This window comes from Chryseobacterium barbadense (assembly GCF_042849955.1).
Taxonomy (GTDB): Bacteria; Bacteroidota; Bacteroidia; order Flavobacteriales; family Weeksellaceae; genus Chryseobacterium.
The window spans coordinates 1-104,332 of record NZ_BAAFHL010000006.1 but is presented as its reverse complement, the minus strand read 5'-3'; the positions used below and the strand labels follow the sequence as shown (position 1 = coordinate 104,332).

General features: G+C 36.8%; 99 protein-coding genes and 15 tRNA genes. 59 read left to right on the top strand and 55 right to left on the bottom strand.

Features of this window, described 5'->3' with window-relative positions:
• Positions 1-487: 487 nt before the first annotated feature.
• Positions 488-1,222: a hypothetical protein gene (locus tag ACGHIN_RS05245; RefSeq protein WP_390451456.1), complete on the top strand. Its 735-nt coding sequence runs from the start codon at positions 488-490 to the stop codon at positions 1,220-1,222.
• A 92-nt stretch (positions 1,223-1,314) separates the two neighbouring features.
• Here the strand turns inward: ACGHIN_RS05245 and ACGHIN_RS05240 are convergent, their stop codons facing one another.
• The gene (locus tag ACGHIN_RS05240) at positions 1,315-2,943 is read right to left on the bottom strand and encodes an acyl-CoA carboxylase subunit beta (RefSeq protein WP_390451453.1); all 1,629 of its coding nucleotides are present in this window, start codon (positions 2,941-2,943) and stop codon (positions 1,315-1,317) included.
• A 377-nt stretch (positions 2,944-3,320) separates the two neighbouring features.
• Between ACGHIN_RS05240 and ACGHIN_RS05235 the strand changes: the two genes are divergently transcribed.
• Genes ACGHIN_RS05235 through ACGHIN_RS05225 form a run of 3 tightly spaced genes read left to right on the top strand, consistent with a single transcriptional unit; the run spans position 3,321 to position 6,116 of the window.
• On the top strand, positions 3,321-4,199 hold the full coding sequence (locus ACGHIN_RS05235; protein WP_390451450.1) for a DMT family transporter: 879 nt from the start codon (positions 3,321-3,323) through the stop codon (positions 4,197-4,199).
• A gap of 10 nt (positions 4,200-4,209) precedes the next feature.
• Positions 4,210-5,292 (top strand): putative type IX sorting system protein PorV2, encoded by a 1,083-nt coding sequence (locus ACGHIN_RS05230; protein ID WP_390451448.1) that lies wholly within the window; start codon positions 4,210-4,212, stop codon positions 5,290-5,292.
• A 38-nt stretch (positions 5,293-5,330) separates the two neighbouring features.
• Positions 5,331-6,116 (top strand): hypothetical protein, encoded by a 786-nt coding sequence (locus tag ACGHIN_RS05225; RefSeq protein WP_390451446.1) that lies wholly within the window; start codon positions 5,331-5,333, stop codon positions 6,114-6,116.
• Between the two features lie 63 nt (positions 6,117-6,179).
• On the opposite strand, the gene uvrC is transcribed toward ACGHIN_RS05225, so the two are convergent.
• Together uvrC and ACGHIN_RS05215 are read right to left on the bottom strand one after the other, a co-directional pair.
• Positions 6,180-7,970: an excinuclease ABC subunit UvrC gene (gene uvrC / locus ACGHIN_RS05220; protein WP_390451443.1), complete on the bottom strand. Its 1,791-nt coding sequence runs from the start codon at positions 7,968-7,970 to the stop codon at positions 6,180-6,182.
• Positions 7,971-8,057: 87 nt separating this feature from the next.
• On the bottom strand, positions 8,058-8,822 hold the full coding sequence (locus ACGHIN_RS05215; RefSeq protein ID WP_390451441.1) for a hypothetical protein: 765 nt from the start codon (positions 8,820-8,822) through the stop codon (positions 8,058-8,060).
• 133 nt (positions 8,823-8,955) lie between these two features.
• On the opposite strand from ACGHIN_RS05215, the gene hutH reads away from it, so the two are divergent.
• The 3 genes from hutH to ACGHIN_RS05200 all read left to right on the top strand — a co-directional run bounded on the left by hutH (position 8,956) and on the right by ACGHIN_RS05200 (position 12,572).
• On the top strand, positions 8,956-10,446 hold the full coding sequence (hutH, locus tag ACGHIN_RS05210) for a histidine ammonia-lyase (RefSeq protein ID WP_390451440.1): 1,491 nt from the start codon (positions 8,956-8,958) through the stop codon (positions 10,444-10,446).
• 58 nt (positions 10,447-10,504) lie between these two features.
• On the top strand, positions 10,505-10,951 hold the full coding sequence (locus tag ACGHIN_RS05205; RefSeq protein WP_390451438.1) for a GNAT family N-acetyltransferase: 447 nt from the start codon (positions 10,505-10,507) through the stop codon (positions 10,949-10,951).
• A gap of 115 nt (positions 10,952-11,066) precedes the next feature.
• Positions 11,067-12,572, top strand: coding sequence for a S8 family peptidase (locus ACGHIN_RS05200; protein ID WP_390451436.1), 1,506 nt, complete (start codon positions 11,067-11,069; stop codon positions 12,570-12,572).
• A gap of 36 nt (positions 12,573-12,608) precedes the next feature.
• On the opposite strand, the gene ACGHIN_RS05195 is transcribed toward ACGHIN_RS05200, so the two are convergent.
• Positions 12,609-13,778 carry a carboxypeptidase-like regulatory domain-containing protein gene (locus tag ACGHIN_RS05195; protein WP_390451435.1) on the bottom strand — a complete coding sequence of 390 codons (1,170 nt, stop codon included), beginning with the start codon at positions 13,776-13,778 and terminating at the stop codon, positions 12,609-12,611.
• Between the two features lie 270 nt (positions 13,779-14,048).
• Between ACGHIN_RS05195 and ACGHIN_RS05190 the strand changes: the two genes are divergently transcribed.
• Complete coding sequence (locus ACGHIN_RS05190) at positions 14,049-14,318, top strand: hypothetical protein (RefSeq protein ID WP_390451433.1); 270 nt, start codon at positions 14,049-14,051, stop codon at positions 14,316-14,318.
• Positions 14,319-14,371: 53 nt separating this feature from the next.
• Here the strand turns inward: ACGHIN_RS05190 and ygiD are convergent, their stop codons facing one another.
• A complete protein-coding gene (gene ygiD / locus ACGHIN_RS05185; protein ID WP_390451431.1) occupies positions 14,372-15,199 on the bottom strand; it encodes a 4,5-DOPA-extradiol-dioxygenase in 828 nt (275 codons plus the stop codon).
• Between the two features lie 76 nt (positions 15,200-15,275).
• The gene (locus tag ACGHIN_RS05180) at positions 15,276-15,788 is read right to left on the bottom strand and encodes a YceI family protein (RefSeq protein ID WP_390451429.1); all 513 of its coding nucleotides are present in this window, start codon (positions 15,786-15,788) and stop codon (positions 15,276-15,278) included.
• 260 nt (positions 15,789-16,048) lie between these two features.
• Here ACGHIN_RS05180 and ACGHIN_RS05175 point away from each other — a divergent pair, with 260 nt between their 5' ends.
• The 3 genes from ACGHIN_RS05175 to ACGHIN_RS05165 all read left to right on the top strand — a co-directional run bounded on the left by ACGHIN_RS05175 (position 16,049) and on the right by ACGHIN_RS05165 (position 20,382).
• The gene (locus ACGHIN_RS05175; RefSeq protein WP_390451426.1) at positions 16,049-18,187 is read left to right on the top strand and encodes a S9 family peptidase; all 2,139 of its coding nucleotides are present in this window, start codon (positions 16,049-16,051) and stop codon (positions 18,185-18,187) included.
• A 16-nt stretch (positions 18,188-18,203) separates the two neighbouring features.
• Complete coding sequence (locus ACGHIN_RS05170) at positions 18,204-19,277, top strand: acyltransferase family protein (RefSeq protein ID WP_390451424.1); 1,074 nt, start codon at positions 18,204-18,206, stop codon at positions 19,275-19,277.
• 79 nt (positions 19,278-19,356) lie between these two features.
• On the top strand, positions 19,357-20,382 hold the full coding sequence (locus tag ACGHIN_RS05165) for an LLM class flavin-dependent oxidoreductase (RefSeq protein WP_390451422.1): 1,026 nt from the start codon (positions 19,357-19,359) through the stop codon (positions 20,380-20,382).
• A 363-nt stretch (positions 20,383-20,745) separates the two neighbouring features.
• Here the strand turns inward: ACGHIN_RS05165 and ACGHIN_RS05160 are convergent, their stop codons facing one another.
• Positions 20,746-21,039, bottom strand: a complete 294-nt coding sequence (locus ACGHIN_RS05160) for a GIY-YIG nuclease family protein (protein ID WP_390451420.1) — start codon at positions 21,037-21,039, stop codon at positions 20,746-20,748.
• Positions 21,040-21,217: 178 nt separating this feature from the next.
• Between ACGHIN_RS05160 and ACGHIN_RS05155 the strand changes: the two genes are divergently transcribed.
• The gene (locus ACGHIN_RS05155) at positions 21,218-21,469 is read left to right on the top strand and encodes a VF530 family protein (RefSeq protein ID WP_390451418.1); all 252 of its coding nucleotides are present in this window, start codon (positions 21,218-21,220) and stop codon (positions 21,467-21,469) included.
• A gap of 86 nt (positions 21,470-21,555) precedes the next feature.
• Entirely contained in the window at positions 21,556-22,056 is a 501-nt protein-coding gene (locus tag ACGHIN_RS05150; protein ID WP_390451416.1) for an FKBP-type peptidyl-prolyl cis-trans isomerase, read from the top strand.
• Between the two features lie 36 nt (positions 22,057-22,092).
• Here ACGHIN_RS05150 and ACGHIN_RS05145 read toward each other — a convergent pair whose 3' ends face one another.
• Both ACGHIN_RS05145 and ACGHIN_RS05140 read right to left on the bottom strand, forming a co-directional pair.
• Positions 22,093-22,470, bottom strand: coding sequence for a YchJ family protein (locus ACGHIN_RS05145; protein ID WP_390451413.1), 378 nt, complete (start codon positions 22,468-22,470; stop codon positions 22,093-22,095).
• A 103-nt stretch (positions 22,471-22,573) separates the two neighbouring features.
• A complete protein-coding gene (locus tag ACGHIN_RS05140; RefSeq protein ID WP_390451411.1) occupies positions 22,574-24,715 on the bottom strand; it encodes a M3 family metallopeptidase in 2,142 nt (713 codons plus the stop codon).
• Between the two features lie 176 nt (positions 24,716-24,891).
• On the opposite strand from ACGHIN_RS05140, the gene ACGHIN_RS05135 reads away from it, so the two are divergent.
• Entirely contained in the window at positions 24,892-25,701 is an 810-nt protein-coding gene (locus tag ACGHIN_RS05135) for a head GIN domain-containing protein (RefSeq protein ID WP_390451410.1), read from the top strand.
• Positions 25,702-25,704: 3 nt separating this feature from the next.
• Here ACGHIN_RS05135 and ACGHIN_RS05130 read toward each other — a convergent pair whose 3' ends face one another.
• The 5 genes from ACGHIN_RS05130 to ACGHIN_RS05110 form a co-directional block, all read right to left on the bottom strand.
• On the bottom strand, positions 25,705-27,588 hold the full coding sequence (locus ACGHIN_RS05130; RefSeq protein ID WP_390451408.1) for a monovalent cation:proton antiporter-2 (CPA2) family protein: 1,884 nt from the start codon (positions 27,586-27,588) through the stop codon (positions 25,705-25,707).
• A 4-nt stretch (positions 27,589-27,592) separates the two neighbouring features.
• Complete coding sequence (locus tag ACGHIN_RS05125; RefSeq protein ID WP_390451406.1) at positions 27,593-28,114, bottom strand: NAD(P)H-dependent oxidoreductase; 522 nt, start codon at positions 28,112-28,114, stop codon at positions 27,593-27,595.
• Between the two features lie 174 nt (positions 28,115-28,288).
• Positions 28,289-29,095, bottom strand: coding sequence for a TPM domain-containing protein (locus ACGHIN_RS05120; protein ID WP_390451404.1), 807 nt, complete (start codon positions 29,093-29,095; stop codon positions 28,289-28,291).
• Complete coding sequence (locus tag ACGHIN_RS05115) at positions 29,076-29,504, bottom strand: TPM domain-containing protein (RefSeq protein ID WP_390451401.1); 429 nt, start codon at positions 29,502-29,504, stop codon at positions 29,076-29,078. Before ACGHIN_RS05115 ends, ACGHIN_RS05120 begins: the two co-directional genes overlap by 20 nt.
• Positions 29,504-30,112, bottom strand: a complete 609-nt coding sequence (locus ACGHIN_RS05110; protein ID WP_390451399.1) for a LemA family protein — start codon at positions 30,110-30,112, stop codon at positions 29,504-29,506. Before ACGHIN_RS05110 ends, ACGHIN_RS05115 begins: the two co-directional genes overlap by 1 nt.
• Before the next feature lie 74 nt (positions 30,113-30,186).
• Between ACGHIN_RS05110 and ACGHIN_RS05105 the strand changes: the two genes are divergently transcribed.
• Together ACGHIN_RS05105 and ACGHIN_RS05100 are read left to right on the top strand one after the other, a co-directional pair.
• Positions 30,187-30,681 (top strand): dihydrofolate reductase, encoded by a 495-nt coding sequence (locus ACGHIN_RS05105; RefSeq protein ID WP_390451397.1) that lies wholly within the window; start codon positions 30,187-30,189, stop codon positions 30,679-30,681.
• 74 nt (positions 30,682-30,755) lie between these two features.
• Complete coding sequence (locus ACGHIN_RS05100) at positions 30,756-31,325, top strand: tetratricopeptide repeat protein (RefSeq protein ID WP_390451395.1); 570 nt, start codon at positions 30,756-30,758, stop codon at positions 31,323-31,325.
• A gap of 61 nt (positions 31,326-31,386) precedes the next feature.
• Here ACGHIN_RS05100 and ACGHIN_RS05095 read toward each other — a convergent pair whose 3' ends face one another.
• The 3 genes from ACGHIN_RS05095 to ACGHIN_RS05085 all read right to left on the bottom strand — a co-directional run bounded on the left by ACGHIN_RS05095 (position 31,387) and on the right by ACGHIN_RS05085 (position 33,577).
• A complete protein-coding gene (locus ACGHIN_RS05095; RefSeq protein WP_390451393.1) occupies positions 31,387-32,019 on the bottom strand; it encodes a trimeric intracellular cation channel family protein in 633 nt (210 codons plus the stop codon).
• Positions 32,020-32,117: 98 nt separating this feature from the next.
• Positions 32,118-32,582, bottom strand: coding sequence for a pantetheine-phosphate adenylyltransferase (gene coaD, locus ACGHIN_RS05090; RefSeq protein ID WP_007844215.1), 465 nt, complete (start codon positions 32,580-32,582; stop codon positions 32,118-32,120).
• Positions 32,579-33,577: a D-alanine--D-alanine ligase gene (locus ACGHIN_RS05085; protein WP_390451390.1), complete on the bottom strand. Its 999-nt coding sequence runs from the start codon at positions 33,575-33,577 to the stop codon at positions 32,579-32,581. Before ACGHIN_RS05085 ends, coaD begins: the two co-directional genes overlap by 4 nt.
• A gap of 156 nt (positions 33,578-33,733) precedes the next feature.
• Between ACGHIN_RS05085 and ACGHIN_RS05080 the strand changes: the two genes are divergently transcribed.
• The 5 genes from ACGHIN_RS05080 to murI all read left to right on the top strand — a co-directional run bounded on the left by ACGHIN_RS05080 (position 33,734) and on the right by murI (position 39,044).
• Entirely contained in the window at positions 33,734-34,837 is a 1,104-nt protein-coding gene (locus tag ACGHIN_RS05080) for a PASTA domain-containing protein (protein WP_390451387.1), read from the top strand.
• A gap of 72 nt (positions 34,838-34,909) precedes the next feature.
• The gene (locus tag ACGHIN_RS05075; protein ID WP_390451385.1) at positions 34,910-35,974 is read left to right on the top strand and encodes an RluA family pseudouridine synthase; all 1,065 of its coding nucleotides are present in this window, start codon (positions 34,910-34,912) and stop codon (positions 35,972-35,974) included.
• 51 nt (positions 35,975-36,025) lie between these two features.
• Positions 36,026-36,976, top strand: a complete 951-nt coding sequence (locus ACGHIN_RS05070) for a PorP/SprF family type IX secretion system membrane protein (protein ID WP_390451384.1) — start codon at positions 36,026-36,028, stop codon at positions 36,974-36,976.
• Between the two features lie 50 nt (positions 36,977-37,026).
• Entirely contained in the window at positions 37,027-38,151 is a 1,125-nt protein-coding gene (gene hemW / locus ACGHIN_RS05065) for a radical SAM family heme chaperone HemW (protein WP_390451382.1), read from the top strand.
• A 62-nt stretch (positions 38,152-38,213) separates the two neighbouring features.
• Positions 38,214-39,044 carry a glutamate racemase gene (gene murI, locus ACGHIN_RS05060; protein WP_390451381.1) on the top strand — a complete coding sequence of 277 codons (831 nt, stop codon included), beginning with the start codon at positions 38,214-38,216 and terminating at the stop codon, positions 39,042-39,044.
• 53 nt (positions 39,045-39,097) lie between these two features.
• Here the strand turns inward: murI and ACGHIN_RS05055 are convergent, their stop codons facing one another.
• Positions 39,098-39,700 carry a nitroreductase family protein gene (locus tag ACGHIN_RS05055; protein ID WP_390451379.1) on the bottom strand — a complete coding sequence of 201 codons (603 nt, stop codon included), beginning with the start codon at positions 39,698-39,700 and terminating at the stop codon, positions 39,098-39,100.
• Positions 39,701-39,786: 86 nt separating this feature from the next.
• On the opposite strand from ACGHIN_RS05055, the gene ACGHIN_RS05050 reads away from it, so the two are divergent.
• A complete protein-coding gene (locus ACGHIN_RS05050; RefSeq protein WP_390451376.1) occupies positions 39,787-40,140 on the top strand; it encodes a winged helix-turn-helix transcriptional regulator in 354 nt (117 codons plus the stop codon).
• Here ACGHIN_RS05050 and ACGHIN_RS05045 read toward each other — a convergent pair whose 3' ends face one another.
• The 6 genes from ACGHIN_RS05045 to ACGHIN_RS05020 form a co-directional block, all read right to left on the bottom strand.
• Complete coding sequence (locus ACGHIN_RS05045; protein WP_390451374.1) at positions 40,141-40,731, bottom strand: RsmD family RNA methyltransferase; 591 nt, start codon at positions 40,729-40,731, stop codon at positions 40,141-40,143.
• 78 nt (positions 40,732-40,809) lie between these two features.
• On the bottom strand, positions 40,810-41,526 hold the full coding sequence (locus ACGHIN_RS05040; protein WP_390451372.1) for a DUF3822 family protein: 717 nt from the start codon (positions 41,524-41,526) through the stop codon (positions 40,810-40,812).
• A gap of 18 nt (positions 41,527-41,544) precedes the next feature.
• Positions 41,545-42,039, bottom strand: a complete 495-nt coding sequence (locus ACGHIN_RS05035) for a Smr/MutS family protein (protein ID WP_390451370.1) — start codon at positions 42,037-42,039, stop codon at positions 41,545-41,547.
• Between the two features lie 23 nt (positions 42,040-42,062).
• Positions 42,063-42,563 (bottom strand): metallophosphoesterase family protein, encoded by a 501-nt coding sequence (locus ACGHIN_RS05030; protein ID WP_390451369.1) that lies wholly within the window; start codon positions 42,561-42,563, stop codon positions 42,063-42,065.
• Positions 42,563-43,009: a hypothetical protein gene (locus tag ACGHIN_RS05025; protein WP_390451367.1), complete on the bottom strand. Its 447-nt coding sequence runs from the start codon at positions 43,007-43,009 to the stop codon at positions 42,563-42,565. The genes ACGHIN_RS05030 and ACGHIN_RS05025 overlap by 1 nt, the downstream gene beginning before the upstream one ends.
• A gap of 18 nt (positions 43,010-43,027) precedes the next feature.
• Entirely contained in the window at positions 43,028-43,549 is a 522-nt protein-coding gene (locus ACGHIN_RS05020) for a HEAT repeat domain-containing protein (RefSeq protein ID WP_390451365.1), read from the bottom strand.
• Positions 43,550-43,624: 75 nt separating this feature from the next.
• On the opposite strand from ACGHIN_RS05020, the gene ACGHIN_RS05015 reads away from it, so the two are divergent.
• Positions 43,625-45,166 (top strand): serine hydrolase, encoded by a 1,542-nt coding sequence (locus ACGHIN_RS05015; RefSeq protein WP_390451363.1) that lies wholly within the window; start codon positions 43,625-43,627, stop codon positions 45,164-45,166.
• 38 nt (positions 45,167-45,204) lie between these two features.
• Here ACGHIN_RS05015 and ACGHIN_RS05010 read toward each other — a convergent pair whose 3' ends face one another.
• On the bottom strand, positions 45,205-46,083 hold the full coding sequence (locus tag ACGHIN_RS05010; RefSeq protein ID WP_390451361.1) for a Zn-dependent protease: 879 nt from the start codon (positions 46,081-46,083) through the stop codon (positions 45,205-45,207).
• A complete protein-coding gene (locus ACGHIN_RS05005) occupies positions 46,064-46,540 on the bottom strand; it encodes a SixA phosphatase family protein (RefSeq protein WP_390451359.1) in 477 nt (158 codons plus the stop codon). The genes ACGHIN_RS05010 and ACGHIN_RS05005 overlap by 20 nt, the downstream gene beginning before the upstream one ends.
• Before the next feature lie 114 nt (positions 46,541-46,654).
• Between ACGHIN_RS05005 and ruvX the strand changes: the two genes are divergently transcribed.
• The 6 genes from ruvX to ACGHIN_RS04975 all read left to right on the top strand — a co-directional run bounded on the left by ruvX (position 46,655) and on the right by ACGHIN_RS04975 (position 51,102).
• Positions 46,655-47,071, top strand: coding sequence for a Holliday junction resolvase RuvX (ruvX, locus tag ACGHIN_RS05000; protein WP_390451357.1), 417 nt, complete (start codon positions 46,655-46,657; stop codon positions 47,069-47,071).
• Positions 47,068-47,640 (top strand): peptide deformylase, encoded by a 573-nt coding sequence (def, locus tag ACGHIN_RS04995; RefSeq protein ID WP_390451356.1) that lies wholly within the window; start codon positions 47,068-47,070, stop codon positions 47,638-47,640. Before ruvX ends, def begins: the two co-directional genes overlap by 4 nt.
• Positions 47,641-47,713: 73 nt before the next feature.
• A complete protein-coding gene (locus ACGHIN_RS04990; RefSeq protein ID WP_123262664.1) occupies positions 47,714-48,274 on the top strand; it encodes a DUF5606 family protein in 561 nt (186 codons plus the stop codon).
• Positions 48,275-48,376: 102 nt separating this feature from the next.
• Positions 48,377-49,144, top strand: coding sequence for a nucleoside triphosphate pyrophosphohydrolase (mazG, locus tag ACGHIN_RS04985; protein ID WP_390451354.1), 768 nt, complete (start codon positions 48,377-48,379; stop codon positions 49,142-49,144).
• A 3-nt stretch (positions 49,145-49,147) separates the two neighbouring features.
• Positions 49,148-50,227: an FUSC family protein gene (locus ACGHIN_RS04980; protein WP_390451352.1), complete on the top strand. Its 1,080-nt coding sequence runs from the start codon at positions 49,148-49,150 to the stop codon at positions 50,225-50,227.
• Positions 50,228-50,229: 2 nt separating this feature from the next.
• Complete coding sequence (locus ACGHIN_RS04975; RefSeq protein WP_390451350.1) at positions 50,230-51,102, top strand: hypothetical protein; 873 nt, start codon at positions 50,230-50,232, stop codon at positions 51,100-51,102.
• Positions 51,103-51,270: 168 nt separating this feature from the next.
• On the opposite strand, the gene ACGHIN_RS04970 is transcribed toward ACGHIN_RS04975, so the two are convergent.
• The gene (locus tag ACGHIN_RS04970) at positions 51,271-54,954 is read right to left on the bottom strand and encodes a metallophosphoesterase (protein WP_390451347.1); all 3,684 of its coding nucleotides are present in this window, start codon (positions 54,952-54,954) and stop codon (positions 51,271-51,273) included.
• 59 nt (positions 54,955-55,013) lie between these two features.
• Between ACGHIN_RS04970 and ACGHIN_RS04965 the strand changes: the two genes are divergently transcribed.
• On the top strand, positions 55,014-56,174 hold the full coding sequence (locus tag ACGHIN_RS04965) for a Pycsar system effector family protein (protein ID WP_390451345.1): 1,161 nt from the start codon (positions 55,014-55,016) through the stop codon (positions 56,172-56,174).
• A 213-nt stretch (positions 56,175-56,387) separates the two neighbouring features.
• Here the strand turns inward: ACGHIN_RS04965 and ACGHIN_RS04960 are convergent, their stop codons facing one another.
• The 19 genes from ACGHIN_RS04960 to ACGHIN_RS04870 all read right to left on the bottom strand — a co-directional run bounded on the left by ACGHIN_RS04960 (position 56,388) and on the right by ACGHIN_RS04870 (position 75,699).
• Entirely contained in the window at positions 56,388-58,688 is a 2,301-nt protein-coding gene (locus tag ACGHIN_RS04960) for a GAF domain-containing protein (RefSeq protein ID WP_390451342.1), read from the bottom strand.
• Between the two features lie 75 nt (positions 58,689-58,763).
• Positions 58,764-60,143, bottom strand: a complete 1,380-nt coding sequence (locus ACGHIN_RS04955; protein WP_390451340.1) for an NADH-quinone oxidoreductase subunit N — start codon at positions 60,141-60,143, stop codon at positions 58,764-58,766.
• 100 nt (positions 60,144-60,243) lie between these two features.
• On the bottom strand, positions 60,244-61,737 hold the full coding sequence (locus ACGHIN_RS04950; protein ID WP_390451337.1) for a complex I subunit 4 family protein: 1,494 nt from the start codon (positions 61,735-61,737) through the stop codon (positions 60,244-60,246).
• 2 nt (positions 61,738-61,739) lie between these two features.
• A complete protein-coding gene (gene nuoL / locus ACGHIN_RS04945) occupies positions 61,740-63,653 on the bottom strand; it encodes an NADH-quinone oxidoreductase subunit L (protein ID WP_390451334.1) in 1,914 nt (637 codons plus the stop codon).
• A 3-nt stretch (positions 63,654-63,656) separates the two neighbouring features.
• Complete coding sequence (gene nuoK, locus ACGHIN_RS04940) at positions 63,657-63,986, bottom strand: NADH-quinone oxidoreductase subunit NuoK (RefSeq protein ID WP_100076692.1); 330 nt, start codon at positions 63,984-63,986, stop codon at positions 63,657-63,659.
• Positions 63,987-63,990: 4 nt separating this feature from the next.
• Positions 63,991-64,488 (bottom strand): NADH-quinone oxidoreductase subunit J family protein, encoded by a 498-nt coding sequence (locus ACGHIN_RS04935; protein WP_390451330.1) that lies wholly within the window; start codon positions 64,486-64,488, stop codon positions 63,991-63,993.
• Positions 64,488-65,042, bottom strand: a complete 555-nt coding sequence (locus tag ACGHIN_RS04930; protein ID WP_390451328.1) for a NuoI/complex I 23 kDa subunit family protein — start codon at positions 65,040-65,042, stop codon at positions 64,488-64,490. The genes ACGHIN_RS04935 and ACGHIN_RS04930 overlap by 1 nt, the downstream gene beginning before the upstream one ends.
• A 135-nt stretch (positions 65,043-65,177) precedes the next feature.
• A complete protein-coding gene (gene nuoH, locus ACGHIN_RS04925) occupies positions 65,178-66,254 on the bottom strand; it encodes an NADH-quinone oxidoreductase subunit NuoH (protein ID WP_390451458.1) in 1,077 nt (358 codons plus the stop codon).
• Positions 66,255-66,357: 103 nt separating this feature from the next.
• Positions 66,358-67,356 carry an NADH-quinone oxidoreductase subunit G gene (locus ACGHIN_RS04920; RefSeq protein ID WP_390451325.1) on the bottom strand — a complete coding sequence of 333 codons (999 nt, stop codon included), beginning with the start codon at positions 67,354-67,356 and terminating at the stop codon, positions 66,358-66,360.
• 42 nt (positions 67,357-67,398) lie between these two features.
• Positions 67,399-68,220 carry a hypothetical protein gene (locus ACGHIN_RS04915; RefSeq protein WP_390451323.1) on the bottom strand — a complete coding sequence of 274 codons (822 nt, stop codon included), beginning with the start codon at positions 68,218-68,220 and terminating at the stop codon, positions 67,399-67,401.
• 24 nt (positions 68,221-68,244) lie between these two features.
• A complete protein-coding gene (nuoF, locus tag ACGHIN_RS04910; RefSeq protein WP_390451321.1) occupies positions 68,245-69,597 on the bottom strand; it encodes an NADH-quinone oxidoreductase subunit NuoF in 1,353 nt (450 codons plus the stop codon).
• 12 nt (positions 69,598-69,609) lie between these two features.
• On the bottom strand, positions 69,610-70,119 hold the full coding sequence (locus ACGHIN_RS04905; RefSeq protein WP_121462988.1) for an NADH-quinone oxidoreductase subunit NuoE family protein: 510 nt from the start codon (positions 70,117-70,119) through the stop codon (positions 69,610-69,612).
• Positions 70,120-70,224: 105 nt separating this feature from the next.
• Positions 70,225-71,448 (bottom strand): NADH dehydrogenase (quinone) subunit D, encoded by a 1,224-nt coding sequence (gene nuoD, locus ACGHIN_RS04900; protein WP_390451319.1) that lies wholly within the window; start codon positions 71,446-71,448, stop codon positions 70,225-70,227.
• A 71-nt stretch (positions 71,449-71,519) separates the two neighbouring features.
• Positions 71,520-72,014 carry an NADH-quinone oxidoreductase subunit C gene (locus ACGHIN_RS04895; RefSeq protein ID WP_390451316.1) on the bottom strand — a complete coding sequence of 165 codons (495 nt, stop codon included), beginning with the start codon at positions 72,012-72,014 and terminating at the stop codon, positions 71,520-71,522.
• 5 nt (positions 72,015-72,019) lie between these two features.
• Positions 72,020-72,580, bottom strand: coding sequence for an NADH-quinone oxidoreductase subunit B (locus ACGHIN_RS04890; protein ID WP_002983540.1), 561 nt, complete (start codon positions 72,578-72,580; stop codon positions 72,020-72,022).
• A 109-nt stretch (positions 72,581-72,689) separates the two neighbouring features.
• A complete protein-coding gene (locus tag ACGHIN_RS04885; protein ID WP_121462991.1) occupies positions 72,690-73,061 on the bottom strand; it encodes an NADH-quinone oxidoreductase subunit A in 372 nt (123 codons plus the stop codon).
• A gap of 115 nt (positions 73,062-73,176) precedes the next feature.
• Entirely contained in the window at positions 73,177-74,214 is a 1,038-nt protein-coding gene (locus ACGHIN_RS04880; RefSeq protein WP_390451310.1) for a T9SS type A sorting domain-containing protein, read from the bottom strand.
• A 75-nt stretch (positions 74,215-74,289) separates the two neighbouring features.
• Positions 74,290-74,466, bottom strand: a complete 177-nt coding sequence (locus ACGHIN_RS04875) for a hypothetical protein (RefSeq protein ID WP_390451307.1) — start codon at positions 74,464-74,466, stop codon at positions 74,290-74,292.
• Between the two features lie 108 nt (positions 74,467-74,574).
• Positions 74,575-75,699: a GNAT family N-acetyltransferase gene (locus tag ACGHIN_RS04870; protein ID WP_390451305.1), complete on the bottom strand. Its 1,125-nt coding sequence runs from the start codon at positions 75,697-75,699 to the stop codon at positions 74,575-74,577.
• 100 nt (positions 75,700-75,799) lie between these two features.
• Here ACGHIN_RS04870 and ACGHIN_RS04865 point away from each other — a divergent pair, with 100 nt between their 5' ends.
• A complete protein-coding gene (locus tag ACGHIN_RS04865; protein WP_390451302.1) occupies positions 75,800-76,510 on the top strand; it encodes a zinc metallopeptidase in 711 nt (236 codons plus the stop codon).
• Between the two features lie 125 nt (positions 76,511-76,635).
• Positions 76,636-77,739 carry a hypothetical protein gene (locus ACGHIN_RS04860; RefSeq protein ID WP_390451299.1) on the top strand — a complete coding sequence of 368 codons (1,104 nt, stop codon included), beginning with the start codon at positions 76,636-76,638 and terminating at the stop codon, positions 77,737-77,739.
• A 10-nt stretch (positions 77,740-77,749) separates the two neighbouring features.
• Here the strand turns inward: ACGHIN_RS04860 and ACGHIN_RS04855 are convergent, their stop codons facing one another.
• From ACGHIN_RS04855 to rbfA, 8 genes are all read right to left on the bottom strand, one after another.
• On the bottom strand, positions 77,750-78,355 hold the full coding sequence (locus tag ACGHIN_RS04855) for an IMPACT family protein (protein ID WP_390451298.1): 606 nt from the start codon (positions 78,353-78,355) through the stop codon (positions 77,750-77,752).
• Positions 78,355-79,380: a bifunctional diaminohydroxyphosphoribosylaminopyrimidine deaminase/5-amino-6-(5-phosphoribosylamino)uracil reductase RibD gene (ribD, locus tag ACGHIN_RS04850; protein WP_390451295.1), complete on the bottom strand. Its 1,026-nt coding sequence runs from the start codon at positions 79,378-79,380 to the stop codon at positions 78,355-78,357. Before ribD ends, ACGHIN_RS04855 begins: the two co-directional genes overlap by 1 nt.
• 68 nt (positions 79,381-79,448) lie before the next feature.
• Complete coding sequence (locus ACGHIN_RS04845) at positions 79,449-79,844, bottom strand: helix-turn-helix domain-containing protein (RefSeq protein WP_390451292.1); 396 nt, start codon at positions 79,842-79,844, stop codon at positions 79,449-79,451.
• A 50-nt stretch (positions 79,845-79,894) separates the two neighbouring features.
• A complete protein-coding gene (locus ACGHIN_RS04840) occupies positions 79,895-81,703 on the bottom strand; it encodes a DUF349 domain-containing protein (RefSeq protein WP_390451290.1) in 1,809 nt (602 codons plus the stop codon).
• A gap of 65 nt (positions 81,704-81,768) precedes the next feature.
• Complete coding sequence (locus ACGHIN_RS04835) at positions 81,769-82,506, bottom strand: shikimate dehydrogenase family protein (RefSeq protein ID WP_390451288.1); 738 nt, start codon at positions 82,504-82,506, stop codon at positions 81,769-81,771.
• 57 nt (positions 82,507-82,563) lie between these two features.
• The gene (locus tag ACGHIN_RS04830; protein ID WP_390451286.1) at positions 82,564-84,411 is read right to left on the bottom strand and encodes an endonuclease; all 1,848 of its coding nucleotides are present in this window, start codon (positions 84,409-84,411) and stop codon (positions 82,564-82,566) included.
• A 48-nt stretch (positions 84,412-84,459) separates the two neighbouring features.
• Positions 84,460-85,665, bottom strand: a complete 1,206-nt coding sequence (locus ACGHIN_RS04825) for an ABC transporter permease (protein ID WP_390451283.1) — start codon at positions 85,663-85,665, stop codon at positions 84,460-84,462.
• 2 nt (positions 85,666-85,667) lie between these two features.
• Positions 85,668-86,027 carry a 30S ribosome-binding factor RbfA gene (gene rbfA / locus ACGHIN_RS04820; RefSeq protein ID WP_121463003.1) on the bottom strand — a complete coding sequence of 120 codons (360 nt, stop codon included), beginning with the start codon at positions 86,025-86,027 and terminating at the stop codon, positions 85,668-85,670.
• An 88-nt stretch (positions 86,028-86,115) separates the two neighbouring features.
• Between rbfA and mce the strand changes: the two genes are divergently transcribed.
• The 9 genes from mce (at position 86,116) to ACGHIN_RS04775 (ending at position 98,840) form a co-directional block, all read left to right on the top strand.
• Positions 86,116-86,514, top strand: coding sequence for a methylmalonyl-CoA epimerase (gene mce / locus ACGHIN_RS04815; protein WP_390451279.1), 399 nt, complete (start codon positions 86,116-86,118; stop codon positions 86,512-86,514).
• Positions 86,515-86,576: 62 nt separating this feature from the next.
• Positions 86,577-86,650, top strand: a tRNA-Ile gene (locus ACGHIN_RS04810).
• A 481-nt stretch (positions 86,651-87,131) separates the two neighbouring features.
• Positions 87,132-88,463, top strand: a complete 1,332-nt coding sequence (locus ACGHIN_RS04805) for a tetratricopeptide repeat protein (protein WP_390451277.1) — start codon at positions 87,132-87,134, stop codon at positions 88,461-88,463.
• Between the two features lie 14 nt (positions 88,464-88,477).
• On the top strand, positions 88,478-89,674 hold the full coding sequence (locus ACGHIN_RS04800) for a lamin tail domain-containing protein (RefSeq protein ID WP_390451274.1): 1,197 nt from the start codon (positions 88,478-88,480) through the stop codon (positions 89,672-89,674).
• Between the two features lies 1 nt (position 89,675).
• Positions 89,676-96,323 (top strand): RHS repeat-associated core domain-containing protein, encoded by a 6,648-nt coding sequence (locus tag ACGHIN_RS04795; RefSeq protein ID WP_390451271.1) that lies wholly within the window; start codon positions 89,676-89,678, stop codon positions 96,321-96,323.
• Entirely contained in the window at positions 96,323-96,877 is a 555-nt protein-coding gene (locus tag ACGHIN_RS04790) for a hypothetical protein (protein ID WP_390451268.1), read from the top strand. The genes ACGHIN_RS04795 and ACGHIN_RS04790 overlap by 1 nt, the downstream gene beginning before the upstream one ends.
• Positions 96,878-96,994: 117 nt before the next feature.
• Positions 96,995-97,657, top strand: a complete 663-nt coding sequence (locus ACGHIN_RS04785) for a hypothetical protein (protein ID WP_390451264.1) — start codon at positions 96,995-96,997, stop codon at positions 97,655-97,657.
• A gap of 76 nt (positions 97,658-97,733) precedes the next feature.
• On the top strand, positions 97,734-98,048 hold the full coding sequence (locus ACGHIN_RS04780; RefSeq protein WP_390451261.1) for a hypothetical protein: 315 nt from the start codon (positions 97,734-97,736) through the stop codon (positions 98,046-98,048).
• A 6-nt stretch (positions 98,049-98,054) separates the two neighbouring features.
• Complete coding sequence (locus ACGHIN_RS04775; RefSeq protein WP_390451258.1) at positions 98,055-98,840, top strand: TatD family hydrolase; 786 nt, start codon at positions 98,055-98,057, stop codon at positions 98,838-98,840.
• A gap of 58 nt (positions 98,841-98,898) precedes the next feature.
• On the opposite strand, the gene deoD is transcribed toward ACGHIN_RS04775, so the two are convergent.
• The gene (deoD, locus tag ACGHIN_RS04770) at positions 98,899-99,609 is read right to left on the bottom strand and encodes a purine-nucleoside phosphorylase (protein ID WP_390451257.1); all 711 of its coding nucleotides are present in this window, start codon (positions 99,607-99,609) and stop codon (positions 98,899-98,901) included.
• Positions 99,610-100,416: 807 nt separating this feature from the next.
• On the opposite strand from deoD, the gene ACGHIN_RS04765 reads away from it, so the two are divergent.
• The 18 genes from ACGHIN_RS04765 to ACGHIN_RS04680 all read left to right on the top strand — a co-directional run.
• Positions 100,417-100,490: transfer RNA gene (locus ACGHIN_RS04765), tRNA-His, on the top strand.
• A 5-nt stretch (positions 100,491-100,495) separates the two neighbouring features.
• Positions 100,496-100,569: transfer RNA gene (locus tag ACGHIN_RS04760), tRNA-Lys, on the top strand.
• A 4-nt stretch (positions 100,570-100,573) separates the two neighbouring features.
• A tRNA-Arg gene (locus tag ACGHIN_RS04755) sits at positions 100,574-100,647 on the top strand.
• Between the two features lie 94 nt (positions 100,648-100,741).
• Positions 100,742-100,812, top strand: a tRNA-Asp gene (locus ACGHIN_RS04750).
• 67 nt (positions 100,813-100,879) lie between these two features.
• Positions 100,880-100,951: transfer RNA gene (locus tag ACGHIN_RS04745), tRNA-Pro, on the top strand.
• 5 nt (positions 100,952-100,956) lie between these two features.
• Positions 100,957-101,029, top strand: a tRNA-Glu gene (locus ACGHIN_RS04740).
• A gap of 5 nt (positions 101,030-101,034) precedes the next feature.
• Positions 101,035-101,110, top strand: a tRNA-Met gene (locus ACGHIN_RS04735).
• A gap of 1 nt (position 101,111) precedes the next feature.
• Positions 101,112-101,184, top strand: a tRNA-Asn gene (locus ACGHIN_RS04730).
• A gap of 372 nt (positions 101,185-101,556) precedes the next feature.
• Positions 101,557-101,641, top strand: a tRNA-Tyr gene (locus ACGHIN_RS04725).
• A gap of 253 nt (positions 101,642-101,894) precedes the next feature.
• Positions 101,895-101,968: transfer RNA gene (locus tag ACGHIN_RS04720), tRNA-Leu, on the top strand.
• 6 nt (positions 101,969-101,974) lie between these two features.
• Positions 101,975-102,048, top strand: a tRNA-Leu gene (locus tag ACGHIN_RS04715).
• 124 nt (positions 102,049-102,172) lie between these two features.
• Positions 102,173-102,245, top strand: a tRNA-Phe gene (locus ACGHIN_RS04710).
• A 95-nt stretch (positions 102,246-102,340) separates the two neighbouring features.
• Positions 102,341-102,413: transfer RNA gene (locus ACGHIN_RS04705), tRNA-Gln, on the top strand.
• Positions 102,414-102,420: 7 nt separating this feature from the next.
• Positions 102,421-102,491 (top strand) — tRNA-Trp (locus ACGHIN_RS04700).
• 79 nt (positions 102,492-102,570) lie between these two features.
• A complete protein-coding gene (locus ACGHIN_RS04695; RefSeq protein WP_390451254.1) occupies positions 102,571-103,056 on the top strand; it encodes a ribonuclease H-like YkuK family protein in 486 nt (161 codons plus the stop codon).
• A gap of 31 nt (positions 103,057-103,087) precedes the next feature.
• Complete coding sequence (locus ACGHIN_RS04690; protein ID WP_390451252.1) at positions 103,088-103,408, top strand: hypothetical protein; 321 nt, start codon at positions 103,088-103,090, stop codon at positions 103,406-103,408.
• 10 nt (positions 103,409-103,418) lie between these two features.
• A complete protein-coding gene (locus tag ACGHIN_RS04685; protein ID WP_390451249.1) occupies positions 103,419-103,793 on the top strand; it encodes a cyclic-phosphate processing receiver domain-containing protein in 375 nt (124 codons plus the stop codon).
• Between the two features lie 27 nt (positions 103,794-103,820).
• The coding region (locus ACGHIN_RS04680; RefSeq protein WP_390451247.1) for a metallophosphoesterase family protein at positions 103,821-104,332 on the top strand (512 nt) is incomplete at its 3' end.

Here is a 104,332-nt window from a genome sequence, read left to right as displayed (position 1 = left end):
AAGCCCACCAGCGCCGATGGTACTGCGACAAGCGGGAGAGTAGGTCGCCGCCAGTTTTTATTTAAACCTCATACATTATTTGTATGAGGTTTTTTGTTTTATCTATACTCATGATACGCTCCCTTATTCTGATAAATGCAGTTTAATATGCTTTTATCTTTCCTAATATAAATTTTCAGATATGAATATTTTTCTATAGTATATGTTATTTCATATCGAATATTCATTATTTTCTTTAATGTGATAATTTATTTTATCAAAAAAATATTTTTTTAAAAAAATACGTCGAGTTTTGTCGCTTGCGTGATGGATATTTATATAATTAAAAAATATCATCATGCACATCTTTAAATATTTTGGTGGATATCCTTAGTCAGACACCACCTTAAAAAATATGACTAGATGGAAGAAACTCTAATAAAAAGAGCCTTCAATTTATTCAAAAAATATTTCTCAATTAATCTATTAACCTTTTAAATTTTATATTATGTATAATTATATTAACCTTAATGAAAATAAAGTATATCCAAAAGGAAATGCGAAAATTTCTAAAAAAGAATCCGGAGAAATTCTGGTAACTGAATTATCTGAAACAACTGATGGTGTTACAATCAATACGAATGGAAAAAATATGTTTGAACTTTCTATAAGCCCTGTGATTTTTAATAAGCCATATACTTTTGGGGCATCCATGAATGTTTTAGACAAATTCAGCCGTGTAAAAACTGTTGCGCAATGGGCTTATGATGTTGATCCTGCAAAAGACCGTGCAGTTTTAGCTGTTAACAGCTTATTAGAAGGTCAGGAAATTTTAGTACAGTTTTACAAAGAAGGTAAGGAAGTTCATCAATATGTAGTAATGAATGAAGCAAACTCTGAAGAAAAAAATTGGGTCGCTTTGGTAATTGGAGCTTTGGTTTCTATTGGAACAGCTGTAATTTCTGCTATTGACTATGAAAAAACAACAACGGTAACAACCGGCCCGGATGGGAAAAAGACGACTACGGTAACAACCAAAAAATCTTTTGGAGGAGGTGGTTCAGCTAAAAAATCAGCTTCCGGAAATACTAATGAGTATGTTGATTTTGATCATATTTATATTACTTCCAGCAGAGCTTTCAATACGGAAGTTTATGATGAACTGGATGGTCCTATTAGCGAGGTTATATTCGAAGGAAACTTTGGAAGTCTGGAATTAAAATCGATTTCTAATATCTTCTAGTTAATTATAACCCAAAGAAAGTAATTTCTTTGGGTTTTTAATTTTGCCTAATGATTAGCTATATTTGATCCAAGATGATATTGATGCATCACTTAAACCTGTATAACTCCTAGATTAAATTTTTCAGTAATGGGTGAGTGGTTAGCTGCTTCAATTCCCATGGAAATCCATTTTCTGGTATCTACAGGATTAATGATAGCATCTGTCCAAAGTCTTGCTGCTGCATAAGTAGCTTCTGTCTGTTTTTGATATTTCTTAGAGATAGTATCCAGAATTTCATTATGTTCCTCTTCAGAAATCTCTTTTCCTTGTTTTTTCAATGTAGATTCTTGAATCTGAGCCAACACTTTAGCTGCCTGAGCTCCTCCCATTACTGCTAGATCAGCCCAAGGCCAAGCCACAATTAATCTTGGGTCATAGGCTTTTCCACACATCGCATAATTTCCCGCTCCATAAGAATTTCCTGTAATGATCGTAAACTTAGGAACTACAGAATTAGAAACAGCATTCACCATTTTTGCTCCGTCCTTGATAATACCGCCATGTTCTGATTTTGAACCTACCATAAAACCTGTTACATCCTGTAAAAAGATCAGAGGTATTTTTCTCTGGTTACAATTAGCAATAAATCTGGTGGCCTTATCTGCTGAGTCGGAATAAATCACTCCACCGAACTGCATTTCTCCTTTTCCGCTTTTTACCAATTTTCTTTGGTTGGCAACAATTCCTACGGACCAGCCATCAATTCTTGCTGTAGCACAAATAATACTTTTTCCGTAGTCAGGCTTGTATTCTTCATATTCGGAGTTATCTACCAGACATTTGATGATTTCATAAGTGTCATATTGTTCAGCTCTTGAAATCGGCATGATGCCAAAAATATTGTCGGGATTCTCCTTAGGCGGAAAACTTTCAATTCTGTCGAATCCGGCTTTTTCAGTGGTCCCCACAGATTTCATGATGTTTTTTATTCTGTCTAAGGCATCTTTATCATCTTTAGCCTTATAATCTGTAACTCCGGAAATAGAACAGTGTGTTGTGGCACCGCCAAGAGTTTCATTATCTATACTTTCACCTATTGCAGCTTTTACCAGATAGCTTCCTGCCAGAAAGATAGAACCTGTTTTATCTACGATCATGGCCTCATCACTCATAATAGGTAAGTAAGCTCCTCCGGCCACACAGCTTCCCATTACGGCTGAAATCTGAATGATCCCCATAGAGCTCATCTTCGCATTATTTCTGAAGATTCTCCCGAAATGTTCCTTATCCGGGAAAATTTCATCCTGCATCGGAAGGTAAACGCCGGCAGAATCTACCAGATAGATGATAGGAAGTCTGTTTTCCATAGCAATTTCCTGTGCTCTCAGATTTTTTTTTCCGGTAATAGGGAACCAGGCTCCTGCTTTCACAGATGCATCATTGGCAACTACGATGCACTGTCTTCCGGAAACATATCCAATAACAATCACTACACCGCCACTGGGACAGCCGCCATGCTCTTCATACATTTCAAAACCGGCGAATGCACCAATTTCTATGGAATCGGAATCTTTATCGAGAAGATATTCAATTCTTTCTCTTGCTGTCATTTTTCCTTCCTCACGAAGTTTTTGAAGTCTTTTTTCTCCACCTCCCTTTTTAATGTCAGCAAGTAAACGATTAATTTCTGATAGTTTTAATCTGTTCTGATCTTCCCGTTTGTTGAATTCAATGTCCATACACTTTCAATTTTTTACGCCTAAAGATACTATTTTTATAAGGAATTTGAATTGAATTAAAACGGTTGTTTAAATTATTGGTTCTCAGAAAATTGTGAAATTTTTAACAAAAAAATATTTTTAAATAATTGATATTTTTTCTAACTTTACATCAGAGTAATAGGGATTATATTCTCTATATAAATACTCTAAGTTCCTAGTTTATTTTTTTAATAGTTTATTATTTGAAGGCCCTGAAAGTTGAACAAACTTTCAGGGTTTTTTGATATCCGAACTTAATATTTTAAGTTTTTTAACACCCAGAATTATGCATATTTTTTATAGGTATTGTAAAACCTATTTGTAAATTTGCATGTTAAAATTCAAAGAGTTAGGGTATGCATAAATTAGCGCTTTTCAGGTTGCATTTGATTGTTTTTTTGTGGGGGTTTACAGCAATTTTAGGAAAATTGATTCATGCCAATGCACAGATTCTGGTTTTCTACAGAATGCTTTTTGCTGCAGTTTTTTTATTTATATTCATAAGAATTTATAAAAAGGAAAGTATAAAGGTTTCTAAAAAGATATTTTTTCAACTGGCGGGCATTGGAGTTGCTATGGCTCTTCACTGGTACTGTTTTTTTTATTCCATTAAAGTATCCAATGTTTCTATTGCTTTGAGTTGTTTATCATTATCCACTCTCTTTGCTTCAATATTGGAACCCATTATTTTTAAACGGAAAATAGATATTTCGGAAGTCGTGATGGGCGTAGTGATTGTAGCTTGTATTTTATTGATTTTTAAAACCGAATTTCAATATAAAGAAGGTATTCTATATGGAATTTTATGTGCCGTGTTTGGAACCATTTTTTCTGTTTTTAATGGAAAGATGTTTGGGAAAACAAGCTCGGGAAACATTATTTTTTATGAAATATTCTCCGGATGGTTTATTTTATTGATATTTTATTTGTGTACAGGCCAAATTTTTCAAATGAATGAAATAAACTACCGGGATTTGGCGTTAATATGCTTGTTAGCGAGTGTTTTTACTGCTTTTCCGATGCTGGAATCGGTGAAACTGATGAAATATATTTCGCCTTTTACTTTAATTTTAACAGTTAATTTAGAACCGGTTTACGGAATTATACTAGCTTTTTTTATCTTTGGAGAATCAGAACACATGAGTCCTATATTTTATATAGCATCAGGGGTAATGATACTGGCCATAATCGCCAATGGATTAATAAAAGCTAAAAAACAAAAAACCTTAAATTAAGCATCACTATATGATGAAAAAATATCTTTTACTTGTATTTTCTTTTCTATTTGGTTTTTCACAATCCCAGATCATCAGAAAATATTCCAATGAATTTTTAAATATTGGAGCCGGAGCCCGAGGGTTGGGTATGGGTGGTGCAGTCATATCCAATCAGGATGACGTCTACTCTCCAATGTGGAACCCGGCAGGATTAATGTCTATTGAAAGAGACTGGCAGGGAGCAGCAATGCACGCCGAATATTTTGAGTCTATAGCCAAATACGATTATCTGGCATACGCAAAAGTATTGGAAACAGGTGTTTTTGGAGTCTCTGTAGTAAGATTAGGAGTTGATAATATTCTGAACACGACTCAAATGATCGATTCTGAAGGGAATATTGATTATGATAAAATTACCAAATTTTCTCAATCCGATTATGCTGCAATACTTTCGTATGCTTTTAACCCGGGAGGAAATCCTAAGTTGGATGTAGGAGTAAACGCTAAAATTGTCTATAGAAATGTGGGTAAATTTGCCAGTGGTTACGGATTTGGTTTTGATGTAGGTGCAATTTATAAAGGGGATAATGGATGGAAATTCGGAGGAATGCTTCGTGATGCAACTACTACTGTTAACTTCTGGAGTATTAATCAGGATGAACTTTCCACAGTGGTAAACGGAGAAGAATTCAATCCCGCTCCAAAGGATAAAATGGAACTTACCATGCCAAAACTTAATGTTGGAGCAAGTAAACTATTTGAAATCAACAGCAGTGTATATGTACTTCCTGAAGCTGGATTAAATATAGATTTTGCTAAAACGGCAGCCCTTATTTCAACAGATTTTGCAAGTATTACCCCTTATGCCGGAGCTGAATTAGGATATCAGAAAATGATCTTTGTAAGATTGGGAATAAACAGATTTCAGTCCATTACCGATATTGAAGATTTAAAAAGAAAAGTTTCTTTTCAGCCAAGTGCAGGTATCGGGATAAGATATAGAGGGCTTACTTTAGATTATGCTATAACCAACTCAGGGATAGGCGGATCTAATTTTTATTCCAATTTCTTTTCTCTGAAACTCGATATGGGGATGTTTAGAAATGATTAGCCTATATTTGTATAAGACTTTAAATTAATATTATGCAAATGAAAAAGATTTCAATTATCATATCAACTTTTTGTCTGACTACATTATATGCACAAAAGGTTTCCGATTATAAATACATTTCCGTTCCTGAAAAGTTTACAAGCTTTAAGGATGATTACGGATTGGAAGCATTTCTGAAAAAATCTTTAAAAGGAAAGAAATATGTTATTATCCCCGGGGATAAACGTGATTGGCCTTCTGAGTTAAAAGATACTCCATGTTCTGTAGTTAATGCAGATTTGCTTAATGATAGCAGCCTTTTAAGAAATAAAGTTTTGTTACAATTTAAAGACTGTAATGATAAGGTTGTCTTATCTTCTAAAGGGAGTTCTAACACTAAAGAATTTCTTGCAGGATATAACGAGGCGCTACAACAGTCTTTAATAAGTGTTCCTGTATCAAATCCTGTTGATATGGGGATAGGAGCAATTCAGCCGGAAGGTGTAAAAGATGTTGCTCCTGTTTCTTCTTCTGCTGATCCTGTTTCAACGGTAAGTTCAAGTGCTGCTACTCCTGTTTCCCCGACTGAGAAGAAAGCTGAAAGATACAGCAATGGTAAGCTGGAGCTTCAAAAGATACAAATTGATCAAACTCAATTTATCCTTGCCGATTCCAATAGCTCTGTGCCTTTTGCCACTTTTAAAGCTACCGCAAAGAAAGATGTTTTCAGAGTGAAATTAGCTAACGGAGATTCTACTATTGGTTATTTTGAAGGGAAAAATATCATTATCGAGCTTCCTCAGGCTAACGGGGAATACTCTAAAGAAGTTTTTTCCGGTAAATAATCAATTAAAATCTTTGAAATAAAATAAAAGCTCTCTTTTGAGAGCTTTTTTATGAAATGTAATTTAATTATTGAAAAAATCATAAATTATTTTCGCCTTGCTTTTCCCCAGAATTTCTTCTAATGTTTCCAAACTGGACTCTTTGATTCTTTTTACGGACTTCAATTTAGACAAAAGTAGCTCAATGGTCTTTCCGCCAACTCCAGGAATTTCTTCCAATTCAGACTTGATGGTAGAATTTTTTCTTCTGGTTCTGTGATGTTTGACTCCAAAGCGATGGGCTTCATCCCGGACTCTCTGAAGGATCTTTAATGTTTCGGATTTTTTGTCAAGGTACAACGGAATGGAATCTTCCGGAAAATAAATTTCTTCCAACCTTTTAGCAATACCAATGATGGTGATTTTCCCATAAAGACCTAATAACTTCAAGCTTTTAACAGCGGAAGAGAGCTGCCCTTTACCTCCATCAATCAAGATCAGTTGAGGAAGATCCTCCCCTTCATCCAACATCCTTTTATAGCGGCGATAAATCACCTCTTCCATGGTGGCAAAATCATTAGGACCATCAACTGTTTTCGGATGGAAAACTCTGTAATCTGCTTTACTTGGTTTTCCGTCTTTAAATACCACACAAGCAGAAACGGGGTTCGTTCCCTGAATATTGGAATTGTCAAACCCTTCAATATGTCTGGGTTCAACAGGCATTCTCAGTAATTTCTGCATCTCTGCCATAATCCTGTTGGTATGTCTTTCCGGATCTACTATCTGTACCTGTTTTAGCTTTTCAAGGCGGTATTCTTTGGCGTTCTTTTCAGAAAGCTCAACAATTCTTTTTTTGTCACCCACTTTAGGAACGATGAGCTTTACATTAGGGATTTCTACGGATAAATGGAACGGAAGCAAAACTTCTTTGGAATCCGAACCAAATTTCTGACGGATTTCAATCAAGGCTTCCTCCATAATATCTTCATCGGATTCTTCAATGACTTTTTTAATTTCCGTAGTGAAACTCTGTATAATATTTCCATTTCGGATTTTAAAGAAATTAACGTAGGCCGCAGTTTCATCACTGGTCATCCCGAAAACATCAACATCGTCAATATTGGGATTCACAACAGTATTTTTTGCCTGATAATCCTCGAGAATATCCAGTCTTTCCTTTACAATCTGTGCATCTTCAAACTGAAGATTGGAAGCATATTTCATCATCTGGTTCATCAGATAATCTTTAGCCTTACGGAAATCTCCTTTGATAATTCCACGGATCGCATCGATCTTTTCATCATATTCTTCCTTACTTTCTAATCCCTCACAAGGTCCAGCGCAGTTTTTAATATGAAATTCCAGACAAACTTTGTATTTTCCCTCATCAATCTTACCTGGAGCAAGATTTAAATTACAGGTCCGGAGTTTATAAATATGTTTGATGGTGTCCAGTAAAATTTTTGCCGGGCGTACTTTAGCATAAGGCCCGTAATATTCAGATCCGTCTTTAATAACATTTCTGGTCAGGAAGATCCTCGGAAACTCTTCATTTTTAATACAAATCCAGGGATACGTCTTATCATCTTTCAGCATCACGTTATAAAACGGCTGATGTTCCTTGATCAGATTGTTTTCCAGTAAAAGAGCGTCGTATTCACTGTTTACAATAGTGGTTTCCAATCGTTGGATTTTCCCAACCATTATTTTTATCCTGTACCCGGAAAGATTTTTATTGAAATAAGAAAGAACCCTTTTCTTGAGGTTTTTAGCCTTCCCGACATACAATAGCTGTTCGTTTTTATCGTAATAGCGATAAACACCGGGTTCGGAAGGTAAAGTTTTGAGTTGGAGTTCTAAAGAAGGATTCATATAACAAAATTAAGGAATCCTGACGTGATTTAAAAGAATAAAAAAGCTGTAGAATTCTACAGCTTTACATTTTATATTTGGACGATCTTACCCGTTGCTCATCTGGGTATATTCACTGATCAGGAAACTGAAATAATCCCATCTGACAGAGTTTTTAGGATATTTTTTCACAAATTCAGCGTTATCCCCGAAAAGGAAATCGTAGTTGTCTTCGAAATCATCCTTATGCAGCCAAATGATTTTATCTCCCTTTTTTACATAATAAGATTTGATAACTCCGCCCCCTAACTGAGGTGAACCCATCACAGAGAATCCTCCCGTTTCTTTGGCAAAAGGATCGTAATATACAGAAATAACATCACTGAATTCCGGATTGATCAACTGCATCAAAAACTCTTTATCCTCTTTTTTGTTCTTTAAAGAAACGGTCTGATTGATAAAATGAATACGATCATTGGTTGTATTCTTCGTAAGTTTCTTAGTACCGAAATTTCTGATGTTCCCCATGTATTTAGCCACTTTTGCAATTTTCTCTACGTTGCTTGGAAATACATACATTTCACTTACCTCATCGGCATTGAAAGTTACAGGCTTTTTAGTGATGCTGTCTTTAATAGAGATTGCATAAATCTGTCCCTTTTTAGTATCAATATCACTGCAAAAGCCTTTATGAGTAGACCCGTCCTTTAAAATAATGGTTGATGTTTTCTTTGGAGAGGGCGTAGTAAAACCTTCGTTAAATAAATAGGTTTCCATTTTTTTGATGTCCTCTTTAGAATACTTTACCTTATCCTGTGCAAAAGATAATGCACCCGTAAAGCAAAACATAAGAAGTAAAGCTTTAAGTTTCATAGTTTATTAATTTTTTTAGTTAGAGCGGTAAAAATAATAAATTAAATTACTTATTTCATAAAAATAAATTCAATCCCGAAATTTAGTTTTTACAATTATTGTTAAATGCGTAATTTTAAGCAAAATTTTAGCAATGATATATGGTATAGATGTTTTCAGCTTTCATGATGTGCTGGAAATCTGTAAAAACCCGGGGAAAGCAAAACTCAATAAAGCTGCGAAAGATCAAATTTTAAAATCCCAGAAGAACGTTAAGAAAATAGTAGAGTCAGACCGATGTGTATATGGAATCAACACAGGATTCGGGCCTCTTTGTGATACTAAAATCTCTGCTGACGAAACCGCTCAGCTACAATATAACCTGATTATCTCCCACGCAGTAGGAGTAGGAAAACCAATTGATAAGGAACTTTCAAAAATCATGATGATTGCTAAAGTTCATGCATTGTCAAAAGGTTTTTCAGGAGTTTCTCTCGATGTGATCGAAAGAATGATTCTGATGCTTGAAAAAGACATCATTCCGGTAGTTCCGGAGCAGGGCTCTGTAGGAGCTTCTGGAGATCTTGCGCCTTTGGCTCACTTGGTATTGCCACTTTTAGGATTAGGGCAGGTTTGGGATGGTGATCAAGTAGCAGATACAGCAAAAGTTTTAAAGAAGAATAAATTAGAACCACTTACATTAGGCCCGAAAGAAGGATTGGGATTAATCAACGGGACCCAGTTTATTTTAGCCCATGCGATTAAAGGACTGGAAAAATTCGAATATTTATTAGACCTTGCAGATATGACTGCTGCGATGAGCCTTGAAGCCTACAGAGGTTCTGCAAGTCCGTTAAAAAAAGAACTTCACGAGATCCGACCTTTCGAGGGAAGCAAAAAAGTGGCAGCAAGAATGCTGAAGTTTTTAAAGAATTCGGAAAACTTGAAAGCTCATGAAGATTGTGAAAGAGTTCAGGATCCTTATTCTATGAGATGTGTTCCACAGGTTCACGGAGCAAGCAGAAATGCCTTTGAGCATCTTAAAAATATGGCAGAAACAGAACTCAATTCCGTAACAGATAATCCAATCGTTCTAAGTGCCGAAGAATCTATTTCCGGAGGGAATTTCCACGGACAGCTGATGGCTTTACCTTTAGATTATGCAACATTGGCTGCTGCTGAATTAGGAAATATTTCAGACAGAAGAAGTTACTTATTATTGGAAGGGAAGTATGGTTTGCCAAGACTGTTAACGGAAAGCTCAGGATTAAATTCAGGATTTATGATTCCTCAATATACTTCTGCAGCGTTAGTAACTGAGAATAAAACATTATGTTTCCCCGCATCTGCGGATTCTATTCCTACGAGTTTAGGACAGGAGGATCATGTTTCCATGGGAAGTATTTCAGGAAGAAAATTCAACCAGGTATTAGGAAACTTAGTGAATATCTTGTCCGTTGAGCTCATGTTTGCCGCACAGGGGTTAGAGTTCAGAAGACCGGCTAAATGCTCGAAAATCATTGAAGAGAATTTTACGATTCTTCGTTCCAAAGTAGCCAAACTGGAAGATGACAGATTAATCGGACAAGATATGCTTGCGATTGCAGAGCTGATCAATGAAAGAAAATTTATAGTTAACCAATAGAGTTCAGATAATAAAAAGCTTCCATTGGAAGCTTTTTATATTTTAAAACAAAAAAATAATGATTTTAAAAAGAGTTGATTCTTCGGATATTGATTTTCAGAACCTGGTAAAATTCCTGGATGCAGATCTTGCTGTTCGTGATGGTGAAGATCATGCTTTTTATCATCAGTTCAACACCATCGACGCATTAAAAAACTGTGTTGTAGCTTATCTGGATGGTGAAGCTGTTGCATGCGGTGCTTTCAAACCGTTTTCTGAAGATAGTGTGGAAGTCAAAAGAATGTATACTGATCCTCAAAAAAGAAATCTGGGCCTGGCTTCCAAAACCCTGCATGAATTGGAAGTTTGGGCGAAAGAATGCGGGTATACAAAATGTGTGCTGGAAACTGGTATAAAACAACCTGAAGCTATCGCACTTTATGAAAAGAACGGGTACCAAAGAATTGCTAACTATGGTCAGTATGTAGGAATCGAAAACAGCGTCTGCTTTGAGAAGATATTGTAATTGATCTCAACTATTATTTCCGGCATAATAAATCTAAAGATGATTCTGTTTTTTAACGATCTGTTATTCAATGTAAAGTGATATCTTGGTAAGACCAATCAAAATATTATTTTATATGAAAAAAAACGTATTCTACCTTCTTATGGTATTTTTTACTCTGGGTTCATGTTCGAGAGACGAAATCCAAAATGAGTCCCCTGAAATGGCAGTAGCTCAAAAAGATCCCTTGACGGAAAAGCAGATCAATGCTGAAATTAATCAGTCTATTAAAAACACCGGTTCTTTTACATGGAATCAGTCTTCCGATCATCTTCTCTGGAGTGCTGTTTTCCGTGGAAATAAAATCGCTTCTATCGGATTTGGAACTTCCGGGAATGATTTTGACAGAAGCCTTTCAACGAATAATGAAGCTATCCAGAATGAAGTTCTGGACATCATCAAAAAGTATGAAGGAAAACAGGACCGGGTTTTATTAAACGCCGATCAGTATCTTAATCAAATTGATGTAGTTATTGAAAAGCAGGAAACAATAGTGGCTTTACGCCATATGAAAAACATTCGTTACGTAGAACCTGCTGATTACCGCTATTTTGATATTGAGAATAATCTGAACGGAAGTATAGCAAAATCCAGCGGCAGTTCAGGATGCGGATTTGAATCCACTGCATTGAATTCAGCAGATTATACTACCGTAGCACCTAATGCAAAAGCACCCTGGTCTTTCTCTAAGCATAATATTACAAGTGCATGGAGTTACAGCACCGGAGCAGGAGTTACCATCGGGTTGATTGATACCGGGGTTTCCGCAGAGCAAAGCTTATTGGGAGGCAGCTTTAATAATGGCTATTCATCGGGAAGAACAATCAGTAAAAATGGAGTATACGTTGATTCGGTTTGGCCATGGAGTACCGGCTATGACGGATCTGCAGATAAATGTGGGCATGGAACAAAAATGGCTTCGGCAATGGCGGCACCGAGAAATAATCTTGGTCAACCGGTAGGTGTGGCTTATAATGCCAATCTCATTACCTATAGAGCTGCCTCCAATGTCGTTTTGGATGGCTATCATGAGCAGAACGGAGTGAAAATAGCATTCACGGAACTGGCGAATAATTCAAATGTGAAAATCATTTCTATGTCAATGGGACACATTTTTTCGGTTGGGAAAATCGAAGATGCCGTAAAGTATGCTTATTCTAAAGGGAAGCTTATTTTCTGTGCGGGAGGAACATCTACCAGCTTTACCAACTTTGTCGGCGTTATTTTCCCCGCATGGATGCCTGAAACACAAGCGGTGACCGGAGTAAAAGAAAATACTTCCAATCAGAAATGTGATGTTTGCCATTCCGGAGCTGAAATCGATTTTACCTACCAGATGGAAAGAGCTTCAGGAAGTTCAATTCCGGTGCTAAGCTATTATAATGCACAGACCGATTATGTTGGAGGTTCTTCTGTGGCAACAGCTTCCACAGCAGGAATTGCAGCGTTGGTCTGGTCTAAAAACCCATCATGGACCAGAGAGCAGGTGTTAAGCAAAATGAGACAATCTTCTACATATTATCCAAGCCCGAATTCAGATTATGGGTATGGAAATATCAATGTATTGCAGGCGGTTCAATAAAAATTATCAGAATATAAATTAAAGACGGGAATCATTTTAGTCACCTACCTGATAATCCAAAGGAAGCATATTTTCAATCCTGTTTTTTGAAAAATCGCCTTCGTTGATCAGTAAATCGGGGGTTGAGATATTTCCGTCTTTTGAAACCTCAAACGCTGCTCCATCGGGATGCAAATAAGAAGATAATACCGTAAGACTCTTTCCTTTGACAAACTCTTTTCCTTTAAGCTCATAATTATACTTGGGATAATTCACCTGAAGAATATCTTTAAAGCTGAATACAACCTGTTCAGCTTCTCTTTTTACGTAATCTGTATCTGGAATTTTAGTTTTCTTAATACCGAGAGCATGGGGCGTATTCCTGTTTTTCCTCGAAGCAATATCACGGATATTTTCAGGGATCTCCATTGTTTTTGAGGCTTTTATCTTAATCATAAAATCTTCTAAGGATTTTAATTCTTTATCTGTAGGATAGAGAGGATTGGGAATTCTGACAACATGATTGGTGATGAATCCTTCTTCAACTACTTTATTTTCATAAATGCTTCTAAAGAAATGCAGCAGGCTTCCTTCGTAAGCATTCATTCTGTTGAGCCTGACTTTATCCGTATTTTTAGTTTCCTTAAAGAAGCTCGTGCCGGAATAATTCAACAGATTGGTTTTAAAGTCAGCAGAAAAGCTGATGAGATTATATTCGATTTCGTATCCTAAATTTTTATTCTCAATGATCAAGGTTTTCGGAGCTTTTACTTTAAGTGTATTATGAACTTTATCATAAGCAAATTTCAAGGACCGCTGGTTTTTTATTTTCACATTTTCCTTATCATGTCCTATAAAATTATTGAGAAAATAAGAAATATAATTTCTGTAAGCTTCTTCCGTATAAGGAACAATTCTTACTTCTTCAATTTCATAGCTTTTGATCAAAACAACTTTTAATGTTTTATTTACTATTGCAGCTGAATTGGTAGCAAATGTTTCAAAATTTTCTTTCTGAAAAACAATATTCCCTGAGCTTTTTGAAGGAAGATTGAGGCTGAAACTCCCATCTTCCTGGGAAGTTGTACCTATTTTAGTTCCGTCCAGATAAATGTTGACATTGGGAATTCTCTGATCGGCATCATTCACTACAGTGCCTTTAATGACTTGTGCCACTGTAACGTACAGCGGATATAAAAATAAAAAAAGGAATATCGATTTTTTCATGGTAAGCAATATTACTCAATTTTTAGGGATAAAAAAATATGGAAAGATCTTATTCTGTTTCCGTTGCCTGTTTCTAGGTAATTATACCGATTATGAAAAATGAGTAAAAATACTCTTACACATCCTAATGGTCTATAATAACTTTGTGATGGAATCATACTTAATACATTGATAACAATTTTTAAATACCAATGGAGACCAGAAACCATTACAAACGGGGCGTAATTCCGAAAAGCCATATGAGTAGGAACTAAATACAAAATATTAATCATGTCAACACAAGAATTAGTTGTAGGAGGCTGGACAAAGTATCACGCTCTTACGCCGGAAGATCAAAAAGTATTTGATGAAGCAATGAGTGGATTTGTAGGAGTAAGCTATACTCCTCAAGAGGTATCTACCCAATTGGTAAACGGAACAAACTATCGCTACAAATGTATAGCTTCAATGCCGCCTGCAGATGTGGTTTGGGAGGCTATTGTGGAAATTTATCAGCCCATTAATGGCAAGCCGCACGTTGTATCTATTCATAGAATATAATAACAGCATTATACCTAATAAAAAACCGGAAGATCAGTCTTCCGGTTTTTTATTTATCCGATTCTCACACTCGTCATACTCAGAGAACCGCCAATCAGTTCATCATTAAATAAGGCCAGGCTTTCGGATTTGTCTTTTAAACCTAATGTATAAATCAACGGTAAATAATGATCAGGAGTAGGGACGGCATATTGTAAAAATGTTCCCTGTTTTTGATAATCAATGATATGCTGGAAATCTCCATCGAGAAGCCAGTTGTTGGTTTTTTCCCGGGCTTCAATCGCCCAATCCCAGCCGGCTCCGACGGTATTGATATTTTTCCAGTCAATCAACCTTAAATTATGCACAATATTTCCGCTTCCTATGATCAAAATACCTTTTTCACGAAGAGAATTCAGTCTCTTTGCTAAATCAAAATGATACTGTGCGGGTTTGGTATAATCAATACTGAGCTGGACCACAGGAATGTCCGCATCCGGATACATATGTTTAATAACGGACCATGCGCCATGGTCCAATCCCCAGTTATGATCTTCTTCTGCCACTACCGGAATTAAAAGTTCAGCCGTTTCTGCTGCCAGTTTAGGATCTCCGGGAGCCGGATACTGAACATCAAACAAGGCTTTCGGAAAACCGTAAAAATCATGAATCGTTTTGGGCATAGTCATAGCCGTCACAAAAGTTCCCTGCGTATACCAGTGGGCAGAAATACAAAGAATAGCATTCGGTTTAGGAATTTCCTGTGCCGCTTTCCTGAATCCCTGTACAAACTGGTTTTCTTCGATCGCATTCATGGGAGAACCATGCCCTAGAAATAAAACAGGCATTCGTTGCGTATTCTTAAATTGAGTGCTTATATTTTGTAAATCGTTGAGATTCATAACAAGTTGATATAAAAAAATAAAAGGTCCAAGGTTTATAGAAATCCCCGAACCTTTTACTATGAATGTTAAAGAACTATGCTTGTTTTACGAACTGTAATTCACCTGCAACTTTCACTTCGTCACTCACCATTACACCTCCTGCTTCAAGTGCTGCATTCCAGTTCAGCCCGAAATCTTTTCTGTTGATCTTTCCTTCAAAAGAGAATCCCGCTTTTGTATTTCCCCAAGGGTCTTTATTGATTCCTCCGAAATCTACGTCCAATGTGATAGGTTTAGTAATTCCGTTGATTGTAAGATTACCTGAAATTTTATCATTTAAAGCCTGAGATTCAAAACTGATAACAGGATGTGCTTCCGTATTGAAGAACTCGGCAGATTTTAAATGATTGTCTCTGTCCGTATTATTGGTAAAAACAGAATCGGTTTGAATGGTTGCTGTTGTCTTAGCATTTTGGAAAGAATCATCTTCAGCTTCAATTTCTGCATTAAAATTTCTGAAACTTCCTTTTACGTTGGAAATCATCATGTGTTTTACTTTGAATGTGATTTCGCTGTGCGTAGGGTCTAAATTCCATTTTGTTGCCATTGTATTTTATTTTTTATTGTTATTGATGATGCAAATGTACATTACGAAACAGCCATAAAACATTGATTTAGGATAAGAAATGAATGAAAGATTATGGAACCTCATCACAGACTTGTTTCTTACCTTGAATTAATAAACAATACCCTTCGGAAAATTCTATAGTAAGTTAAGAAATTATTCTTATTTATAAATGTTTTATTTTAACATTTTCTTAACGGGTGGTTTTTATTTCTTATTTTTGATGGATTCAATTTTATACAATGAAACTATATAGACTTTCTTTATTGATGCTGGTTTTGGGCGGATCGGCTTTTGCCCAGACTCAAAAATTTACGATGGCTGAAGCCGTAAACGGGTTAAGAAGCAATCTGGCGGTGAAGAATATTTCTCAATTTTCATGGACGGGAGACGGGAAATCCTATATCCAGGCGGTAAAAGGAGGATATCTGATGACGGATCTTAAAAGCGGTAAACAGGATACTTTGGTATCACTTACACAGCTGAACAGGCACTTTACGGATAAAAAGCTGAAAACAGTTCCGCAAATTAAATTCATCAATGGTTCTCAGGGATATTTTAATGCCAATGATCAAATGTTTTGGGTAGAGAAGTCAGGAAACGACTGGAAAATCAAGAATGCTGTTTCTGTGGAAAACGAAGCAGCCAATATGAAAGTATTTGGAGATAATCAGACGTTTGCTTATACGGTAAAGAACAATCTGTATGTAAATAGAAACGGTAAAACCATTGCCGTAACGAATGATGCCAACGAGAATATCATTAGCGGACAAGCGGTTCACAGAAATGAGTTCGGGATCGATGGCGGAATTTTTCCAGCTCCGAATTCTGAAAGTGTGGCTTTTTACAGAATGGATCAAACGATGGTGGCAGATTATCCGGTAATCGACTGGTCTGTAACTCCCGCAGTAAATCATAATATCAAATATCCGATGGCGGGACAGACTTCTCACGAAGTTACCCTTGGTGTTTTTAATATTAAAAATCAGTCAACGATTTTCCTTAAAATAGATGGCGAGAAAGATCAGTACTTGACGGCCATTACCTGGAGCCCGGATTCCAAATACATTTTTGTAGGCGTATTAAACAAAGGGCAGAATCATTTAAAAATGAATCAGTACGATGCTGCCACAGGAAATTTCATCAAAACAATCTTCGAAGAAACCGATAATAAATATGTAGAGCCGCAGCATCCCCTTGTATTCTTTCCGAATTCCAATACAGATTTTATCTGGCAAAGCCAAAGAACAGGATATAACCATTTGTTTCATTACAGTCTCGAAAAAGGATTAGTTTCTCAAATTACAAAAGGAGACTGGCTGGTTACTGACATTTTAGGTTTTAATGAAAAGAAAAAAGAAGTCTATTTTGCATCAACGAAAGAAACTCCTTTGGAAAAACACTTATATAAAATCAATTGGAATAATTTCAAAATGCAACGGTTAGATAATGCAGACGGAGTGCATACGGGAATTTTAAGCAATGATGGGAATTATCTGTATGATGTGTACAGTAACGCAGATACCCCAAGAGTAGCTAATATTATTAATACCAATACTTTTAAGGCAAATACCATCCTTACTTCTGACAACCCGTTAAAAAAATACCAGAGACCTGAGATCAAAAATGTAAGCTTGAAAGCTGACGATGGAACTCCGTTATACGGGAAAATTATTCTTCCTACAGACTTTGACCCCAATAAAAAATATCCTGTTATCGTATACCTGTACAACGGGCCGCATTTACAGTTGGTAACCAATACTTTCCCGGCTTCAGGTAACCTTTGGTACGAATATATGGCTCAAAACGGATATATTATCTTTACGATGGATGGAAGAGGTTCTGCGAACCGTGGTTTGAAATTTGAGCAGGCTGTTTTCAGGAATTTAGGTACTACGGAAATGAACGACCAGATGAAAGGGGTGGATTATTTAAAATCTCTCCCTTATGTAGATGCGGAAAGAATGGGAATTCATGGATGGAGTTTCGGAGGATTTATGACAACCAGTTTTATGCTCCGTCACCCGGAAGTTTTCAAAGTGGGAGTAGCAGGAGGACCTGTTATCGACTGGAAAATGTATGAGATCATGTATGGAGAAAGATATATGGATACCCCGCAGGAAAATCCACAAGGCTATGCAACGGCTAATCTTTTAGACAAAGTTCAGAATCTGAAAGGTAAGCTGTTAATGATTCATGGAGCTCAGGACGATGTTGTAGTTTGGCAGCATTCGGTAAAGTTTCTGAAATCTGCTGTTGATAACGGGATTCAGCTGGATTATTTTATGTATCCGGGACATCCGCATAATGTAATCGGGAAAGATAGAGTACATCTGATGCAGAAAGTTACAGACTATTTTGATCAGTATTTAAAGAAATAAGCCCAATTAAGAATAGATGAACGTAAAAATAGACAGAATACACTTTCATACATTTGATTCACTGAGGTTTATATCTTTTCTATTCGTTTTTTTACATCATTCTTCCATTCCTGAAAATACTATATTGCATTATTTTTCAAGGAGTGGGGGAATTGGCGTTGCTTTTTTCTTTGTTTTAAGCGGCTTTTTAATTACATACATTCTGATCCTCGAAAAGATTAATAATCACAATAAGATTCCCTTGAAAAAATTTTTCAAGAGGAGAATATTAAGGATATGGCCCTTATATTATGCAATGGTGTTTTTTGCATTTTGTACGCCTCTTATTCTCAGTTTTTTACATCTTCCTTATTCTGATGAAGGCTATTCGCCCAAATGGTTTTTTACCTTGACCTTTCTGGAAAACTATATGATGATGTATACAGGGAGTTTTCCTAATGTTTCACCATTGCGGGTAATGTGGTCACTCTGTATCGAGGAACATTTTTATATCATTTGGGGATTGATTTTGTATGGTATTTCTTTAAAGAATATCCCTAAATTAATTTTGATTTCCATCATCATCCCTTTTATTGCCAAAATAATATATGGGATCTATCATATACCGCCTTTAGATATTTTTACGAATCTGGATTACTTTGCTTTTGGTGCCATACCCGCATATATTTTTATTTTTCGCAAGGATATTATTAAAAGAGTAAATGAAATTCCTGCCGGATATAAATATCTGTTTTCAGGAGTTGTTTTAATAATTATTGTTGTCCTAAGCAATACTTCGATTATTACGGATTTGAAGTATGTGTCCCTAATACTTGGAGTTCTTTTTTCAACATTAATATTATTTACTTTAGGCGAAAAAAATGTATTTAAAATATCAGATAAAAGTGTATTCGCCTGGTTGGGAAAATATACTTACGGATTATATTTAATTCATCTCATCTGCATTATTTTTCTCACCAGAATAGGGAGTCAATATCATCTGAATTGGGTTGTAACGGTAATACTTTCATTTCTTATGACTGTTTTGTTGTCATTTTTATCCTATCATCTTTTTGAAAAACAATTCTTAAAGCTTAAGAAATCTGCCTGAACAAGATAGGCTGTTCTTATCATTCATCAATGTATTTGATCATTGGTTATCATAATTTTGTACATCTAAAATCAGAAATATGGAATTAGGAATAGGAATGTTTGGCGATTTGGCTTTCGACCAGGCAACAGGAAAATATAGAGACGCAGGAGTGAAAATTCGTGAAATCCTTGAGCAGATAAAGCTCATGGATGAGGTCGGAATCGATGTTTTTGCGATGGGAGAACATCACCGCCCGGATTATGCGGTTTCATCCCCGGAAATGGTATTAGCGGCTGCGGCAAGCATCACAAAAAATATAAAGCTGGCGAGCGGTGTAACGGTTTTAAGTTCATCTGAACCTGTAAAAGTATATGAAGACTTTTCAACATTGGATTTAATTTCCGATGGAAGAGCCGAAATATTTGTAGGTAGAGGAAGTTTTATAGAATCATTTCCTTTGTACGGATATTCTTTGAATGATTACGAACAGCTCTTTGATGAAAAACTGGAATTGTTATTAAAAATAAACTCTGAAGAAAATGTTTCATGGTCCGGAAAACTTCGTGCTCCGATGCAAAATCAGACGGTATATCCGAGAGCTAAGAACGACGGTAGACTTACTATTTGGAGAGCAGTCGGAGGAACGCCTCAGTCCGTTCTCAATGCGGCACAGTTGGGAATGCCTTTAGTAGTTGCGATTATCGGAGGAATGCCGGTTCAGTTCAGGAATTTAATTGAATTCTACAAGCAGGAATATAAAAAAGCAGGACATGACGTTGCTAATATGCAGATTGCGATTCATTCCCACACATTTGTAAGCAATGACCAGAATGTAATTGAAGGATATTTCCACACGTACAAATCCCAGATGGACAGGATCGGGGCTTCCAGAGGCTGGGCTCCTTATACTAAGATGCAGTATGACGGGGGAAGAAGTAAAGACGGAGCATTATTTATCGGAAGTCCTGCTGAGGTTGCTGATAAAATAGCTTACATGAAAGAAATATTTGGAATTACCAGATTTATAGGACACATGGATATAGGAGATCCTGCACACGATATTATGATGAAATCGATCGAATTATTCGGAAAAGAAGTATTGCCGGTTATTCAACCTTTATAAATCGAAGCTCCATTGAATGTTCAATGGAGCTTTTTTATTGCATATGCTGTCACTTCGAGTAGCGCAATGAAATGGAGCGTATCGAGAAGTTAGCTAATAAAAGTTCTCGATACAAAATTATTTTCAACTGCGTTACAAATAAATTTTTACTCGAACTGACGAGTTATTGAAATTATAAGATAAAACGTCACTTCGAGTAGCGCAATGAAATGGAGCATATCGAGAAGTTAGCTAATAAAAGTTCTCGATACAAAATTATTTTCCACTGCGTTACAAAAATTTTTACTCGAACTAACGAGTTATTGAAGTTAGAAGATAAAACGTCACTTCGAGTAGCGGAATGAAATGGAGCGTATCGAGAAGTTACTTATTAAAGTTCTTTTTAGCAAGATTAGGTAAATCTTCAAAACGACTTTCAATAAGTGCTAATTTTTTAGCCTGAGACCATTTTTTTATTTTCTTTTCAAAATCTATTGCTTGTTCTATATCCATAAACTCACAATAATAAACAAGTTGTAAAGGTCTTCGCGTGTAAGTATACGAACCAAAAAACTTTCCATCCTGATGTTCGTCAAAGCGTTTGTATACATTGTCTGTAACACCTGTATAATAAGTGTTATCCGAACAAAGTAAAATATAAACGAATGAATTTTGCATGATGTAAAGTTAGCAAAGTTCTCGATACAAAATTATTTTCCACTGCGTTGCAAATAATTTTTACTCGAACTGACGAATTGAAGTTAGGAAATAAAACGTCACTTCGAGTAGCGGAATGAAATGGAGCGTATCGAGAAGTTGCTGATATCTCAACTTATATTATTACTTTTACAACATCATGCAACAACCATCCAAAGATCCTTTACACGGTAAAAGACTTGATGCCATTCTTGAAGAACTGGTGGAATATTACAATGGATTTGAAGAACTGGGCAAACAGATCAATATCCGATGTTTTACGGATAATCCGAGCATCAGTTCGTCCTTAAAGTTTTTACGGAAAACACCATGGGCAAGAACCAAAGTGGAAAGCCTGTATCTCTTTATGCTGCGAGAGAAAAAACGAAACGAAGCAAAACGTAGAAATTAAGGAGAGAATTTATTTCTAGTTTCTTTATTTCAAAACAGTATATTTGTACGATAATCGTGAAAAATATCACGAAAAAACGTAAAGATATGACAATTGAAAAAAATCATGTTGTAGCGGTACGCTACATTCTTCATACGATCGAAGAAGACGGAAGCAAGGTTCTTGTAGAAGAAACAACAGCCGAAAACCCACTTACCTTTTTATATGGGGTGGGAATGATGATTCCAAAGTTTGAACAGAATATCTTAGGCTTACAAGCCGGTGATAAGGCAGCCTTTGTTATTCAGCCGGAAGAAGCTTACGGTGAAAAGCACCCTGATTCTATCGTGCAGTTACCGATTGATATGTTTAAAGAGTCCGGAACTCCGCCTGTAGGAGCCATTTTACCTTTAACGGATAATCAGGGAAATAATTTCCAGGCATTTGTAGTAGAAATAACCCCTGAAGCTGTAGTAGCGGATCTTAGCCATCCAATGGCAGGAAAAGTTTTGGATTTTCAGGTAGAGGTGTTAAGCACACGTCCTGCGACAGAAGAAGAATTATCACATGGCCATGCCCATGGAATTGACGGAACTGAAGGTCACTAAAAAATAAAAAAGCGTCTGATTTTTCAGACGCTTTTTTTATGCTAAAAATTCTCCGCTTACATAAAACCAGCGGTTCTGAACCATTTTGAATGTTGACAATTCATGATGAACCTGTTTCTGCCCGTCTTCATCCGTGTAGAAAGCTTTAAACTCTACTTTGCTGAGTGAAGGCTTATCAATAATTTCAAGCTTTGTCCACTCATTGATCTCTCCCCATTCCTGTAAATCTTTTGTATTGTGAAATCTTCTTTTGCTGGGAAGAGTGGTTTCCAGCAGATATTCACCATTCGGAATAGCAAATGCAGAAAACCTTGAACGCATTAAAGATTCAGCAGTCGGAGCATATTTTTCTCCGGTGTGATAAGGTTTGCAGCATTCTTCATATGATTTTCCTGAGCAGCAGGGACAGTTCATTGTACAGTTTTAAATTTATTGACCACAAAAATCTCAAAAAAAAATGAATTGAATTTGATTCTGATCAAAAAAGAAGCACTCTGTGTAGAATGCTTCTTTAGTATTATTTTATAAATCCTCTGCTTCTCAGTAAAGGTTTAATGTCCGGATCATGTCCCGTAAAATCTCTGAATGCCTGATTCAAATCCACAGAATTTCCTACGGAAAGAATATATTTTCTGAAACGGTCACCGTTTTTTCTCGTTAAGCCACCGTTATTTTTAATCCATTCCCATGCATCATTATCTAAGGTTTCAGACCATAAATAGGCATAATATCCGGCTGAGTACCCTCCACCCCAAATATGGGCAAAATAAGGAGTGTGATATCTTGGCGGAACCGTGGCTAATGTAAATCCGTGATTTTTTAAAGATTGCTTTTCAAAATCCAAGACAGGAATGAGCTGGCTTTCATTCGTAACAGTATGCCAGTCCATATCCAAAGCTGCGGCAGAAACCAATTCTGTGGTCATATATCCCTGATTAAAAGTGGCTGCTTTTTTGATCTTGTCTACCAATGTCTGCGGAATAGGCTGCTTGGTTTCATAATGAACAGCGTAATTCTTTAAAATAACAGGATCTAGAGCCCAATGCTCATTGATCTGGGATGGAAATTCTACGAAATCTCTCGGAACACTGGTTCCTGAAAGAGAAGGGTATTTCTGGCTGGCAAACATACCATGGATGGAATGCCCGAATTCATGAAACATTGTAGAAACATCATCATAACTGATCAATGAAGGTTTTCCCGGTGCAGGTTTCTGATAATTGAAACAATTGACGATCACAGGCTTGGTTCCTAATAAGTAAGACTGCTCAACGAAATTACTCATCCATGCACCTCCGTTTTTAGAATCTCTGGTATAAAAATCCAGGTAATAAATGGCTATGGACTTTCCGTCATGATCAAAAACTTCATAGGCAACTACATCCGGATGATAAACAGGTAGATCCGTTCTTTTTTTGAAGGTAATTCCGAAGAACTTTTCAGCTGCATAGAATACTCCTTTTTCTAGAACAGTAGTCACTTCAAAATAAGGTTTAATTTGGTTTTCATCCAAGTCATATTTTGCTTTTCTTACCTGTTCTGCATAGAAATTCCAGTCCCAGGGCTCAACTTTAAAGCCTCCTTTTTGCTGATCGATCAGATCCTGAATATCTTTAGCTTCACGTCTTGCTGTCTCAACAGCAGGAGTAGCAATCTGATTCATTAACTTTACGGCTGCTTCCGGTGTTTTAGCCATCTGATCCTGAAGTTTCCATTCTGCAAAATTCTTCTTGCCTAAGATCTGAGCTTTTTTCAATCTGAGTTTGGCCAGCTTCTCAATAGTTTCTCTGGTATCATTTCCGTCACCTTTCTCCGCTCTCAGCCACGAAGCCTTGAACAGCTTTTCTCTTGAAGCCCTGTTTTTAAGATTCTGCAAAAGGGGTTGTTGAGTCGTATTTTGTAATGTTAAAAGATATTTTCCGGGTTGTCCTGCATTTCTAGCGTCAGTTGCAGCGGCTTCAATCTCATCAGCTGAAAGTCCGTCAAGTTCCTTTACATCAGAAAAAAATACTCCGCCTTGTTTTCTGGCTTCTAACAATTTATTAGAGTATTGAGTAGACAGAGAAGCTAATTCCTGGTTGATCTGCTTTAGTTTTTCCTTATCAGCAGCAGACAAATTAGCACCGGCAATTTCAAAATTCTGTTTGTAGAATTGTAATAATCTTTTGCTTTCAGAATCTAATCCCGTTTCTTTAATTGATTGTATTCTTTGGTAAAGATTTTCATTCAGGTACATCTTATCCGAATGGGCTGCAAAGATCGGGGCATATTCTTCGTCCAATGCCTGCAATGTCGGATTGGTGTTTGCACTGGTAAGATTCGAGAAAATAATGGTTGCCCTTTTGAACACCTCACCGCTTTTTTCCAATGCAACGATTGTATTTTCAAAGGTAGGAGCTTCAGGATTATTGGCGATTTTCAGAATTTCAGCATCATGCTGCTTTAATCCAAAATCAAAAGCAGGTTTGAAATGTTCATCCTTGATTTTATCAAACTCCGGAGCCTCATACTGGAGCTTGCTTTTTTTCATAAAAGGATTGGATGATAAAGAAGAGTCCGGTACAGGGATTTCCTGCTGAGTATCATTTTTTTTCATTGTAGTACATGAGTAATTGAATGCTAAAGCGGAAATTAACAATACTGATGAAATGTTTTTCATAAATTATTTGTTATTAAACCATAAAGATATTAAAAACTAAGTTTATATCCGACTTTTGATTTAATCCGATGCTAACCGGTAAATCTATATACTGAAGAAATTCAAAATTTTAATGTAATATTTTTTATAAATTAGTTGTTTATAAATTAATAAGCATAACTATTAAAGTAATAAACATGAAATCAACAACTCTTTTTATTTTTTCAGCCGCCATATTACTAGTCTCTTGTAATGAAAAGCATGAGAGAAGAGAAAAAAGCAATTGGGTAGATACGGTAACCAATAAAGATCATGGTCCTACCCGGCAAAGAGAATTCAGTGGTGATTTTGATGAGATAGAAGTTTCACAGGCTATTGAAGCTGAAATTGTGAAATCGGATCAGGAAAAAGTAGTGATTTCCGCCCCTGAAAATATCATTGATGAAATTTTGGTAGATAACAATGGCGGGAAATTGCACATTCATTATAAACCCGGAATAAGAGTTATGAATAACAACAGGGTTACTGCAAAAATATTTACTAAAGATTTCTCAAAACTTGCCGCAAACTCTGCAGCGAGTATTGTTGTAAAAGATAAATTTACTCAGGAGAAAACCGATGTGGAAATTTCCAGTGCAGGAAAAATCAGCGGTGATATGGAAGCCAACGATTTTGATATTTCGGTAGACAGCAGCGGGAATTTTGAAGGTAAAATCTGGGCTGTGGATCTTGATGTTGACGGTTCTTCAGCTGCAAGTATTTCAATGTCCGGAAAAGCTAAAAATGCGGAAATCAGCTCTTCTTCTGCCAGTAGTGTTTCTGCAAAAGAAGTAGTGGTAGACAATTTAAGAGCAGAAGCTTCAAGTGGGGCAAGCATTCAAATCAGTGCTGTATCAAAAATAGATGCTGAAGCCTCATCAGGAGGAAGCGTGAATGTGTATAAAAAAGGAAATGTTACAACGGTCACTAAAAACGAAAGTAGTGGTGGAAGCGTAAGCATCGAATAAATTTTAGCCGGTTTCCTCGTCTTCTTCATCTGTGGATGAGGAGCCTTCCCAATTTTTATTTTCAAAATTAAGATTATCATAAGCCAATAATTCCTCCTCACGCTGGAGGATTTCTTTTGTGGTAAACAGCAGGATGTCATCATCATTATCTTTGGCTTTGGCCAGTCTTCTAATGGAAGCTTTATCAATAGCCATAAATCTCTGTCCGAGCCGCCTTGCCGCATATTTTCGCATTCCTGTTTCATGCAGGACGTCAACAGCCATATCTACTGCAGTTCCCAACGTTTCCCGATATACATTGTTAATCCCATTATTAAGATGGCCGTATGCATCAATCCTGTTCTTGGCTCTCACAAAGATTTTTACCTTAGGGTAATGTTCACGGACCAGATCTGCGATAAACTTGTTATCATCCGGATCATCCAGACAGAGTACCAGGATTTCGGCATCTTCAATTCCTGCAGCCCTCAAAATCGGAATTCTTGTAGCATCCCCATAATACACTTTGAAACCATAACTTCTTAATAATTTTACGCGGTCTGAATCCCGGTCCAGAATTGTAGCAGAAACTTTATTAGCTCTTAACAAACGTCCAACCGTACTTCCAAAATGTCCGAAGCCGACAATAATAATTTTCTTTTGACTGACATTGCCATCAAGAATATTAAAATCATGTCCCTCATCAGGAACTTCCTTAATGAATTTTGGAGTAATGATTTTATCATTAATAATCAATAGAATAGGAGTAATACACATCGTAATAGCTGTTACAGCCATCATCTGAGCGTTCAGTTCGGGACTTAAAAGATAGAGGTTAGAGGCATAATTGATCAGTACAAATGCAAATTCCCCTACCTGAGAAAGCGCAAACGCATAAAATAAGCTTTGGGGAGTATCGATACGGAAAAATTTTCCGATGGCAAATAAAACAATAAATTTTATCAGGAGAACTGCAAAAACAGTACTGAAAATAAATACCGGGTCCTTTTGAATGACGCTGAAATTCATAGTAGATCCTACACTTACGAAAAATACAGCTAATAACAAACCTTTAAAAGGATCGATCTGGGCTTCCAGCTCATGCCGGAATTCACTGTTGGCAAGCATTACTCCTGCCAGGAACGCCCCTAAAGCAGGAGATAGCCCAATCACACTCATAAGTTCCGAAACTCCGATTACCAGAAACAATGATGAGGCAGTTAATAATTCCGTCATTCCGGATTTTGAAACATATCTTAAAAACGGTACAAAAACGTATCTGCCTAATAAGATTAAAAAAGCTACTCCTAAAATTACCGTCAGAGCCTGCATCCATTCCGGCAGGGTTTGAATCAGTACCTGTATTTCATTATCTTGATGTCTTGCCTTATAATTGGCAATAATAGGTAAAATAGCGAGAATTGGAATTACTGCGATATCCTGGAACAGTAAGGTAGAAAATGATGCTTCTCCTGCTGTTGTTTTCAGTGAATTTTTTTCCTGCAGAGTCTGCAAAACAATAGCGGTGGAAGATAATGCAAAGCACATGGCAACGGCAATAGCCTTATCGATCCTCCATCCAGCCGTAATAAAAACCAGGAAAAGCAATGCGATGGTAAAAAGCATTTGGGTGAGTCCCAATCCGGCAATCTTTTTCCGCATTTCCCAGAACTTCCGGGGTTCCAGTTCCAATCCCACAAGGAAAAGAAGCATGATTACCCCAAATTCGCTGGCGTGCATAATATCATCCACATCTTTCCCGGTAAGCCTGAGAACATAAGGTCCGATGATAATTCCCCCGACAATGTAGCCAATCACTGAACTTAGGCCGAATTTTCTTGCCAGCGGAACCATAATGATGGCAACGCCCAGGAAGAGTAGTGTATTCATGGCTAAAGTTGGCTCCATATTTTTATTGATTCAGAATTTCCATAAATTCCTGCTTATGTTTAATGATTTCTTTTTTAGTAAGCTTATTGGCTTCATATACTACTTTGATAAGCTTGATGTCCGCTTTGAAAACTTTCAGAGAGACAATGAGGCCACTGATCAGCTCTTCAATGGTATATTGATACGTTCCCGATTTGCTGAAAGATCTTTCCTTTCCGCCGGTAGTCACCAAAATATATACTTCTTTTCCTTCTAAGGGATTATGTTCGCCTTCCTTTAACCAATCTCTGTCAAAGACTTCATCAATCCACAATCTAAGCAAGGGAGGCATACCGAACCAGATGATCGGAAACTGGAAAATAAAGCGGTCATAATTTTTCAGGCGTTTTCTTTCTCTGAATGCGGCAATATGAAAGTCAGGGTATTCTTCATACAGGTCTCTGAGCGTGTAGTGTTGATGGCGAACATAGAAATTGATAAGTTCTACATTCGAATTGGAGTGTTCCAGATAAGGATGCGCAAAAATCACCAACGTCTTTTTCATGAAACCTGTTTTCAGTAAATTTAATGAATTTTTGCCGGATATACTATAGAATAATTGGGCTTATTGATTTCTTAATACTAAAAATATAAAAAAAGAAGTGTTTTTTAATGTCATCAATAAAAAAACCGGTTACATGTAATAACCGGTTCTTATTTTATTCTTTACAATTTTAATTTACCATCCCCCCGATGCTCCGCCACCACCGAAACTTCCGCCGCCGCCAAAGCCACCGAATCCGCCACCAGAGCTTCCTCCGCCGAATCCACCGCCGCCAAAGCTGCCCGGGAATGGGAAGAATCCCCCCGGATAATTTCTGCGGCCTCTTCGGGTGATGATTACATCATCGTCATCATTGAATCCGCCTCCGCCGCCTCCTTTATTTTTGATAATAATAATCAGAATAATAAAAATAACGAATGCAATAATCATAATGGTAAAAATACCGGAATCGCCGGAATCATCACTTTGAGTAACCAAAGGCTTAAATTTACCCTGAACGGTTTCCATAATGGCAGAAGTACCCCGGTTGATCCCCTCATACCAAAGTCCCTGTTTAAAATTGGGGGCAACAATATAATCTATGATCTGACCGGCCACTGAAGCCGTTAAATATTTTTCCACAGCCCTTCCTTGCTGAATAGCCATTTCTCTGTCTTCTGTAGCAATAAGAAATACAACACCATTATCAACTCCTTTTTGCCCGATTCCCCATTTTTGCCCGAACATGGTCGCTAAAAAATTGATATCTTCCCCTTTTGTAGATGGGATGATCACTACTTCAATTTCCGTTGAGGTAGAATCCGAAAATTTAATAAGCTTATCATTAAGTTGATCCTTTTCCTGCTGGGTCAGCAAGCCTGCTTCATCATAAACAGGATAAAGAATCTTCGGTTTTTCAGGAATAGTATATTGTGCTGATACAATCGTGTATAAGCAAGTCAGTAAAAATGAAAATACTATTTTAAGAGAACGTAATTTCATTAGGGAGTTCGTTGTGGTTTTCCCCTTCTACGGGAAAATGTTTTTTAAGTTCAAGGCCTGTTTCCAGAATAGCGCTTTTTAACGCCTTGTAATAATTTCCTTTGGAAAATTCAGTTGTGATATAATCATGCAAATGATTCCAGTAAGACTGATGTACTTTTTCATGAATTCCTGTATCACCAATAATGGTAAGATACTTTTGTTCAAAATTCACATGGAAAAGCACAGCATTCCTGTCAGCGGTTTTATTCATGCACAGCTTTTTGAAAACTTCAAATGCAGTTTCCGCATTATGGACTTCCGTATTAGAATCTATGTGCACTCTGATCTCGCCTGTAGAATGTTCTTCTGCCGACTGAATAGCTTCCACAAGGGAAGCTATCTGTTGATCTGTTAGGAAATTGCTCATTATTCCGAGAAAACTTCAGGGGCTTTGTTGGCTCCTGCATCAGCTTTGAATAAAGGTTTTTCTTTAAAATTAGTGAAGTTGGCCAAAATATTATTCGGGAATTGCTTGATGGAAGTATTATAATCCCTCACAGCATCGTTGTAATATACCGTTTCTGTTCTGATGCTGTTTTCGATGGCAATATACTCTCTCTGGAAGTTAATATATTGTTGATCAGCTTTCAGATTAGGATATTGCTCTACAACGGCCATTAATCTGCTTAATGCTCCGGTTAATTCTCCTTGTGCAGCCTGGAACTTAGCCATATCTGCTTCCGTCATATTGGTAGGATCGATGTTGATGGAAGTAGCTTTAGAACGTGCTTCAACAACTTTGGTTAATGTTTCCTGTTCAAATTTTGAATACGATTTTACCGTTCTTTCCAAATTAGGAATCAGGTTAGCTCTTTTCTGGTATACCGTTTCCACGTTAGACCATTTTGCATTTACTCCCTGTTCCTGCGATACAAATTTATTATAACCGTTCTTGCCCCAGAAGAATATAATGGCAACAATAATAAGAAGAGCGATACCTATAGTTCCGGCGCTCAGACAGCCTTTGTTTCTCATAGTTTATTTTTTTTTAAATTTTTGTGCTAACCAAATATACAAATTATGTGCTAATTTTGTGTAAAATTATTTTAATGATAACAATAGTGGTAGCTATGGGGGAGAAAAACGAAATTGGTTCAAAAAATCAGCTTCTCTGGCATCTTCCGAAAGATTTAAAACACTTTAAAGATTTAACATCCGGACACCCGGTGATCATGGGGCGAAAAACCTATGAAAGTATCGGGAAACCGCTTCCTAATCGTACCAATATTGTGATTTCAAGACAGAAAGACTGGTTTGAGGAAGGTATTCTGATTGTGGGAAGTATTAAGGAAGCCGTGAAATTTGCTAAAAAGATTGATGAAGAAGTTTTTATCATCGGTGGTGGAAATATTTATGAGCAGACGATGGATATTACGGATAGGCTGGAAGTTACTTTAGTAAAAGCAGATTTGGAAGCAGATACATTTTTTCCTACAATAGACAGCAAAATTTGGATGAAAACCCAAGAGGTTTGCCATGAAAAGGATGAAAAAAATCCGTATGATTTCTGTTTTCAGACCTATGAAAAGATTAAGAGTGAGTAACTGTTAAAATCTAATATCTAACTTCTAGATTCTAACCTCTAATTTTTTTATCTTTGCACTTCAAAATTGTAATAATGAACAAGTATATAAAAATTGTAGTTGCGGCACTTCTTATTCTTACCGGAATCTACATGATGTTTTTTACCAGAAACCTGGGCTGGGGGATTGTTATTTTCCTCCTGGCAGCATTGCCTATTTTCCTTTTTTTCAAAAATGAGAATATCCTTTTGGCTTTCTGGCAGCTAAGAAAACAGAATATGGAAAAAGCTTCCAAGTTTCTGAATAATATTACCAATTACCAATCCCAGCTTCACAAATCCCAGTATGGCTATTTCCATTACCTGCAAGGATTAACCTTAGCTCAGGAACATCCTACGAAAGTGGAGCCTTTGATGAGAAAAGCTTTGGATTATGGTTTGAATATGAAACACGACAGAGCAATGGCTACTTTAAATCTTGCTGCTTCAGCCATTTCCAAAGGAAGAAAGCAGGAAGGCCAGAAATTACTGGAAGAAGCAAAAAGACTGGATAGTGCGGGGATGATGACAGATCAGATCAAAATGATGAAAGACCAGCTGAAAATGCCTTCCATGCAGAAGCATATGCATAACCCGAACATGAGACAGAGAGGAAAATTCTTCTAAACTGAATAAAAAAAATAAAAGCACCTGAAAAAGGGTGCTTTTTTTATCTTTAAAATTAAAATTACATTTCCGAATTATTTTCGTACCCATAGAACTTAGGCATTTGCCAATGGTATTTCACAGCTAATGTTCTGATCGCAACAATTAGTAAAATAGTGAATATTTGTACAATGGTATAAGAAAAGGAAGTGAATTTTGTCATCAATAAAAACACAGATCCTCCCACAATACAAGCGGTAGCATAGATTTCTTTCCTGAAAATGAGCGGGATTCTATTGAGCAAAATATCCCGTATTATCCCTCCAAAGCATCCGGTAATGGTTCCTAAGGCGATGCATATTAAAGGATGAATATCCGCATTAAGCCCTTTCTGAACACCGATAATGGTAAAAAGTCCAAGCCCGAAACTGTCAAAAATAAACAGGGTTACTTTGAAATTTTTCTCCATCGATTTAAAGATCATGGAAAATATGCTGGTGATTAAAATAACGGCACAGGTCAACAGATCATGCATCCAGAAAACCGGAATGTCCAATAATAAGTCTCTCACAGTTCCACCCCCTACAGAAGTTACAAAGGCAATAATGAGCACCCCAAACGGGTCAAGGCGTTTTTGCATCGCGGCAAAACTTCCCGACATCGCAAAGGAAATAGTTCCCAGGACTTCTATGGCAAAATTGAACTGTTCGTGCATATAACTATAAATGGTAAATGATAATTGATGAATGATTGCTTCATAAGCAAATTGTCTACCATTTCATCAATTATCATTTACTGCTTATCAATTATTATTTATTTCTCCACTCTTACCGAATCCGGAACCAATAATTCGTATTCACCTCCATGGTTGATAATTTCCCTTACAATACTGCTGCTTATAAAAGATTTTCCTGATGAGGTTAAAAGGAATACGGTTTCCAGCTTTTTGTGAGCTAATGTTCTGTTGGTATGGGCGATTGCTTTTTCAAACTCGAAATCGGCAGGATTTCTTAATCCACGAATGATGAACTGGGCATTTTTTTCAAAACAATAATCAACCGTTAAGCCTTCAAAATAATCTACTTCCACATTGGGGAATTCGGCAACGGAATTTTGGATGAATTCCATTCTTTTTTCCAGTGGGAACATGTATTTCTTTTGAGAATTCTGTCCGATGGCGATAATCAGTTTATCGAAAAGCGGTGCTGCTCTTTCAATGATATCATAATGTCCTAGAGTGATAGGATCAAATGATCCCGGGAAAACAGCAATTTTCATGATTGTTTTGATTGTTTAGCCAGAGCCTTTTCCACTTCGTTTCCGCAAAGGTCTGTAATAGAAATTCCGTAATGTCTCGCTTGCTGAGGTAAAATACTTGCCGGGGAGAATCCAGGATTGGTATTCATCTCCAACATGTAAGGAATACCATCCATTAAAATATATTCACTGCGTGAAAATCCACTCATTCCTAAAGAATCATAAGCTCTTTTGGCAATTTCTTCTACTCTGATCCTTGTTGGTTCATCAATTCTTGCAGGGGTAATTTCTTCGGAAGCTCCTTCATATTTAGCTTCATAATCGAAGAATTCATTAGTAGGAACTATTTCGGTAATTCCCAATACAATGGTTTCGCCTTTAAAATCTATTACGCCAACGGAAACTTCCATACCGTCCAGGAAGCTTTCAATTAAAATTTCATCATCTTCTTTGAAGGCAACTTCAGTAGCCGCAATCAATTCCGATTTCTCTTTTACTTTTGTAATTCCTAAAGAAGAACCGGATTGGTTCGGTTTTACAAAAAGAGGAAGATTCAGCTTTTCCACAATCTCATCTACATTGATGTTTTCACCTTTTCTCAGGTAAATGCTTTTTGCAGAAGGAATTCCATATTTTGACAATACAGCAAGAGTATCTTTTTTATTGAACGTTAAAGCACTTTGGTAAAAGTCGCAACCTGTATACGTTTGCCCGATTGCATCCCAATAGGCCTGTAAGATGCCATTTTCACCAGGTGTTCCGTGGATAATATTAAAGCAGACATCAAACTTCAGATTCTCGTTGTTTTCCAGTGTTACAGAAAAATCACCTTTGTTGATGCCGTATTTTTTGTTGTTCTCATCTAAAAAATACCATTCATCTTTAAGGATTACTACTTTATATACATCATAGAGATTTCTGTCTAAAGAGTCATAGATTAATTGACCGCTTTTCAGGGAAACCACATATTCGTCGGAATAGCCTCCCATGACTACGGCAACACTTTTTTTGTTCATAACCATATAGTATCAATTAAGGCAAATTTAATGAAATTATGTATTGTAATATGGGAAAATCAGAAATTTTGAAATGAAAAATGAAATGTGTTAAATAAAAATCACATTCTAAAATTATTAATTATATTTGCCGTTATAATTAAAGTATTTTTAAGTATGCTTAAATCACTTTTCAATTGGAAAGTTTTACTGAACTTATTAGTAGCCATAGGGGTTTTCGTGGGGTTGGTCTGGCTTACATTTCGTTGGTTGGAATACCACACCAATCATGGTCAGGAGATACCGGTTCCCAATATTGTTAATAAATCTGTACACGATGCCATAAAAATTTTAGATGATGTAGGTTTGGAATATGAAGTAGATAGCTTTAAATATGATCCAAAATATAGACCTTATCAGGTTTTGAAAATTTCTCCTGCATCCAGTTCTCGCGTAAAGCCGGGAGCATTAATCAAATTAATGGTTAATCCTAAGACATGGGCCCCTGTTGCAGTTCCTGATGTTGTTAATAAATATTCAGGATTGGCTTTCCAAAGAATAGATCAGGTAGGTTTGAAAGTAGGTGATACCATTTTTGAACCGAGTATACAGAAGGATGCGGTATTAAGGGTTTTATTCAAAGGAAATCCTATCAAACCGGGATCATTGTTGCCGAGGTTCTCCACTATTGATGTGGTGATCGGTTCAGGGCCTATGAGAAATATCTCCATTCCTAATGTTGTGGGATTAACAGTGAAAGAAGCAAGAGGAGTTATTGCAAGGAGTATGTTTGAAGTAGGGCTGGTAGAGTATGAAGATGGCGGGAAAGATGAATCGGATATTATCTATTACCAGGATCCTGCCTCAGGAGATGTCCGGGATCAGGGGATGCAGATAGATCTTTGGGCCAGTAAAAAAACACCAGCAGAATTACGCAATAAAATTGAACAGCTAAACTCCATATACCGTATGAAGGTAGATACTTCTCTGCCTCCGATACGATATGAGGAAGTTCCTGTTCATCCAACGCCGGATTATGAACAAGCTCCACCACCGGTAACTCCAAAACCGGAGCCTCCAAAAACCGAGCCTGCAAAAACAACCACCAGTACTGTAAAACCTGCTTCAGGAGCTGCAACTACTACAAAAACGGACTCTAAGCCTAAAACTACCACTTCCAATACTTCAGGAAGCGGTTCCAATACGGGCAGCAATAATAAAACTACTGCTACTCAACAGACGGCTCCAAAGCCAAAAGCTAAAAAAGTAGTCGTAGAATAGTTTATATTGATTATAAAAATTACAGGCTTCAACTTTACCATGTTGGAGCCTTTTGTATAAAAAGTAAGTGTAATGACAGAAGATCATGAAGATTTTTTAGAGGATGGATTATTAGACCCCAACAATTTAGATATTGATGAGGAAAATAAGGGGCTGTATGAACATCTTAATATTACTGTAGACAGCAAACAAGAACCATTAAGAATTGATAAGTTCTTATTGATATACCGCCAGAATTCCTCCAGAAATAAAATTTCACAGACCTGCAGAGCCGGAAATGTAGTAGTAAATGGTGTTCCCGTAAAACAAAACTATCGGGTAAAACCGGGAGATCAGATTTCTGTTCTGCTCGCTCATCCTCCAAGGGAAAATGTTATTATACCTCAGGATATCCCTGTGAATATCATATACGAAGATGATGATCTTGTCGTTATAGATAAGGAAGCGGGAATGGTGGTGCATCCGGGATTCGGGAACTGGGATGGTACTTTGGTGAATGCATTAGCGTATCATTTTGAGCAGAACGGAGAGAAATCCGATCTGGACAGGGTGGGGCTTGTTCACAGAATAGATAAAGATACTTCAGGGCTTCTGGTAATTGCCAAAAACGAATATGCACTGAGTTTCCTTGCGAAACAGTTTTTTGAAAGAACGACCAAAAGATTATACTGGGCTTTTGTATGGGGAAATATGCAGGAAGATGAAGGCACAATCAGAGGGCATATCGGAAGGCATCCTAAAAACAGGATGCAGATGTCTGTATACGAAGACGGAAGTCAGGGGAAGCACGCCGTTACGCATTATAAGGTGTTAGAAAGGTTTAAATACATGACTTGGGTAGAATGTAAATTGGAAACAGGTAGAACCCATCAGATCAGGGCACATTTTAAACATATAGGACATACTTTGTTCAATGATGAAAGATATGAAGGACATACCCCTTTAAGAGGAGTGAACCTGCCAAAATACAAGCAATTCATAAAGAATGTTTTTGACATTCTGCCAAGACACGCGCTTCACGCCCATACTTTAGGATTTGTGCATCCGACTACAAAGAAGGAATTATATTTTGAGAGCCCAATGCCACAAGATATGGAGGAAGCCGTAAAAAAATGGAGAAAATATTTAGAAAACTAAAAATATATTGAGAATTTTTTTATATTTGTTGAATTGAAATCAAGATTTGTTATGAGAAAACTATATGCTATCGTATGTTTAGCTCTTTTGTCGAATGCATACAAAGCACAAGAATCACTACCATACTATCAGCAATATCTTTTGGATGGTGAGTTCCTGTTCAACCCAGCTCAATACGGAAAAACAGATTACGTACAGCTCAACGCCAACTATCAACAACAATTTTCAAAGTTCAGTGAATCTCCGAATGTTCAGTCCATAGGAATCAATGCGAACATTTTCGATAGAGTAGGTGCTGGTATTTCTGTATTCAGAGACAGTAACGGACCTATTTCTGCAGGAGGGATTACAGCTGGTGCTTCTTATTTCATTCCTCTAAGTAGCGAAGGAGACAGAAAAGATCAGTTCTCTTTCGGTACAAGTGTTAATTTTTACAATATGAATTTTGATTATTCGAAAATTAATACTGAAGACGGATACGATCCTTTATTACAAGGAAATGAAAGTAATATTTTTATGGTATATGCCAACTTCGGTTTAGCGGCTACGTATAGAAATATTTTCGGAGGTGTGTCTGTTAATGATATTGCTTTAAGTAACGATGAGTCTATTGTTAATAACTATGAGCCATCTCCAATCAAATTTTTCTTAAACTTAGGATACAACTGGAATCTGGCTGATAATATCGCTTTAACACCGTCATTATTAATCAACTTAAATACGAACTCAACCAGAATGGTAGATTACAACCTGATGGCTACCTTCTCTAATGAGATCAATTCATTCTCTGCAGGATTAAGCTACAGATCTGTTCAGAACAGATTTGATAACCAGCAGCTTCAGATTGCTCCAATCGTAAAAGTGAAATTCAACAAATTCATGATTGGTGCTACTTATAATATCGGACTTTCTGATATTCAGCAATATGGAGGAGACAGCTTCATGATCGGACTAGGTTATGAGTTTGATAACTTCATTAACCACAGAGGATTTAGATATTAATCCATTTAATTTAAATAAATTTGAGCTCTGAATTTTTTCAGAGCTTTTTTATGATTTATATTCACATCCCATTCTGTAAGCAGAAATGCAGCTACTGTAACTTTCACTTTTCAACATCTTTACAATTTAAAGATGAAATGTTGGGTGCCATTAAGAAAGAGATTTCCCTACGAAAAAATGAATTGCAGAATAAGACTTTGCAATCCCTGTATTTTGGAGGCGGAACTCCTTCCATACTTTCCGGCGATGAGATCAACGCACTAATTGATGAGGTCTTAAAACATTTCAGTTTTGCTAAAGATATAGAAATTACCCTGGAAGCTAATCCGGATGATTTAAATAACAGTTTCCTGAAAGCTCTGTCAAACTCACCGGTCAATCGCTTATCCATCGGAACGCAGAGTTTTTTTGATGAGGATCTAAAGCTGATGAATCGTGCACACAATGCTTCGGAAGCCGAAGGATCTATTAAAAGAGCGCAGGATTTTGGGTTTGAGAATCTGAGTATTGACCTGATTTATGGTTCACCAACTTCAGATTTTGAAATCTGGAAAGAAAATCTGAATAAAACAATTGCCCTGCAAGTTCCTCATGTTTCCTCTTATGCTTTAACGGTAGAACCCAAAACGGCTTTAAACGATTGGATATTGAAAGGTAAAGTTTCCAATCCAAGAGAAGAAGAACAGAATAAAGAATTTTATTATTTGTCAGATTTCTTAAAAGATAACGGTTTTGAGCATTATGAAATTTCCAATTTTGCCAAACCGGATTTTTATTCAAAACACAATTCTGCGTATTGGAAGTATAAGGAATATCTGGGGATCGGACCTTCCGCACATTCTTATAACGGGCATGAAGCCAGAAGCTGGAATATGGCCAATAATCAGCAGTATATTAAAAAATTAAACTCCAACCTTTTAGCTAAAGAAACAGAAATCCTTTCAGAAGAAGATCAGTTCAATGAAATGATGATGATCGGGCTGAGAACAATATGTGGAGTGGATCTGAATAATCTGAAAAACAAATTTTCCGATAAAATACTTGAACATTTCCAAAAAGAGACCCAGTCTAAAATAAATGAAGGAATTCTGATTGTGGACAGTAATCACCTGAAAATTCCCGAGAAGCATTGGTTTATGGCGGATGGAATTGCTTCGGATTTATTCATTGTGTAGTGCTTGCATATTTGCAAGTATTGCTACAAAATTTCTTATTTTTGTATAAAATTTCAGTTCATTTGAAAACTAAGAAACAAGATTATTCGCATCTCTCACCTAAACAGCCCATCGGGATTTTTGACAGTGGGGTTGGAGGTTTAACGGTAGCCAAAGAAATAAAAAGACTTCTTCCGAATGAAGACCTTATTTATTTCGGTGATACAAAACATCTTCCTTATGGTGAAAAATCAAGAGAAGCCATTATTGAATATTCTACCAAGATCACCAATTTTTTATTGGAGCAGAACTGTAAAGCCATTGTGATTGCTTGTAATACGGCAACTGCAAATGCTTTAAATGAAGTATTGGAATCTGTATCGTGCAGAGTTCCTGTTATTGATGTAATTAATCCCGTTGCTGAAAAAGTAGCTTACGAAATTCATAATAATGTTGGGGTAATTGCCACGAAAGCGACTGTGAATTCAGGGTTGTATAAAAAAAGTATCAGGAAGCATAATAAGTTTATCAAAGTGGATGAACTGGCGACGCCATTATTGGTTCCTGCAATTGAAGAAGGATTCAAAAACCACCCGATTACGCACGCGATCATCTACAATTATCTGAGCAACAGTAAACTGAAAAATATTGAGACATTGATTCTGGGGTGTACCCATTACCCTTTATTGATCGATGAAATCAAGCAATATTACGGAAACCGTGTCCGTGTTATAGATTCACCGAATATTGTTGCCAATCATTTAAAGATTATTTTAGATAAGTATAACCTTTTGAATGATAACAATCCAAAACCGAACTATCATTTTTATCTTTCGGATCTTACCAAAAACTTTGAGAAAATCTCCAAGAAATTTTTCGGGAAAACCATTGATCTTGAACTGAAAGTATTATAAAAACAAAGCTGTCCCAATAATGAGACAGCTTTTATTTTTATTTTGAAATCAGGTTACATCTCCACAATGATCCTTGTGCTGTCCAACCTTTTTTTCGGTGTATGAACCGGCTGGTTGGTATCTTCTTCTGATCTTGTTCCGATGGTTACGGCAAATAAGGTTTCGTATTTTTCATTGTTAATTACTGCATCGTACTGATCATTTTCAATACCTTCCATCGGTGTCGAATCCAATCCCATTTCGGCGCAGGCGGAAAGCAATATACCCAGTGACAGGTAAACCTGATGGGCCATCCAGGATTTTATAAACGCTTCCCCTTTGGATTTGACAAAGTTTTTATAATAATTAATGGAACCTTCCGGCAAGTGACCCTCAATTTGCTTTTCGAAGTCTTCCGGATTTTTCAGCACCTGAAATACGATCAGTAGTTGGCTATTAACTACTTTATCCCGGTTCCAGTAGGAAGCATCGGCAAGTTTATCCTTAATTTCTAAAGACTCATTCACAAAAACAAAATTCCATGGCTGACTGTTGATGGAAGACGGGCTCAGCTGTAAAATATCTTTCAGCTGTTGCACTGTTTCATTACTGATGGCTCCATTCGGATTATACTTTTTAACAGTATATCTCGATTTCATTTTTTCTAAAAAGTTCATAATTTTTTAAACTATATTTTTTATAGTTGCAAAACTATTGTAAGTTTTATACATTTGCAATAACGGTAAAAAATGATAGTATAAAAATGTATACGATAGACGACAAAATATATCCCTGCTGTACCAGTGTGACCATGAAGTTCATCGGAGGAAAATGGAAAGCGGTTATTCTTGTCCATCTTATGGACGGGCCTAAACGATACAACGAACTTAGAAAGCTGATTCCCACCATTACTGAACGCACCCTCAGTCTGCAACTGAAACAGCTGGAAGAGGACCATGTGATCAACCGGAAAGTATATACGGAGAAACCGCCATTGATGGTAGAATATACACTTACGGATTTTGGGAAAACCCTGCTTCCTGTGATTCGGGAGATTACCAAATGGGGCATTGAAGCAGCGCAGACCTCAAAAAAAATAATCAGGAAAACTTCCTGATTATTTTTCTGTTTCTATAGCTGTTGTATCTTCTTCATCTTTATTCGGTTCAAAAAAGCTGAAACTTACGTTTCCATACTTTCTGGTATCGGTAAGATTAGGATGCTCCAGTTTTAACCTGCTTTGATGTTCCAGGATAAAAACCCCGTTTTCCTTCAGATATTTATTATTCAAAACCAGAGAGATCATTTCATAGTATTTTTTTTCTTCCGTTTCAAAAGGGGCGTCTGCAAAAATAATTTCAAAGGATTTTTTGTTCCTGAACTTTTTCAGCCAGTCAAAAACATCACCTCTCTGAACGTTGATCTGTAAAGCCATATCCAGATCAGACGCCGTAGAATTAATAAAAGCAGTATGCTTGGGGTTCAATTCAACAGAAGTGATATCCTGGCATCCTCTTGAAGCAAATTCCAGTGAAATGGAACCGATTCCTGCAAACAAATCCAGTACGGAAATAGACTGCATATCGTAAGTGTTTTCCAGAATACTGAACAAAGCCTCTTTTGCAAAATCCGTTGTAGGTCTTACATCAAAATTCTTCGGAGCCGCTATTTTTTTGGCTTTCCATTTGCCTGAGATTATTCTGTACATGTTTTATTAGGTATTAGATGATAGGTAATGGTAGCAGGTTTATTAGAAGACGAAGTCCTATGATCTGCGACCAGCAACCTAATTTAATATGAAATTCTTTTTCGGAACGTTATCAAATACAATTTTCAAATTCTTTACGAATTTCTGCAATTCGGAGATGAAAGTTTCATTCTCTGTAGTTTCCCCATAGGCGTAAAAATGAGTTTCATTGATTCCGAAACCGATTTTACTTAAGGTAAACATTACAAAATAAAGAAAATCCACTTCTGAATTCACATCCAGATTATTGTATAAAATTACTTTTTTCTGATCGATCGCAAAGAACTCGCATTGATTGTGATACAGGTTGATATGAATTTCTTTACCGTTTTTATTGTGAACTGTATTTAAAAACTTTTCTCCTGAAAAATTGAATCTTACGGGAATGGCCAGCTCTTTTATTTTCTTGTAGAAATGTTTAGGAAAAGTATAATAAAACTGAACCTTGAATTTCTTGTTGACAGAAAGCATCAGTTCTTCTGTCTCTTTGTCAACAGGCGCATTGAAGGCAATCAGGTCATATCCGCTTTCATGTTCAGAAAAACCTTCCGGCATCAATGTAAAATGATTGAATGCTGAAACCACAGAAACTTCATCAAACCTCTGTTTGATTAAAACTTCATCCAGTACTTCCGAAATAAAATTTTCCGGAGTTTCTTCTGTAACGAAATAAGACTTTTCTTCCAGAATGCTTTTGTTTTTAGCGATCTGGTAAATTAATCCGTCTTTGGTAAAAAGTAAATTAAGTACGTTCATATTTCAATTGGTGCAAATTTAGTGAAAATCTACCATTACTGCACCCGATTGATGATGAAGTATTTCCTTATTGTAGAAATCGATACTGGTCTGGCTTTGCAGCGTGTCCCATACCAGTTTTTGAAGAGTGCCGTCACCGATTCCGTGAACGATTTCCAGTCTTTTCAGATGATTTTTTCTGCAAAATTCCAATACTTCCAGTAATTTCTCTTTCTGTATGAAAAGCCTTTCAAAACTGTCATAATCATTGGGATTTTTGACCAGATGATGAAAGTGCAGGTCTACAACCAAATGGTTTTTCTGATGCTTCTTAGAAATCATTTTCTTAGGCTCCGGTTTCTTTTCCACTCTGATGTTGTCATAAAGATCAGCATTTTTCGGGACAAGTTTCTCTTTGGGATATTGATAAGTAAATCCGAATTCATCCTTAAAGACAACAATATTCTCTTTAACGGAAGTAACTACTCCGCCCAAATCTTCATCCACTACAGAAACTTTGTCGCCAATCTTCATAATTTTCAGTTCAAAAAACAAATTTACTCTATTTTCGGACCCAGTTCAATAATTTCTAAATCCTTTATTTCCGTATCGTCAATCACAAACCGCATCATGGTCCTCATCTTATGCCATCCCTGTTTTCCGCAAGCTCCGGGATTTAAATGCAGAAGTTTGTTTTTGTCATCATACATTGCTTTCAGAATGTGTGAATGCCCTGAAATAAATAATTTAGGTGCTTTTTCAGTAATTTCTTTCTTTGCTAAAGGTGTATATTTTCCCGGGTAGCCTCCGATATGAATCATGAGAACTTCCAGATTTTCACAAAAAAACCTGTTGACTTCAGGGAATTCGGAACGGATCTTCGAGTTGTCAATGTTACCGTAGACACCTTTTAAAGGTTTGATTTTTTCGAGCTGTTCAATCACATCCATACTTCCGAAGTCTCCACAATGCCAGATTTCATCTGCCTGTTGGGCGTATGCTAAAATTCTGTCATCAATATAGGAATGAGAGTCGGAAAGCAGAAGAACTTTGATCATTATCTTAATGTTCTTTCGGTGATGTTTTCATCATATTTTTCTTTGAAAATAGCTAAGCGATCAGGGTTAAGCTCTCCGGACTGGTTGATTACTCTTTCCTTAAGAAGCCATTTTATAAGCTTTTCCATTCCCTTTCTGGAATTCATAAAGTTTAGGATTTTCGTAAAATCGGTTGATTCTACTTTTACTTTTTCAGTCAGGAAATTCAGCACATAATAATCATCATTGGTATATTTGGGCGTTTCATTGTCCATATACCTGTAAAGAAGAACCTCTTCATCATCAGCCATACTGAAGAATGAATATTGTGCGACAGTAATTTTTTCTGCCTTTAGAATCTGTTTTCCGTCTAGCAAAACCTTGTCGTCTTTAATGACTACTTCCTGAGAAAAACAGAAATGAAGGCCAAATGTAAGCACAAATAGAGAAAATATTTTCTTTGTCATTTTTTATTTGAATTGATTTTATTTCTTTTCAGCAATCTTTATCGCCTTTTGGTAGATTTTTTTAATACTGTTTTTTTCTTCCTTTTCGGAAATACCCTTTAAAGGATCAAGCAATTTAGTTGTTAAATCCTCATTGATATTGAGTATTTCACTCAAAGCAAAAGCCGCACTCCAGCGAACAACAGTGCCTTCATGGCTGGTGTTTTCAATGAGTTTTGTAATAGCATTATCCAGGTGGTCTGCAAAATGTTTTGCCGTGTTTCCTATTACTTTTGCGCTTTCCCACTTTATTCTCGGTGCTTTTTCGGAAAGACTGTCTACAACAAAGTTAAACAGATCTTTATCCAACAGTGCCGGATTGGTTTTTGTGGCAAACTCCAGCGCTTCAATACAGCTTGCTTTCACAGGATCTTTTGCCGTGGAGGCAAATTTCAGAAGGTCATTAGCGAAAATTTCGCCATTTAAAATAGCTGGAAACAGAATTTCAATTTTTTCTTTATTCTTCGTTGATTTGTCTGTAAATAATGCTTTAAGATCCATGAGATTTGAAATTGATCCAAATATACTGAAATAATAGTTTTAACAATTTCTTATCTTCGCAAAAACCTTACAACAATGAAATATAAGCTGTCTTTGTTCTTTCTTCTATTCTCTCTAATCACTTTTGCACAGGTTGAAGAAAAAAAACTGGACGAATTGATCCAAAACACTTTAAAAACCTTTGATGTCCCCGGAATGTCCGTTGGAATCGTTAAAGACGGAAAACTAATCTATTCAAAAGGTTTTGGAGTACGTTCTTTGACTTCAAAACAACCGATGGATGATATGACACTGGTAGGAATCGCATCCAATTCAAAAGGATTTACCTGTACAGCGCTGGCGATTTTAGCAGACGAAGGGAAATTGAACTGGGACGATAAAGTGTCCAAATATATTCCTGAATTCCAAATGTATGACCCTTATGTGTCTCAAAATGTAACGATTAAAGATTTAGTAACCCATAGAGCAGGATTAGGTCTTGGACAGGGAGACTTAATGTTCTTTCCGGAAGGAGGAAGCTTAACGGTCAATGATATTGTACATAATGTAAGATATCTGAAGCCTGAGAATTCTTTCAGAACAACACTGGATTATAATAACATCATGTTCATTGTAGCAGGAGAGGTGATTCATAGAATTTCCGGATTAAGCTGGGCGGAATTTATTGAGCAGAAAATTATGAAGCCAGTAGGGATGACTTCAAGTTTCGGAAGTTATAACAGAGCAAAAGCGGTCACCAACAAAATTGATGCACATGCTCCTGTTGACGGAAAAGCAATAGCAGTTCCTCACGATTGGAATGAAACAGGGAATGCTGCAGGTGGAATTATGAGTAACATCAAGGATATGACAATCTGGGCAGACTGCCTGTTGAATAATTTTACTACAAAAGACGGGAAGAAATTAGTTTCAGATAAACAGATTCAACAGCTTTGGAGTCTACAGATCCCAAGCGGCGTTGCTCCAAAAAATCCTTATGATACGAGTTTCTACGGTTATGGTTTAGGATGGTTTCTAAGTGATGTGAAAGGGCATAAACAAATTCAGCATACCGGAGGATTAATCGGAACTGTCACCCAGTTTACGTTGATCCCGGACTTGAAATTAGGGATTGTCGTATTAACGAATCAACAGTCGGGAGCTGCATTCAATACTATTACCAATACGGTGAAAGATTCTTATTTAGGAGTGGCAGATAGAAATTGGCTGAAAACATATAGTGATAGAATGTCTAAGATGAATGCGGATTTTGAAAAGCAAAAGAAAGATGCTTTTGCCAAATCTGATGCTTTTAAGAAAGAAAAGAATTTACATCCGAAAGCTGAACAGTTTGTAGGAAAATACAATGATGCCTGGTTTGGAGATGTGGAAGTTTCACAACAGGGAAATGCTTACAGGATTGCTTGCAAAAATTCACCAAGACTGAAAGGAGAGTTGCTGCCTTTCTCTAATAATAGTTTTATCGTGAAATGGGATGACAGAAGCTATGATGCGGATGCTTACATTATTTTCAGTTATGATGAGAACGGAAAAGCGCAATCGGTAAAAATGAAACCGATTTCAGATATTACGGATTTCAGCTTTGATTTTGAGGATCTGGATCTGAAAAGAAAATAATATCCAACATAAAAAAGCTTCAATAGATTGGAGCTTTTTTATTTCAATAATTTCATATCCTTTTCTATATACGCAAGCTCTACATTCAAATGTTGCTTTTCAAAGAATTTTGCTAATGCGGTCATACGTTTTTGATTATTGTATTGAATACTCGAATTTAACTTTTGCTGACAAAGAGAACAGGCTCTTGCAAAATGGCAGTCCGTTTCAGAAAGAGAATTGGTCCCGTTCATCACACAATTGGCATTCAGGCAATGGCTGATTCCGAACATGTGCCCGATTTCATGAGAGCTAATCTTAATGAGTCTTTCCAGGCTTTTATTAAAGTTAGATTCAGTTAAATGACCATCAGAGAATCTGTACATGGAGGTTACTCCTACACCTTGCTGATAAGATGCAAGCCCAAAGACATAATTCCATTCAGGTCTTGGAAAAAGGTCTTTTTCAGTAATTCCCATGAATACAACCGCATCTTTAGGTTTTCGTTGTATTAAAACACTGTCCAGGACATATCCTGCTAATATTTGTTCTGTTCCTTTATAATTCCGTCTTACAGATTTCGGAAAAATACTGTTGGATAAGGCAGGAAGAACTTTAGTTTCCAGTTGAAAATATGCGTTTAGATAGTCACGGGTGAGGCCAATCTGTCTTTTTTGTAAATCATTAAAGTTACCTATAGGCTGAAGATAAATTGTCTTTTTATCAGCTTGAGGCTTTATTTTTTTTAGTCTCTGAAAATCTTCAAAAGCCTGAAATTTCTCTTTATGGGAATATCTCCATTCTCCCGTCTGGGCCCTTCCCAGTTGTACATCATTGAAACGGATGGTTTCAAAATAATTTAAATCTCTTTTCTTACACGCAAAAAGAAATAAAAGAATAAAAAATACGGAAACTAAACTAAATTTTACCCGGTTCATAAAAGAATAGAAGTTTCTTTTTCGCACCGTCAAATTCAGACCATGAATTACACTCTATTTCAAATCCGGCCACCCCACAAGTGGGAAAGTGGAAAATATCATTGGAAATAGAATTGGCAAAATTGGAAATTCCATTGTTATGCGAAAAGAAAGCCACCGAATCATGCGTGTCATCCAGATCATAAATTACGGAATGAAAATTGTTTTCTGACGGGTTGTAAAGTTTCTCATCCGTTCCAATATTCAGCTGGTAAGCCTGATTGAAAATTTTACATGTATTCAGCGCACGCACAGCAGGACTGGAGACCAGGTAATCTATAGAAATATTGTTGTTTTTCATAAATCTGGACATATTCATAGCTTCCTCCAACCCTTTGTCTGCCAAAGGTCTGTCGAAGTCATCAGTCTCTTCCGGCCAGTCGCTCTTTGCATGCCTTACAAGGATGAGTTTCTTCATATTTTCGTTTTTTGGAAGATTAAAATTATAAAAAAAATAATGGAATAAAACATGATTTATAAAAAAAACTACGTTATGAATAAAATCATTAAAATTTATTAAATTTGCAAACCTATGGGACAAATCCTCGCAATAGACTATGGAAAGGCACGTTGTGGCATCGCTGCAACAGATGATATGCAGATTATTGCAAGTGCTTTGGACACAGTGGATACAAAACTTATATTGGAATTTTTGAAACAGTATTTCAGTATAAACAAAGTGGAAGCAATAGTGGTGGGACTTCCCACAGATTTAAAAGGAAATATTTCCGAAGTGGAGACCGATATCCTGAAATTCATCGAACAGTTCGAAAAAGAATTTCCAGGTATTCCCGTTCACCGCTTTGATGAAAGATTTACATCCAAAATGGCTTCGTTTTTTATCTCCCAAAGCGGGAAAAATAAAAAACAGAGACAGGAAAAAGGATTAATAGATAAAGTAAGTGCAACGATTATATTGCAGAATTTTTTAGAACAAAGAACAAAATGATTTTACCAATAAGAGCCTTTGGAGACCCTGTTTTGAGAAAAGTAGCGAAGGATATAGACAAAGATTATCCCGAACTGCAGGAACTTATCGATAATATGTTCGATACGATGTATAGTGCTAATGGCATAGGTTTGGCTGCTCCTCAGATCGGACTGGATATTCGACTGTTTGTGGTAGATGTATCTCCTTTGGCGGAAGATGAAGATTATGAGGACATCAAGGATGAATTAGCGGAATTCAAAAAAGTGTTTATCAACGCTCAAATTCTTGAAGAATCCGGGGAAGAGTGGAAATTCAATGAAGGATGCCTTTCTATTCCTGATGTAAGAGAAGATGTGAAAAGAAAAAGTACGATTGTGATAGAATATTATGACGAAAATTTTGTGAAGCATACAGAAACTTTTTCCGATATTAGAGCCCGCGTAATTCAACATGAATATGATCATATTGAAGGCATCTTGTTTACCGATCATTTAAGTGCTTTGAAAAAGAAGCTGGTGAAGGGTAAACTGAGCAAAATCTCACAAGGTGATGTAAGCATCAATTACAAAATGAGATTTCCAAAGTAATTAAACAATTAAGAAGAAAAAATAATAATAAAAGCAACCGCTTAGCTGATTGCTGAAATTAAAAAATAAAATTATGCTGTTAGAAAAAATAATTTCAATCTCTGGAAAACCAGGACTTTACAAATTAGTTTCTCAATTAAGAAACGGATTTATTATTGAAGATGTTACCACAAAGAAAAAAGTGAGTATCGGAAACTCCAGTCAGGTGAGTTTGCTTGACAATATTGCGATGTTTACCTTTGATAAAGAAGTTCCTTTGTTTGAAGTTTTTGAAAATATTGCTAAAAACCACGATTACAAAGAAACGATTTCTCACAAATCTGCTGATGCGGAGTTAAAAGAGTTCATGACGGCTTCTCTTCCTAACTATGATACGGAAAGAGTATATGCATCAGATATCAAGAAATTGGCTCAATGGTACAATATCCTTCAAAAAGCAGGGTACATTACTCCTGAAAGCTTTGTAAAGGCAGAGCCTGAAACATTAGATCCGGCTCAGGAAGAAGCTGAGGTAACAGAAAAAGCAGCTCCTAAAAAAGCAGCTCCGAAAGCAGAAAAGCCCGCTGCACCAAAAGTAAAAGCGACTTCTGCTGCAAAATCAGCTCCGAAAAGTACACACAGAAAACAGGGATAATCAATTACCTGAATTAAAAATAAAGCCTTGTTGAGAGTTTTCTTGACAAGGTTTTTCATTTTTTACCCGTAAATTTGTCTGACTTTGAATTCCCCATTACCTATGAATACCAAACAGGAAAAACTAGAAGCTTTCGGAAGATTACTGGATATAATGGATGACCTGCGTGAAAAATGTCCGTGGGATCAGAAACAGACCTTACAATCACTTCGTCATTTAACCCTTGAAGAAACGTATGAGCTTTCAGATGCGATTTTGCAGGAAGATCTGCAGGAGATCAAAAAGGAATTGGGTGATGTATTGCTTCATTTGGTTTTCTATGCTAAAATAGGTTCCGAGAAAGAAAGCTTTGATATTGCCGATGTCATTAATTCATTGAATGAGAAGCTGATCTTCAGACATCCTCATATTTACGGAGATACGGAAGTAAAAGATGAAGAGGAGGTAAAGCAGAATTGGGAGAAATTAAAATTAAAAGAAGGCAACAAATCGATTTTGGGAGGAGTTCCGAAAAGTCTTCCGAGCCTTGTAAAAGCATATAGAATACAGGATAAGGTAAAAGGGATCGGATTTGAATTTCATGATGCGGAAGATGCCTGGAAAAAAGTAAATGAAGAAATCAAGGAATTCCATGCGGAAACCGATCTTAATAAAAAAGAGCAGGAATTGGGAGATGTTTTCTTCTCGCTGATCAACTATGCAAGAATTTCAGGTATTAATCCGGATTCCGCATTGGAAAGAACCAATTTAAAATTCATTTCAAGATTCCAGAAGATGGAAAAGCTGGCGCAGGAACAGGATCTGATATTAGCAGAAATGTCTTTGGCAGAAATGGATGTGCTTTGGGAAAAGGCAAAATTACTCGGATAGTATATGAAGATTCATAATCCTATACATCACCGTTTTCAATACCTCATTGAAGTTCAGAAAACAGAACGGAAATGGCACTTTCCGTTTTTGGCGGCGTTGTGTGTAGGAAGTTGTCTTTTTATCGGATGGTTTTTGGGAAAACCTAATTATGGCAGCCTTTCGAGTATAGGAGCTTTAACGATTTTATATTTTACGTCCGCACCCATAGCTCAGAGAATGATTCACCTTGCCGTATGTGCATTGGGAATTGTATTTTCATTTATGATAAGTTTGTTTTTTAGTTTTAATATTTATCTGGCAGCTTTATCATTTGGAATTGTTTCTTTTTTAGCCCACAGTATTACTTCCTATTTTAAAATACCACCACCCGGAAATTTTTTCTTTATTATGGTGGCGGCTATGGCAAGTACATTTCAGTTTGATCTTGCAATGATTCCTACAAGGGTAGGGTTGGTGGCGATGGGAGCTGTTTTATCCTGTTCGCTGGCATTTTTATATTCTGTTCTTATAGTGAAAACAGTAGTTGTAACAATACCGAGAAGACAGTTTAAAAAGAAAAGATATACGAAATTTATAGAGAGCGCCATCATTGGCTTTTTCATGATGCTTACCTTATTGGTAGGACACTTCCTTCAGTTTCAAAATACATATTGGATTTCCATTGCAGCAGTTGCCATCATTCAGGGACGTAGCTTTGAGCATGTGAAACAACGAAATATGCACAGAATTTTAGGAACATTCATTGGAATCGGGCTGACTTGGCTGATCCTGTTATTCAATCCTGAAAAGATTGTAATGATCCTGATTATTACCATACTTCAATTTATCATTGAAATGTTGATAGTAAGAAACTATGGCTTTGCCGTGATTTTCATTACTCCATTAACGATTCTTTTGGTGGAAACAGGGAATGTAATACATCATGACGTGAAATTATTGATGGAAGCAAGGCTTCTGGATACCATCATCGGGAGTTTAATAGGATTATCTGCCGGATTTTTCCTGCACCATCAGCAGATAATTAATAACTTAGAGAAAAATATCAGATACTCTTATTTTCAGTTTAAAAAATTAAAAAAATAGATATGCATAGAATTCTTATCATACCCATATTCTTTTTATGGAGCTGTAATCCGAAAGCTCAGAACGAACAGCCTAAACAGGAAACACTGGATGTAGATTTTTCATTGCCCTCAAAATTAAAAGAAGTTTCGGGGATCACATTGTCCGGTGATAAAAAAACTGCATGGACGATTGAGGATCAAGGGAATAAAAACATCATCTATGGGGTAAACCAGAAAGGGGAACTTATAGCTGAAGTTTTAGTGGAAGATACTGACAATACAGACTGGGAAGATATTACGGCTGATCAGCAGGGAAATATTTATATCGGAGATTTTGGCAATAATGATAATAACAGACAGGATCTGGCTATTGTAAAGGTTGACCTTAACGATACAGCTCAAAAAACAACGAAAGCACTTCAGACTACAAAATTCCATTATGAAGGACAGACTGAATTTCCACCAAAAAAATCAAACTGGTTATACGATTGCGAAGCTTTTGTTGAGATGGATGGGAACTTCTACCTTTTCACAAAGAACAGAAGCAAAGGTTTTGACGGAACATTCCTTGTGTTCCAGGTTCCTAATAAAGAAGGTGATTTTGAAGCAAAATTAATCGGAAAACTGAAGCTGGATGGGAAATACAGTGATGCAGCCATCACATCTGCTGCGATCAACAGCACAAAAGATAAAATTGTATTGTTAACCCATAAAAATATTCATGTCCTTTCAGGATTTACGCCCAATGATTTTAACGGAGCAAAAATTCAGAAAATATCTCTAAATCACAATTCTCAGAAAGAAGCCATTGTTTTCCTGGATGATAAAACATTGCTGATTGCTGATGAAGCAGATAAAAAAACAGGAGGGAACGTATATAAGTTTTCTTTCTAAACATTTGCATTGTCATTCTGACGAAGGAAGAATCTCGAAAAAAATAAGGTAGAGATTCTTCATTCCACTTCGTTTCATCAGAATGACAAGCAGGCTGTTTACACATTTAGACGCAAGCATCTGTGCAGATCTGTGCAAATCTGTGAAAGCCGTGGGAATTTATTTAAATTAAAAAGTCATACCCACACCTCCGGAAATTCTTCCACCATCTGATCCGTGGAAATAATTCAGCCTTGCAGAAAACATTTCCACAATGCTCATCCAGAACCCACCTCCAACAGATTGGTGCCATTTTTTGGAATCTTCGTGATCATTCCATACCCGTCCGATGTCATAGCCTACTAAAATACCCATATTCACCGGGACAATATTATTTCTCACTCTTCCGAAATCCCAACGGATCTCAGAATTGTTGGTAAAATAAGACCTTCCGGAGAACCTGTCATTTCTAAAAGCTCTCATTCCGTTGTTTCCGCCAATGCTTGCGGCCTGGTAAAACTCAAAATTATTGTTGTTGATCCACATCACATTACTTGAGTTGGCAAAGACAAAGTTTCCTCTTTTATCAATCCTGTGATCAATGGATAAAGTACCGTTTAAGGTTACGAAGTTGTTATCAAAATCAGAAAGATTGGTTTTCCAGTCTGCATTCAGGACCAATTCCATTCCCAGTGTCGGAAAAGCATTATTATCCAGGTTTTTAAAGCTGAACGTATAATTGGCCCCACCAAATTGCTGGTCATTGAATACTTCTGGATTTACATCAGGCGAAATATCTATAAAGCGATCTCCTTTTCTCTGTACCTTATTGTTTTCAAAAGTAAGCTGAAACTGATGCTGTAGATTCAGCCAGCTTTTTTTAGAAATAGAAGGAGCAAAATTGAATTTCGAAATTCTGGCTCTGTTGTATTCTCTGTCCACCTCTTCTTTATCATACTCGCTTTCATTGGATAAGCCAAAGAAGTTCTCGGCAAAACGTGGGGTAGAATATGAAGCATCCAGATTGAAATCCCATCCGGAAATGGCTTTTTTGAAAATCCCTTTATACACCAGGTTAAATCCGCCTGTTGCCGTATATAAATTCGCTTTCAGGCTGTGTTTTTGAGTGTAAGGATCACGGATGAAATTATTGACGGTATAGTTAACCAATGCACCGATAATCACTCCGTCATCAGGATTGTAATCTGCATTAGGATAACCTGCGATGAAGTTATATTTCGGATGCTTATAATTATAGGTGTTGATGTCATAATCATCAGAAATATGCTTTGTTGCAGAGTGAGTATTATAGGTGTTTTTCTGAGATTTAAAATCATAAATCTTCACCTTGCTTCCTTTTGTGACATTATATACATCGTGGTTATACCCTCCCACTAATCTGATATTCATTTTAGGTCTTCCATCGCCGGAAACTTCATACATATCATCATCTTCCAATCCATAGATCCAAAGCTCTTTGGTTTTATCATCATGATATGTTCTTTCAAATACCAATTCTGGGTTTTCTTTGTTTTTATCTAATTGATACTGCTTCACTTCAACAGAATTTCCGGTTTTGGTAATGACAAACTTATCCGGATTTACAGTTCCGGCTAACGGAACTTTTTCCTGAAGCACATCATAATATTGGGATGCATAATTCTGTAGTTTGGTCTTCCTTGCTTTTAATTTTCTTTGAATATCCTCGATTGTAGCATCCTGAACTTCTTTTGGTAAATTGGTAAAAGCCTCATCAATATCTTTGTCTGTTAAATGTTCCTGAATATATTTTGCCTGGGCAATCCAATCTTCCTGAGTAGCACCTTTCAGAAATATAAGATCCAGAGGATAAGGCTCCATATTCATCCATTTTACGCTTTTAATATCATCTTTAAAGGTTTTCATGTGACGGATTGCCGGGATGTTCATAATCACTTTAAAAGCGGTTCCGTCGTATTTACTGAACGCCTGATCTCTGTCTCTTGGAATAGGCTTATAAATTACTTTATCGCCCACTTTATATTCTGCCCATTTCCATTGATCGGAATGCCTGTCCCAATCTCCGATCAGCATATCGAAAACTCTTGCTCTGATGTAAGATTCTCTGTCTACGGAATATTTATTGTTTTTAGTGAAATTTTTCAGAACATCATCTGTAGAGACAATGTCTTTTGCATTATCAAGAGCCTGTAATGTTTTAGGATCGGAAGAAAAGCGCTCTTCGATCATATACATCTCATCACCATAAGTCTGGTTATATTCTCCTAAAGCCTGTTGTTTAGGAATATAATACAATTTGGGATTGCTGTGGAAAATTCCAACTTTATCTGCCATATTTCCTACAGAAAACGGAGTGAAAGGATGATTGGTCGTATAAAAATCAAGTAAGAATTTTTCCGGGAACGTATTATTCAGTTCGTTACCGAAAGTGCTTTTTTTGAAAGCCATATTATTCAGGAAGCGGACTGCACTTTTTTTCACTCCTCTCATCACAAATTCCTGCCCGTCCTGTGACATTAATCGTAAGCTGTTGGATTGATTTCCACCTCCTTCTCTGAAAGGCGTATACCCTCCATTTAACTCTGCAATATTGGCTGTTGGAGCTTCAATGGGAATACCATAGTAATGCCTGTAATGTTCTCCCCACAGCCATCTGTAAAATCTGCTTTTTTCCGTTAGTTTTTTTGGATAAATGGTTGAGGTAACCGTAGCCGGAAAAGCATTTGGATAATTGTTGATGAATGGTTTCGGCTTTTCAATCACCGTGATATGCGTTAGCTTTTGAAACTGATTATTCTTCGTTGAAAAGTATTCTACATCTGCACTTTGATCCTTTCTGAGATTCAAAACGGCAAATCCGCTTCCTCCGTAAGAAAAATCGGTATTCTCAGCGATGGTTGCAGGATCGGTTTTGGAACCGGCTCCGCTAATGATCTGTCTGATGTTTCTTTGTTTATGATACTGTAGATTATGGTCATGGCCGGAAACAAAAATCACATTTTCCTTATCCTGTACAATACTCTTTAATCTGTTGGCCAGATCTGCATAATGCTGATTGTTGATGTCTTCAAGGCTTGCTCCGGAAGCACTTCTGAAGATATTAATCAGACTCGCTACCACAGGCACGGGAACTTTACCTTTAAGAGCAGAAAGGTGAGATTTTGCAGAGGTATATCCTGCATGAGTACCACTGCTGATCACAGGGTGATGCAGCGCAACAATGATTTTTTTATCCTGGTTTTTGTTGATCAGGTCTTTAAATTCAACAAAAAGATCTTCACGGGTTTTGATGGTACAGTTTTTATTAATTCCCGGGTACTGATCCCAATTGATCAGAGCCCATTCCGTGTCAATAACGATAAGCTTGATATCATCGGCAAGACTCACATCATCAATGGGACATGAATTTTTGGGAAGGAATGCTTTTTTATCATTTAAATAAGCTTTTACAAAATCTTCCTGAGCTTTTAATCCATCCAATCCATGGTACCAGTCATGATTTCCCGGAATTACCAATGTCTTTCCTTTGAAATTTTTGGTAACGGCCAATTGGGTCTCCATTTTTTCTTTGGCCAATACATATTCCTTATCCGTTTCTTTCGGCATTCCTAATGGATAAATATTATCTCCTAAGAAAATTAGCATGGAGTTTTTATCTGCAGAATCCAGCTTGTTTTTGAGGAAGTTCAATGTATGTTGTGCCTGAATTTCATCTGCATTTCCTGCATCACCGATGAGGAAAATTTTAAAGTCATTTTCTGATCGTACCACAGAATTTTTAACTTCCTGTAAGTTTTTACCCTTTTTTACGTTATAGGTAGCACAGGAAATTAAAAGTACGGGTAACAATAAGAATCTAAACGGAGTAGCCAACTTTTTTAGATGAGTTATAAAGGATAAATTCATACATTTACATTAACAAAAATTCAGTAATGGATATTCTACACAAAGCTAAAGATTATGTTGAAACCTTATTCAAAGATAAGTTATCTTCTGTATATTTTTACCATAATTTTATCCATACAACGTATACCGTAAATAAGGCGGAGGAAATTTTAAAAAATACACCTGTTTCGGCAGAAGACCAGGAGAAGGTTCTCCTGGCTTTATGGTTTCATGACACAGGTTATATTGAATGTGCCCAGAATCATGAGGAAAAAGGAATTGAGATTTTGAAAAATTTTCTACAAAATGAAAATTACCCCGAAAATTATATCAATGATGTTTCTAATCTGATTTTAGCCACTAAGATTGATAGGGAGCCGAGAAATCTTTTGGAACAAATTGTAAAGGATGCGGATTGCAGCCATTTTGCAAGCCACGATTATAATGATATTTCTGATGCGCTACGAAAAGAATGGGAACTTACCAATGTAAAATGCTATTCCAATGATGAATGGAATGCCGGAAATCTGGAGATGCTGAAAAACAAGCACCATTATTATACGGATTACGCCAAAGAGAACTGGGAGCCGTTAAAAAAGAAAAACATTAAAAAAATAGAGAAGAAATTGGAGAAAGAAGAAGAGAAGAAAGACAATTCCGAAAACAAAAAAGACCCGAAATCGGACAGAAGTGTAGATACGTTGTTCAGGGTTACTTTGAACAATCATACAAGATTGAGTGATATTGCAGATAGCAAAGCCAATATTCTGCTTTCCGTTAATGCCATTATCATTTCAGTGTGCCTTTCTGTTCTGGTTCCGAAACTGGATACCCCGAAAAATGCCCATCTTATTCTTCCAAGCTTCATTTTGTTGTTATCCAGTGTTTTGACGATTATTTTCGCCATCTTATCTACCAAACCTAATGTGACCAAAACGAGATTTACAAATCAGGATGTATCCAACAGGAAAGTAAACTTATTATTTTTCGGAAATTTTCATCAGATGCTGTTTGATGATTATAACGGTGCGATGAAAGATCTGATCAAAGACCGGGATTATATTTATGAATCCATGGTAAAAGATTTATATTTTTTGGGGAAAGTTTTGGACAGGAAATACAGGCTTTTATCCTTAACCTATAAAATTTTTATGGCGGGAATCATTATTTCCGTACTGTCTTTCGGGTATGCTTTTCTTTCGCTATAAATAGATTTTGGAAGCTATAATTTAAATAAACACATTCCAATGAGTGAGTTTTTTTGCTTAACCAAATTCTAAGTGAAAAAATGTCGTCACTTCGAGTAGATTTTGATAAAAATCGTATCGAGAAGCTAAAATAAACAAAAGTTCTCGTTACACTTTTCTTCATTTCATTTCGAAAAAAACTCGAACTGACGGGATTTGTATCCAAGCTCTTTTTTACATCAAAGAAACCCTCAAAGCTAATAATCCCGTAATTCCCTGAAGGTCTTCAACCCGTAAAAATTCAATATCAGACTGGAGAATTCCTTTTTTCTGAAGTTTGGAAATATATTCCAGGTATTCTTTCTGATTTTCCATCCCGAAATAGACAATCGTAATTTTTCCCGGACAGGTTATTCTTTCCGAAGAGTCTTTTACATGAGCTTTGTCTAATCTTTTTTTGATGATTTCATAATATGAATTGTAAGCACCATCAACATCAAAACGTTTTTCATCCATCCGGAAACGGATATCCACTTTTTCGTTATACACAAAGATCAAAGAAGCAATATCTAATGGAATCGGTAGGTCTTTTTTAAAGCTTTGAAACTCCTGTTCCATGGTACAGATGGTTTTCAGCTGCCAATATCTTAATTTATGAACAACTTTTGAAGTATAATGCTGATCCGGGGCAATATTACTTCCGATGAACAGATTATGCTCCACACCATCAGATTTAAATCTTTCATAATAATGCGGGAAAATCTCCTGAGCTTTAACCTGGCTTTCATCCAACATATCTGCCAATTTTCTGTTCACCAGTGTTATGGAGTCGTCTAAGCTTTTTCTATGAATGTAAAACAGATCGGTTTGAGCAAAGATCCGTGAAAAATATTCTTTGATTTTTGCCTTAACCTCTTTGGATGATTTTATCTCTAATTTCCCTTGTAAATAAGGATGAATCTCCTCTCTCAATAACCTTTGGAAACGCTGTTCCGTATCTGCTTTGATTTCATTGTTCAGCTCATTTTCAAAAACATCCAATGCCAACAGGTATTTCTCAGAATCTGAATTGACCAAAGAAAAAATATCATGAAGAAAGTCAATTTGCTGATTAAGATCTTCCAGCATGAGATTGAAACGCTTTTCCGAAGAGGAACGGATGTCTGAAAACCCAAACAGGGGAGTAAGGTTTTTAAATGAGATCTGCTTTAAAGTATACATCTTTTTAGCCAGGGAAGCGTTAAAATATTTCTCGGCCTCATTCCTGAATTTCCAGACCACACTGTCGTGGATGGTAGTATATTCACGTTGGATGATCGCTTCGATCTGGCTGTTCCTTTCAAAGGTAAATCTGGAAAGAGAGAAAATGACGATATCTGTAAAGAATTCCAGCTTTTTCAGCTTTAAGCCATTAAAACTATTGGCTATAGAAGAGGTGAACTCCATGACCGCCAATAATTCATTATCCTTCATAATGGGGATTACCATGAAGCTTTTGATATCATTGTGCCGTAAAATATTGAAAGAGGCCAGCTCCTTGATGTCCTGATCCATATTATCTACATTGGAAACAACGATGGGCTTGGAATTATAATTAAAATTTTTAAAAGCTTCCTTTTGGGTTTCCTCATCAAAGGAATTAATCCAGAAATCGAGGAGATGATTGGTGAAAAAATTATCATAAATCGGTACCTTTTCCAGTTTGTTATCTTTACTGTTGAAAAGCATTAATCCGAAATTCAGCTCTGCAACATCGAAATAGGATTTGAAAATTTCTTTCAGGTTTTCATCAGGCACCAGATTTTCGGGATCAATTTTGATCATGCTCGATTTCAGGTCAGACAAAGCAACCTCCGAGGTACAATCTACTAAAGAAATAATGGTAAAGCCGCTTAATACCCAGGTTTTGGAAGGGAAATATTTTTTCCAGAGTTTAATATCATCCAGGTTTTCCAAAAGCATATTTAAAATTTCGTCGGAAGGTATTTTTGCCTTTTCTGTTGGATATATTTCAGTGAAATCTGAATTTACCGTGATCTTATAATGCTTCATGATCCCCTGTTTATTAGGAATATCATAATAAAAGGGGAGGGAAGATTTGATGTCCTTTTTGAAATACGCCTGTAAAATAAGACAACAGCAGAATACATAGAATTCATCATCATCAATATTCCTGAGCTCAATTTCAAAATCCTTTCCGGCATCTTTAAGGATGTTTTTAAATCTTTCGGTATAATTGAAGGTAATATTGGAGAGCGGAATACTTGCCGCTTTTATTTCATTCAGCGTTAATCCGGTGGGAAAAAGGTCGGCTAATAAAAGCTTGATGAGGTCTGCATGCTTTTCCAGTAAGCTGACGTCTTGGAAGCCATTTTTGAGTTCCTGAAAATTTTTGGTACTCTCAATAAGAGATTCAGCATAGTTGACGCGGTATTCAAGACGGTCATTATAACGGATATGCTCAAGAACATCCAAATATTTTTTGAATGAAATATAAACCTGAAATGGAGCGTCTTTTTTATAAAGATTGGCCAAAGCTGAAATTTAAAGTAAATTTATAAAAAAAGCACAACTTTAAAGTTGTGCTTTTTGTTTTTTATAGTAAGATTTTTACAATCCGAATTGTTTTGCAAATAAATCTGGAAAAATACCTAACAGGATAATGGAAGCAATAACGAAGATCGCCACAATATTATACGTAAGGGTTACTTTTTCTGATGTTTTGAATGTGGTTTCTTTGAAGAAGAACATCGCAATGATCAATCTTAAATAATAAGCAATTGAGATTGCAGAACCTAAAACAGCAATCAACACTAAGAATGCTGCTCCGTTCATTGCCTGGGAAAATAAAGCAAATTTACCCATAAATCCGGCTGTTAACGGAACTCCTGCCATAGAAAGCATGGAAATTGCCGCTACTGTAGCTAAAAGAGGTTCAGATTTCGCCAATCCTTTGAAAGCTCCGAAAGAAGTTTCTCTCTTTAATTTTTCTACCCAGATCAGGCACATAAATACACCTACTGTAGACAGTGAATAAGCGAATAAGTAGAACGCTAAATTATAAGTAGACAGATTGGTCATTCCAAAGAAAACCAAACCTAAATATCCTGCATGAGAGACTGATGAATACGCCAACATTCTCTTTGCATTGGTCTGTGCAAGACCCATTGCGTTAGCTAGGAATAAGGTAATGATAAGGAATACTCCAAGAACATTAATCCAGTCGTGGGTTACTCCAGTAAATCCAATGGTCATTAATCTGAAGAATCCATAGAAAGCAGAGATTTTCACTACACTCGCCATGAAAGCGGTAATGATTGATGGTGCCCCGTAATATACATCCGGGCTCCACATATGGAAAGGGGCTAAAGCTACTTTAAATGCCAATGCACAAAGCATCAGAAGAACTCCTAAAATCAGCATAACGTTTTTAGGATTTGTCATTCCGAAATCATGGATTTTATATAAATCGAAACTTCCCACACTTCCGTACACGAATGCAATACCAAACAGAAGGAATCCTGTGGCGAATGCACCCATTAAGAAATATTTGATCGAAGCTTCGTTGGATCTTAGATCAGTTTTGTTAGCTCCCGCCATTACATACAATGGAATAGAAAGGATTTCAACTCCTAAGAACAATGTTACCAGGTTCTGGAAACCGAAAAGGATGATCCCACCGCAAAGGGCAAACAGCATCAATGCATATAATTCTGATTGGTGACTTCTGTGGTTGCTGAATGCAAACCCGCCCAAAAAGAATAATAACAGGGTAGTTACAATGGATATTTTTGTGAACAGCGCTGTATTCTGGCCATATTCATACATGTTTTTGTACTGCTCAAAGAATGAACATTCCGGTAAAAAACTTACGTATAAGGCGATGATTAATCCCAAAATCCCAATGTATCTTGCGAATTTTCCATGTTCAAAGACTCCTGAAAATAACGCAATAACCGCCGTTAGGAAAACAATAATTAAAACACTCATAATATATATTTGAGATGCGAGATACGAGACAGGAGGCAGAAGTTCTGATTTCCCGGTTTCATAGTCTCTTAATTTTTAAATTTTTTAATCTTTTAATTTTTTAATGAGCCATCGACGCATAGATAAACTTCACCGAACTACTCACCATTTCGATCACCGGTTGTGGGAAAATACCCAAAAGGATCACAAAAACTGCTAAACTTGCCAATACGGAAAATTCTGCTCCGGATAAATCTTTTGCAGTGCTTAATACCGCTTCATCACCTTCACCGAACATTGCTTTTCCGTAGAATCTCAATAAATACACAGCACAAAGAATTACCGTAAGACCTGCAATCACTGCTGCTAACCCGTTAAAACTGTATACTGATTTCAATAAGATAAATTCTCCAATAAATCCATTCGTCAATGGAACTCCCATTGAACCTAATATAATGATCAGGAATAACACGGCAAACTTAGGAGCCACTTTTGCTAAGCCTCCCATTTGCCTGATGTCTCTTGATTTAAATCTTTTGTATAAAATATCACAACAGTAGAATAAACCTACTACATTAATACCGTGAGCAAATGTTTGTACTAATGCACCTTCTGCACCTTCAATGGTGAATGTTCCTCTTAAAGTAACTACCGCTGAAGCGAAAATCCCCGCCACCATCAATCCAACGTGAGAGAAAGAAGAATAGGCAATGATTCTTTTCATATCAAACTGGATAATCGCAATGAGAGCCCCGTGTACAATTCCTACAATCGCAAGAATGATCACGATCTGTCCTGAAATTCCGGCAATCGGAATCGGAGTGATCGGCAATAAGTAACGTAATACTCCATACACTGCCATTTTCAGCATGATCCCTGATAAAAGCATGGATCCCTGAGTGGGAGAGTACGTATATGTATCCGGCTGCCAGGTATGGAAAGGGAATACCGGTAATTTCACTGCAAATGCAAAGAAAATGAACCAGAATACCACGGTCTGCTGTGTTTCGTTAAGCTGAGCATTATATAGATCTGTCAAAGCGAATGATGCTGAGTGATTGTACACATAGATCAAACCTGCTAACATGAATAATGATCCTACGAAAGTATACACGAAGAATTTCGTAGTGAATTCCAACCTTTTATTTTCCTGACCCCAAAGTCCTGCAATGAACCAGATCGGAATTAGCGTTACTTCCCAGAAAATGTAGAATAATAACCCGTCTAAGGATGTGAAAACTCCTACCAGTCCGAATTGCATTAGCAAAATCAAACCATAGAAAGAGTTTCTGTAGTTCACATTTTCATTGAAAGAAGATAAAATAATGATCGGCGTTAAGATATTGGTCAATAATAAAAGAAGCATACTCATTCCGTCAATTCCGAAATGAAGTGTACTTTTAATAAATTGTGACCAAGGATAGGTGATCTCATATTGCAGCTCACTGTCTACTGTAGGACCGAAGTTGAAATCCGATACTGCATAGAAAGTAAGAAGCATCTGTATCAATGCAATTCCTAGCGCCAAATGTTTGCTGGATTTATGATTCCAGGCAAAAACTAATCCCGAACCTACAAGAGGTAAAAGTAATAATGTTAATAGTAAATAAGACATTATTATTGTAATAAAAAGTTAACAATTAATATAATTCCCACTGCCAATGACATGATAAGAATATAATTCTCTACATTCCCGTTTTGAAGACGCTTCATGGATCTTCCACTGTCTTCAGCACCTTCACCTACGAAGTCTACAAAACGATCCAGAATACCCTTATCAAACATTTTTCCTCCGCGTCCTAATCCTTCAACAGTTTTTACAATCAATGCATTGTAAAGTTCGTCAATATATAGTTTTTTAGCAGAAAGCTTTTCCCATCCGGTATAGTTTTCCTCTGCAAGAGCCATCTTTTTCTTATTCACATACGTGTTTTTAACGATGAACCATACAGAGAAGAACATAATCACGGTAGCTCCTAAAAGGATCATCTCAGTGTTGAATTCCACTCCTGAAAGAGTAGCTTCCATTTGTTTGAAACTTTGCTCGGTAAGAACCGGCTTCAGCCATTCCATTAATTTAGCATAGTGACCGTGACCAATGAAGTGAGGAAGGTTGATGAAACCTCCGATTACTGAAAGGATGGCCAATACGATCAATGGTAATGTCATATTAAGCGGGCTTTCATGCAAGTGATGTTTTTGTTCTTCAGTCCCTCTGAACTCTCCATGGAAAGTCAGATAATACAGTCTGAACATGTATGTTGCCGTAACTGCTGCCAAAATGAATAGAATTACCCAATAAACGGGGTTTTTAGCAAATGCAGCGACTAAAATTTCGTCTTTGGAAATCATCCCCGAAAGTAAAGGGAATCCGGAGATCGCTAATGTTCCGATAAGGAAAGTAGCATGAGTAATTGGAATTACCTTTTTAAGTCCTCCCATGAAACGCATATCCTGCTCGTTGCTCATGGCGTGGATTACAGAACCTGCTCCCAAGAATAATAATGCTTTAAAGAAAGCGTGCGTCATTACGTGGAACATGGCTGTTGTATATGCTCCTAAACCTAAAGCAATGAACATGAATCCAAGCTGTGAAACGGTGGAATAGGCCAATACTTTTTTGATGTCGTTTTGACGAAGCGCATAGAATCCTGCTAAAGCTGCTGTTAGGAATCCGATGAATAAAATCCCTCCCTGAACAGTAGGTGCTAAAGTGAATAAGAAGTTGGATCTTACCACTAAATAAATCCCTGCCGTTACCATCGTTGCTGCATGGATTAATGCAGAAACAGGAGTAGGACCGGCCATCGCGTCCGGTAACCAAGTATATAAAGGAACCTGAGCTGATTTACCTGTGGCACCGATAAATAAACTCGCCGTAATAAAGATAATTACAGTTCCGTCCAATTCAAATTTTGAAGCATTCTGTGCTACGGAAAGATAATCTAAAGCATTGGTCTGAGAAGCGATCATGAAAATACCGATCAATAACGCAAGGTCACCGATTCTGTTCATAATGAAAGCTTTTCTTGCTGCTTTACCATATTCTTCATTCGTATACCAGAATCCGATTAGTAAATAAGAGCAAAGACCTACACCTTCCCATCCGATGAATAAGATCAGGTAGTTGCTTCCCATTACCAACAGTAACATGGAGAAGATAAACAGGTTCAGGTAAGTGAAAAACTTATAGAAACCTTTATCGTGGCTCATATATCCTATAGAGTACAGGTGGATCAAAGAACCGATCCCTGTAATGATCATGATCATCATCAATGAAAGCTGATCGATCTGGAATCCGAAATTGATCTGAACTCCATTGACTCTGAACCATTCAAAAGCTTTTACGATTACCGGCTGGCTTTCAGAATCGAAATCCATAAAAAGGCTTACAGAGATACAGAAAGAAGCAAAAACTACTAATGTCCCTAAAACTCCAACTACTTTTTTTGGAAGATTTTTTCCGAATAAACCGTTAATAAGAAACCCTAAAAGTGGTAAAAGTATTATTGCATACACTAAATTTTCCATTCCTTATCCTCTTAATTTATTAAATATACTTACATCTACAGAACGGGTATTTCTATATAGCATAGCAATAATTGCCAACCCTACCGCTACTTCTGCGGCAGCTACCACCATAATGAAGAAAACTAAAAGTTGTCCGTCACCGTTTCCTTTATACGCTGAAAAAGCAGCCAATAAAAGGTTTACAGAATTAAGCATAAGCTCTACACAACCTAAAATTACAATAGCATTCTTTCTTAATAGTACTCCCAACACTCCCAAACAGAATAATACTGATGAAAGGATTATGAAATACTCCAAAGGGACGCTTTGTATGAATGTATTTACTTCTCCCATAATTTTATAAATCTTTTTTACCGATTAATACCGCACCTACAATACCTGCCAAAATTAGGATGGATGCAAGTTCAAACGGCAAAACATATTCATTAAACAAAAGTCTTCCCAGATTTTTAGTAAGACCCACCCCTTTATCTACATTGTCTACTACAATGTGCTTCTCCTGAACTCCTCTGAAAACACCTAAAACACCTACTAACAAAAGACCTGCTGTAAAAACTCCAACAAACTTTAAAGTATTGTTCTTCTTACTTTCGTCTTCTTTATTAAGGTTAAGCATCATCAATATGTAAAGAAACAATACCATAATAGCTCCGGCGTAAACAATAATCTGAATGATTGCCAAAAACTGAGCATTCAAAAGAATATACATGCCTGCAATGGAGAACATGGTTACAATTAATGACAAAATAGCGTATAAAGGATTTCTTGCAAATACAAAGTAGACTGCACTTGCCACTGCTAAAAACGCCACCAAGAAAAATAAAATCTGATCCATTATTTTACCGCATTTTTTTGTTTCTCGGATTGTCTTGTCGTGATATCAATCCTTTCATTTATTTTTTCTACTAACTTATCTTTTCCATAGATGAAAGAACCTCTGTTGGTTTCCACATCCACCAATCTGTCTGTTAAATAGATCGCAGATTTAGGACAAGCTTCTTCGCACATTCCACAGAAAATACATCTCAACATGTTGATCTCATATACTGAAGCATATTTTTCTTCTCTGTAAAGGTGCTTTTCTTCCTTCGTTCTTTCAGCAGCAGTCATTGTAATAGCTTCTGCAGGACATGCCACAGCACAAAGCCCGCAAGCGGTACATCTTTCCCTGCCTTCTTCATCTCTTTTAAGAACGTGTTGTCCTCTCCAGATCGTAGTTCTTGGTTTTTGAACTTCTGGATAAGAGTAGGTAGGCGGACCTTTTACAATATTTCTTACAGCATGTTTGAAAGTGATTCCCATTCCTTTGAAAATCGCCGGCAAGTAGATTTTCTCAGCAAGGGTCATCTCCTTATTAGAAACAACTTTTGATCTGTTCGTAAGTTTCATTTAATTATAGATGTTAGATGTTAGACATTAGATTTAGACTAATCTTGTCTGTTATCTTAATTTTTTATATTTCACATTAGAAGATGGGAGGAGGTGATAATCATTCACTGTCACATCAACTTATTTTCATTTTTCTTAGTTTCCGAATGCTAAAATGACAGCTCCGGTAATGATCAGGTTCACTAATGCCATTGGAATTAATGTTTTCCATCCTAAGTGCATTAACTGATCATATCTGAATCTTGGAAGCGTCCATCTGATCCACATAAAGATCAGGATTCCGATAATTGTTTTCGTTAGAAATGCTACGATACTTAAAATTCCCGCAGTATTTTCTCCCCAATGCTGAGTTACCCATTCAATTCCCGGATAGTTATATCCTCCGAAGAAAAGAACCACCATAAATGCATTGGAAATAAACATGTTCACATATTCTCCGAACATGTATAATCCTAACTTCATTGATGAATATTCCGTAGAATATCCTGTTACCAATTCAGATTCACACTCAGGTAAATCGAACGGGTGTCTGTTGGTTTCTGCTAAAGCCGCTACAAAGAAAACAAGGAATGCGATCGGCTGGTATAAAATATTCCAGTTCAATCCATCCACTTCAAAAAGTCCCCAAAGTTTTCCAGTAGACTGACTCTGAGTAATTTCATTTAAATCTAAACTTCCTGTCATCATAATGATAGAAAGTAAGGCCAATCCCATTGCCAATTCGTAAGAAATCATCTGAGAAGAAGCACGGATGGCTCCGATTAATGAATATTTATTGTTGGAAGCCCAACCTCCGATCATAATTCCGTAAACCCCGATAGAAGCCATCCCGATGATGTATAATACACCTACGTCGATGTTAGCTACCTGAAGGTCAAAAGAAGTACCTCCGATATTTAAACTTTTACCCCAAGGAATTACCGCTCCGGTAATCAATGAAATGAACATTACGAGCGCCGGACCCAATATGAAGAGGAATTTCTCTGCATTGGCCGGTGTAAAGTCTTCTTTGAAGAAAAATTTACCCCCATCGGCAAGCGGTTGTAGTAATGCGAACGGACCAGCTCTGTTGGGCCCGATTCTATCCTGCATAACAGCAGCAACTTTTCTTTCCGCCCAGGTAGAGTAGGCCGCTATCGTTAATGATAACAGGAAAAGTGCTAATACAAGTATAAGTTTAAATGTTAATAAATCCATTTTATTTTTATAGATGTTAGATAGTAGAAATTTGAAGATGGAAGCTGGAGAATGGAAGTTTTCTTCGCATTACCAGAGGTTTTCATTTTCAAATTAACTCATTATCAAATTTTCAAATTTATTGTTCGTCTTTTTCGCTGATTTCTTTAGCCATCGGATTGTCTAAAACTCTTAGTTCATCCTTAGGTTTTTCATAATGGTTCAGGGAAATTACAGAATGTCTGTCGATATGTCTTGGACCTTCAATATTCCAGTCGCCCAGGCTTTTTCTTTCGAAACGGCAAGTATCGCAGATGAATTCTTCCACTTCTCCCCACTGGTCTTTTCTGGCAGTAACTCTTACAATTTCGTCACCTTTCATCCATACCACAGCTTTTCCTGAACATTTATCGCATTTGCAAGAAGCATTCATAGGGTTGGTAAACCAAACTCTGCTTGCAAAACGTGCTGTTCTGTCTGTTAAAGCTCCTACCGGGCAAACATCAATAATGTTTCCGATAAAGTCATTATCTAAGGCTTTGTTCAGGTAGGTTGAAATTTCAGCGTGATCTCCTCTGAAAAGAATTCCGTGCTCTCTTGTATCTGTCAGCTGATTTGCTGTCAATACGCATCTTGCACACAGAATACAACGGTTCATATTCAATTTGATGTTCGGACCAAGGTCGTCTGCATCATAAGTATTTCTTTCGAATTCAGTTCTTGTATTTTCAACCCCATGCTCATAACCAAGATCCTGTAAATGACATTCCCCTGCCTGATCACAGATAGGGCAGTCTAACGGGTGGTTGACCAATAAAAACTCAGTAACGGCTTTTCTTCCTTCCTGAGCTTTTTCAGAAGTAAGATTCTTTACTTCCATACCATCCATTACATTGGTTCTGCAGCTCGCAACCAATTTCGGCATAGGACGAGGATCTGCTTCAGACCCTTTAGAAACTTCCACAAGGCAAGTTCTGCATCTTCCTCCACTGGTTTCCAATTTGCTGTAGTAGCACATTGCAGGAGGTACAGATTTTCCACCGATCTGTCTTGCGGCTTCCAAAATAGAAGTGCCCGGCAAAACTTCAGTAGTCTGTCCGTCTATAGTTATTTTGAATTTTTTAACCTCTTCGCTCATATTCTATGCTTTTCGCTTATGCCTTTAAGCATCAGCTCTATTTTAATTATGCTTTTTTGTATTAAATGTATATCCGATCCCGAATACCAATTCACCAAAGGTAAAATCCTGGGTTGCTTTATCAATTTTTACATTTTCCTGGGTGGTTCTCACACTTGGTAAATTGATGTACCCATATTTAAAATCTGCTTTAGCCACAATATGGTTCCATAATACGATATTGATCCCCGTTCTTGCATCCATTCCAAATCCTGCCAGATGGAAATGATCACTTTCCTCTTTTCCCATTAAGGTAGCATCCGTTTTAGGAATTAAAACACCTGCTCCTAAACCATACGTCCAGAATATATCAAACTTATTTTTATTAAGAATCTGTTTGTATTTCTGAACACCAAGATTAAGATAGTTCAATCCATTGGTATGCTCATATTTCAAAAACTGGCCATCTGAAAGATTAATTTTTCCATCATTGACCATAGCTGCATATTTCGGATCTTTAACATATCCCTCAAATTCTACAGCCTGATCCTGATCCATTACATATTTCATATGGTCCAGCCCCAAAGTGATCCCTAAATTATCTTTTACAAAATAAGTAATATGGTAATTCACCTGTGGAATAAATACTTCCGTGGGATTAATATAATGGCTGAAGTTTTTTATGGATGTAGGCCTGTCGTGTGCAGACACGTTTTTCAGGGTAAAATTATAATCCTGACCATAAAAACGGATGTCGGAATCAGAGAACCAGCCTCTGTTCCATCCCCAAAATATCATTACTGAACCTTTTTTGAACGCTTCTCTTTGAGCCTTTACGCTCATGGTCACTGTTAATAATAACAGCAACAATAATTTATTTTTCAATTGTTTTTTATTTGTATTTAGGGATTAAACTGTAGGAGCCGGAATAGGATCTGCATAATGTGCCAATCCATAGTTTTGTGTTAAACATAATTCCGGGTTCTTCACGTGCCATTCAAATTCATCCCTAAAATGACGGATCGCTGCTGCCACAGGCCAGGCTGCTGCATCACCTAACGGGCAAATGGTATTTCCTTCAATTTTTCTCTGGATATCCCAAAGCAAATCGATGTCTTCCATTTTTCCCTGTCCGTTCTCTATTTTCTTTAAAATTTTGTACATCCATCCCGTTCCTTCACGGCAAGGTGTACACTGTCCGCAACTTTCGTGATTATAGAATCTCGCTAAAGTCATGGTATGTTCTACGATACACTGGTCTTCATCCAAAACAATGAATCCACCTGAACCCATCATGGTTCCGGTAGCAAATCCACCATCAGCCAATGATTCATAGTTCATGTATCTTGGTTCTCCATTTACGGTTTTTAACAATAAGTTCGCCGGAACAATCGGAACTGAGCTTCCTCCGGGAATACAGGCTTTTAGTCTCTTTCCGTTCGGGATACCCCCGCAATACTCATCAGAATAAATGAATTCTTCAACGGTAATCGTCATATCGATCTCATACACTCCGGGTTTGTTGATGTTTCCACAAGCGGAAATCAATTTGGTCCCTGTAGATCTTCCTACTCCGATTTTGGCATATTCAGCTCCTGTCATTTCAATGATCGGAACTACTGCTGCTATGGATTCAACGTTATTTACTACTGTTGGTCTTTCCCAAAGTCCTTTTACAGCCGGGAATGGTGGTTTTAGTCTTGGGTTTCCTCTTTTTCCTTCAAGGGATTCAAGCAATGCGGTTTCTTCTCCACAGATATAAGCTCCACCTCCTCTCTGGACATAGATTTCACAATCGAAACCGGTTCCTAAAATATTTTTACCTAAAAATCCTGCGGCTTTTGCTTCTTCAATAGCTTCTTCCAGAATATCCGGAATCCATGAATATTCTCCACGGATGTAGATATATGAAACATTGGAACCTAAACAGTAAGATGATATCAACATTCCCTCGATCAATACATGAGGAAGGAATTCCATTAAATATCTGTCTTTGAAAGTTCCCGGTTCAGATTCGTCTGCATTCACTACCAGGTGTCTTGGAACACCTTCCGGTTTTGCCAAAAAGCTCCATTTCATCCCTGTCGGGAATCCTGCTCCACCACGTCCTCGAAGTCCTGAAGCTTTTACTTCTTCAAGAATTTCGTCGGGAGTCATTTTCAAGGCTTTTTCTGCTGCGGTGTAACCTCCCTGTTTGCGGTACGTTTCAAAGTAACGGATGCCTTCTATATGTGCGTCTTTAAGTAAAAGTTTTTTACTCATTGTATAGTTTAATTAGTCCAAAGCAATTTGTCCCTGTCTGCAAAGATCAAGGATTTCATCTACTTTTTCTATCGTTAAATTTTCGTGATAAAATTTCCCCAACTGCATCATCGGAGCATAACCGCATGCACCAAGGCATTCAGCAGGTTTTAAGGTGAACATACCATCTTCGGTAGTTTCTCCGTCCTTAATGTTCAGTTTGGTTCTGATGTGGTTTAAGATCTTCTCACTTCCGCACACCATACAAGGTCCTGTTCTGCATACCTCTAAAACATATTTCCCAACAGGTTTCATATTGAACATCGTATAGAAAGTGGCCACTTCATATACTTCAATGGGTTGTATGCTTAACAATTCAGCAACATAGTCCATCACAGGAACATCTAACCAGCCTCCGAATTCTTTCTGTGCTAAATGCAGAACGGGAAGCAAAGCTGATTTTTGTCTTCCTTCAGGATATCTCGCGATAATTTTATGTACCTGTTCTAAACTTTCCGGTTTAAAAGCTATTGTTTCGCTCATTTTCTTTAATGTATTATTGTACAACGTACAATGTACTAATGACTTTTTTTATTTTAATCACTGTAAAAATCATGAATACATTCTACAATGATACTTTTTACAATTTTATGCGTCTAATTCTCCCGCAATTACATTCAGGCTACACATCGTTACGATTGCATCTGAAATTACAGAACCTGTAATCATTTCCGGATACGCCTGATAATAAATAAAGCATGGTCTTCTGAAATGAAGTCTGTAAGGACTTCTTCCTCCATCACTCACTAAATAGAAACCTAATTCTCCGTTTCCGCCTTCAACAGCATGATATACTTCTCCTTTTGGAACATCCGTTTCTCCCATTACGATTTTGAAATGGTAGATCAATGCTTCCATTTTCTGATATACATCTGCTTTTTCAGGAAGATAGAAATCAGGAACGTCTGCATGGAATGGCCCTTCAGGAAGGTTTTCGTATGCTTGTTTGATGATTTTGATAGATTCCCAGATTTCCTGCTGACGAACCATGAAACGGTCGTAAGTATCTCCTGAAGTTCCTACAGGGATAATGAAGTCGAAATCCTGGTATGAAGAATAAGGCTCTGCAACTCTTACGTCATAATCTACTCCTGTTGCACGTAAGTTTGGACCTGTGAAACCATAGCTTAATGCTCTTTCTGCAGAAATTGCTCCCGCTCCGATGGTTCTGTCCATGAAGATTCTGTTTCTTTCTAATAAATTACAGAATTCCTGGAATCTTGGTGGGAATGTTTTTAAGAAGTCTTTGATCAGTTCATGGAATTTAGGAGTAAAGTCTCTTTCAAATCCACCGATTCTTCCCATATTGGTTGTCATTCTGGCTCCGCAGATCTGCTCATACAGGTCATAGATACGTTCTCTTTCGATGAACATATAGGTAAGACCTGTAATAGCTCCGGAATCCATTCCTGTTACACCGTTACAAATTAAGTGGTCCCCAATTCTCGCTAATTCCATCAGGATAACACGCATATAATCTACACGCTTAGGAACTTCCACTCCGATCAGTTTCTCTACAGTCATGTGCCATCCTAAGTTATTGATGGGTGCAGAACAGTAGTTCATACGGTCGGTAAGGGTAGTGATCTGAGCATAATTTCTTCTTTCGGAAATTTTTTCAAATGCTCTGTGGATATATCCTACGGTTTGCTCAGCGTGAAGGATTCTCTCTCCGTCCATCGTTAGGACATTCTGGAAAATCCCGTGAGTAGCAGGGTGAGTAGGTCCTAAATTGAGGGTGTATAATTGCCCGTCAATCTGTTCCTTACTTTCGTATTGGTTAAGTATATTAGATAATGAGTTATCTTTCATAATATATCATTGATAGTTGATAAGCGATAATTGATCATTAATCAATTGTCATCTATCATTATATTTTATTGTTATCTTCCGAACATGCTATCGTCCTTATCGGTTCTGGTACCGTCTTCCAGGCGATATTCCTTCAACATTGGGTGGTATCCGAGATCTTCCATATTTAAGATGGGTCTTAAATCCGGGTGTCCTTTGAATTTAATTCCGTAGAAATCATAGGTTTCTCTTTCCATCCAGTTAGCTCCTGCATATAGATCTACCAGAGAATCTATCTCTACATTTTCTCTGGTCATAAAAGCCTTCAGGCGGATTCTGAAGTTAGTCATCATATTTTGCAAATGATAAATAACGCCAATTTCTTTCTCCGGGAATTCAGGATAATGGATTCCACAAACATCGGTAAGGAAATTGATTTCCAAAGACGAGTCTTTCAGATAATGAATTACTTTTTTGATATCATCTTTTTTGATTTCCACCGTCAGCATTCCATAAGGCTCTGAGCTGGAAATTACAGATTCCGGAAATTCTCTTGTGATTGCTTCTAATACAAATTCGTTTGTCATTTCCGTTAGTTGCTTATGTTGTAAGAATCTAATAATTTTTGATATTCAGGCATATCTCTTCTTCTGATGCTTTCGCTTTCGGCAAGGGCCTGAACCTGCATTACCCCTTCAATGATCTGCTCCGGTCTCGGAGGACATCCTGGAACATATACATCAACAGGAATAATTTTATCGATTCCCTGTAATACAGAGTATGTATCAAAAATACCACCGCTGGAAGCGCAAGCTCCCACTGCAACCACCCATTTTGGCTCTGCCATTTGAGTGTACACTTCTTTTAGGACGGGTCCTAATTTCTTTGATATAGTTCCGCAAACCATCAGCATATCTGCCTGTCTTGGTGAGAAAGAGTTTCTTTCCATACCAAATCTTGAAGCATCATAGGTAGGGTTCAGGGTAGCCATAAACTCGATACCGCAACAAGAGGTTGCGAATGGCAACGGCCAAAGAGAAAATTTTCTGGCCATCCCGATTACACTGCTCAGTTTCGTTGCGAAAAATCCTTCTCCTTCATATCCTTCGGGAGCAGGTGCATCTGTTCTTATTACTGGTTTTTTATCTGACATCTTGTAGATGATTAAAATTGATTTTAAATTCTAGATTTTAAATTTTAAATTTCTCATTGAGCTTATTTTAAAATCACCATCTAAAATTTGTAATTAAAATTTATAATTCTTACTTATCCCAATCCAATGCGCCACGCTTCCAAACGTAAAAGAATGCCACAAAGAAAATGGCTACGAAGGTAAGCACCGCAAGGAAGCCTTCAAATCCGAATTCTCTGAAGTTGACAGCATAGGGGTAAAAAAATACGATTTCAATATCGAATAGTACAAACAACACGGCCGTTAAGAAATACTTAATGGAAAACGGCGTTCTTGCATTTCCTTCCACAGCAACCCCACATTCCCAGCTCTGGTTTTTTACAGAATTTCCTTTTTTCTGGCGTGGACCTAAGAAATGGGCTCCAAGCAATGAAACAGCTACAAAAGCAACAGCTACACCTGCTTGAATAAGGATTGGAATATAACTTTCAGGTAAATTCATTTTTGCATTATTATCTCAATTTGCAAATTTAATGAATAAACAAGAAAGCATGAAATTTATCAGATTAAAAGTAAGATGAAAATTAGAAAAATTGGTAATTTAGAATTAATAAAAATTAGCTGGTGATGATTAACTTTTTGGTGTAAGTTTGTCCTTTTTTTGTAGTGACAGTCAATAGGTAGTTTCCTTTTGATATTCCGGAAACATCTAATCTTTCTATTGGGTTCTGATTAGAGAAATCTTTAATCAGCCTTCCTGAATTATCAAACAGTTGTATGGCAAGTATCTCACGACGAGCAATATTGGTGTCACAGATAACCGTATTTTTCACAGGATTTAGCACATTGAAGTAAATACCGGAAGCATCGGTTTCCCGAACTGCTAAAGGAGTTGGAGTACAGGTGGCTTCAGTGGAAGTAAGGTCATATATGGCTGCTGCACCATTCACTTTATGATTAAATGTCCTGATGGCAGGTCCTATTTGTTTATTTACCATATCAAGTTCATGTAAAGTAGACTCTGCAAATAAAGTCCGAATGACATATACTTTGGAATGGATTCCGTAATTGATGGAAAATGCGGCATAGATATTTGAAGATCCTAAAGTCATGAACGGGCAGCTTTGTGAAGGATTGGCCATATTAATTTCAAGTATTCCCGTGAGAGTACATAAAAAAATCCTTCCTTCGTAAAAAAAGAGATCACCAGCACTAAATTGACCAGTAGGAAGATTGCCCATATCTGTAAAGGCACCTGTACTGATATCATACCTGTATAATTTGTTTGGAGATCCTGTACCATATATGTATTTCCCTGCATCAGAAATGAGTGAGGTAATGGAGGCGTTTGTTATCGTGAAATCCCCAAGATAGTCACAGCTAGAATTGGAACTGTTTTTTCTGTATAATTTTCCTGAGGTGGTTACATAATAAATATTATTGGAGCCATCAAGGGCGATGTCCGTATAGGTTTCCGGATAGGTAGCCATTGTAGGCGGACAAAAAGGTTCATCTATCTCAGTTAAGTTTGAAATATCAAGCTTATAGACCTTGTTTGTATTGGTCCCCACAATAGAGTTCACGTAGAATTGTTGTGAAGATAATGGTGCAGAAGTAAAAATAATTCCCCCAAAAATCTTTAATAATAAGTTCATGGTAATCAGGTTATTAATTTATTATAAAAATAGAAAAATATCCTGATAATGAACAAAGGTCTTTTGTAATTGTTATTACTTTTTCATTTTTTTTAGTAAACAATAAGCCATATAGGCAATGTAACCGAAAAGTACACTGGTGTACAAAATACTAATTACAGCATCGGTTTTGTCATCTTTTGCCTGAAGAAAAAAATTATAAACAATAAATCCTGCGATTAAAATACCGAAAATAATCAGTTGCTTTTTCATGGATAAAACTTATAATTATATTTTGCGCTTGTATTTATTCCCACAGATCCCACGGATTGACACAGATGTTTGCGCATTTTAAATTTGTGAAATTATGGATTAAAAAAATTAGATTTCTAAAGAATAGGTTCTTCTTCTTTTGTGATTCACAGGGTTGTAATCCTGCCACAATAGCTGGATGCTTTTGTTCTCTTCCAGTTCAGGGTTCGTTTCTAAATATTTCACTCCCTTTTTTCTGAAAATTTCCCAAATTTCCTTGAAAATAATAGAAGTAATTCCTCTTCTCTGATATTCGGGATGAATACCGATTAAGTAAAAATTGGCTCTGTCATTTTTTTTCCCGGCTTGCAGGAAATGCCACCAACCAAAAGGAAGTAGCTTCCCCTTTGATTTTTGCAATGCTTTGGAATAAGAAGGCATTGTAATGGCAAATGAAATAAGATTATTGTTGGCATCGGCAATACAAACGATAAAATCTTTATCGATAAGCTTGAAATATTTCTCCTTGTAGGTTTTGCGTTGCTCCTCTGAAATGGGAGTGTATGTTGAAAGGTGCTTATACGTTTCATCCAGAAGATCAAACATGGGATCAACATACTGGATGATTTCTTCCTTGGTCTTAAACTTTAAAACTCTAAGCTGATATTTCCGGGAAATTAATTCATTAAACTTGTGGATTTTATCAGGAAGAATATCAGGAAATATGATTTCGAATTCCACCCATTCCTTTTCTTTGATAAGTCCTAAATTTTCAAGGTGTCTAGGATAATAATCATGGTTGTAGATCCCGATCATAGTAGCCAATTTGTCAAAACCTAATGTCAGCATTCCTGCCTTATCAAGATTGGTAAAGCCCATTGGTCCTTCAATCTTCTTGATATTTTTTTCTTTGGCGTAGTCGATGGCTTTTTGAATCAGCGCTTGCGACACTTCGGGATCGTCAATAAAATCGATCCATCCGAACCGAACTTTTCGGATGCCCAGTTCTTTTTCTTCTTTGTAGTTAATGATAACAGCAATTCTTCCTACTATTGTATTGTTTTTGAAAGCCAGGTATTGTTTTGATTCTGAGTATTTTAACGCGGGATTTTCATTGCTGTTCCAGATATTGATCTCATCATTGATAAAGGAGGGTACGTAATATGGATTTCCTTTATAAAGATCCATGGGAAACTTTACAAATTGTTTTAATTCATCACGTGTTTTTACTTCAACTACTGTAACTTTAGACATAGCTTTCCAAGGGGTAATTAGGGAACAAATATAAATAATAATATGTAATACTTTGGCACAGTTTTTACATCTTAAAGATTAAAAATATTTATCTTAAAAAATGACAGGTTATTATATTATTATTGGGATTTCTATGCTGGTAAGCTGGTTTGTTTCATCCCGATTGAAATCTAAATTTGAGTATTATTCCCAGGTACATCTTCGAAACGGGCTTTCGGGAAAGGAAGTAGCGGAAAAAATGCTGAGAGATAACGGGATTACAGATGTTCAGGTGATTTCAGTTCCCGGACAATTAACCGATCACTATAATCCGGTAGATAAAACTGTAAACCTTTCTGAAGGTGTTTATATGCAGAGAAATGCTGCAGCCGCAGCTGTAGCTGCCCACGAATGTGGCCATGCCGTACAACATGCTGTAGGATATTCTATGCTTCAGCTACGTTCAAAGCTTGTTCCGATTGTTAATATAAGCTCTAATCTGATGCAGTTTGTTCTTATTGCAGGTATTGGTATTATGGCGGCAACACAAAGCATTGATGATCCGAACGGCAATACTACTGTTCTTGCCATTGGAATACTTATGTTTGCATTCACTACCTTATTTGCTTTTGTAACGCTTCCTGTAGAATATGATGCGAGTAACAGAGCGATGAAATGGCTGAAAGATACCGGAACCGTAACTTCTGAAGAATATGTAGGTGTGAAGGACAGTCTGAAATGGGCTGCGAGAACGTATGTGGTGGCTGCCATAGGATCTTTGGCTCAGCTTCTTTACTGGGCGTCCTTACTGATGGGTGGAAGAAGAGATTAATCTTATTTAAAAAGAAATATAATATCCCGGACAAATTGTCCGGGATATTTTTTTGCCGGATTTCAGCTGAATTCAATACTTTTGATATATGATACAAAGATCGAATGTATAAAAGAAATATACAGATGCCGGATCAACAGCAGGTAACCTATTTAATTAAAGTAGTTGCTTTTTTTTGGCTGATCACTAAAATATGGAGCTATAAAACCTGGGTTACGGATAGGATGTACCCCGTTATTCCGTCGTTGGATATTTTTAAATATGTTCCTGGTCTTGTGCATGAACTTTTATTTGGTTTTTCTGTGTTGGCTTTATCACTGATCTTATTTATTAAGGCAAGGCGTTGGTTGCTTATTTCTCTTTTTTTATCAGAATTAATGAGCTGTTTATTAGATACTGTGCGATGGCAACCATGGGAATATATGTATATGTGTGTTCTTTTAGGAGGCATTGTTAATTTTCACAAGCCTAAAAATGTTCTGCTGCTAATGCATCTGTTTTTGGTGTCCATTTATCTTTTCAGCGGTTTACATAAGTTTAACCGGGGCTTTCTTTGCTTAGCCTGGATGAATATGATCCTCATTGATTTCCTTGGATTATCGATGGACGTTATTTTGAAATATAAATTGTTCTTTGTTGGATTATTGATTCCTGTCGTAGAGCTGGTTTTGGCTGTTCTGTTATTGATTTCAAAATCAAAAAGAAAGATCAGCTATGCATTCATTGTCATCCATGTTATTATTTTGATTGTTATTGGCCCTTTTGGATTGAATCATAATTCAGTAGTGTGGTTCTGGAATGCAGCGATGATTTGTATTCTCTTGATTATATATGTAAAACCAATTGATCCTATCACCAAAAACTTTTGTGTTTCAAATTTTTATTGGCTTATCCTCTGGTTTATAATGCCAGTTTTCAGCTTTTTCGGACATTGGTATCAATATTTTTCCTTTAACCTGTATTCCGGAAAAGGAGAGCAGCTGTATATCTGCTTTTCAGAAAAGAAGGAAGAACTAAAACCTTATTTTGAGCCAAAAACAAATACTATTTGTCAGGGTAAGCCCTGTGTTAATTTGCAGAACTGGGCTTTAGCTGAAATTAAATCCGCACCGCTTCCCGAAGCCGAAAATTATGAAAAGATTGCTGTTTATATGAAACAAAAGTATCCGGAAAGCTTAACAAAAATCATATCCTATAATCTTCAGAATCAGAAAATAGTAGAGTGGTAGGGATGAAAAGCTAATCTAAAAACCGGCACTCTACGAACTGTAGCTTCGTTAAAGATTCCCGGATGTCATCTTTATGTTTGGTTTTTACTTTAGCTGTAATTACAGCTCTTTCCTGTGAGTCGAAATTGATGATTTTGGCATCGAATTTTGAAAGTAAGGTGAAAATGGTATTTTGCTGGTTAAAATTAAATTTGACCTCAATTTCCGCTTCCAGCTCTTTGATTATAATATTGACTTCTTCCAAAGTTATCTTTGCAGACTCTTTGTAAGCTTTCACCAATCCTGAAACGCCCAGTTTGGTTCCTCCATAATATCGAACTACAATAACCAGAACGTTAGTAACATCATTCGCTAAAAGTTGATTGTAAATAGGTAACCCAGCGCTTCCGGAAGGTTCCCCGTCATCATTGGCACGGTAGTTTTCTCCGTTCAATCCCATCCTGAAAGCATAACAATGGTGTGTTGCTTTTGGGTGTTCTGCTCTGATTTTTTCTAAAGCACTTTTCAATTCTTCTTCGTTACCCACGGGATAAGCAAATCCTATGAACTTGCTGCCTTTCTCTTTTAATAGGGTAGCCTCTACCGGTTTCTCAATAGTTTTATATTCAAACATCATTAGTTCTCCCTCCTGTAAAATTGTATTAAATTATCTCTGAAATTTTCTGTTGCCATAGGATTAAATTCAAATTTGGGAGCTTTTGTCCCGTTTTCCAGAAGCAAATTTTCATTTTTAATAAGAATGGCTTCATCCCAGAGACCGGCATTGATGAATTGCTGCAAAGTAAAACGGCCTCCTTCAATAATTACAGATTGGATCTGTTCTTTATATAGAGCACCCATTAAATCCTGTAAAAAATTCTCTTTTCCGATTTTCAGGAATTGAATATTGCCGGAAGTTCCTTCTGTCATGCTGTTGAAGACAAGAGTCCTGGATTCATCATTGTAGATTTTGAAGTCTTCAGGAACTTTTAAATCAAAATCAATTAAAATTCTGACAGGATTTATCCCTTCAACATTTCTCACTGTTAAGCCAGGATTGTCATTAAGTGCAGTTTGGGTTCCCACAAGAATAGCATGTTCGTCTGATCTTAACTGATGTACAAACTGATTGATCAAGCTGTTTGAAACGGGAGTAGGTTTAAAATCTTTATCTAAAAAGCCATCACCGGATTCTGCCCATTTTAAAATGATATAGGGTCTTTTCTTTTCATGATAAGTGAAGAATCTTTTATTCAGTTCAATGCATTCTTTTTCCAGAACTCCGGAAATAACTTCAATTCCTGCGTCCTGGATGATTTTTTTTCCTTTTCCGTTCACTTTATCATGAGAGTCCATAGCTCCGATGACCACTTTTTTAAACCCCAACTCCTTAATTTTCAAAGCACAAGGCGGCGTTTTGCCATAATGGGCACAAGGTTCTAAAGAAACATAAATGGTAGACTCGGGAATTAATGATTTATCTTCAACAGAGTTAATGGCATTGATCTCCGCGTGATTTTCTCCGGCTTTGTGGTGGTAGCCTTCTCCGATGATTTTATTGTTGTGAACGATTACGCTTCCAACCAGCGGATTGGGATAGGTACGGCCCAGTGCTTTCTGAGCCAGCTCAATACATCTTTTTATATATAACTCGTCCTGCATAGTAAGAAAAAAGCGAAGACAAAATACTTTGCTTCACCTTTTTAAATTTTAAGTTATTACTTTAGCTTCTAATTTTTTTCTTTTTCCTTGTAAGCTTTCAGCTCTTCTTTCAGGTTCTTATTTTCTTCTTTTAACAGATTGATATAATCCTGCAGATTATCTATCATAGAAGCTGGGATATTGTAGTTGATATTGTTACCATGAAGAAGGTTATAAAAACCGGAATTCTCACTTATGGTATTATATTCATTGTTGATAACCACTTTAGATTCTTCATCTTCATAGATGTCTTCTACCGAAACATTTAAGAACTTTGCTATTTTTTCCCATTCTTCTCTGATGATTTTTACATCTCCGCTTTCTTTTCTGCTATAGTTCGAAACATCCGTAGCAATGATATCTGCAATCTGTTGCTGGGTATATCCTTTCTTTTTTCTTATGGTGCGAAGTTTTTCTTTTTGCATGTTTGTCTTTTTTTACAAAAATAATATTAAGTTTCGGTTAAATCCGGATCCTAATTGTCGCCGGAAATAATACTGTGAAGATTTTGTTTTAACGTTTCCAGATGAGCCTTTTTATCATCAATCGTATTAAAGGTGTCTTTTAACAGAGGGTTTTCTCTTGACGGATTGTTGAAGAAAGACAGGTTGTTTTCCAATTTTACGATTTCTGCTTCAAGGTCAGAGATCTGGCTCTTGATTTTTCTGGCTTTATCGGTAAGCTGGTTTTCAGATAATCCTTCTTCCTTAAGCTCAAGCTCATTGATTTTATTCAATCTCAGCTTTTCTCTCAGCGTTTTGTTGAATTCGGAATTGATTGAAATTTTATCTCTCGGAACTTTTCCGATATTGTTCCATGCCGTTTTTATCGCTTCTATCCTTTCAATGCTGCCATCTTCATCGGTTACCGTTTTCAATTCATCAAGAAGCTCTTTTTTATGCTTGTAATTTTCCTTCCAGTTATCTGTGGAAGCGTTGCTTTTTTCTCTGTAGTTATTGAAAAATGCATTGCAGGCATCACGAAATTCATCCCAGATCTTATTGGTCATGCTTTTGGGAACATGGCCTATTTTTTTCCAGTCGTCCTGAAGCTTTTTGAATAAAGGAACGGCAATATCCCAATCTTCATTGTTCACATTATCTTTAGCCGTCTGGATCAGTTTTAGTTTTTCTTCCAGGTTAGCCTGCTGAGAACCTTTTAAAGATTTATAATAGCTGTTCTTATGGGTATTGAAGCCTCTTAAAGTCGTTTTGAAATCATTCCAGTTCTGATTGGATAATTTTCTTGGAACACTTCCGGTTTTTAAAAATTCGGAACGAAGATCCTCCACTTTTCTGATGGCATTTTGCCAGTAATTGTGATTAGGAGTTTCTGAAGGTTCAGACAGCTTTTTGATTTCGGCAATAATCTGGTTTTTCTTTTCAAGATTATTATTTTGTTCTGTTTCAATGGCTGCTGAAAGCTCGGATTTTCTTTCGTGGATTTTATTGGAAATTTCTTTGAATTCTTCCCATGTTTTTTCACGGAATTCTTCTGCTACGGGCTCAGCCTCTTCTTTCCATAATTTATGAAGGTACTGTAGTTCGTTTAATGCTTTTTGAATAACAGGCTCGTTTTCCAGTTCTTTGGCGCGGGCAATAATGTGCTGTCTTTTTTCAAGATTATGGCTGTATTCCTGCTCCAGAAATTCTTTATTCAGATCCAGCATCTGATAAAACTGATTCAGATGATGGAAATAGTTATTGTTAAGGATCTTGAATTCAGATTTAGCCACCTGCCCGGCTTTAGACCAGTCTTCCTTGATCTCACGGATAGATTTGAATAAGTTGGTGCCCGGTTCTGAATTGGTGTAAAGATTTTTAAGCCTTTCGATGATACTTTGGCGGTGCTCAAGATTTTTCTTTTGCTCTTCTTCCTGCTTTTTCTGAAAATTATCCTGCTTTTCCCTGAATATGTTTACCAGCGCTGAAAATCTGGCTTGTGAAGGATGTTCATAGCTGAAATTTTCGGGAGCGTTTCCGGCTTCTTCAAATTCATGCCTTTTGTCTTCCACTTCATCATGGATGTAGTGACTTGCTTTTTCTTTTAAAAGATTGAATGCTTTGAAATTTTCACCGGCATTGGGAGCGTTGATGATTTTTTCCATTTCTTTTAAAGCATCAGATAAAGAAATATCCGTATTCACATGCTCTTCCAGATGTTCGGAATCATCATCATGCGGATTTTCATCGTGGGAAACAGTGCTTTCCGACGTTTCTTCTTGAGGTACTTCGGTAGAATTTTTCTTTTCTTCGTTTTCAGAAAGATTGTTTTCTGTAATCATAGCAAATCTTTTATGAGTAGGCGTAATATATTGCAGCTAAAAGCCAATTAATGCACTAATTTAGGTTATTTTTTTTGAAAATTCCAAATTTCCCAAGCTTTTTCTGCTTGCTGTTCAAGCATATAGTAGCCGTTCACTGTTTTTGCTCCTTTTCCGGATGCATTAATAATGAATTGCGTATAGTTGGGATTGTAGATCAAATCGATTACCAGATGTTTATCAGAGAGCCCTTCAAAAGGGAAAGGTAAACAGTCTTCCACATTCGGAAAAGTACCGACAGGAGTACATTGTATAATAATAGTATGTTCCTGTACTGTTGCGGTATCTAAATTTTCAAAGTTTACTTCTGAATTCCTTGAAACAGTCTGGGATGGGATCCCATTTTTCTCCATAACATATTGTACCGCTTTTGCAGCACCTCCGTTCCCAAGAATAAGAGCAGAGGTATGGTGAGGTTTTTTATGAAGCAATAATGTCTTTTCAAATCCGAAGGCATCCGTATTATATCCTGTCTTTTTTCCGTTTTGAATTAAAACACAGTTTACGGCACCTATTTTTTCAGCCTCGTCACTCAGTTCATCCAGATAATCCATGATCTTTTCCTTGTAGGGAATTGTGACGTTAAATCCTAACAGTTGAGGATCAGAAAAAAGGTTTTCCACTTCGTGGATCTCTTTTAAATCAAAAATATCGTAGGAAATATCCTTCAGCATTAATTTCTGAAACTTATCGGTGAAAAATTTTTTGGAAAAGGAATAAGAAATATTTCTTCCTATCAAACCTAATTTTTTATTGGAATCCATAGATCAAAAATAAAAAAAAGACCGAATAAATCGGTCTTTAAGTTTGAATATTTTCTGTTACTCTACAATAAATTTTGCGGTAGTATTACCTGCTTTAAGAATGTAATTTCCTTTGATGATATTTCTGAGCGTAATTTTATCAGAAGTCTTAAAAGGATGGGTAATAACCTGAATCAGTGCTCCGGACATATCGTAAATTTCTGCTCTGGAGATCGTAGTAAGATTTTCTCCTTTTACATAAAGCTCATTGTTTTTTACCGGATTAGGATAAATGGTGAATCCTGAAGTTTTTTGAATCTCATGAGTACCCAATACGGAATTCGGATTGATGATTCCCAGATTATCACAGGTATTCTGAGGGAAAGAATTCCATTGTGAAAGAGAGAAAGTAGTGGAAGGATTGCTTACATTTCTTCTTAATGTAACGTCCGCTGCAAAATCAGCAGATCCTCCGTTAAAGGTTCCTACGATATCAATAAGCACTCCGTTTTTAAATAACCCGACAGGGTCATTTCCATTAAAATCTATAGGTGCTCCGCCTAAAGTCAGATTACTTGTAAACGAACAGGTAAAAGCGGCTCCTGAATGGGTAATCACAAAAGCCGATGAAGGCTGAAGAGTTCCTGTTAATATGGCTTCATTTACCCAGCTGCCACCTCCGTTAGCCTGTTTTTTGATAGAATAATTGCTAAGGTCAATAGGGTCTGGTGTAGCATTTGTTAATTCAAGAGCTTTATTGTTGCTTGAACCTTCCACATACTCAGAAATGTATAACTCGCTGGAAGAGCCACCTGCAGGAGGAGTATTGGTGGTAGTGAAATTGAAAGGAGCAGAAGCAGGAGATACATTTCCGGCTGCATCGGTAGCGACCACGGTTACCTGATAAGTCGTGTTAGGATTTAAACCATAAACATTGATGGAATTGGTTCCTGAACTTCCATAAAGAACACCATTGATGTATACATTATATCCTGTAACAGCTATATTATCAGTAGAAGCGGTCCATGTGATGGTGGCGGACCCGCCTGTGATATTTGAAGCGGCCAAATTAAGCGGAGTCGTTGGCGGAGTTGTATCTGGAGTTGTATTGACGTATCCCCATACATCATGCACCCATGCCGGGTGGTCAATATAAGGATTTCTGTTTCCCTGGAATGCATAAGCATTATTATTTCTGTCAATTTCTCTTTGAGAAACCGGATCTGCATCATGCCAGGCTAAAAGTACCTCCAGTTCCCATTGAGTTAAACTTCTTGTCGTTGTTCCATCCAGCATATTACCGCTCGTAAAGCCGGGAACCTGGTTTTGATATCTTGTAACAAAATAAAAGATCATTCTGGCAATATCACCTTTGAAGGCGTTGATAGGTTCAAAAGCCGTTCCGGAATAACCAGGAGTTGTATTAGGACCTAATTTTGAGCCGTTTTGAGAAGTCCATGTAGGGTTGGTGACAACTCCGTAAGGATAATCACTTCGCATTCCATTTACTTTTCCATCAGTAGGAGGAATAAAATGAATGTCATTTTTCATCGGACTTGCCGAATTAAAAAGACTCTGCGGTACAGTGTGTTCTCTATTGTAACAAGCGCCTTCTGCTGAATAATTTCCACATTGATCAGAGATAATAGTGTATTCATAAGGATCTACTCCGTTAGGATTCTCAGAGTACATATCCAATACTTTTCCATTATTTTCATAATAGTAATCGCGGTCTGTTGTCTGATAGCCTGTCCATAGTCCATTATAGCCCTGGTCGCTATGGCCGTTGCTGATAATCTCACTAAGTTTTGTTTTTAAGGCATAACCCGTTAACCCTGTAGTGCCGTTATAGTAACCCGTTGGGATCTGTGCAAAAGCATTCATACATACCGAGCACAGAGAAAAAGAGAATAAAATTCGTTTCATCTTAAAAAATTGGGCAGTAAAGTTACAAAAAAAGGAAAGACTAACACATTAATTTTTAGTAATATACTCTTTACTGATCTTTGAAAAGAACCATGAAATGGTAAACCCGAATAATGATGCGGTAAGCGCTACAATAAGATAGTTTTTTCCTACTATTTTTACCGGGAAAGGCAAAGCTTCATTTGCTCTGAAGAATTCTGTGTAAAGTTGAAAATAGCATAGCGCAGTTCCTAAAAGTAACCCCGTAATGATTCCTGAAACAACAATCAGAATGCCGGTGTAGAAATATGTTTTTCTTAAGTGACTGAGTGGGAATCCTAATGAAATTAAAGATCTTGCCTGTTCTTTTTTATCGAGCTGCAAAATAATAATAGCTCCTGCTAAATTGAATGTTGTAATAAAAATAACCAAAGCAAAGATAAGGTATATAAACAGCTTTTCCGTGTTGATCATCTTCCAGAAAGCGGCATTTTCCTCTTCCTTCGTCTTAATCTCAATACTTTTACCGAAAGCCGACAGTAAATTTGCTTTTACAAGATCTGTATTTTCAGGATTTTTTAATTTGATGACAATCTGGTACGCAGATTTCTTCGGAAGGTCCAGTAATTCTTCCGTAAGCTCAATAGGAGAAATAATATAATTGTTTAATTGATCCTTTCCGGGAAAAACACCGGTTACGAGAATATCTTTTTTATTATAGATATCTTCTTCCTTGCTGATGATGCCGGTTCCGGGTTTAGGCATGAAAACCGTGGCGTAATTTCCTGAAGAGGCAACAGGTAAGGATAATCTGTTGTCCAGTGAGTTTTCCATTAATACTTCATTAGAGTATTCGAAGCCGGGGTAGGTTCCATAGAAAACATCCTTATTAATTGGGTTTACTTGTATATAAGCGGAATCAACCCCTCTCAGATAGGCAATATCTCCTTTTCCGTTGTAGCTGATGTATACTTTTTCTTCGATAACGCGGGAAAAACTATCGATTGCCTTATTGTTTTTTAAAGCATCACTTATTTTACTAAGATTTTTAATCGTTTTGCCGTTGGTGCTTTTCACCGTAAGATCAGCATGAAGATTGGAAATAAGTTCTTTGTTCAGCTCCTCCAATCCGGAAAATACGGAAATAATGACGAACATGGCAGCTACAGCAACAGTCATTGCCCCTACGGCCAACCACGTAATGAACGTAACCGCAGTACTGCCTTTTTTTGCTAAAAGGTATCGTGACGCTATGTAAAATGCAATGTTCTTCAAAACTATAAAACAGGATTGTCGCCTTCGCCTCTTAGTTCTTTTTCAAGCTTTTCAACATCATCAAGAGAAGTATCCAGGTAAAAGTTAAGCTGAGGGATTACACGTACCTGTTTTGCCATTTTCTGACCAATAAAATTTCTGTATTGGGGCTTGTTTTCCTCAATTTCTTTCATAATAGCGGAACGGAATTCCTGTGGAAATATGCTTAAGTAGATTTTGGCAATACCTAAATCTGCAGTTACTTTTACATCAGAAACCGTTACCAAAATGCCCTGTTTGCTGTCTGCAGCCTGTTTACGGAAAAGTTCTGCGAAATCTTCCTGTATAATTTGTGCTACTTTTCTTTGTCTGTTGCTCTCCATAAGTTATGCAAATTTAGTACTTTTGTTTGAATTGATGCGCTGAAGTTATATTCATTGTATCAAATTTACGATTTAATTATATTATACTATGAAGTTAGAACATATCGGCATTGCCGTAAAATCTTTGGGAGTTTCGGATGAACTTTTTGAAAAACTGTTAGGAAAAAAATCCTACAAAAAAGAAAGCGTAGAAAGGGAAGGAGTCATAACTTCTTTTTACGAAACAGGGGAAAGCAAAGTGGAACTTTTGGAAGCGAGCAATCCTGAAAGTCCGATCTCAAAATTTATTGATAAGAAGGGAGAGGGAATCCATCATCTGGCTTTTGGCGTTGACAACATCCTTGAAGAGGTTCAGCGCTTAAAAAAAGAAGGATTTCAGTTTATTTCCGAAGAGCCTAAAGAAGGTGCTGATAATAAATTAGTTGTGTTCTTGCATCCAAAATCCACCAATGGAGTATTGGTAGAACTTTGTCAAGAAAAGGGATAAAAAATTTTGTAGTGAAATAAATTTTGTTATTTTTGCAGTCACAAAATTTAACCAGATTTTGAGGCCCTATAACTCAGTTGGTTAGAGTAGCTGACTCATAATCAGCAAGTCCTTGGTTCGAGCCCAAGTGGGGCCACAATAAAATTAACACCTGCAAATAATGTAGGTGTTTTTTATTTCTGCACATGAAAAAATAAAAAGAATTAACGTTTTTTATTTGTTTTATGCTTTTACTCCTTCATTGGTGCCTTTAAAATATCTTCCAGTTACATTTATTTAGACCTTAATATCCAAAAAATAAAGCTCTCTTGTAAGAATGTGAGTGTTTTTCTCATTGAAAAATAGGCTGAATATTATAATTAATTGGCTGTGTATATCTCTTTCAAATGATTAATTTTTGATTTTTTCTTCAAAAAAATGTGTTTTGTTATTGATTTTTAATTAATTATAATTTTTTTAAGAAAAAAAGATGAAAAAAAATTCACATTCAATGGATTTAATGGGAAAAATATTATATTTGCATCCTGTAAGGGGAAGTCAAACAAGAATTTATAACTTTCGTGGTGCAAAAATACAGGCCTTGAGACCCTGTCTTCCCCTTTTTTAAATAAAAACTAATGATAACCAGAAAAAAATTCCTTACCCTAGGCTCACTAGGTGTTATTTCTTTGTTTTTTCCTACATATGTTTTTTCCCATACCAAAGCTGAAAGTAATCCTGACGTCAATGCATTATTAAAAACTGCACGCGAATTCAGGAAAAAGGGGCAGCAGGCTAAAGCCAAGCAAATTTATCAACAGATTATTGCTCAGAATCCTAATGAGATCAGAGCATATGACGGAATGAGAAAAGTGATACTGTCTCAGAAAAAGAAAGAATGGGAAGTCATTGTTATGTTGAAAGCGGCATCATTGGCTAATCCCAACAATATTGAGATTAAACAGAGACTCTACAAAGAATATTTTAGTGCCGCATTAGGAAATAAAAGAATCAAAAAAGCCATTAACTTTAACGGCAGACTATTGTCTGATATAAAACAGAAGTATGATGCCTTTCTTCAAACTCAGCCTAATAATAAAAATTTACAGAAACAGGCTGCTAAAATAGACAGGCTTATTGAATGGAGTGCAGATTCGAAGAATCCTAATGAAAATATTGCACGGAAAGCATATAAAAAATCCCAGTATAAAAATTTCAAAAAAAGGTTTGACGAAATTTCTACCTCAGAACTTGAATCCAAACTGGCCGAACTAAATGGTAAGCCATTTTCAAAAGATCGTAAACAGCACATCCGTGAGCTTAATAGTCTTATTGTAAAAAGATACAGGAAAGAGAAAAATAATGGGACAGCTCTCAATAAAGCGATGTCGTATTACAACACGGATAAAAACGATCCGCTTTTCCTAAAATATGTAAGGGATCTGGCCAAACTTCAGAAAAATTATGATACCTTAATTAGCGTTGAAACCCAGAATCATGCCCTGAAAAATACGTTTTGGTCTGCACTGGCTCTGATGGATGCTCAATTAAGAAAAGCTAAAGAAACAAACTCTCTTCCTGCTAATCTGCAAACTCTGATCTCATATCTTGAGTCGAACGCTTTTGATCCTCAGAAGAAATTTGAATTGGTAACCAGAAAGATCAAAATAGATATTCTTAAGAACCAACCGAATAATGCTAAGAGTAAAATCCTTGAAGAGAGTAGAGGAATGTTTGGAATTACGAATACTCACTCTATTGACCGAATGAATATCTTGGCCGCAACTTATTATAAAAAAACAGGTGATACAGATGGCGTTAAGAGAATACTTGATATCGCCATACATCCGGAATCTTTTATAAACAGTGCAGATGATCTGGTAAAAAGTTTAGCATATATGAACTTGAAAAGATCTGTATCCAATCCTATTCATATCCAAAACTTAAACAAATTATTAAACAAAATATGAAGTTAAAATTTTTTTTGATTTCATTTTTTTTCTTTTCCTTCAATTTCGCTTTTTCTCAGTTAAAAATCACCGAGATTTATTACAACACTCCTTTTAATGAGAAATTACGATTTAATAAGAAAGAAAATGGGGTGGCAACAGGTGAATTTATTGATGCATATAAGCATCATAGAGGTGAATTTATTGAAATATACAATTACAGCGATAAAGATATCAGTTTGAAAAACTGGTATTTGCAGGACATGGAAGGTGTCTTCTGGCTGCCTCATGATAAGATTATCAAATCCGGTCAGTTTATGGTAATTGCTTACAGTACCATGCCTGCTTATTTAACGGAATTTCCTCAGCTTTTTTCAACGACTGCCGGAAAAGAAGATCAGATAATTCTGCAGGACAGAATCCTGTTGAGAAATAAGTATGAAAGTGTAGTGCTGGGTTATTCATTCAATGGATATGCAACTGTTGGAAAGAGTGGAATGATTTGGGAATACAGGGATGAACCCGGATTTAATTATATCCCCAATGTATGGTCAACCCCAGGTGATTTCTATACTGTAAAATCAATACAATATCATCCCGACCCTTATTATGGTTCTTTAACCTCAAATAGTTTAACACAAGATCTGTATAATAACTACGAGGCTACTCCCAACCCTTTAGATGCAACATTTAAACCTCCTATTCAAAACTACGAATCTTTGGTGATAAATGACTTTAATAACAATTATGCCTACCTGGATTGGACGGATAACGTAAATGATATCGTCAATAAGCTATGCCCGATCAATATTGAAAAAGTATCGCAGACTCCAAACGGCTCATATACAGGTAATGGCAGTGCCTGTTTCTCTTATGACAGTGCCGGGAATTTGCTTGCGGGAGCGGGCTGCACTAATGAAAGTACTCCACCTGTTGCAGTGGCGGGGTATACAACTGATGAATTAGAACTGATTAAAAATAGTATAACCATATATCCGAATCCTACGAAAGCCTCGGATCAGTATAATGTAACTTTAACATGGGCAGGTCCTGCATTAGGTAAAATACAAAGTGTACAGGTGTTTAATTCTGCTGGAGGACAGGTGTACAGCTATACGCCGGGACCCAATACAACTACATTCAGTCTGCAGAACCAGTTGCCGGGCGCATTCGTTGCCAATTTCGTATTGATTACCGGCCAGGTTATATCCAAAAATATCTTAAAGTGGTAAAATGAGAAAACAACATTTATTCTTTATATTCTTCTTTTTATTTGTCATTTCAATTCTAAAATCCCAGCAGGTTGTACAGGTTCCTTTACAGTATGATGTTTCAGGGTATTCAGAAAACGCATCAGCTCAGAAAACAGTTGCAGATCCTCTGACGCCGAGTATCAATGCTGAAATGAATGTTTCAGAGTCTGGAGCTTTAACCTATACACTTCCGATAGAAATTTTTGATGGGGTTAATGATTTCCAACCCAATATTGCATTAACCTACAATAGCCAGAGTGGTGTAGGGATGGCAGGATGGGGCTGGAATATTGTGGGGCTTTCTATGATTACCAAAGGAGGAAAAAGCCAGGAGATTGACGGAATTACCGTAGGGCCTCAATTTAATGATAATGATCCTCTGTATTTGGACGGACAAAGGCTGATTAAAATTGATGCCACTACTTTTGCTACGGAAAAGTTCTCCAAAATAAAGATTACAAAACTTACTTCCGGTGAATTTCAGTTCATGATCCAGTATACAGACGGGAAAATAGCAAAATACAAAGAGCTTGCTCCTGGACAGTATTATATTTCAGTATTTCAGGATTCATTTGAAAATATCATCAATTATACCTACCAGGTAGAAAATAATGTTCCCAGAATTACCAAAATTTCTTATGGCGGAGCCAATAATCCGTTTAGTATTAATTTTGAGTATAAACTTCGTAAAACCCCTTCTATAGCATACAGAAATGGAGTAAAGTTCACGAATAATTATGTTCTTTCCAATGTATACAGCAATTCCACTACCAGCGGGTTATTCCGAAAATATACGTTAACGCATGACTTTATCAACGGGAATACCATCGAAAGAGTAAGGAACATTGATGTCGAGAACAAAAATGGAAATAAACTTAAGCCTCTATATTTTGATTATAACCTGGGAGTAACCACAGGGGTCGTTGAAAAAACAGTACAAAGCAGTGCAGGCTTCCTTCCTGAGACAAAAGAGTTAGGGGATATTGTTGCCGGAGATTTTTATGGAAATGGAAAATTATCTACCTGTTATATTGCAAAAGGAGTAGACGGAAGTTTCTCTTTGATGAATTCAATCCACGGTAAGTTATCCATACCGATCAGTGCAGGCTCAAAATTAATAGTTGGGAAAGGGTTGACGGCTCATAATCAAATGAGTGAAAGAGATCAGTTGATTATAGCCCATACAGGCTTATTTGCCAAAATACAGATTATAGATCTGCTTACCATGGAAACCCGTACGATGGATACGACATTCCAGTCTAACGGGACATGGAATTGGGATTTTGTAACCGGGCAGTACACTCTTGACCTGTCAAAAAACTCAGATAATTATATTTCAGGAGACTTTAATAATGATGGTTTATTGGATTTAATCCACTTTGTTCAGGGTGATGCATATACCCAGTCTGCTGCCTATATGTTCGAAGTAGGAAAAACCCAGGGAACTTCTACTGTAAGTATTCCACTGGCTATTTCAAACCCTTATTCCTTCCATTTCGACAGATTGTATCAGCTTGAGCTGGATGGAGACGGAATTCCTGAAGTGATGTTTATCAATGGTGACAAGTATACCATATATAAAGTAGATTTCCTGAATAAGACTTTTTATCCGATGGATAACTTACAGGATATTGTGTTACCTGACTTCATTAATAATATTTATACAAAACGCTTTACTCCGCTTATATTTGGAGATTATAACGGAGATGGTCTTACGGATTTCATGACCCCCAAAAAGATTTATTATATTGATAATGATAACGCTGCGGGTGATGTTGCTCAAAAAATGGAATCTGAACCGCAAATGTGGTGGCAATATATAAGTACAGGAAAAGGATTTGTGGCTACTACAAAAGACTATACCGCCCAAAAGCTATCCTATATTGTTCCTTCACAGAAAAACTATGTTAAAGCAGGAGGTTCTTTCTGGAAAATGTTATGGTCTGGCCCAGATGTAGTTTATGATTATACTGAATATGGAGCAACCACTATTATCCCAACCGATTTTAACCATGATGGGAAGACAGACCTTATTTCATTTAGTAAATTTGGAAAGGTAAAGTATAGTGATACTCAAAAGCTAAGCCTTGCCGAAATTCAGAATATAGATGTTTGGTATTGGGATAAAACAGTTTTTCCTTACCAGATAAAACCTACCTTATATACCAATAAGATCTATCTTCACGAAAACAAAACCGATACGCAGGGGAATAATAATTTCACCACATTGAATACGGTCTTACCTCTGAATGCCGATACGATCTCCCCGTTCGCTGTTCCTTTGGAATCTACAAGCTTTAATCAGCTTAATACCTATAAGTCAAGCTTAATAATATATGATCCTTTAACGAGAAAGGATGTTACTTTTACGATCAATAACGACAGGTTTACAGAGCAGCTGATCAAAAAAGTATCTAATGGCTCAGGAGTAGACCAGCTTGTAGAATACAAACCGATGATGGTGGATGTTAACAACAGTACGGAGAGATGTTATACCCGCGATGTGGCGCAAGGACATTTCCAGTACCCATACTACGTGCATAAAAACAATGGTTCCACTTATTTGGCTCATAAAATCCATACATTGTTTGACGGAAATATTCTGACGAAAGAATACAGATATGAAAATGCAGTTCAACACTTGGCCGGAAAAGGGCTTTTAGGTTTTCAGAAAACTTTTACCAGTGATGCCTATGAATCGGAGCTTAGAAGTGGAAAATATGTCAATAAGAACCCCGTAAAAGCTGTCTTCTGGAATATTGTTACGAAAGATGCCACTTTAGATAATGCAGTAGTGAAGAATACCTATGGAGGATTAAACAAATTCTTCACGGAAAACATTATTACCAGCGAAAAATTTGACAGAGGTAATAAACAATATCTTATACTATCCAAAGAAGAGATCTCAAAAGACTATCTGAAGAAAATCACCATCTCTAAAAAGTATGAGTATGATGAAGCAGATGATCTAAAATTAAAAACCGTTTATACAGATTTTAGCGGGGCCGGTTCTGCCATTTCGAAATATACATATAAGCCGGAATCATGGAATGGAAGCCATTATTACTATGGTAAAATCGCTTCTGTAGAAAATGTTACTTATAAAGATGGTTTATCTTTCAGCAGTAAAGATGAATCAGATTACTACCCGAACGGGAATATTTCAGAAAACAGAAAGTATGGTAACCAGGTAGGAGCGCCTCCTATCGTCACCTCATTCACCTATTATCCATATGGAAGCACTAAAACTGAAACGATATCCACAACAGGACTTGCTTCGCAGACTACGTCTTATGAATACGATTCCACCAACCGTTACGTGAATAAAACAACTACTCCGGACGGGCTCTCTTCAACATCAGTAGTTAATATATTTGGAGATGAACAATCTGAAACATCATCATTAGGACTAGTTACTTCTTATACTTATGATGAATGGGGCAATACTACAGAGATCACAGATTTTCTGGGGAAAAAGACAACCATCTCCAAATCCGTGGCAGATCCGATAACCGGAGGGCAATACAATATCCATAAAAAAAGAGAAGGAGGAGTAGAAGCTATTACGGTTTTCGACAGGCTTGACAGGGAAATCATGACTAAAACACAGTCTATAAACGGAAAATGGCTGGTATCGAAAAAGCAGTATGATGTTTTAGGAAGAGTAATAAAAAATTCCGAACCGTACTTTGAAGGAGAACCTGTAAAATGGAATACAATTGAGTACGACGAAATAAACCGCCCCGTAAAAAATATAACATTTACTGGGAAAGTAATTACTACTTGTTATGAAGGGTTAAAAATAACAGTGGAAGACGGTTACAGGAAAACATCCAAAACCCTGGATGCCATGGGGCATACCATAAGACAACAGGACCATGGTGGTGTGATTGCTCATTCATATTATCCTAACGGAGCTCTTAAAGAAACCAACTACGAAGGAATAAAAACAACCTTTGAAATTAATGGATGGGGATATAAAACTAAAATTACAGATCCTTCTGCAGGAATATTCACTTTTGAATATGACAACATGGGAAGAGTTACTAAAGAAACGACCCCCAAAGGATATACGTTGTATGGATATGATGATTTAGGAAGACCTTTAACGGAGAAAACATATGGCAATACTCCGGCCGATAATACCAATATAGAAAAAACCTATACCTACAATGGGCAGACCAAACTTCCTGAAACAATTACAGGAACCAGCAACGGACAGAGTTTTACCTATACCAACTACTATGACCAATATTATCGTTTAAAAGGTAAAAAAGAAGAAACACCTGAGTTTACCTATACAACAAATACTTCTTTTGATGCTTTCGGAAGAGCGGACGTTGTAGACATGTCAACCTTTATTGCCGGATATTACAACACTGCCTCATCTGTCAAAAATATATATGATGCTAACGGTATACTGATACAGCAGAATAATAATCAAACCGGTGCCATGATCTGGCATTTGTCAAATGTTGATGCAATAGGGCATAGCACCCAAATGGAATATGGAAACGGATATACCATTACCAACCAGTATAACCCAAGTGATAATTCCTTATTCAACACGAGACACCAGAATACCAGTAATGGAACTCTTGTTCTTGATGTAGACTATGAGTATGACGTAAACAAAGGAGTTCTAAAATGGAGAAGAAACAATACCTTCAACAAAAAAGAAGATTTCACTTACGATAAACTTAACAGATTGCTCACAGAAGCAGTGAACGGAGTTTTAGTCAATGAGTATACATATGATAAAAGGGGAAGAATAACTTCCAACACAGAACTAGGAAAGTATAATTATAATGAAACGGATTATAAGCTCCAAAGTATTGACTTTAATGCAAACGGACAGAATGTAAATACTCAGAGAGGATTTGCCAATATCACTTATAATGCATTCAAAAGTCCTAATACGATTACAAGTAATAATGATAACATCAACTTTGAGTACAATATCCTGAAGTCGAGATATTCCATGAAGTATAGGTTTGGGCTCAAAGAAAGATTTTATTCATCTGATTTTGCTGTGGAAATCACAAGGACTTCCGGTAAAGGAGGTGAAAAATTAGAAATTGTGACCTATGTTACCGGAGATCCATATACTGCCAATTATATCAAAAAAGAGGTAGTACAGAATGGGGTCCCTATGTCCAAAGAAAATTACTATCTGCACCGTGACAATCTGGGAAGTATCCTGGCCATTACAAAATCAGACGGAGCTGTAGTAGAAAAACGTTTCTTCGACGCATGGGGTAATCTGAAAGCTTTAACAGATGCTTCAGGTCAATTGATTACCAACGCGCAGGAATTAGCTACGAGAGAATACTTTATAGACAGAGGATATACGGGGCATGAACATCTATGGAGAGTAGGTCTTATCAACATGAATGCGCGTATGTATGACCCGGTAATGAGAAAATTCCTGAGTCCTGACACCCTTGTTCCTGATCCGTCCAATACACAAAGCTATGACAGATTTGGATATGCATACAACAACCCGTTACTATTCATAGATGCTGACGGAAACGAACCTATTACCATCGGAATTGCCATCCTTATTGGAGTAGCAGTGGCTGTTACGACGAAGATTATTCTTAATGCAATTGATGGTGTGCCGTTCTGGTATGGACTCGGAAAAAGTGCCGTCACGGGAGCCGTCATGGGAGCTATAAGTTTCGGAATAGGCTCGGCAGCCACCAGCGCCGCCGCAAGCTTTGTCGGCAAGGCTGCCTTGCAGGCAGGATTACATGCAGTAACCGGAGGAATGATGTCTGCATTGGAAACAGGAAATTTTGGAACAGGATTTTTATCCGGTGCGGTATCTTCTATTATTTCAAGCGGAATACAGGCATTAGGGACTAACTTCACAGGAAACGGGGCTATGCAGGATGCCAACCGTAATTATATTTCCTTAAATAAATTTGGCAGCAGCGATCTCATAAAAGCAACAATGCTTGCTGCAGGAGGTTTGTCGGGTGGCCTTTCAGCAACTATTGCCGGAGGTAAATTCTGGCAGGGATTCAGACAAGGAATCATTACTTCAGGGCTTAACCACTTGGCACACTTTGTGAATAAAGAAATTTTCCAGCAAAAGCCAAGACCGAAGTGGGCAAGTGTATATGCTAATTTCCCTAAAGAAAGAGGTACATCACCTATTAAAGGATTTAAATATGGAGAAGCAAGGGCAGATGCAGCTTATACATCAGCCGGAGGAAAATTAGAAGAATTACATTTCTCCGGAAATAAGGATTATCATCATTCATGTGCATTAAAATGTTCACTTGGACTTGGAAGAAGCGGAGTGGCTTTTCCCAAAAGAGACTTTTTTGCTGAAGATGGAACCGGAGTAATTTTAACAGCACAAAAATTGCTTGATGTATTAACAAAAGAAATGGGGTGGATACCTGATGCTACATTTACAGGCAGCCCGTTTGATGCAGCTAACTGGAAAAAGTTCTCAGGTTCACAGGGAATCCTGATTCAGATTCCAGCGACAAAAGGAAGTATGGGACCTGGAATTACAGGACATGCAACAATTTATGGTGTCAGTGAATATGTATCTAAAACATTTATGCCTACCTTGTACGAGAATACCAAGAATTATTTCTTTAAATTGCCTTAATGATGAGAATAGTAACCTTTTTGATACTTTTTGCAGTCAGCTTCAAAGCCCAGACTTATACAGATTCTTTTACACAGGAAGAATGGGACAAAATAACGCAGGCTAAAAACGAAGCTGAAGTAAAAGAAATTTTGAGTAAAGATGTAGTCACGAAACATTCATTCAAAAAATTACTGGAATCCAAATGTATAGAAGATCTTTATACCTATCAGTTCAAATCTATGGACTCCCTTTATAAGACCAAACATTATGAGGCCTTAACGAAAAAGAATTATTTGCTGACATTTTACAATTTGTCAAAATTCGGCAATGGGCGGTTCAGTAATTTTGATGACGATGGGTTTTTAAATCTGGTAAATGATTTCTCCAATAGTATCGTTTATAAATTATTAAAAAAGGAGTATGCTGAGATCTATAAAAAAGACTATGTGAAATTAGTGGGAATACAGCAAATTTCACCTTCTTATTTCTGTGAGAAAGTAGTGGAAGAAAGCTATGAAGACTACTATAAAAAACTCATCAATACAGTGAAATTTAGAACCGGTAAGAATTAAAAGTTTTCAATCATAAGGAAGTTCCGCAATGTCAAAGACATTGCGGAACTTTATTTATAAATCTGTTTCATTTTCATTTTTCTATCCGGAATTAGTTTTTAATTTTATTTTTGAATTATGAATCTTGAATTAAACCTCTTGGAGAAACTGGTTCCCCTGTTTTCCGAAAAATGGAAAGAACAGTATGGCGCTGCATTAGCCGAAGAGCACCTTCAGAATATCCATATAAACCTGCTAAAATTTAAAAAAAGGACTCTTGATTGGGAGTATCCTTATTTTAATGAAGAAATAAAAATAAACAGAGCAGAGAGTTTCAATACCTTTACCAGCATTCTCGAAAGTTTGGATTCTGATGAAATAAAAGCCCGACAGCTGGAAAAGATTTCATTTGAACACTGGCTGAACGTTTTAGGACAAAGAATAACCTCAGCGAGTATCCGTAATGAAACAGCAATTCCACCCTTAAAACATATTTTAATTGAAAGTTGTAAGAAACTTTTCAATGATGAAATCACGATTGCACAAAGAGCCTGGGAAAAACATGTAGGAAGAATGGATGATCCTTTTTGGGGCGAGGTTAAAGGCAACAATCAGCAGAAGCAGGAAAAAGTAATGGAGAGAATCTATTACATCATTGATCATAGAACATGGTGGAACGTCTTCTTTCATTACAAGCATGACCTGGTCTTCGAAATAAGAGAAAAAGAAGGTCACGGAATCCGTTGGAGCCATGATGGGAAACAACTCATCGGTTTTCTTGAGACTTTCATCAACGAATAATTTTCATACAGCGTAAATAGATTGCGCTTTCTTTTTTCAAATTTGTTGGCAAAAATTTACTTCCGGTTCTGTTGACATGAATAATCTCTATAATAAAGGTCCTTTTAGAAATCATGAATATGGAAAAATCACTCCATATCAGAAAAAATATGGAAATAGGAAATGGAGAAGAACCATAACTTCTGAAATCGAAGATCAATTGCGGGAATTAGTAACGTTCCGAAAATTAAGAAAAGGAAAACGAAAACTGATATGGATAAAGATCACCAAAAAGTTCAGAGGGGAAAAGCGGTCCGACTACAAAAGCTTTTATACAGAAAAACAGTTCAGAAGGACAGTGAATAATCCTCATATAATCAGATATTATATTATAAAAAATAAATTAAAATAAAAACAAATGAAAACGTACGTCGATATTGGCATTAACCTGACCAATAAACAGTTCTATAATGAACATGACAAAATTATTAACCGTGCTCTGGATAACGGGGTAGAACAAATGATCCTCACCGGAACCAGTGTGAGAGGAAGCAGAGAATCAGCATCCATTGCAGAAGAATATCCGGGAATTTTATTTTCAACCGCTGGAATTCATCCTCATGATGCAAAATCATTTAATGATCAAAGTATTAATGACCTCAGAAAATTATTGCAATATGATTATATAGTCTCTGTAGGAGAATGTGGACTGGATTTTGACCGGGATTTTTCACCAAGACCAGTTCAGGAAAAATGTTACCGTGCCCAGCTCGAATTAGCCATTGAAGTCGATAAGCCGCTTTTTCTTCATGAAAGATCTGCCTTTAAAAGATTTAATGAAATTACGGATGAATATATCTCCTCACTTCCCGAAGCTGTGGTACATTGTTTTACCGGAACTTTAGAAGAAGCCAAGATGTACCTGAATAAAGGATTTTACTTAGGATTTACCGGAGCTATCAGTGATGAAAAAAGATTTAAACATCTGGAAGATGTTATCAGGTATGTTCCTCTCGACAGGATGATGATTGAAACGGATGCTCCCTTTATGCTCCCCAAAAATATGCCCGGAATTCAAAACAGACGTAATGAACCCTCATTTTTACCGTATGTTGCCCAGACAATTGCTCATTTAAAAAAAATCAGTATTTCTGAAGTGGCAGATGAGACAACACGGGTCGCCGGAAAATTTTTCAGACTATAAAAAAGAGCTCTACTAAATCAGTAAAGCTCTTTTTTATGATAAACAAAATTGTTTTGTTTTATATACTCTTCCAGGCAGCTTCTAAAGCAAGCTCAATCATAGGCTTTAAAGCTTTTTCTCTCTCGTCAGCCGAAATGTTTTCGTGAGTTGGGATAATATCTGAAACCGTAAGAATAGTTGCTGCATTTTTCCCTAAATGTTTAGCATTGGCAAATAATCCGAAAGCTTCCATTTCTACTGCCAGACAATTGTATTTTGCTGCAATAGCAGGAATATTCGGGTCTTTTCTGTAGAAAATATCACTACTGTGAATGTTAGTTGTCTTGGCTTTTAAAGACAATTCCTCGGCAGTTTCGGTAATGGTATTAAAAATATTACCTTGTGGAGCAATGATCTCTTCTTCTATTCCCCATGCAAATTTGGCATAGGTACTTTCACTGGCTGCATTTTCTACGATCAAAAGATCAAAAAGATTTAAATCCGTAGTATAAGCACCACAAGTCCCGATTCTGATAATTGTCTCTACATCGTATTCAGAAAACAATTCATAAGAATAAATACCGATACTCGGAAAACCCATTCCGCTGGCTCCCACAGTAATTTCCTTCCCTTTATAGATCCCTGTATAATAAAAGATCCCTCTGGTTTTGCTTACCAGTTTTGCATTTTCTAAAAAATTCTCTGCAATATATTGTGCACGAAGCGGATCTCCCGGCTGCAACACAACTTTAGCAATTTCTCCCTTTTTGGCACTGATGTGAATACTCATAATAATTTTTTAACACCGCAAATATATCAACTTTAAGGCATAAAAAGGTTGGGAAAACTGATCTGAATAGGAACAAAAAAGGAAAAAAGAGTATCTTTGCGGCAGAAAATTTATGAAACAACAAAGAGCACATATCAATGTAAGTCTATGCAAAAGCCCTTCAATAGAAGGATTATTTGGGTATGATGACATGATATGGAATGAGGCGGAATGTGCTTACTTTGAAAATTATTTACTATAAACTTGTAAAAATTAAATCAAAATATAACAGAAACGCCTCGATTTTCGAGGCGTTTTTTGTGTTTTTAGGAAAGAAATTATTTAGAATGAAAAAAAATAACCATAAAAGTGAAAATTTTTTAATCAGCAATGAAACTTTAATACAATAAAATAGAGTGATAGACAACCCGATGAGAGACAGTCATTTAGGTGAAAACAGTATCTGCAAAACATTGCGGACGGGGATTTTCTATTTTAAATTTTGATCTTAATTATTTGATTTTCAAATACTTGCATTTAAAATTTATTTGCGGATTTGAAAAAATCCTGTTTACTTTGCAACCGAAAATTAAAAACAACAAGTTTTCACCCATCAAAAAATAACTTGATTAAAAACAAGAAAAATAAAATGAAACATTTACACAATATATTCAATCCTTATGCAAGATTACACGGGCAGGAACCGATGTGGTTGGTATGCATTCTTGATAGTGAATTGGTGAATAAAAGGTGCTTATATACGTAGGTTTCTCGTAACCTGATACGTCAAAATAATACAGCACCTCCCAAAAGAGGTGCTTTTTTTATGGTTTCTCTAGCTTATTTGGTAAAGCGTCGGTTTGTGGCACCGAAAAACAGGGTTCGATTCCCGGAGATACCCAAATATAATCTCATAGCTCAATGGGTTAGAGCACCGGTCTTTTAAACCGGGGGTTGAAAGTTCAAATCTTTCTGGGATTGCTAGGGTTTCGTAGCTCAACAGGATAGAGCATCAGTTTTCTAAACCGAGGATTAGAGGTTCAAATCCTCTCGGGATCACAATGGAGAGCAGGCAAATACTGGTTCGTTGCGGCTTACTGCTAATGAGTTCTACAACAGTAGTGAAGATTCGATTCCTTCGCTCTCCGCAAAAGGTCTATTGAGGTAATGGCAACCTGCCCGATTGTCTCTCGGGCACCGCGAGTTCGATTCTCGCATAGACCGCAAAGGTTCACGGAACATTTCGGATCCGACTGTCTCTCGGAAAAGAAATGGGAACTGAACCTCAAAACTGGAAAGATAACGGTGGTTGTTTACCCGCCTTGGACGCGGGAGGTCATAGGTTCGAATCCTATTTTCCAGACAATGGCTCCATTCGTCTAATGGTACAGGACGCCTGCCTTTCGAGCAGTAAATGAGGGTTCGATTCCCTTATGGAGTACAAAAGATTTCGTAGCTCAAGTGGTAGAGTATCGGTTTCATACGCCGAAGGTTGAAGGTTCGAATCCTTCCGAAATTACCAATGATTTTGTAGCTCAACGGTAGAGCAACGGCCTGTTAAGCCGAAGGTTGGAAGTTCGAGTCTTCCCAAATCGCAAATAACTGAATAGTAATTGTTTCAAGGGAGAAAGTAAAAGTTTGTCAAGCGCAGAAGCTCTTTACATCAAAAACACAAAAGACAAGCTTTTCTTGCTCCGAAAATGATGGTTCGCCGAAGTGGAAGAGTCGGGGCGGTCTGCAAAACCGTTGCGTGAGCTGAGTGGGTTTTGAAATGTGAAACATTCGCGAATTCAAAAAAGAAAAATAATGGTTATGAGCAATCCCATAACCATCTCCAGTAACTAAAATGAGATAAGTTCAGGAGAAGAATTAAGGTTTGTCGGGCGCAGAAGTTCTTATATCAAACAAAAAATATAGACAGGCTTTAGATTTTCTTCGAAGTGAAATTACTTATTACTCATTTAAAAAGGAAGTGCGCCGGAGCTGGAGAGCCGGGGCAGACTGTAAATCTGTTGCTTTTATAGCTGAGTAGGTTCGAATCCTACCACTTCCACTACTTAACTGATAATGTAATGGCAGCATGCAGGAAATTATACTCTTGTTGTTCAGGTTCGATTCCTGGTCAGTTGATTTTGATAACACAATAAAAATAAATAAAAGGAAACGGGATGGTTTGTCAAGCGCAGAAGATCTTTACAAACATTACTAACAGGCATATTTTTATAGACAGGCCTTCTCTAACCTTATATGAATAATGAGTAATAGGTGTGAATAATCATTTCAATTCTAATATTACTCATGAAAATGCAGGAATGGCGGAACTGGCAGACGCACTTGATTTAGGCTCAAGGTATTGGGGGTTCGAATCCCTCTTCCTGTACAAAATGCCTCTCTATTCCAATTGGCAGAGAAATCGGTTTTAAACTCCGTATAGTCCCGGTTCGAATCCGGGGAGAGGTACAAATATATAAGTAATGAGTAATCGGTAATAAGTAATGGTTGCGAATGTAAATGATGAATTATCAGTTTAATAAATACAGTTTTTATTACTGATTACTAATCACTCATGGCTTATGAAAGTTCGGGATCAGTGGTGTACAAGGTGTGCACGTTTGTCTGAAAAACAAAATGGAGCCGTTCAATTCGGTTCTGATCCACAAAAAATGAGTAATAAATAATGGGAAATAAGCAATATTGTGAAAGTAAGATAGATCAAACGTATAACTCATAACTCATAACTCATAACTCATACTGATTCATAGTGTAATTGGTCAGCACACAAGACTTTGACTCTTGTGGTTTAGGTTCGAATCCTAATGAGTCAGCAGAATTACTCTGATAGTGTAATGGCAGCACGTCAGTCTCCAAAACTGATGGTATAGGTTCGAATCCTGTTCGGAGTGCAAAAAAGAAATGACAATTCACTTGTCAAAATATCATTTTAGAATTATAAAAAATAGACAACCTAAACATGTAGAAAAAATGGAAACGCAACAACAGACATGGCAAAACTTACATGGAAAAATCTTCCATCAACCTATCATACAGCTGGTAGAAGAAGCCATCATCCGCGAACAAGCCAATGGACACCGACTGAAAGTTTGTGTGGGATCGGATTCCCATGTATATGGTGATACCATTAATTATGCTACGGCAGTAGTATTTATTCGTGAGGGAAAAGGAGCGTTTACCTTTATCAGAAAAGAAAGAGAGATACAAAGTATCAGTATCAAAGAACGAATGCTGAATGAAGTCAACAAATCTGTAGAAATTGCCTATGCAATCTGTTCTATTCTTGACGCTTATGGAGTGGAAATGGAGGTGCATGCGGATATCAATACCGATCCTGAATTCAAATCCAATATTGCACTGAAAGATGCTATGGGATATATTCTGGGAATGGGATATGTGTTCAAAGCGAAACCTCATGCTTTTGCAAGTTCCAATTGTGCCGATATGGTGGTTTAACTTAATAAATAACAACCTTAAAAGATAAATTATGAGACGAGAAGTATTACAAAGATTTCTTACGAACACCGATGAGACCGGAAGATTCATTGTAAAATCTTCCGTCACAGGAATTACTTATTTCGTGGAACCCCTCTACAGAGGAAAAACGGCTGTTTGGGGAGATCTGAATCCGGCCACAAAGCAGTTGGAAGGAAATTACGGAAGTAAAAATACAGGAGCTGTCAAAGAAAGAGAGTCTTTACTAACCGAAGAAAACGGATTTATGAATATCGGTTACTTCAAAGGAAGCCCCTTTGGAGAGATTGACAGACGGGATAAGGAGCACGAAGAAAGAATGAATTTGATTTAAATAATAAGCAATGGAAATGACAAAAAGATTATTGTTTTTGGATGATGTGAGATATCCTATTGAGGCTTTTCATTACACAAAACAGGATATTTTTCTTAGAAAAGACTGGTATATTGTTCGAAACTACGAGCAATTTGTCAGCAGAATCCTGAAAAAAGGACTTCCTGAAGTGATTTCTTTTGATCATGATCTTGCAGATAAACATTATCTTAAACCGGATTCTCAGGAATACACAGAAAAGACAGGATACGATTGTGCCAAATGGTTAATAGAATATTGTCTGGATCATCAGGCAGAATTGCCTCAGTTCTATTGTCATTCCATGAATCCTGTGGGAAAAGACAACATAATGAATCTGTTTGAAAACTTTAAAAAATGTAGTTAGTTTAAAAACTATTAAAAAATTAAAACAATGAAACCGAATATATTTTTTACGGCGGATCATCATTTCGGTCACGCCAACATTATAAAATTTTCCGAGAGGCCGTTTGAGTCGCTGGAACATATGAACGAAGAGCTCATTAAACGATGGAATGAGAGAATAAAGGAAAATGATACCGTTTACCATCTGGGAGATGTGAGTTTAGGTAAACCGGATTTCACGAAAGAAATTCTGGATAGATTAAACGGCAAAATCCACCTCATAAAAGGCAATCATGAGTACTCCGCTCTTCGTGTCCAGGATAGATTTGAATGGATTAAAGATTACGCCGAGATCTACATCGAAGATGAAGAAGTAAAAACAGGTAAGCAAAAAATTACACTTTTGCACTATTCCATGCGTACCTGGAACGGATCTCACCGCGGATCATGGCAGTTATACGGTCATTCCCATGGAACATTGCCTGATGATAAAATGAGTTTAAGCCTCGATGTAGGTGTAGATTGCCATAATTTTTATCCGGTCTCTTACGAAGAAGTAAA

Coding starts and splice junctions, on each gene's coding strand:
- ACGHIN_RS05245 (WP_390451456.1), top strand. CDS start 488: ATGTATAATTATATTAACCTTAATGAAAATAAAGTATATCCAAAAGGA.
- ACGHIN_RS05240 (WP_390451453.1), bottom strand. CDS start 2,943: ATGGACATTGAATTCAACAAACGGGAAGATCAGAACAGATTAAAACTA.
- ACGHIN_RS05235 (WP_390451450.1), top strand. CDS start 3,321: ATGCATAAATTAGCGCTTTTCAGGTTGCATTTGATTGTTTTTTTGTGG.
- ACGHIN_RS05230 (WP_390451448.1), top strand. CDS start 4,210: ATGATGAAAAAATATCTTTTACTTGTATTTTCTTTTCTATTTGGTTTT.
- ACGHIN_RS05225 (WP_390451446.1), top strand. CDS start 5,331: ATGAAAAAGATTTCAATTATCATATCAACTTTTTGTCTGACTACATTA.
- uvrC (WP_390451443.1), bottom strand. CDS start 7,970: ATGAATCCTTCTTTAGAACTCCAACTCAAAACTTTACCTTCCGAACCC.
- ACGHIN_RS05215 (WP_390451441.1), bottom strand. CDS start 8,822: ATGAAACTTAAAGCTTTACTTCTTATGTTTTGCTTTACGGGTGCATTA.
- hutH (WP_390451440.1), top strand. CDS start 8,956: ATGATATATGGTATAGATGTTTTCAGCTTTCATGATGTGCTGGAAATC.
- ACGHIN_RS05205 (WP_390451438.1), top strand. CDS start 10,505: ATGATTTTAAAAAGAGTTGATTCTTCGGATATTGATTTTCAGAACCTG.
- ACGHIN_RS05200 (WP_390451436.1), top strand. CDS start 11,067: ATGAAAAAAAACGTATTCTACCTTCTTATGGTATTTTTTACTCTGGGT.
- ACGHIN_RS05195 (WP_390451435.1), bottom strand. CDS start 13,778: ATGAAAAAATCGATATTCCTTTTTTTATTTTTATATCCGCTGTACGTT.
- ACGHIN_RS05190 (WP_390451433.1), top strand. CDS start 14,049: ATGTCAACACAAGAATTAGTTGTAGGAGGCTGGACAAAGTATCACGCT.
- ygiD (WP_390451431.1), bottom strand. CDS start 15,199: ATGAATCTCAACGATTTACAAAATATAAGCACTCAATTTAAGAATACG.
- ACGHIN_RS05180 (WP_390451429.1), bottom strand. CDS start 15,788: ATGGCAACAAAATGGAATTTAGACCCTACGCACAGCGAAATCACATTC.
- ACGHIN_RS05175 (WP_390451426.1), top strand. CDS start 16,049: ATGAAACTATATAGACTTTCTTTATTGATGCTGGTTTTGGGCGGATCG.
- ACGHIN_RS05170 (WP_390451424.1), top strand. CDS start 18,204: ATGAACGTAAAAATAGACAGAATACACTTTCATACATTTGATTCACTG.
- ACGHIN_RS05165 (WP_390451422.1), top strand. CDS start 19,357: ATGGAATTAGGAATAGGAATGTTTGGCGATTTGGCTTTCGACCAGGCA.
- ACGHIN_RS05160 (WP_390451420.1), bottom strand. CDS start 21,039: ATGCAAAATTCATTCGTTTATATTTTACTTTGTTCGGATAACACTTAT.
- ACGHIN_RS05155 (WP_390451418.1), top strand. CDS start 21,218: ATGCAACAACCATCCAAAGATCCTTTACACGGTAAAAGACTTGATGCC.
- ACGHIN_RS05150 (WP_390451416.1), top strand. CDS start 21,556: ATGACAATTGAAAAAAATCATGTTGTAGCGGTACGCTACATTCTTCAT.
- ACGHIN_RS05145 (WP_390451413.1), bottom strand. CDS start 22,470: ATGAACTGTCCCTGCTGCTCAGGAAAATCATATGAAGAATGCTGCAAA.
- ACGHIN_RS05140 (WP_390451411.1), bottom strand. CDS start 24,715: ATGAAAAACATTTCATCAGTATTGTTAATTTCCGCTTTAGCATTCAAT.
- ACGHIN_RS05135 (WP_390451410.1), top strand. CDS start 24,892: ATGAAATCAACAACTCTTTTTATTTTTTCAGCCGCCATATTACTAGTC.
- ACGHIN_RS05130 (WP_390451408.1), bottom strand. CDS start 27,588: ATGGAGCCAACTTTAGCCATGAATACACTACTCTTCCTGGGCGTTGCC.
- ACGHIN_RS05125 (WP_390451406.1), bottom strand. CDS start 28,114: ATGAAAAAGACGTTGGTGATTTTTGCGCATCCTTATCTGGAACACTCC.
- ACGHIN_RS05120 (WP_390451404.1), bottom strand. CDS start 29,095: ATGAAATTACGTTCTCTTAAAATAGTATTTTCATTTTTACTGACTTGC.
- ACGHIN_RS05115 (WP_390451401.1), bottom strand. CDS start 29,504: ATGAGCAATTTCCTAACAGATCAACAGATAGCTTCCCTTGTGGAAGCT.
- ACGHIN_RS05110 (WP_390451399.1), bottom strand. CDS start 30,112: ATGAGAAACAAAGGCTGTCTGAGCGCCGGAACTATAGGTATCGCTCTT.
- ACGHIN_RS05105 (WP_390451397.1), top strand. CDS start 30,187: ATGATAACAATAGTGGTAGCTATGGGGGAGAAAAACGAAATTGGTTCA.
- ACGHIN_RS05100 (WP_390451395.1), top strand. CDS start 30,756: ATGAACAAGTATATAAAAATTGTAGTTGCGGCACTTCTTATTCTTACC.
- ACGHIN_RS05095 (WP_390451393.1), bottom strand. CDS start 32,019: ATGCACGAACAGTTCAATTTTGCCATAGAAGTCCTGGGAACTATTTCC.
- coaD (WP_007844215.1), bottom strand. CDS start 32,582: ATGAAAATTGCTGTTTTCCCGGGATCATTTGATCCTATCACTCTAGGA.
- ACGHIN_RS05085 (WP_390451390.1), bottom strand. CDS start 33,577: ATGAACAAAAAAAGTGTTGCCGTAGTCATGGGAGGCTATTCCGACGAA.
- ACGHIN_RS05080 (WP_390451387.1), top strand. CDS start 33,734: ATGCTTAAATCACTTTTCAATTGGAAAGTTTTACTGAACTTATTAGTA.
- ACGHIN_RS05075 (WP_390451385.1), top strand. CDS start 34,910: ATGACAGAAGATCATGAAGATTTTTTAGAGGATGGATTATTAGACCCC.
- ACGHIN_RS05070 (WP_390451384.1), top strand. CDS start 36,026: ATGAGAAAACTATATGCTATCGTATGTTTAGCTCTTTTGTCGAATGCA.
- hemW (WP_390451382.1), top strand. CDS start 37,027: ATGATTTATATTCACATCCCATTCTGTAAGCAGAAATGCAGCTACTGT.
- ACGHIN_RS05055 (WP_390451379.1), bottom strand. CDS start 39,700: ATGAACTTTTTAGAAAAAATGAAATCGAGATATACTGTTAAAAAGTAT.
- ACGHIN_RS05050 (WP_390451376.1), top strand. CDS start 39,787: ATGTATACGATAGACGACAAAATATATCCCTGCTGTACCAGTGTGACC.
- ACGHIN_RS05045 (WP_390451374.1), bottom strand. CDS start 40,731: ATGTACAGAATAATCTCAGGCAAATGGAAAGCCAAAAAAATAGCGGCT.
- ACGHIN_RS05040 (WP_390451372.1), bottom strand. CDS start 41,526: ATGAACGTACTTAATTTACTTTTTACCAAAGACGGATTAATTTACCAG.
- ACGHIN_RS05035 (WP_390451370.1), bottom strand. CDS start 42,039: ATGAAGATTGGCGACAAAGTTTCTGTAGTGGATGAAGATTTGGGCGGA.
- ACGHIN_RS05030 (WP_390451369.1), bottom strand. CDS start 42,563: ATGATCAAAGTTCTTCTGCTTTCCGACTCTCATTCCTATATTGATGAC.
- ACGHIN_RS05025 (WP_390451367.1), bottom strand. CDS start 43,009: ATGACAAAGAAAATATTTTCTCTATTTGTGCTTACATTTGGCCTTCAT.
- ACGHIN_RS05020 (WP_390451365.1), bottom strand. CDS start 43,549: ATGGATCTTAAAGCATTATTTACAGACAAATCAACGAAGAATAAAGAA.
- ACGHIN_RS05015 (WP_390451363.1), top strand. CDS start 43,625: ATGAAATATAAGCTGTCTTTGTTCTTTCTTCTATTCTCTCTAATCACT.
- ACGHIN_RS05010 (WP_390451361.1), bottom strand. CDS start 46,083: ATGAACCGGGTAAAATTTAGTTTAGTTTCCGTATTTTTTATTCTTTTA.
- ACGHIN_RS05005 (WP_390451359.1), bottom strand. CDS start 46,540: ATGAAGAAACTCATCCTTGTAAGGCATGCAAAGAGCGACTGGCCGGAA.
- ruvX (WP_390451357.1), top strand. CDS start 46,655: ATGGGACAAATCCTCGCAATAGACTATGGAAAGGCACGTTGTGGCATC.
- def (WP_390451356.1), top strand. CDS start 47,068: ATGATTTTACCAATAAGAGCCTTTGGAGACCCTGTTTTGAGAAAAGTA.
- ACGHIN_RS04990 (WP_123262664.1), top strand. CDS start 47,714: ATGCTGTTAGAAAAAATAATTTCAATCTCTGGAAAACCAGGACTTTAC.
- mazG (WP_390451354.1), top strand. CDS start 48,377: ATGAATACCAAACAGGAAAAACTAGAAGCTTTCGGAAGATTACTGGAT.
- ACGHIN_RS04980 (WP_390451352.1), top strand. CDS start 49,148: ATGAAGATTCATAATCCTATACATCACCGTTTTCAATACCTCATTGAA.
- ACGHIN_RS04975 (WP_390451350.1), top strand. CDS start 50,230: ATGCATAGAATTCTTATCATACCCATATTCTTTTTATGGAGCTGTAAT.
- ACGHIN_RS04965 (WP_390451345.1), top strand. CDS start 55,014: ATGGATATTCTACACAAAGCTAAAGATTATGTTGAAACCTTATTCAAA.
- ACGHIN_RS04955 (WP_390451340.1), bottom strand. CDS start 60,143: ATGAGTGTTTTAATTATTGTTTTCCTAACGGCGGTTATTGCGTTATTT.
- ACGHIN_RS04950 (WP_390451337.1), bottom strand. CDS start 61,737: ATGTCTTATTTACTATTAACATTATTACTTTTACCTCTTGTAGGTTCG.
- nuoL (WP_390451334.1), bottom strand. CDS start 63,653: ATGGAAAATTTAGTGTATGCAATAATACTTTTACCACTTTTAGGGTTT.
- nuoK (WP_100076692.1), bottom strand. CDS start 63,986: ATGGGAGAAGTAAATACATTCATACAAAGCGTCCCTTTGGAGTATTTC.
- ACGHIN_RS04935 (WP_390451330.1), bottom strand. CDS start 64,488: ATGGATCAGATTTTATTTTTCTTGGTGGCGTTTTTAGCAGTGGCAAGT.
- ACGHIN_RS04930 (WP_390451328.1), bottom strand. CDS start 65,042: ATGAAACTTACGAACAGATCAAAAGTTGTTTCTAATAAGGAGATGACC.
- ACGHIN_RS04920 (WP_390451325.1), bottom strand. CDS start 67,356: ATGAGCGAAGAGGTTAAAAAATTCAAAATAACTATAGACGGACAGACT.
- nuoF (WP_390451321.1), bottom strand. CDS start 69,597: ATGAGTAAAAAACTTTTACTTAAAGACGCACATATAGAAGGCATCCGT.
- ACGHIN_RS04905 (WP_121462988.1), bottom strand. CDS start 70,119: ATGAGCGAAACAATAGCTTTTAAACCGGAAAGTTTAGAACAGGTACAT.
- nuoD (WP_390451319.1), bottom strand. CDS start 71,448: ATGAAAGATAACTCATTATCTAATATACTTAACCAATACGAAAGTAAG.
- ACGHIN_RS04895 (WP_390451316.1), bottom strand. CDS start 72,014: ATGACAAACGAATTTGTATTAGAAGCAATCACAAGAGAATTTCCGGAA.
- ACGHIN_RS04890 (WP_002983540.1), bottom strand. CDS start 72,580: ATGTCAGATAAAAAACCAGTAATAAGAACAGATGCACCTGCTCCCGAA.
- ACGHIN_RS04885 (WP_121462991.1), bottom strand. CDS start 73,061: ATGAATTTACCTGAAAGTTATATTCCAATCCTTATTCAAGCAGGTGTA.
- ACGHIN_RS04880 (WP_390451310.1), bottom strand. CDS start 74,214: ATGAACTTATTATTAAAGATTTTTGGGGGAATTATTTTTACTTCTGCA.
- ACGHIN_RS04875 (WP_390451307.1), bottom strand. CDS start 74,466: ATGAAAAAGCAACTGATTATTTTCGGTATTTTAATCGCAGGATTTATT.
- ACGHIN_RS04870 (WP_390451305.1), bottom strand. CDS start 75,699: ATGTCTAAAGTTACAGTAGTTGAAGTAAAAACACGTGATGAATTAAAA.
- ACGHIN_RS04865 (WP_390451302.1), top strand. CDS start 75,800: ATGACAGGTTATTATATTATTATTGGGATTTCTATGCTGGTAAGCTGG.
- ACGHIN_RS04860 (WP_390451299.1), top strand. CDS start 76,636: ATGCCGGATCAACAGCAGGTAACCTATTTAATTAAAGTAGTTGCTTTT.
- ACGHIN_RS04855 (WP_390451298.1), bottom strand. CDS start 78,355: ATGATGTTTGAATATAAAACTATTGAGAAACCGGTAGAGGCTACCCTA.
- ribD (WP_390451295.1), bottom strand. CDS start 79,380: ATGCAGGACGAGTTATATATAAAAAGATGTATTGAGCTGGCTCAGAAA.
- ACGHIN_RS04845 (WP_390451292.1), bottom strand. CDS start 79,844: ATGCAAAAAGAAAAACTTCGCACCATAAGAAAAAAGAAAGGATATACC.
- ACGHIN_RS04840 (WP_390451290.1), bottom strand. CDS start 81,703: ATGATTACAGAAAACAATCTTTCTGAAAACGAAGAAAAGAAAAATTCT.
- ACGHIN_RS04835 (WP_390451288.1), bottom strand. CDS start 82,506: ATGGATTCCAATAAAAAATTAGGTTTGATAGGAAGAAATATTTCTTAT.
- ACGHIN_RS04830 (WP_390451286.1), bottom strand. CDS start 84,411: ATGAAACGAATTTTATTCTCTTTTTCTCTGTGCTCGGTATGTATGAAT.
- rbfA (WP_121463003.1), bottom strand. CDS start 86,027: ATGGAGAGCAACAGACAAAGAAAAGTAGCACAAATTATACAGGAAGAT.
- mce (WP_390451279.1), top strand. CDS start 86,116: ATGAAGTTAGAACATATCGGCATTGCCGTAAAATCTTTGGGAGTTTCG.
- ACGHIN_RS04805 (WP_390451277.1), top strand. CDS start 87,132: ATGATAACCAGAAAAAAATTCCTTACCCTAGGCTCACTAGGTGTTATT.
- ACGHIN_RS04795 (WP_390451271.1), top strand. CDS start 89,676: ATGAGAAAACAACATTTATTCTTTATATTCTTCTTTTTATTTGTCATT.
- ACGHIN_RS04790 (WP_390451268.1), top strand. CDS start 96,323: ATGATGAGAATAGTAACCTTTTTGATACTTTTTGCAGTCAGCTTCAAA.
- ACGHIN_RS04785 (WP_390451264.1), top strand. CDS start 96,995: ATGAATCTTGAATTAAACCTCTTGGAGAAACTGGTTCCCCTGTTTTCC.
- ACGHIN_RS04780 (WP_390451261.1), top strand. CDS start 97,734: ATGAATAATCTCTATAATAAAGGTCCTTTTAGAAATCATGAATATGGA.
- ACGHIN_RS04775 (WP_390451258.1), top strand. CDS start 98,055: ATGAAAACGTACGTCGATATTGGCATTAACCTGACCAATAAACAGTTC.
- deoD (WP_390451257.1), bottom strand. CDS start 99,609: ATGAGTATTCACATCAGTGCCAAAAAGGGAGAAATTGCTAAAGTTGTG.
- ACGHIN_RS04695 (WP_390451254.1), top strand. CDS start 102,571: ATGGAAACGCAACAACAGACATGGCAAAACTTACATGGAAAAATCTTC.
- ACGHIN_RS04690 (WP_390451252.1), top strand. CDS start 103,088: ATGAGACGAGAAGTATTACAAAGATTTCTTACGAACACCGATGAGACC.
- ACGHIN_RS04685 (WP_390451249.1), top strand. CDS start 103,419: ATGGAAATGACAAAAAGATTATTGTTTTTGGATGATGTGAGATATCCT.